This window comes from Agathobaculum sp. TL06 (genome assembly GCF_054658635.1).
On sequence record NZ_BAAGGY010000016.1, the window covers coordinates 1 to 81,440 of the forward strand.

An 81,440-nucleotide genomic window follows, 5' to 3' on the forward strand; every position below is an offset into this window, starting at 1 on the left:
TCAGGAAGATCATTTCGTTCGGGATGAACACATGGTCGAAGATCACCAGCACCTCATGCCCGCCGTAGACCTTGTTGCCCACGTCGATGTCGTTGTACTCCTCGGTCTTGCGCGTGTCGCAGGACTGGCGGCCCAGGATGAGCGTAATGCCCTCCGCATCCGTCGGGCAGGCGAACGAGATCGCATAGTCCTCGTCCCCCTCGCGCATCGAGATCGTCGGCATCACCAGCACATAATGGCTGTTGATATAGCCGGTCTGGTGCGCCTTCGCGCCCGTGACGTAAACGCCGTCCGCGGTGCGCTCCACCACATGCAGGAACAGGTCCGGATCCGCCTGCTTGGAGGGGGACAGGCTGCGGTCGCCCTTGACGTCGGTCATCGCGCCGTCTACCGCCCAGTCGTTCTCCTGCACGTCGGTCCAGAACTTTACGAAGTTATCAAAGTAATGCGTGCCGCACGCCTCGTCGGTTTCATAGGTGGTGGAGTAGACCGCGTTGGACGCGTCCAGACCCACGCAGCGCTGGAAGCAGGCGGCGGTCTTCTGACCCAGCAGACGCTGCATCTTGACCTTCTTAATCAGGTCGTCCGTGGACTGGTGCAGGTGGGTGAAGCGGTTGATCTTCTTGCCCGTGAGGTTGGAGGTCGCGGTCATCAGGTCCTCGTACTGCGGGTCCTCCGCCAGCTCATAGGTCGCCGCGAACGAGTTCAGCGACGGGCGGATGATCGCGTTATCCACCGGATTCTCCACCTTTTCCCCGAAGCTGTACAGGTTCAGATGCAGCTTCCGCAGCGATTCTATGTATTCTTCTTTTGTCATCATAACGGCTTATCCTTTCTTGTTTGATAAATATCGGTACAAAAGGTGTATGGAAGATGTTATGATCCGATCTGGACAAGCACCTTGAATGCATCCTTGTGCGTCTCTGCATAGTCGAACGCGTCCGCGACCGCGTCAAAGGGGAATACCTTGCTGATCAGCAGGTCGAGCGCCTCGTCCAGCATGCCCGAGGAAACCAGATTGACCGCGCAGGAGAAGGCATATTGGCTGTGGATGCGCACCCCCTGTACGCGCAGCTCCTTGGCGAACAGCTTGCCGGTATCCACCGGATAAGGCTCGCGCGTCATGGCGATCTGGACGATGGTGCCGGTATTCTTGGTGTAGTCGACGCAGGTGGTGATAGCGGAGGGGACGCCGGCGGCCTCGAAGCTGACGTCGTAGGGCTTGCCGCCGTTCGCGGCGAGCAGCTTGGCCGCGAAATCGTGGTCGAGCGGGTTGAGGGCGATGCAGCCGAGTTTTTCCGCCAGCACGCGCCGGCTTTCCACGACCTCGGAAACGACCACCCTGCGCGCGCCCGCGGCTTTGGCAACGCAGGCAATGAGCTGGCCGATCGGGCCGCCGCCTATGATGAGCGCGCTTTCCCCAATCTTCAGGCCGCTCATGCGCACGTCATGGACCGCCACCGCGAGCGGCTCGATCAGGGCCGCCCGCCGCAGGTCCACGCTTTTGGGGACGCGGTACATCTTTTTGGTTTTTACGCGCACATATTCGGCAAAGCCGCCGTCCGCATGTACGCCGATGATCTTCAGATGCTCGCAGACGTTGTCCTCGCCCTTGGCGCAGGCGTCGCAGCGCCCGCAGGTCAGCAGCTCCTGCGCGACGACCGTGTCGCCCAGCTCAAAACCCTCGGCGCCCTCCCCTCTGATCTGCACCAACTCTCCGACGAACTCGTGGCCGGGTACCAGCGGGAACACCGCCGTGGGATGGTGGCCGTTAAACACATGGATATCCGTGCCGCAGATACCGATGTACTGCACCCGTATCAGCGCCTCGCCGCTTTCCAGCTCCGGACGGGGGATCTCGGTCAGGTGCATTTTGAGAGGATCTTCAATAACCAACGCTTTCATATAGCAGCCTCCTTACCGTGCTTTTCGGGCGATTGCTTTTTTCGCCGCTTCCACAATATAGGGCGCGGTCAGGCCGAAGCGGTCGGCCAGGTAATCCACCGGCCCAACCTCGCCGAATTCGTCGTGTACGCCGACCATCTCGAGCGGCGCGGGCTGGTTTTGGCACAGGACCTCGCACACCGCGCTGCCCAGACCGTTGATGATATTGTGGTTTTCCGCAGTCACAACCGCGCCGGTCTGCGCGGCCGCCGCGATGACTGCCTGTGCGTCGATCGGCTTCCAGGTGAAGATGTTGAGCACGCAGGCGCTGACGCCCTGCTCCTGCAGCGCGGCCGCCGCCTTGAGCGCTTCCGCGACGCAGAAGCCGGAGGCGATGATTGTGACGTCCGTTCCCTCGCGCAGCGGCACGGCTTTCCCAATATCGAAGGTCGCGCCGTCACGGAAGACACGGACCGTCGTTTTTCGGACGAGGCGCATGTAATGCATGCCGTAGACGCCGGCAATCTGCCGCATCAGATCCCGCAGCATAACGGTGTCCACCGGCTCCAGCACGGTCATGGTCGGAATGCCGCGCATGATGCCCATATCCTCAAACGGCATATGCGTGCCGCCGTTGAGCGCCGCCGTGATGCCGGGGTCCGAGCCGACGATCTTGACATTGAGCTTTGCGTAAGCGCCGGATACAAAGATCTGGTCGCACGCGCGGCGCGTTGCGAATGGCGCGAACGTATGCGCGAAGGGGATTTTGCCGGCCGCGGACAGGCCCGCGGCCACGCCCATCATATTCGCCTCCTGGATGCCGCAGTCCACGGTCTGCTCGGGGAATGCCTTGGCGAAGGGCTTTGTACCCATCGCGCCCATCAGGTCCGCGTCGAGCACCATGATGTCCCGATTCTGCCCGGCCAGCTCCATCAGTGTGTCACAGAAGACCGAACGCATTTCCACGGGGTCGTTGCTGAGCTTTTCTTCTAACTGAAATTGCATAAGTCTATCCTCCTGCGGGCTTAATACGAGTCGATCGCGGACTGCATTTCCGCCAGCGCTTCTTCCAGCTCCTCCGCTGTCAGGCCGCGGCTGTGGCTGCCCACCTGGCCGGCGGACTTGCTCCAGCCGTTGCCCTTGACCGTATGCAGCACGATCATAGAGGGCTTATCCGACTGCGCCCTGGCGTTTTCGATGGCCGCGTCAATCGCCGCAACGTCGTGGCCGTCCGCCTCCTGCGCATACCAGCCGAATTCGCGGAATTTGGCGGCGATATCGCCCAGGGCGCAGACCTCGTCGGTCGTACCGTCGAGCTGCAGCTTGTTGTAATCGACAAAGGCGATCAGGTTGGAGAGCTTGCGCTGGGCAGCGAACAGCGCCATTTCCCAAACCTGCCCTTCGTCGATCTCTCCGTCGCCGAACACGGCGAACACGCGGTTATCCTTGTGGTCGAGCCGCAGCGCGAGCGCAATGCCCGCGGCAGCCGAGGCGCCCTGGCCGAGCGAGCCGCAGGTCATATCGACGCCGGGGGTTTTTGTCCGGTCGACATGGCTGGGCAGGTTGGTGTGCGGGCGGTTGAGCGTTGCCAGCTCGGACACGGGGAAAAAGCCCTTGAGCGCGAGCGTGGCGTACAGCGCCGGACCGGCGTGACCCTTGGACAGCACCAGCCAGTCCCGCCCCTCCCAGCGGGGGTTTTTAGGCTCGTAGCGCATCTGATTGCAGTACAGGACGGAGAGCAGGTCGGTGATGGACAGCGAGCCGCCCAGATGCCCGACGCCCAGGCCGGCGATCATTTTTACGACCTCCATCTGCACCTGCTTGGAAAATACCTTCATTTCCCGAATTTTTTCGGCACTTAACATAATGATCTCCTTCGGTTTTCAGGGATGGTTTTGGTCAATCGTCTAAGAACTTCTTTTCCGGCCCGGGCGGCGAGTAGATCCAGAGCAGCCGTAGCTGCTCCGCGCCGGTGTTGCGGAACTGGTGCGGCTCTCCCTTTTCGATCGCGATCAGGTCGCCCGGCTGCACCTGCACCTCCTGTCCGGCGATCCGGCCCGTGCCGGTCCCCTGGACGACGAAGATCAGCTCCTCGCTGTCCGGATGCGCGTGCTCCTCATGCACCTGCCCCGGGTCGATCAGGGCCATGCCGCAGCCGTAGGCGTCCCGCTTGGCGGGCGAATAGGGCGAGGCGAACAGCTTGATCCGCCGCTCGTTGATGGTGCCGGGGTTGATGACCTTTCCTTTTACGCTGTCAACAGTGAATTTGAGCATAGGCTATCGGCTCCTTTCCGTCCGGTCAAATGCCCAGGTATGCTTTCTTCAGGCTTTCATCCTGCAGCAGCTTTTTGCCCACGTCCTGCATGACGACTGTGCCGTTCTCAATGACATAGCCCCAGTCCGAGATGGACAGTGTCTTGCCGACGTTCTGCTCCACAATCAGGATTGCGGTGCCGCGGTCGCGGATCATCTCGATGGTCTGGAACATTTCGGTCACCAGGATTGGCGCGAGGCCCCAGGAGGGTTCGTCCATAATCAGCAGCTTGGGGTTGCTCATCAGCGCGCGGGCCATGGCGACCATCTGCTGCTCGCCGCCCGAGAGCGTGCCGGTGAGCTGCCGGCGCCGTTCGAGCAGGCGCGGGAAGATCTGGAACATCTCCTCCTTGTTTTCCTTGCGGCGCTTGCGGGACTCCCTGGTGCAGGAGCCGATGTCGAGGTTGTCCTCCACCGTCATGTTGGGGAAGAGCTGGCGGCCCTCCGGCACCAGGCAGACACCCTTTTGCATGATCTTGTCGGGGGAGAGACCGTTCAGCTTTTCGCCGTTGTATTCCACCGTGCCGCTGGTGAGCGGGATCAGGCCGGTGATCGCCTTGATGAGCGTGCTTTTGCCGGCGCCGTTGCCGCCCACGATCGCGACGATCTGATTGTCCGGCACCTCCAGCGAAATGCCGTGGACAATTTCACCGCCGTTGTAGCCGGTGCGTAAATCGCTAATTTTCAGCATTGTCAAAATCCTCCCCCAAATAGGCGCTGATCGCACGCTTGTCGTTGGCGACCTGCTCGGGCGTGCCTTCCACCAGCTTTTCGCCCCGATGCAGGATATAGATCTTGTCGCACAGGGACATGATCGTCTTGATATCGTGCTCGATGATCAGGATGGTAACGCCCGCGTCGCGCACCTTGCGGCAGGTGTCGACCAGCTCGAGCTTTTCCTGCGGGTTGCAGCCGGCCATGACCTCGTCGAGCAGGATAAGCTCCGGATCGACCGCCAGCGCGCGGGCGATCTCCAGCTTTTTCTTGTCCACAGTGGTCGTGTTGTTGGCGATCATATCCAGATCGCAGGTCATGCCGACCAGGCCGGCGACCTCGCGCGCCTTCTGCTCCACCTGTTTGGCGTTGGTGGTATGCAGGAACGCGCCGACCATGATGTTCTGCAGCACGGTCATGTCGCCGAACGGCTTTGTGACCTGGAAGGTGCGCGCAAGCCCCATCCTGGCCATGTCCTCGGTTCTGGCCTCGGTGATATCCTGGTCCTTGAAATAGATCTTGCCGCTGGTCGGGTGGTAGTAGTTGGCGATCATATTGAACAGGGTGGTCTTGCCGGCGCCGTTGGGGCCGATCAGCCCGACGATCGCGTTTTTCTCAATCTCGCCGGAAAAATCGTTTACCGCTGTCAGGCCGCCGAACTGCTTGGTCACATGTTCCATTTTAACGATTACTGACATTTTCTTATCCCTCGCTTCGTACATATTTGCGCGGTGCCTTGCCGGCGGCGGTTATTTGGACGCCGCCTTGGACTGTTTCTTCTTTCCATTCGCGCCGAACAGCTTCTCCTCGATCCACTGCGCCGCCTTTACGATATATTCGCACAAACCGTGAGGCATAAAGTAAACGACCAGCATCATGATAACGCCGTACAGGAACAGGTTCAGGCCGGACATTGTACCCGCGAAAGTGGCGGACAGGTATTCCGACAGGGGGACCAGCACAACCGCGCCGATCACGGGACCCATAACGGTTCCCTGCCCGCCGATCAGGGCGATCAGGGCGATCTGTACCGCCAGGTCGTAGCCGAAAATGCGGTCCGGACCGATGTAGCGGAAGTACTGGGCGTAGAAGGTACCGGCCAGGGAGATCATAAAGCAGCTGATGCCCATGGCGATCAGCTTGTACTTGGTCACGTTGATGCCCAGGCTCCGCGCGGCGTCGTCGTCGCTGCGGATCGCGACCAGATAATATCCGAGCTTGCTTCTGGACATTTTCCAGGTGACAAAAACGCCGATGGCCAGCAGGATAAACGCAACATAGTAGTAGCCCAGCTTGCTGCGGAACTCATACATAACGGCCTGATAGCCCGTCTGGGTCAGCGACCAGCCGGAGCCGCCCTTGAGCGGGATCGGGCCGAGGTTTTCCGTGTTCAGGACAAAGGTGCCGAATATTTCGCAGATCGCGATAGAGGCGAGCGTGAAATACGGACCCTTGAGGCGGAAGGTCGGATAGCTGATGACAACGCCGATCAGCATGGCGACCGCCGCGCCGATCAGCATGCCGATCCAGGGGGAAACGCCCTTGGTTTCCAGGAGGATCGTGGAGATATAGCCGCCGATGCCCATGTAAACCGAATGGCCGAGCGACATCGTGCCGGCGTAGCCGCAGATCAGGTTCCAGGCGACCGCTGCAAATGCATAGAAGCAAACCAGGATCAGGATGCTCTGCATATAGGTGTTTGCCAGCAGCGGCGCGACAAGAAAGCACAGCGCTGCCAGCCAAACGAAAAATTTGCCCTTAAAAATAGAATTTCCTTTATAGCTCATATCTCGCATCCCTCACTTTTTCTTGCCCAGCAAACCGTCCGGCTTGATGACCAGAACGATCAGGAAAAGGATAAACGACAGCATGGACGCCATGGTAGAGGTGATAAACTGCGCGCCGACCTGCTCGATCAGGCCGAATATCAGGCCGCCGATGATCGCGCCGGGGATGCTGCCCAGGCCGCCCAGCACAACGATCATGAACGACTTTGTGCCGAACACATTGCCGACGGAGGGGGAAACCAGGTAAAACGAGGCCATGCAGGCGCCCGCAATGGCAAGCGCCGCGGTACCCAGACCGAACGCGATGCCGTAGGTCGTATGTACATTGACGCCGCACAGCGCCGCCGCGTCACGGTTCTGGGATACCGCGCGGATGCGCTTGCCCAGCTCGGTGCGGTTGATGATGAACCACAGGATGCCCGCGACGACAAAGGCCAGCACGAAAGAGATGATGCGCGAATACTGCGTGACGAATTTTCCGTCGAACAGGCGCGCGTAATTCGAATAAGCCCAGGTGTTGAGCGTTTTATAGCGCGAGGTATAGATCATCAGGTAAAGGTTTGCGATCGCGTAGTCCAGGCCGATCGTAAACAGCATAACGCTGGTCGGTTCGAGCACGCTGGCGCGCTCGCGGATGAGCAGCGGACGGATGACAACCTTCTGCAGCAAAAAACCGATCACAAAGAACAGGGGCGCGATGACGATCATGGCTAAAAACGGATCGACATCATACCGCGTGAACAGCTCGTAATACGCATAGGCCGAGGCCATCAGCATGGCGCCGTGCGCGAAGTTGATGATGCGCACCACGCCGAAGATGACGCTCAGGCCGACCGCGATCAGGCCGTACGCCCCTCCCAGGATCAGCCCGTGCAGAATGGACAAAAACAAATTGTTCATAACCTATTTCCTTTCCTCTGTAATTACCGCCTCGATACAGTTTGCAGAGCGTTGTAAAGGGCGTATGGCTGGAACGGGTATGCCGAAAGGATAACGCCGAAAACGGCGCAGCGGCAGGGCGGGAAGGCTTCCCGCCCCAGGCCGCCGCCGTATTGGCATGGAGCTGTTTCCGTACAGGGAAAGTCAGCGCTCGCTGAACGCGGGGATGGGGAGGACCGCCTTGCCGCCGGAGCTGTGCTCAGCCGGATAAAGGGCGACAGGCTCGCTGTTCTGGTACTGGACGATCGTGCCGCCGGTCGGGCCGCCGCCAAAGGTGTTCTGGCCCTTTTCGTCAAAGACGATGGCGCTGTAGCCGGAGAGCAGCGCGCGCTCCTCGTCGCTGTTCTGGATGTTCAGGTTGGCGATCGCGTCGCGCAGGGTCTCCGCGTCCGTGGTACCCGCGGCTTCGAGCGCATAGTAGGCGACATAGGCCGCAGTCCAGCCCTGGGCGAAGAACGAGCTCATTTCATAGCCGTAGGTGTCCTTGCACTGCTGGGCGACTTCCTTGATCCATTCCTTGTTCTGGACGCCGGACATGTCCCAGTCCTCCTGGACGAACGTGTATTCATAGACCTCGGGGCTGACGGATTCATAGAACGCGGAGTCCTGCCAGCCGCCGCCGACCGACCAGATGCCGTAGGGCAGGTCGACCTGGTTGGCGTACATGGCGTTGGCGAATACGATGCCGTCATCCGTATAGAACGAAACGTTGCACACGTCCGCGCCGGATTCCTTGATCTTGAGCACCTGGGAGGTCATGTCCGCCTGGCCGTTGGTTACAGGCTCGTCAAGCACGCAGGTCCAGCCGCGCTCGTCCGCCGCTTCTTTCCAGATGCGGGCATTGTCGGAGCCCCAGTCCGTGTTTTCATAGATCAGCGCGTAGGTCAGGGTATCCAGGTTCTGCTCCTCGCAGATAGTATCCAGCGCGGTGATCATTTCGAGCACGTCGAACGTCGCGGTGTTGTTGATGCGGAAGACGTAATCATAGCCGCGCTCGGTCACATCGGTGGCGACGCCGCCCTGGGAGATGAACGGGATGGAGTACTTCTGCGCGACCTCGGTCGCGGCGATGCAGCAGGTGCTGTTGTATGCGCCGATAATCAGCGGCACCTCGGAGTCGGTAATCAGGCGTTCGCAGGCAACCGAAGCCTGGTCGGCCGCAGTCTGCGTATCCGCAACGACCAGCTCGATCTGCGCGCCGTCCATCGACTTGATGCCGCCGTTGGCATTGATCTCCTTGATCGCGGCCTCAGCGCCGTCCGCATGCTGCTGGCCGATGGTTGCGGAACCGCCGGTCAGCGGCCACAGGCTGCCGATCTTGACAACGTTGCCGTCCGTGGATGGCGTGTCCTGCGCGTTGGCGTCAGGGGTGTCCGCGCCGTTCCCGCAGCCCACCAGGCTGAGGGCAAAGGTGAGGGACAGGCCCAAACTGATCAGTCGCTTAACTCTTTTCATTTTTCTTCCTCCTTAGTGTGTTGGGATTTTTCTATTTGCAGCAGCTACACAAAACAGCTCACTCTCTCTTCTCACCGCCTCTCTTCCGTAGCCGCCAACAAATATTTCAAACCGATTTTCCGGATGTACCCGTCAAAGGCCTGTTCCCAGTCCTCCAGACGGTATATGTTGCTGATCAGCGGCTTGAGGCTGATCTTTTTCTGCTCCAGCAGCTCGAGCGAGCGGATCCACCATTCGGTCTTTTGGGCATAGGTACCGTGGACGGTCAGCTCCTTGAGCGTAATCAGGTTCATATCCAGCGTGGTGGGCCTGCCGGTCAGGCCGACCTGCACATAGCGGCCGCCCTTGCGCACGGCGCGCAGACCCATCTGGATCGCAGGGCCGGCGCCGGAGCAGTCGAACACGACATCCGGCCCGTAGGGCGGGCAGAGCGCGGCGAGCTGCTCTTCCGCGTCCGGCTGGTCGGAAAAGACCGCGGCGCAGGCGCCAAGCTCTTTGGCCAGCTCCAGCCGTTCGGCGTCCACCTGGGTGCCGGCCATCACGACCCGCGCGCCCGCGCTGATTGCGAGCTGCAGGCACATCAGGCCGATCGCGCCCGGGCCGGTGATCAGCACCTTGTCGCCCGGCCGCAGGCCGCCGAACTCCAGCACGCCCTGCGCGCAGCAGGCGAGCGGCTCGGTCATGGCGGCCTCCTCCATGCTGACGCCCTGCGGGATGCGGTGCAGGTTCTTTGCCGGCACCACCACAAGCTCCGCCATCGCGCCGTTGACCGCGCTGCCGATGGACTGCTTTTCCGGACACAGGTTTTTGTGGCCGGTCTGGCAATAGGGGCAGACGCCGCAGGTATGGTAATAGGTTTCGCTCACGACCCGCTGCCCGATCCAGGCGGGATCGACGCCCGCGCCGACGGATTCCACCACGCCGGACAACTCATGCCCCATCGTTACGGGCGGGTTGGTGGGGTAGCCCCCGTCGCCGCTGAAAATATGGATATCCGTGCCGCAGATGCCGCAGTAGGAGACGCGGATGCGGACCTGGCCGGCCTGGGGGAGCGGCGGCTCGACCTCCATCAGCCGGACCTTTTTCGCCCCGTTTTCGTAATTGACGACTGCTTTCATGGCTCCACTCCTTGCTTTCCGTTCGGGTACAGCAGAATTTTGATGCCCTTGCTGTCCTGCATTTCCTCAAAGCCGCGCTGCCAGTCTTCCAGGTCGTAGCGGCTGGTGATCAGATGGTCGACCTGCACCTTGCCGCTGGCCATCAGCTCGATCGCCATTTCCCAGTTGTGGTACTGGTGGCCGAACGTGCCGACAATTTGTAGCTCCTTTGCGGTCAGCAGGGAGTAATCGATGGTCAGCTCGGGCTTAGTCAGGCCAATCTGGATGAACGTACCGGTCTTTTTGACCGCTTTCATGGCCTGCCGTATCGCAGGCTCCGCGCCGGTGCAGTCCACAGCGACGTCAAAGCCCCTGCCGCCGGTCAGCTCCTGCACCGCTTCGTCGGTCAGTCGGGTCAGTGTCACGTCGATACCGGCGCGTCGGGCGGCATCCAGCCGTTCCTGATCCTGCGGCAGACCGACAAGCACGGTTTTCGCGCCGCACGAGCGGGCGGCCTGCGCCACAAGCTGCCCGATCGCGCCCGGCCCCATGACCAGCACGCGGTCGGCGGCGGTAAGCGCCGTATGGTCGAGCAGGCCGTGCAGCGCAACGGCGAACGGCTCGCACAGGGCGGCCTTGTCAAAGTCCAGGCTGTCCGGTATCTTGTGGACAATGGCCTGCCGCACGGCGATGTATTCCGCCATGGCGCCGTTGACGCCGTAGCCGATGGAAAGCCGCCTGTCGCACATCAGCTCCCGACCGCTGCGGCAATAAGCGCACTTCCCGCAGACCACCTGCGCGGTTTCGCTGACCACGCGGTCGCCCGGCTGCAGGCCGGTGACGTTGCGGCCAAGCTCGACGACCACGCCGGAATACTCGTGTCCCAGGATGACAGGCGGGTTGCTCCAGGTGGTGCCGTGCCATATCTTGATATCCGTGCCGCAGATACCCGCCGCGGCCACGCGGATGAGGACCTCGTCCGGTCCCGGTACGGGGCGCTCGGTTTCGCGCAGCGCGACATGGCCCGCGCCGGACTCCCATTTCATCAATGCTTTCATATTTCTGTTCACCCTTTTGCTGTCCAGCCGTTTTTTGCAGGGATCTTTTATAAAAGATAGAGAAGCAACTCCTGTGCCAACTGTGCCGCCGCCCCGAAAAAATCCCGCTTTTTTTGCAGAAGGCCGGATTGCCGCGCCGCGCAGGAAAACAGGGACGCATCCGGCCCGCAGCCGGCGGGACGGGGTCAAGGAGGTTTGTGCAATATATATAATAAGTTTTGGTATATTCTGTGCGTTTTTATTTTATGTGACAACAAGGTGACACATGTGACAGAAAGGGGGGAGGAAGGAATTGCCGAAAAAGGAATACCATACCGCGCGGGGCGCGGCTTTGCGGCGGTTTTTCAAGAGTGTGTCACATTGTTGTCACATAGGGACACACAGCGCCCCGATCGGCGGGGAACGGCGGGAGGGAAACGACGGCACTTATTTTTTTCGTGCAAAATTCTGGTTTTGGTGTATAATAATGACACACTGAAATGCAATGCTTTGAAAGGAGGAGCCTTGTTGATTGCACAAGCGAAACGCGAGCAGATGGAACGGGCCAGATATCAATTTTTTCACAGCGGGGCGGAAGACTACAGCGTGTTTCCCAAAGTGGTTTATGATTCCTGGAAGCGTTCGCTGGCCTATGGGCTTGATCCGGAGAAGCAATATGTCAAACGGCTCACGCCGGAGGAACTGGAGGCCCGCCGCCGGAAAAACGCGGTGCTGATGGAGGTTGCCACCTCCTTTATGGAGTTTCTGCACACCCTGGTCAAGGGGTCGGGCTTTGTGCTCCTCCTGTCGGACAGCGACGGGTATATCCTGAAGCTGATCGGGGACAAGGACGCGGTGGCCGATATCCAGTCCAAGGAAAACCCGCTGGTGGAGGGGGCGTGTCGGCATGAATCGGTGTTCGGCACGGGCGGAATCGGCACACCGATGGCGATTCGGAAGCCCGTCCAGCTTGCCTCCTACGAGATGTTTTATCCGTCCGAGCATGAGTTCACCGGAATCGGCGCGCCGCTGATCGACGCGGACGGCCGGCTGTGGGGCGCGATCTGCATGTCGGGCGCCTGGAACCAGACGCATCCGCACACACTGGGGCTTGTGGCCGCAGCAAGCTACGCGATCATGCGGCAGTTTTCGCTGCAAAGGCTGTATAACCGCCTTGCCGCGGCGGAAAACCAGCTTCAAACCATCATTTCGACCATCAACCAGGGCGTGTTCCTGCTGGACAGCGGCTATACCATCGTCAAAACAAACGACACCGCGCTGCAGATCCTGGGCTATACCAAGGACGAGCTGCTCCGGCAGTCCATCCTGGAAATCATGCCCTCGTTCGACTTCTTCAAGATGAAGAAAAACGTATATGACCGCGATTTGACGGTGCAGGGCAAATACGGCACAATCCGCGCGTTCGTCACGATACAGATGGTCCAGAACGCCGCCTCAAGCGATGGCTCGGGCCTGTTGATTACCTTCCGGCAGAGTCCGGAGGTGCGCAAATTCGTCACAAAATATATCGGCGCGACCGCCTCGTTCAACTTTGACGACATCATCGGGCAGTCCTCCGCCATCACCACCGCCAAGGCATACGCCCAGATCGCAAGCACCAACTCCGCCAACGTGCTGCTGCTCGGGGAGAGCGGCACAGGAAAGGAGCTGTTCGCGCAGTCGATCCACAACAGCAGCGAATTCGCCTGCGGGCCGTTTGTGGCGGTGAACTGCGGCGCGATACCCAAGAGCCTGGTCGAAAGCGAGCTGTTCGGCTACGAGTCGGGCGCGTTCACCGGCGCGAAGCGCGAGGGCAGCGCCGGCAAATTCGAGCTGGCCAACAACGGCACGATTTTCCTGGACGAGATCGGCGATATGCCTTACGAGGTACAGGTCCACCTGCTGCGCATCCTACAGACGCGCGAGGTGACGCGCGTCGGGGGAAAGAAGCCGATCCCGCTCAATATCCGCATCATTGCGGGTACCAATGTGGACCTGCAGCAGGCGATTGAGGAAAAGACCTTCCGCAGCGACCTGTATTACCGCCTGAACGTCCTTTCTCTCCAGATACCGACGCTGCGCGAGCGGCGGGAGGACATCCCGATACTTACGGATTATTTCATCCGCAAATACCAGCCGGCGGGCAAGGCGCAGATACGCGGCGTTACGGACGAGGTGATGCGGCTTTTTCTGGAATATCCCTGGCCGGGCAATATCCGCGAGCTGGAAAATACGGTCGAGCGCGCCTGCCTGCTGACCACCGACGTGTATATCCGGCCGGAGCATATCACGGCGTCGGTGCTGCGTTACCGCGCGCCGGCCGCGCCCGCAGCGCCCGCGCCGGCGGCAAACGAGCCGGCGCGCGGCACGATCCACGAGGCGGAACGGGAGCTGATCCTCAAACAGCTCAACGAGTCGCGCGGCAACGTCAAAAACGCGGCGGCGCGCCTGGGCATCAGCCGGCGGACGCTGTACCGCAAAATGCAGAAGCTGGGGATCGATTACCAGCACCTGCGCCGGCGGGAATGACAGGGGAAAAGGATGCGGGGAGCCCTCCGCTTGCAGCCGCAAGCGGAGGGCTCCCCGGTTTTTGTATGGATACGCTGGGCCTGCCGACAGGTTGACAATAAGAAAGAGTTAAAAGGAAGAGATATATAGCACAATTGAATCAAGGAGAAAGCAGGCCCAGGGTATCGAAAGAGAAAGAAAAGGAGATTGTCGGGAATGAAAGGGGGTTACAGCCGCGCCTGATAGATCGCGGTGATATCCTCCAGCGTCAGGGGGACATAGTTGTTTTTCAGAAGCCTTTGCTGATTGTCGATGGTGCTTTGGGCAAAGACGGGGACGTCCTCCTGGGTGACGCCGTAATCCGCCATGCGCTTCCGTTCCAGCACCCTGGACAGCAGGCATTCCAGCAGGTCGATGCCGGTGTCGCCCTCAAGCTCCGCGCCGCTGCCGGCCGCGGCAATCGTATTCTGCAGGAAATGGTCCAGCGTGCGGATTTTTCCGTCCGGCTTCTTTTCCTGGTATTTGCGCAGGACGTCGGTAAAGAACTGGTAGTTGCTTTCGCCGTGCGCCACATGGTATTTGCCGCCCAGGGCGTAGCTCATCGCGTGGACCGCGGCGCAGCCGCTGTTGCTGAACGCGATGCCCGCGTAATTGCTGGCACGCAGGTATTCCGCGCTGCTCTGGAAGCGCGCGTGCTGTCCACGCTCGGCGATCTGGCAGTAGCCGCGCAGGATATCCTGCATGGCCTGCAGGGAGTACATCTCGGTATACGGGGTCGCGCTGGGGCTGAGGTAGGACTCGACCGCGTGGATGAGCGCGTCGATCGAGCTGGTGGCAAACACGCTGTACGGCAGGCTCTGCAGGAATTCCGGAATGAGCACGGCGTGGTCGGCGAACATGGCGGGGGAGACAAGCCCCTGCTTGGTACCCAGCCTGGTGCGGTTGAGGATGGAGATATTGGTCACCTCGCTGCCGGTGCCGCAGGTCGTCGGGATGATGATGAGCCGGCGCGCCTTGGTCAGGCCCGCCATATTGTCGTACAGTTCGTCCACCGTTGCGCCGCCACCGAGGACCAGAACCTTGGCGATATCGATGACCGTGCCGCCGCCGATTGCGATTACACGGTCGTAATTGCCCTTGGCGGCCTCGTCCAGAATGGCCTGCGTCATGGTGTCGGTCGGCTCGCCCAGGCCGAATTTCTCCTGATAGATCCGGCCGCACGGAAGCCCCAGCTTCTCGATAAAGGGCTTGTAAATGTACTCGTTGGTCAGGATCAGGTCGGACGCGCACAGCGTAAATTCCTCTGCAAAGTCTTTGAACGTATCAAACTGGTGGATTTCCGGCCCAATGTAAAGCTGTTTCATAGTATCCTTCCTTTCTTTCGCGTCCGGCACTCCAGACGCGGCTGCGTGGTTCAGAAGTCAAAATCTTCGTAAAAGGTATATTGGATGGCGTCCGCGTTCGGCGCATAGAAGCAGACCATGTGCAGCGGGATATCGCCGGTGTTCCATACCATATGCGGCACGCCCTGCGGGAACAGCACCAGGGTGCCGGGCTCCAGTCCCATGACCTCGTCGCCGACCTTGACCTTTCCCGTTCCGGAAAGCACATAAACGGTCTCCTCGCCGTTGTCATGCGCGTGGGCGGGTTTGGCCTTGGCGCCCGGGTCATAGCTGACCGTGCAGATCGAGCTGTAACGCCCGCCGGTCTTTTCCGGCGTATGCAGCCAATACACCTGGCGGCCGTCAAAGACCTTTTTTTCTCCGTCCCGTTCGTGGATGCAAAGATTCATGTAAAACATCTCCCATCTGAAAAATTTATCGTTCCATCCCGCAGGCGAACATATTATACTGATTTGTGCAGCAAAAACGGTGCCATCCCAGTGGGGCGCGGGGGAATTTTCGGGTGTGCGCGGCGTTTTTTCAAGCGGGGCCGGACGGCCCCTCCCGCCGCGCGAACGCGGAGGGGATGCACATTTCCTGCCGGTATTTCGCGACCGTGCGGCGGGAGATATAGATGCCCTGCTCCTCCAGCAGGGCGGAGAGCTTCTGGTCGCTGTATGGGGCGTCGGCCGGTTCGCGCTGGATCAGCCCGCGGATGCGGGCGCGCACCTCCTGTGCGTTCGCGCTGACGCCTTCGGCGGACACCTCCTGAGAAAACAGGCCGCGCAGCGCGAGCGTGCCGTGCGTCGGCGTTTCGATGTATTTCCCTTTCACGGCGCGGGAAACCGTGGACGGGTGGACCTGAAGCTGCGCCGCCATCTGGCTCATGGTCATCGGCGCGAGCGGGCCGCGTCCGTCCAGCCACGGGCGCTGGCGCGCAATGACCGCGCGGACCAGCCGCAGGAGGGTTTCGCGGCGCTGGGCGAGGGCGCTGATAATCAGACGGGCGCGTTCGAGCGACTGCTTCAGGTAGGCGTGCAGCTCGGGGGACTGGGCCTGCTGATAGAGCGCCGCGCAGTAGGGACTGACGCAGTAGGCGTCGGCCGTGCGGTCGTTGAGCAGAATCTCCCAGCCGCCGTCGGTTTTGCGCAGCGTAATGTCCGGCACAAGGTAGGGTGCGTCCCCGCCCACAAGTCCGTTCAGCGGATGAGGGGAAAGCTCCTTCAGGAGGTCGATATAACGGGCGAGCGCTTTGCGGGACAGATGCAGCTCGCCGGCGATTTTGGCGTAATAGCCGGAGGCGATCTCGCTCAGATACCGCAGGATGATGCTGCGCAGCGTGTCGTCAAGCAGACCGCGCGCCTGCGCCTGCCGGAGTAGACAGTGCGCGGCGTCCGCTGCGAAGATGCCGGGCGGATCAAGGCCGCGCAGGACCTCCAGGCAATGCGCCGCGGTGTCGGCGGGCATACCTGTGGACTGGTAGAACTCCGCAAGCGGCGTGCGGAACAGGCCATCGTCGTCTGCCCAGTCCAGCAAAAGCAGAAAATCCCCAGCGTGGGCGCGGAAAGACGGATGCCGCTGCAGTTGGTCGAGGATATGCAGCTTCCACTGCTCCTCGTCGGTGTACAGGCCGCAGGAGGCCTCGTAGGAAAGCGGCTCCGCAGCGGGGGCGGTGCCTGTCCTCCAGCTGCTTTTCCACTCGAGCGCGGGGTTCTCTGTGAATTCCTCCTGCAGGAATTTCTCCAGCTCCTGGACGGTCAGCTCGAGCATTTTCAGCGATTGCAGCTGCTGCTGGGACAGGATCATGTTTTGCGTCTGCTGCTGAACAGGGTGGTTTGCAAAGACGTCCATCTGGTTCTTCCTCTCTGTCTTCGATCTGTGCGTTGAGGGGCTTTGCTTGGCGAGCAGTAAGCGCAACGGCACAAAAAAGTATAAAGCAAAACCCATGCCAACTTCTGGCATGGGTTTTGCTTGGCGAGAGGATGAGGCTGTGGACGCGTCCGGCACGTCAGCGCGCGGCAGGGATGCGCTGCGCCGGCGGGCAGAAAAAAGCCTGCAGCCATATGGCTGCAGGCTTTGAGGACGATGGTGCCGCCAGCCGGAATCGAACCGGCACAGTATCGCTACCGGAGGATTTTAAGTCCTCTGCGTCTACCAGTTCCGCCATGGCGGCATGCATCGTTGTTATTATAGCAGACCGGACGCGGCCTGTCAAACAGGCGGGGCGGCGAAAGTTACGCCTTTTTTTCAAACACACGCTTATCCAGCGCGCCGTCCTGGTGCGCGACGATCGTGGTGCAGACCGCGTCGCCCGTGATGTTGACCGCCGTGCGCGCCATATCCAGGATGCGGTCGATGCCCATAATCAGCCCAATGCCGGCAACCGGCAGGCCGACCGAGTCGAACACCATCGCCAGCGTCACCAAGCCGACAGAGGGGACGCCGGCCGTGCCGATCGAAGCGAGCGTGGCCGTGGCGATGACGGTCAGGTAATCCGCGGGCGTCAGCGCGATGCCGAACGCCTGCGCGACGAATACGACCGCCACACCCTGCATGATGGAGGTGCCGTCCATGTTGATCGTCGCGCCGAGCGGGACCGTGAACGACGAGATGCGCCGCGCCACTCCGACCTTTTCCTCCAGCGTTTCGATGGAGAGCGGGATGGTTGCGTTCGAGGTCGCGGTGGAGAACGCAAAGCCCATGACCGGCGCGAATTTCCGGATGAACCGGAACGGGTTGAGGCCGGTAAACAGCTTGAGCAGGATCTGATACACACCGAGGCACTGCACCAGCAGCGCCAGCAGGACGGCCGCCATATATTTGAACATGGGGACCATCGCGGAAAAGCCCAGTTCGGCGAAAGTTTTTGCGATTAGGCAGAACACGCCCGCCGGCGCGAGCCGCATGATCATCATGGTCATCTCCATCATGATGTCGTTGCCCTGCTGGAAAAAGTTTGTTACCAGCTGCACCTTATCCTGCAGTCTGGCAAGGATGATTCCGATGATCAGCGCAAATACGATGATCTGCAGCATGTTTCCGGCGGCCAGCGCTTCAATCGGGTTTTTGGGGATGATGTCCAGCAGCGTCTCGGCAAAGCCCGCGCTTTCCGTGACCGTGGTATCCACGGCCTGCACCTGGGACATATCCAGCCCCAAGCCGGGATTGAGCAGCGAGGCAACGCCCAGCGAAACCGCGACCGCCAGCATGGTTGTGACCAGGTAAAAGCCGATCGCTTTGACGCCGACCTTGCCAAGCGTCTTGGTGTCGCCGATCGCGGCGGCGCCGCAGATGAGCGAGCAGAACACGAGCGGCACGACCAGCATCTGCATCAGCCGGATGAAGCCCTGGCCGACAACATAAAATATGCCGCCGACTAGGACGTCCTGCACGAAAGCGGACCCGTCCGTAAAGCCGTGCAGCAGCGCGCCGGCCGCCGCGCCGAGCAGCAGAGCGATAAAGATTTTGGTGGTCAGGCTGTTTTTTCTCATTTTTCCGGTTTCGCTCATGCCAGCCCTCCCGCGTTCCGCTCCGACAGATACATGCCAAGCGCCTCCCGCCAGTCCGGCATATGGTAGATGCCGGTAATGCGCATCATCATGTTGTCCAGCAGTGTAAAGCGCGGGCGCAGCGTTTCGTCTGCGGCCGCAGGCTCCACAACGGAATCCGCGAAGCCGCTCAGACGGAGGATCTCGCGCGCGAATTCCGCGCGCGAGCAGGCCCCTTCGCAGGAGGCGTGGTACAGCCCGTATTCACGCGCCCCGACCAGGTATTCGATAAAGCCGGCGAGCGCGTCCGCCGAGGTCGGGGAGGAAATCTCGTCCTCGGGCAGGCGCACGGTTTCCCCGCGTGCCGCCGCCTGCAGCACCTGGTCGACGAAATCGTCCGCCCCGGCGCCGTACAGCCAAGAGGAACGCACAATCACGTGCTTATCCGTCAGCTCGCGCACCAGCTTTTCCCCAGCGTACTTGCTTTTGCCATACATGGTCGCCGGATGCGCGTCGTCGAACTCGCACAGCGCGGATGAGGCTGCGCCGTCGAAAACGTCGTCGGTCGACAGCTGGATCAGCTTGGCGTCGATGCGCCGCGCGGCGACCGCGAGATTGCGCGCGCCGATGGCATTGACCTTATACGCTTCCTCCGGCTGCCGCTCGCAGGCGCGCACGTCGGTCAGGCCGGCGCAGTTGATAATAACGTCGGGATGGTTGAGGTCGGCGAAGTGGCCGACCTGGAAGCTGTCCTCCACCCGAACGTCAAGGTCGCTTGCCAGCAGCCGGAAGCCTGTGTTGCGGTCGAACCGGCGGCACAGAGCGGAACCCAAACGGCCGCCTGCGCCTGCGATCCAGACGCGTGTCGTGATACTCATAAAACACCTCTCGATATAATCTTCGATCGAAACCGCAGTTCCATTCGGGCATGCGCCTGTATATTCAGATTTTGCGCGCATGGAGTATCAGTATACCATAAAAGTGTGCGCTGCGGAAGAAAAATTATCGGATTTCCGTTGGGGCGGCGGTGCGGCGCAGCACCGCCTCGACCGCGGCGCGGTCAGGGAGCCAGCCGCAGAACGCGGCCGCGCTGCCCGCAGCGACCGCGAAGCGCAGCGCCTCGGGTGCGGAAAAGCCATGCAGGCGCGCGTACAGCCAGCCGGCGGCCATGGAGTCGCCGGAGCCGACGGTTTGGACCACCTGGCCGGCGGGGGCGTCCAGATGGAGCGCTGCGCCGGTAGCGGGAACGAGTACGGCTCCGTCCGGCCCGCAGGAAACAAGGATGTCCTTCGCGCCCGCGGCCTGCAGCTCGCGCGCGCAGGCGGCGATGCCAGCAGGGCTGCGCGGCGCGCCGCCGACCAGCGCGTCCAGCTCCTCCAGGTTAGGCTTGATCAGGTCGGGTGCGCATGGCAGGGCGTTTTTGAGCGCGTCGCCCGAGGTGTCGACGAGCGTGTGTACGCCGTTTGCCCGCACGCGGCCGAGCAGGCGGGCGTAAATATCCGCCGGCACGCCGGACGGGACCGAGCCGGACAGGACGAGCCAGTCCCCGCCGCCGAGCGTGTCCAGCGACGCGGCCAGCTTTTCGAGCGCGTCCGCGGGGATGTCAGGCCCTGCGCCGTTAAGCTCGGTCTGCTCGCGCGCGCAAACCTTGACGTTGATGCGCGTCATGCCCTGTCCCAGACGGCAGAAATCGTATTCCACGCCGGTTTCGGCCAGCAGGGAGGCGAACAGCGCGCCCGTGCCGCCCGCGATGAAGCCGAGCGCGCGCGTGGACAGGCCGAGCGCGGCGCAGACAAGCGAAACATTGACGCCTTTTCCGCCGGGGCGCAGGGTTTCCCCGTGCATGCGGCACAGCCTGCCCGGGCGGAGGTGGTCGGTCTGGACAAGATAATCCAGCGAGGGATTGAGCGTAACGGTATAGATCATGGCGGCTGCCTCCTTTTCCTTATTATAATAGTATGATACCGCAGTTCCGCGCAGGAAGCAAAATATTTTCACAAACGGGGTTGACTTTGACGCAGCGTAAACCGCTATACTGAAGGCAGGGAGGTGAAAACGATGGAATACGGAATTCACGCGCTGGCGGGGCTGGCGGGGGTGAGCGCGCGCACCCTGCGGTACTATGACCAGATCGGGCTGCTGCGGCCGAGCGGCACGACCGAAGCCGGCTACCGCCTGTACGGGGAGCGGGAGGTCGACCTGCTACAGCAGATCCTGTTTTATCGGGCGCTGGGCGTGCCGCTGAAAGAGATCGCCCGCATCGTGCAGGCGGACGGTTTCGACCGGCTGCGCGCACTGGAAAGCCATTTGTCGGCCCTGTATGCACGGCAGGCGCAGACCGCCGCCCTGATTGAGACAGTGCAAAAAACCATCCGTTCCCTGAAAGGAGAGACAGAGATGAGCGATACGGAAAAATTTGAGGCGTTCAAGCACAAAATCGTTCGGGAGAACGAGGCGCGGTACGGCGCCGAGGTGCGCGCCAAATACGGAGACGGGCAGGCCGACGCGGCGAACGCCGCGGTGCTGGCCATGACCGAGACGGATTATGAGCGTTTCGAAGCGCTGAAGGACGAGGTACAGCGGGCGCTGGAAGCCGCGGTCCGCGCGGGGGACGATCCCAGGGGGCCGTCCGGCGAGCGCGTTGTCCGGCTGCATAAGACCTGGCTGGGCATGACGTGGAGGGACTATACCGCGCAGGCGCACCGCGCGCTGGCCGCGGGCTACACGGCGGACGAACGGTTCACCGCCTATTACGACCGCAATCTGGCCGGCTGCGCGCAGTTCCTGTGCGACGCGGTACAGCATTGGGCGCGGTGAGGATCAGAAAAGGCGTAGGGCGGCATTGCCGCCCTACGCCTTTTCCTGCAGGTAACGCTTGATCTCCTCCAGAAAGGCCTCGCCGTAGCGCTTGGCCTTGGCCTCACCCACGCCGCGCACGGTGAGCAGCTCAAATTCCGTGATGGGCTGGCGCGCCGCCATGTCGCTCAGCGTGGCGTTGGAGAAAATGACATAGGGCGGCACATGCGCCTTTTGCGCCAGCGCCGCGCGCAGGGCGCGCAGACGGCTGAACAGGTCCTGGTCCACGGCCGCGTCGGACGCCGCGGCGCGGGCTGCGGGCGCCTTTTCGCGCGGCAGACGGAGGACGAAGGTATTCCGCCCGCGCATGAGCGCGTTGCCGGACGGGGTGAGGAACAGCGCGTTGTACCGCGCCGGATCGGCCCGCAGATGCCCGCGCTCGATCAGCGCGTCGGTCAGCTGGCGCACGCGCGCGGCGGTCGCGTCCGCCATGATGCCGTAGGTGGAGAGCGTGTCCAGCCGGAACTGCTCGATCTTTTCGCTTTTGCTGCCGGTCAGTACGGCGGCGACGATCACCCGCCCGAAATGCAGGCCGCGTTCGCTCAGACGGTATACGCAGGACAGGATCTTTTGTGCCTCGACCGTCGCGTCCACCTGCTCGAAGGTGGTGTCGCAGTTGCCGCAGTGTCCGCAGGACAGGGGCGCCTCCTCCCCGAAATACCGCAGGATGGTCCGGCGCAGGCATTCGGTGGTTGTGGCGTAAAAGGTCATCCGGCGCAGCCGCTCCCGATCGCGTTCGAGCAGCTGCCGGCGCACGGCGGGATCGAGCGCGTCGTCCTCGTCCTCGCGGCTGCGCTCGATCAGGAATTCCGCCGTATGCACGTCCTGTCCGCTGTACAGCAGGATGCAGTCGGCCGGCTCCCCGTCGCGTCCGGCGCGGCCCGCCTCCTGATAATAGCTTTCCATGTTTTTCGGCATGTTGTAGTGGATGACAAAGGACACGTTGGATTTGTCGATGCCCATGCCGAACGCATTGGTCGCCACCATGATGGGCCTGCGGTCGTAGAGGAAATCATCCTGGTTCTGCTGCCGCTCCTCCGCGGACAGTCCGGCGTGGTACCGCGTAGCGGGCAGGCGCTTGGACACCAGCATATCGCACACATCCTCCACGGCTTTGCGTGTGGCGCAGTACACGATGCCGCTTTTCCCCGCCCGTTCGGCCAGCAGCCGCAGCAGGGCGTTCGGCTTGGAGGAGGGGCGCTCGACCGAGAAATACAGGTTGGGCCGGTCGAAGCCCGTGGTTTTGATGTAAGGCTCGCGCAGGCCGAGCGCGCGCACGATATCGTCCCGCACCTGGGCGGTTGCCGTTGCGGTGAACGCGGAAACCAGGGGACGCGCGGGCAGGGCGGCGAGGAATTCCTCAATCTTGAGGTAGCTGGGGCGGAAGTCCTGCCCCCACTGGGAGATGCAGTGCGCCTCGTCCACCGTGAGCATGGCGATCGGCGTCCGGCGCGCAAAATCCAGAAAGGCGGGGGCGGTCAGCCGTTCGGGCGCGATATACAGCAGGCGGCACGCGCCGGCCTCGGCGGCATACAGGGCGTCGGCCATTTCCGCGGGCGGCATGGAGGAATTGACGCAGGCCGCGGGTACGCCCGCCTCGGCCAGCGCGCCGACCTGGTCCTTCATCAGGGAGATCAGCGGGGAAACAACCAGCGTCAGGCCGTCCAGCAGCAGGGCGGGTACCTGATAGCAGATCGATTTGCCGGCGCCGGTCGGCATGATGCCCAGCGTGTCGCGGCCGGAAAGGATGGACTGCACCAGCTCGCCCTGCCCGGGCCGGAACGAATCATAGCCGAAATATTGCTTTAAGATGCTTTGTGGGGTCTCCATGCGCGTAAGCTCCTTTGGTGGGATCGCTTCTATCATACCACGCCGGACCGCGGAATGTAAAACAAAGAATCCGCCCGCCCCGCCGGAAAGGCAAAAGCAGGGGGCGCTGAAAATCGGGATTTTCAGCGCCCCCTGCCGTGACAGGCATGTCCGGCCGTGCGCCGGCGATGCCCCGCCCGCCTGGGAGCGGTATGCCCCAGGCGAAAGACTTAGTACTGCTGGTCGTTTTTCTTGTTCTGGGTATTCTGCTGGTTCTTGTTCTGTTCGTTGTTCTGCTGCTGGTTCGAGGTAGACGGGTTCTGGTTGCGGTTCTGCTTGCTCATAACGGAATCACCTCTTTTTTTGGATTTTTCGATGATAGTCTGCACCTGTTGTGCGGAAAATATACGCATGGGTCTTGCGAAAAGCCGCAAAACCTGATAAAATCTATCTGCGCCGCATGGCGTTTTTCAGGTTTGTTTTAATTATTATAATGATAGAAAGAGGGACATCCATCATGTCGGGACATTCCAAGTGGCATAATATTGCCAAGCGCAAGGGCGCGAACGACGCGAAAAAGGCAAAGATATTCACCAAAATCGGCCGTGAGATGGCGATCGCCATCAAAGAGGGCGGCTCGGCGAATCCGGACTTCAACGCCCGCCTGCGCGACTGCATCGCCAAGGCCAAGGCCAACAATATGCCCAACGACAACATCAAGCGCACGCTGGACAAATACTCGGGCGCGAACGGCCAGGTCAACTACGAGGCCAACAACTATGAGGGCTACGGCGTGGGCGGCGTCGCCGTTGTTGTGGAAACGCTGACGGACAACAAAAACCGCACGGTCGCGGATGTGCGCCACCTGTTCGATAAGTATGGCGCGGGCCTGGGCGCCACCAACTGCGTATCCTGGCAGTTCGATAAAAAGGGCGTAATCATCATGGAGCGCGGCGAGCTGGACGAGGATACTGTGATGATGCAGGCGCTCGAGGCGGGCGCGGAGGATTTCCAGGCGGATGAGGAGACCTTTGAGATCTATACCACGCCGGACGATTTCTCCGCCGTGCGCGAGGCGCTCGAAACGCTGGGCTACTCCTTTGTCGAGGCCGAAGTGGAAATGGTGCCGCAGAACTATATCACCCTCGAAAAAGAGGAGGACATGGCCCAGATGCGCAAGCTGCTCGACAACCTGGAGGATAACGACGATGTGCAGGCGGTCTGGCATAACTGGGAGAACGAGGACGACTACGAAGGATAACGCAAGGCGGCTTTCCGCTTTGGAAGGGTATTTGCACCGGCGCAGCCAAGCTGCGCCGGTGCTTTATTGTAAGCGTAAACCTGATCCGCGATGGTTTGAATCGGCCTGTTTTTTTGGCATATTCCCGCCTCCTGACTTGAGTCGGGGAGCCATTCCCTGTATACTTTTATATGATATGGATTTCCTCTGATTTTGCAAGACAGGCCCCGTTGGGGCGCTGTTTGGAAAGGATGGGTTGAGCGCTATGAAAATTCGTGAGGACGCGGCGCGCATTATCGACGCTTCGATCCGCGCCGTGCTGCCGGACGAGGCGGTGGCGCGCGCGCTGAAAGGGTTCACGCCCCCGACCGGCCGACTGGTCCTGATCGCGCTGGGCAAGGCGGCCTGGCAGATGGCGAAGGCCGCCGCCGGCTGTCTGGGCGGCGCGGTGTCGGACGGTATCGTGATCACCAAATACGGCCACGCGGGCGGCGATATCCCGAGCCTGCGCATTCGGGAGGCGGGGCATCCCGTGCCTGACCGGAATTCGTTCGACGCCACCGATGAGGCGATACGGCTGGTGGAGCCGCTGGGGGAAAACGATATGGTCCTGCTGCTCATATCGGGCGGCGGCTCGGCACTGTTTGAAAAGCCGCTCTGCGGGCCGGAGGCGCTCGCGGACCTGACCGGCCAGCTCCTGCGCTGCGGCGCGGATATCGTTGAGATGAACACGCTGCGCAAGCGGGTCAGCGCGGTCAAGGGCGGCCGGTTTGCGCAGCTCTGCGCGCCCGCGCGGGTGTTCGCCATCGTGCTGTCGGACATCGTGGGCGACCCGCTGGATATGATCGCGTCCGGACCGGCCTATCCGGACCGCTCGACCGCGGAGCAGGCGCACGCGGTTGTAGAAAAATACGGGCTGCGGCTCCCGCCGGAGGTACTGCCGCTGCTCGACCGGCCGCTGCCGCGCCGTCTGGATCATGTGGAAACGCGGGTCACCGGCTCGGTGCGCGAGCTGTGCGCGGCGGCGGCAGGCGCGTGCCGTGCGCTGGGCTATGAAACGACCGTGCTGACCGCAAGCCTGTGCTGCGAAGCGCGGGAGGCGGGCAGCTTCCTCGCGTCGGTCGCGCAGTACCATGCGGATACGGCCAAGCCGCTTGCGTTTATCGCGGGCGGTGAGACCGTCGTGCATATCACAGGCACGGGGCTGGGCGGCCGCAATCAGGAGGTCGCGCTTTCCGCGGCGCGCGGGATTGCGGGACTGGCGGGCGCGGCCGTGTTTTCGGTCGGCTCGGACGGGACGGACGGCCCTACCGACGCGGCGGGCGGTCTGGTGGACGGGACGACCTGCGGCCGTCTTGCCGCGCAAGGCATATCCATCGACCGCGTGCTGTCGGATAACGATGCCTACCATGCGCTCGCCCGAGTGGACGGGCTGATTAAGACCGGCCCCACAGGGACCAACGTCAACGACGTATCCGTGCTGCTGCTGCGCCCGCAGGCCTGAGCGCGGCGAAAATGCCTTGCTTATATATAACATGCAGCGGGAAAAAGGTAAAGCGAGCCGCCGGCAGCGAAAAACCGCCGCAGTTTTTTCTTCCGCACGCTTTCCCTTTGTCGGAAAAGCGTGTATAATGAGGGCGCAGACTGCTGACGCCAAAAAGAAAGGAAGAGCTGTTATGGCGGATTTCGTATCCCATCATTTGTTTGGAGAGCAGGCGCTCGCGGTTTTTCCGGCTCCGGTGCAGGCGCTTGCCGAAAGCCGTCCGGCCTGCTTTTACTGGGGCTGCCAGGGGCCGGACCCGCTGTTTTACCGGAAAGTCCTGTTCGGCAGCCCGCTGCACAAGCTGGGCAACCGGATGCATTCCGAGCGGACGGACCGGCTGTTCGCGGCGCTCGCGCACGGTGTACACGACCTGACCGGCGCGGCCCATGAGATTGCCGGCGCGTATTTTTACGGCTTCCTGTGCCACTATGCGCTCGACAGCGAGATACACCCGTATGTATACTGCCGGCAGGAGCAGATCCGTTCCGCGGACGCGCGCCTGTCCGGCTCCGCGGTCCATTGTCAGATCGAAAGCGATATCGATTCCCTGGTATATGAGCGCGCGCGCCGCGCGCCGGTCACAACCTTTTCACCGGCGGCCTCCTACACGCTGGAGGCCGAGGAGAAGGCCGTGCTTGCCGCATTGCTTCACGCGGTGCTGAAAGCGGTATATGGGACGGACGTGCCGCCGTACAGCCTGCGGCGGGCGTTTGACGAGATGCTGGCGTGGGAAACGTTTTTCTATTCGGAGAGCTGCGGCATATACCGCGCCGCACAGCGGCTGGAGCGCCTTGCCGGACGCGGCGCGCTGCTGACCGGCCATATGAAGACCGAGCCGCCCGCATGGGACGCGCTCAATCTGGAGCATGAGCCGTGGGGCAACCTGTGGATGCCGGGGGAGGTGCGCACGGATTCCGTACCCGAGCTGTTCGGCCTGGCGCGCATCCGCGCCGCGTCGCTCGCGGGACAGTATGCCGCCCAGTTTGACGCGGGTTGGCTGCTGCGGTACCATTTCGACGCGCCGTTCGACAACGGCAACCCCAAGCGGCTCGCCGCGCAGACAGAATAGCAGTACGGGGGACGCGCAGACGCGCGTCCCCTTTCCGCTGCGCGCGAAAACGTTAGTCGCGGCTACTTTTTGCGCGTCCGGTTGCATCCCGCAGGCGCCTATGCTAAAATATAAGGAAATTCCGCCAAGGGAGGGGCTGTCAGCCGTGAAGGGCGTTTGGTACTATCTGCTTGCGGTCAGTGCGATCGGCGCGCTGGTCAGCATATATGATAAAATGGCCGCGAGGAACGGATGGGGGCGTGTGCCGGAGCGCACGCTGTTTTTCTGGGCGCTGGTCGGCGGCGGGCCGGGCGTGTATGCGAGCATGCTGCTGATCCGCCACAAAACGCTGCACCGCAGCTTTATGCTGGGCATCCCAGCGATTATGATATTACAATTGGTAATTTGCATGGGTATATATAATATTTTGTATACGAGGGGGATGCTATGACCAGCTTGTTGATCCGCCTGTTTGTGAAGGATGCGGAAAATACGCGGGACGCCCGCGTGCGGGAGCGCTATGGCGTGCTGTCCGGCGCGGTGGGCATCGCGTGCAACCTGTTCCTGTTTGCGCTCAAAATTGCGATCGGCCTGCTCAGCGGCGCGATCTCCATTGCCGCGGATGCGTTCAATAACCTGTCGGACGGTCTTTCCTGCCTGATTTCCATTGTGGGCTTCAAGGTTTCCGGCAAGGAGCCGGACGCAAAGCACCCGTTCGGCTACGGACGCACGGAATATATCGCAGGGCTGATCGTATCGTTTATCATCGTCCTGGTCGGCTTTGAGTTTCTGAAAACCTCGGCCGGCCGTATCCTCCATCCGGAGCCGGTCGAGGCTTCGCCCATCCTGATCGCCATTCTCGCGGTTTCCATGGCAGTCAAGCTGTGGATGGGCGCGTTCAACGTGGGGATCGGCCGCCGGATCGATTCGCCCGTGCTGATGGCCGCGGGGCAGGACAGCCGGAATGATGTCATCACGACCGGCGTGGTCGTGATCGGCATGATCGCGGGCCGCTTCACCACCCTGCCGGTGGACGGCTATGTGGGGGTGCTGGTGGCGCTGTTCATCATCTGGGCGGGCGCCGGCATCGCGCGCGATACGGTCGCGCCGCTGCTCGGCGAGGCCGCGGACCCCGAGGTTGCGAAAAACATCGAGCGCATTGTGATGGATTCGGACTACATCGTGGGCGTACACGACCTGATCGTCCATAATTACGGCGCGGGGCGCTCGCTGGCGTCGCTCCACGCGGAGGTGCCGAGCGATTCCGACTTTGTCGCCGTGCATGAGGTGATCGACGAGGCGGAAAAGCGGGTCTGGCAGCAGACCGGCGTATATGTGGTCATCCACATGGACCCGATCGACGTCAACAACGCGCATGTCGCCGCGCTGCGCGAGCAGGCGGACGCCGTGCTGCGGTCGATCGACGAAAGGCTTTCCATGCACGATTTCCGCGTTGTGGATGGGGAGCGGCAGATCAACCTGATTTTTGACGTGGTCGTCCCGTTCAGCTACGACAACGATGCAAAGCGGGAGCTGATGATGCAGATTCGGGACCAGCTGAAAAAAATCGACTGGCGGTATAATCCGGTGGTCACGTTCGACCATCAGATGTAACGCCCGTGGGAAAAAACGGCCGCCCAGCGGCCGTTTTATTTTGCATGGGCAGGGCATCCATGATACAATATAAAAACGAATAGAGAAAAGGACGGAGGGTTTTTCCATGCTTTTACTGCAAAACGGACGGGTGCTCGACCCCTACACAGGCACGGACGCGCCGCGCGACGTGCTGATCGGGGACGACGGTGTGATCGCGGCGGTGTCCGAGCGGCTCCAGCCGCCGCCGGACTGCGAGTGCTGGGACGCGGCCGGACTGACGGTTTCCCCCGGCTTTGTGGATGGGCATGTGCATTTCCGTGATCCGGGGCAGACGGAAAAGGAGGACGTGCTCACCGGCGCGGCGGCCGCCGCCGCGGGCGGCTACGCGACCGTGATCTGCATGGCGAACACCCTGCCCGCCTGCGATACGCCTGAAACAATTCGGTATGTGACCGAAAAAGCGCGGGGCTGCGCGGTGCAGGTTCTGCAGGCGGGCGCGGTGACAAAGGGCCTGAAAGGGCGGGAGCTGACCGACTTCGAGGCGCTCAAGGCCGCGGGCGCGCCCTGCCTGACCGACGACGGGCTTAACCTGACGGACGCCGGACTGTGTCGGGAGGCGATGGTGCGCGCGGCGGCACAGGATATCCTTTTGTCGTTCCATGAGGAGGAGCCGTCCCTCGTACCCTCGCCCGGCGTGAATTACGGCTCCGAGGCGGCGAAGAAGTTTGGGGTGCCGGGCGCGATGGCCAGTGCGGAAAGCGCGATGATCGCGCGCGATATCGCGCTCGCGCTGGACACGGGCGCGCGGGTCCTGTTCCAGCACGTCAGCGCGGCCCAGTCGGTCGCGCTGATCCGCGCAGGCAAGGCGCTGGGCGCGCGGATCTATGCGGAGGTCACGCCGCACCACCTTTCCCTGACCGAAGCCGATGTTTGCACGCACGGCGCCTATGCGCGGATGAATCCGCCGCTCCGCACGGAGGCCGACCGCGAGGCGCTGATCGGCGCGCTTGCGGACGGTACGATCGACATGGTTGCCACCGACCACGCGCCGCATACGGCGGAGGAAAAGGCGCGCGTATTCGCCAAGGCTCCGTCGGGCATCACGGGGCTGGAAACCGCGTTTTCCGTATGCAATACGTTCCTGGTGCAGACCGGACGCCTGTCGCCCATGCAGCTGGTGGAGCGGATGAGCCGGACGCCCGCGGAGCTGTACGGACTGTCCGGCCGCGCGGTCCGCGCGGGGAACTTCGCCCGCCTGGTGCTGCTGGACTGGAAGCGGGAGACCGTGTACCGGAGCTATCGCTCGAAAGCGGCCAACACGCCGTACACCGGCATGCCGCTGACCGGCGCGCCGCGCGCGATCGTGACCGGCACAAAGGTCACGGCGCGGTGACAAAACGGCTGCGCTGGAAAATCCGGCCGCAGGACGACGACACAAGATAGGAAGCAGCAACATGTCTATTGCAAGAGAAGAATTGCGGATCAACGGCATTCCCGCGCTCGTGCTGGGCGAGCCGTCCGATCAAGTGTATTTATATGTACACGGCCAAAATGGGAATAAGGAGGAGGCGTGCGGCGTTGCCGAAAGCCTGCGGCGATACGGGTATCAAACTTTAAGCCTAGACCTGCCGGGGCATGGGGAACGGGCGGACGAGATGCCTTTCTTTGACCCGTGGCACGTCGCGCCGGAGCTGGCCGCGGTGATGCGGTTTGCTGAGACGCGCTGGAAAGGGGTTTCCCTGTTCGCAAACAGCATCGGGGCGTGGTTTGGCATGCTGGGTCTGCGCGGCAAGCGCCTGGACCGCTGTCTGTTTGTCTCGCCTGTTCTCGATATGAAGCGGCTGCTGCAAAAAATGATGGGCTGGGCGGACGTTTCAGAGGAACGGCTCCGGCGGGAGCGCGTGATCCCGACCGATTTTGGGCAGACCTTGTCGTGGGAATATTGGGAATATGTGGCGTCCCACCCGATCACGGCATGGGAAAACCCCACGGAAATACTATACGGCGGCAGCGACGCCCTGATCGACCGCGATACCGTAGAGCAGTTCGCCCAACGGTTCCGCTGCGGCCTGACGGTGATGGAAAACGGCGAGCATTGGTTCCACACGCGGGAGCAGATGGACTTCCTGCACCGTTGGCTCGAACAAAGCGCCGCGGCTAACGGCGCACAGACCGGTTAGCCCGCCAAACGGCAGGGCCGTACCCGCTTTTTCATTTAATCAAAAATAACAGGCCGAGAAAAAATTGCCAGAGCCGCGCCGGTGGAAAATCCCGCATATTTGCCCGCGTTGCTGTCATACTACCTGTACAACCAGAAATTCGTATGGGAGGGAACGCGTAAATGAAAGCAACCGGCATTGTACGCCGCATCGATGATCTTGGACGCGTCGTTATTCCGAAAGAGATCCGCCGCACCCTGCGCATCAGGGAGGGCGACCCGTTGGAAATCTTCACCGATCGCGACGGCGAGGTCATCTTCAAAAAATATTCCCCCATGGGGGAACTTGGCACGGTCGTCGCCGAACTGGCGGAGGCGCTGGCGCGCACCGCAGGCATGAGCTGCGCGATCTGTGACCGCGACGCGGTCATCGCCGCGGCGGGCGGCGCGAAAAAGGACATCCTGGAAAAGAGCATCTCGCCCGACCTGGAGCTTGTGATGGAGCAGCGCGCCACCTATGAGCGCGGCGTGGGGAAGACGCAGGATATCGCGATCACCGCGAATGACGTGTATAATGTGATCGTCGCCGTGCCGATCATCACGGATGGGGACGTAACGGGCTGCGTTGCCTTTGTCGGCGAGGAGGAGAACGCCTCTGCGGACGAGGTGGCGGTCAAGCTGTGCCAAACGGCGGCCCAGTTCCTGTCCAAGCGTCTCGGGCTGTAAGGGGGGGCGCCGAATGGGCAGAAAGAACGGAGAGGAACGCCGGCCGAAAGCGTTCCCGCAGTATGATGAAGCGGAGCATGTGGATTCCGCGGCGGTCGCGCCGCTCCCGCCATATCCGCAGAGCATGGTGCAGCGGGGCGATCCGGCGGCGACCGAATATACCGAACGGTATTGCAAACCCGGGGAAAAACGGTAATATGGGCGGAAACAGGCTGTTTTTACAGCCTGTTTTTCCTTTTTCTGTTTCCTTTGGAGGAAAAGAATGACGATTTGTTCACAAAGTGGGTATACAAAATGACGGGATAAGCAGGGCCTAAAACAAATTTTTTTGATTTTCGGACAAATTTTTTGCGTTTTAGGCTTGCTTATTGGGGGCCAAAAACAGTATAATCTAATTTGCAAGACTGTGCGTTCAACATGGTCTGCCGATTTCATTAGTAGATGGAACCGAACCCGCGGTTCGGTTCTTCTTGCGCAAAAAACTAGAGAGGTGAAAAACATGGTGTATTCGTTCCGTGGCGGCATTCACCCCGGCACCCACGCAGACCCGGGGTATAAATCCGCGACAAACACCAAGCCGATCGAGAAACTGGCGCTGCCCGACCAGGTCATCCTGCCCGTTTCCATGCACATCGGCGCCCCGGCAAAGCCGATCGTTTCCGTCGGCGATACCGTGGATCTGGGACAGCCCATCGCGGAAGCCGGCGGCTTTGTCAGCGCTCCTGTCCATGCAACCGTGTCCGGTAAGGTAAAGGCGGTCGAACCCCGTCTGCACCAGAACGGCAGCAAGGTCCTGTCCATCGTGATCGAGAACGACGGCGAGGATCGCCCGCATGAGTCCGTGCATCCTTATGATTTCGCGTCCATGTCCAATGAAGAGCGCGTCGAGTGCATCCGTTCGGCCGGCATCGTCGGCCACGGCGGCGCAACGTTCCCGACGCACGTCAAAATCCAGTCCGGTATCGGCAAGTGCGATACGGTCATCATCAACGCGGCCGAGTGCGAGCCGTACATAACTTCGGACCACCGCCTGCTGCTCGAGCGGCCGGAGGAGGTCGTCGGCGGCCTGAAGATGCTGGCCGACATCATGGGGGTTCAGAACGCGATCATCGCGGTCGAGGAAAACAAGACGGACGCGTTCCCGGGCATCGAAAAGCTGATCGCGGACGATCCGCGCCTCAAGCTCTACCCGCTCAAGTGCAAGTACCCGCAGGGCGCGGAAAAGCAGCTGATCAACGCCTGCACGGGCCGCGAGGTGCCGTCCGGCAAGCTGCCGGCCGACGCGGGCTGCGCGGTATTCAACGTCGACACCGCGGGAGCGGTTTACCGCCGCTTTACGACCGGCATGCCGGTCATCCGCCGTATCGTAACGGTTTCCGGCTCTGCGGTCGCTGAGCCGAAGAATCTCGAGGCGCGCATCGGCACACCGATTGAAAAGCTGATCGACGCGTGCGGCGGCTTCAAGGAAGCCCCGAATAAGCTGCTTGCCGGCGGCCCGATGATGGGCGTGGCGCAGTACTCGCTCGAAGTTCCGGTGCTCAAGGGTACCAACGCGTTCCTTGCGTTCGCGGGGGACGAGGATAAGCGCGTTGAGGACCCGCAGTGCATCCGCTGCGGCAAGTGCATCAACGCCTGCCCGATGCACCTGCTGCCGGTTTATATGAACGTATACGGCAAGCAGGAGGATCTGGATAACGCGGTCGAGTGCGGCATGCTGGACTGCATCGAGTGCGGCTCGTGCGCCTATGTGTGTCCGGCCCGCATTCCGCTGGTCGCGCAGTTCCGCTTGACCAAGGGCAAGATCCAGGCCAAGCGCATGGCGGAAAAGGCCAAGGCCGATGCCGAAAAGGCAAAGGCAGAGGCGGAAAAGAAGTAAGGAGGGGAAACGAAAATGTATGATCTGAGTAAAGTCGTCGTCACCTCCTCGCCCCATATCAAGGCAGGGGACGATACCCGCAGCCTGATGCTCGACGTGCTGATCGCGCTGCTGCCCGCGCTTTGCGTGGCGGTTTATACCTTTGGATGGCGCGCGCTCGTCCTGACAGTCATCTCCATGGTTGCCTGTGCAGTATTCGAGACGATCTATAATAAAATTGTCGGCCACCCCAACACGGTCGGCGACCTGTCGTGCTTCGTCACAGGCGTTCTGATCGCGTTCAACGTGCCGGTATCCGCCCCGTGGTGGATGGTCGTGTTCGGCGCGCTGTTCGGCATCATCATCGTCAAGATGCTGTTCGGCGGCATCGGCAAGAACTTCATGAACCCGGCGCTCGGCGCGCGTGCGTTCATGATGGCTTCCTGGGCCGGCCTGATGACCACCTGGACTGCGCCGCACGCGAATCTTCCGCTGATCGGCACGGTCAATCTGACCGATGCGATCTCCACGGCGACCCCGCTGGCCTCGCTCAAGAACGGCGTCCTGCCGGACGCGACGCTGATGGATATGTTCCTCGGCCAGACCGGCGGCGTAATCGGCGAAACCTCCGCGATCGCGCTGATCGCGGGCGGCCTGTACCTGCTGTGGCGCAAGGTCATCACCATCAATATCCCCGCGGCGTACATCCTGACCGTTGCGGTCGTTACGTTCCTGTTCCCGATGGGCGACGTGTCCCGTGTGCAGTGGATGCTGTACCAGGTGCTGTCCGGCGGCCTGATGCTCGGCGCCATCTTCATGGCGACCGACTACGTCACCAGTCCGGTCACGCCGCGCGGTCAGATCATCTTCGGCATCGGCTGCGGCCTGCTGACGGTGTTCATCCGCTATTTCGGCAACCTGCCGGAAGGCGTGTCGTACTCCATCCTGATCATGAACACGCTGGTTTGGGCGATCGACAAGGCCACCCATCCCCGCAAGTTCGGTTATGCGCTGGATAAGAAGAAGGAGGCACAGTAAATTATGGATAGCAGCAAAAAGGGCGGCGGCATTCTGATGCTGGTCGTCGTACTGGGCCTGATCACCTTTGTATGCGCCCTGCTTCTGGGCTTTATCAACGGCGTGACCAAGGATAAGATCGAGCAGAACAGCATCGAAACCCGCAACGCGGCCATGAGCGTCATCATTCCGGACGCGGAGTTCACCGAGGTAAAGGTTTCCGAAGAGTGGACCGCGCCGGCGGATAAGAACCAGCCGGCCATCAGCGGCGTATACGCGGCTGAGGCGGGCGGCGAGACGATCGCCTACTGCGTAGAAGTAAAACCCAAGGGCTTCGGCGGCGAGCTGACGCTGATCGTCGGCGTCAACACGGACGGCACCATCGCGGGCGCGCAGGTAACGGCGCACGGCGAGACCCCGGGCCTGGGCGCCAAGGCGCAGAGCGATAAGAACTGGATCACCCAGTTCGCGGGCCAGCCGGCAGATGGCAGCCTCGCGGTCTCCAAGGACGGCGGCACGATCAACGCCATCACCGGTTCCACCATCACGTCCCGCGCAGTGACCCTCGGCGTCAACACCGCGGCCAACTGCGTTGCGAGCCTGGGTTAAAGGAGGAACAGCCAAATGAAATTTTCTGAACAGCTGAAAGCGGGCGTCATCCTCGACAACCCGATCTTCATGCAGACCATCGGCCTGTGTCCGACGCTGGCAACTTCGACCTCGCTGTCCAACGCCATCGGCATGGGCGTTGCGGCGACCGTCGTTTTGATCGCCTCCAACGTCGTTATTTCCGCGCTGCGCAAGTTTATTCCGGATAAGGTGCGTATCGCGTGCTTCATCACTATTATCGCAACCTTTGTTACCATGATCGATCTGGCGCTGCAGGCGTTTGTGCCGAGCCTCGCGGCTTCGCTGGGCCTGTTCCTGCCGCTGATCGTGGTTAACTGCATCATCCTCGGCCGCGCCGAGGCGTATGCTTCCAAGAACAAGGTCCTCCCCTCCGCGCTGGACGGCGTGTGCATGGGCCTGGGCTTTGCGTTCGCGCTGGTCCTGATGGGCTTCTTCCGCGAGCTGCTGGGCGCGGGTACGGTGCTGGCCGGCCTGTCCGACCTGCTGCCGTTCCTGAGCTTCATTCCGGCGGAAGGCTTCGCCATCCCCGGCCTGAGCGCTAACCCGGCGGTCATGATGATCCTGCCGGCGGGCGGCTTCCTGATGATGGGCTTCATCTTCGCGGTGATCCAGAAGGTCATGGCCGGAAAGGAGGACAAGTAAATGTTCAACTTCCCTGATGCAATGAGCTTGACCGAGGTGCTGTCGCTGGCGGTGGCATCCATCCTGGTCAACAACTACATCCTTGTCCAGTTCCTGGGTTGCTGCTCGTTCTTCGGCGTTTCCAAAAAGACCGATACGGCCATCGGCATGGGCATGGCGGTCGTATTCGTTATGGCGCTGGCGAGCGCGGTTTCCTGGGCGGTATGGTATTTCATCCTCGAGCCGCTGAACCTGGAATACATGCAGACCATCGCGTTCATCCTGGTTATCGCAACACTCGTACAGTTCGTCGAAATGTTCATGAAAAAGGCGATGCCCGCGCTGTATTCCGCGCTCGGCATTTTCCTGCCGCTGATCACCACCAACTGCGCGGTGCTCGGCGCGGCGATCTCCAATATCGACAACGGCTATTCGTTCATCGGCTCCATGGTGTTCGGCGTGGGCGCCGGCCTTGGCTACACGCTGGCGATCGTGCTGTTCGCTTCGATCCGCGAGCGTCTGGACGCAACGGCCCAATGCCCCAAGTGCTTTGAAGGCTTCCCGATCGCGCTGGTTTCCGCCGCGCTGCTCGCTATGTCTTTCATGGGCTTCTCCGGCCTGTCGATCTGGTAAGCAAGGAGGAGGATAAGAAATGGATACCATGAATATTGTTTACGCGGTCGCTGTCCTGTTTATCATGGGCATCGTGTTCGCGATCCTGCTCGGTGTGGCGGCCAAGGTGTTCGCCGTCGAGGTGGATGAGCGCGTACCGCTGGTTCGCGAGTGCCTGCCGGGCGCAAACTGCGGCGGCTGCGGCTACCCGGGCTGTGACGGCCTGGCGGCCGCGATCGTGGAAGGCACCGCGCCGGTCAACGGCTGTCCGGTCGGCGGCGCGGCGGCTGCCGCCAAAATCGCCGAGGTTATGGGCGTAGCGGTTGAAGCGGGCGAGCGCAAGGTGGCGCACGTTTACTGCAACGGCGGCTGCAACGCGGTCGATAAGACCAAGTATGAGGGCCTGCAGGACTGCACCGCGGCGATGCGCGTCGCGGGCGGCCCCAAGGCTTGTGCGTACGGCTGCATGGGCCTCGGCTCGTGCGTCAAGGCGTGCGCGTTCGACGCCATTCATGTGGTGGACGGCGTTGCCAAGGTTGATACCGAAAAGTGCGTGGCCTGCGGCAAGTGCGTCGCGGCCTGCCCGAAGAAGCTGATCGACCTGATTCCGGAATCCAAGAAGGTCCACGTCAACTGCGTGAACAAGGATAAGGGGCCGGAGGTCATGAAGGTCTGCTCCAATGGCTGCATCGGCTGCAAGATGTGTGAAAAGACCTGCAAGTTTGACGCCATCCATGTGATCGACGGCGTTGCCAAGATCGATTACGACAAGTGCAAGAACTGCAAGATGTGCGCCAAGGCCTGCCCGAAGGGCTGCATCGAGCCTGTCCCGACCGAAGAGGAGAAGGCCAAGTTCAAGGAGATGCAGGCCAAGCAGGCTGCCGCTGCCAAGGCGAAGGCCGAGGCTGCAAAGGCCGCTGCCGCTGAAAAGGCGACCGAGGAACCGTAATGGATTATCTGCATCCCAAGCTGGATGACGCTGCTATCGCCCGCATGTCGAGCCTCGCGCTCGCCCATGTGGGCGATGCCGTTTATGAGGTCATGGTGCGCACCTGGCTGGCGTACGGCGGCATGCAGACCGCGCGCAACCTGCATAGCCATACGGTCGCGCTGGTGCGCGCTTCCGCACAGGCGGAGGCGGTGCAGCGTATCCTCCCCCTGCTTGACGGAGAGGAACAGGACGTGTACCGTCACGGCCGCAACGCAAAGCCCAAGAGTGTGCCGCGCTCCTCGTCCGTTGCGGAATATGCGCAGGCGACCGCGCTTGAAGCGCTGTTCGGCTGGCTGTACCTCAAACAGCGGTACGGCCGTATCAACGAGCTGTTCGGCGTGATCGCGGAGGGTTTTCAGTGACAAAGCGCCCCGTACAAAAGTACGGGGCGTTTTCAACGCTTGACAGGCATTTTTTATGCGGCCGCTGTGGCGCAAAAAGATGCATCATATTTTATATGATTTTATAAGATAAAAGCGTATTATATATAATTGGGTGATATGCTGACTTGGAAGAGGTGAGTGAAATGAGGCCGTTAAAGGAACGAGTAACGATCACACTGGACAGCGATATCGTTGCCCGCCTGCGTGAATTGGCTGATGAAGATGCCCGCCCGTTTTCCCAGTACATCAACGTGATCTTACGAAAATATCTGCATGCGTTGGACAAAAAGAAGCCGTCCGGAGAATAAAACAGGCAGGGAGCCGCAGCTCCCTGCCTGTTTTATCGGTGTTATTCGTCCGCCTCGCGTTCACGCTGCTCCTCGCGCTTGAGCCGCTGCTCGTTGGCGTATACGCGGCTTTGCAGGCGGCAAAGCTCCTGCGCGAGCGGATCGGGCAGGTTGACCTGGTCGAGATCGTAGGACGGGGAGGAAACGCGCTGCCCGTCAATCTTGACCACGCGCGCCTTGACGCCCACGACCGTGGAATTGGGCGGCACCTCCTGCAGCACCACCGCGTTGGCGCCGATGCGGCTGTTATCGCCCACGGTGAACGGGCCGAGCACCTTGGCGCCGGTCGCGATCAGCACGTTGTTGCCGATGGTCGGGTGGCGCTTGCCGGTGTCATGGCCGGTGCCGCCGAGCGTGACCCCGTGGTAAATCGTGCAGTCGTCTCCGATCTCGGCGGTTTCGCCAATGACGATGCCCATGCCGTGGTCGATGAACAGGCGGCGGCCGATGGTCGCGCCCGGGTGGATCTCGATGCCGGTCATATGGCGGGCAAACTGGGAAAGCGCCCGCGCAAGGAAAAAGTGCTTGTGCTGATACAGCCAGTGCGCCTGGCGGTGGTAGATCAGCGCGTGGAAGCCCTGGTACAGCAAAAAGACCTCCAGCGTTGTGCGTGCGGCGGGATCGCGGTCGCGGATCGAGCGCGCATCGTCCAGCAGGCCCTGAAAAATCATAAAGCATACATCCTATCGTTTGGGTATGAAATCGCTACAGTATTCATTATAGCGGCATTTGGGCAAAAATTCAAACACTACGTTGAATTCCGCGAAAAAAGTGGTATAATGTAAGAAGATTTTGCTGAATGAGGTACGAAAATTATGAAAATTACTGTCATGGGGCTGGGCTACATCGGCCTGCCGACCGCGATCACGCTGGCCGAGGCAGGGTTTGAGGTCTGCGGCTTTGACGTGAACGAAAAAACGATCGAGACGCTCAAGGGCGGCCATATCCATATTGTGGAGCCGGGCCTGCAGGAAGCGTTCGAGAAGGCGGTCGCCCACGGGCATCTGCATTTCTCCTCCGAGCTGACCCGATCGGATGTGTTCTATATCGCCGTGCCGACCCCGTTCTACCAGGACGAAACCGGCAGCCACAAGGCTGACCTGAAATTCGTGGAGGCCGCGGGCCGTATGGCGGGCAAGGTGATCGAACCGTCCAATCTGGTCATTCTGGAATCCACCGTGCCGCCGCACACAACCGAGATGCTTGCGCGTGTGCTGGGCGAGGAATCCGGCATCGATATGGACCGGCTGCACGTCGCGCACTGTCCGGAGCGCGTCATCCCCGGCAATATGATGTACGAGCTGAAGAACAACGACCGTATCGTCGGCGCGCGCACACCGGAAGCCGCCGAGATGGCGGCGGCCATCTATGAGAAGGTGCTGGAAAAGGGGGTCGTCCACAAGACCGACGACCTGACCGCCGAAATGTGCAAGCTGACCGAAAATACCTTCCGCGATGTCAATATCGCTTATGCCAACGAGCTGTCGGTCATTTGCGACAAAATGGGAATCGATGTGTTTGAGCTGATCAAGCTGGCCAACTGCCATCCGCGCGTCAATATCCTGACGCCGGGCGTGGGCGTGGGCGGCCACTGCATCGCGGTAGACCCGTGGTTCATCTATGAACAGTTTCCGGCCGAGGCCAAGGTTATCCTCGCCGCGCGCGAGCGCAACGAGAACAAGCCGCATTTTGTCGCGGGCAAGGTGGTATCCTCGCTCGCCAAGGTGACGGATACGGTCGGTGTGCTCGGCCTGAGCTATAAGCCGGATGTGGACGACCTGCGCGAGTCCCCCTCGATCGAGCTGTGCCATATTCTGCAGGAAAAGGGAGTGAACGTGATCGCCTGCGAGCCGTTTGCAAAAGACGGCGAGGTGCAGGGCATCCCGAATGTACCCTTTGCGGAGGTTTTGCAGAAAGCGGACTATTTGGTGATTACATTGGGACATACTTTGTTTAAAGATAACAAAAAGTTGATTGCTGAAAAGCCGTATTACGACTGTGTCGGCTTGATGGAATAAACAAACAACGGAAAACGGCACAGCGGAACGCTGTGCCGTTTTTTCATCCCGCGGACGGCCCCGCGCGCGGTTTACAAATTGGAAACAGGGCGTGGGTTCGGCGGGAAATTTCCGTAAGATAGAGTAAAGACAGATAGGGAAAGGGGGCGGCGGTATGGATGACAGGATCATCGAGCTGCTGTCCGCGGGCGACCAGGAGGGCATCGCCCTGCTGCAGAAGCAGTACGGCAATATGGTGCGGTACATCGTGCGCGGCGTCCTGCGGGACGCACAGGATGTGGAGGAATGCGTCAGCGACATTTACCTGCGCGTTTGGGACCGGTTCGGCACGTTCCGGAGCGATCGGGGCAGCCTTGCGGCCTGGGTGACCGCGGTGGCCCGTAACACGGCGGTGGATTGCCTCCGGCGGCGGCGCGCGCCGGAGGAGGCGTTGGAGGAGCGGACGGGCGCGTCCCCCTCGCCGGAGGAGGAAGTGCTGCGTCGGGAACGCGCCGCGCAGCTCCGGCGCGCGGTGGATGCGCTGAGCAACAACGAAAGGCTGCTGTTTTACCGCAAGTATTATTACCTGCAGTCCACCGCGCAAATCGCCGCCGAGCTGGGCTTGACCGAGCGGGCGGTCGAGGGGCGGCTGTACCGCCTGCGCGGCCGGCTGCGCAGGCTGATGGGAGGTGACGCGCTATGACCGGACGGGAACAGGAAGAATTTGACCGTTATCTGGAACAGGAGCTTAGGGAAGCCCTGCCGCGCGAGAGCGCGGTCGGGGAGGTCAATCCCTGGGACACCCCCATCCGCTATATCGTCTGGGGCGTGATCCTTACGCACATTGGACTGGAATTCCTGTACCTGCAATACCTGATGCCCATGATCGGCGTGCTGCTGTCCTACCTGGGCTTCCGGTCGCTGCGGCGGTGCGGCGCGGGGTTCCGTGCGGCCTGGGCGCTGGCCCTTGCGGAGCTGGTCTGGCAGGCGGTATATCTTGGCCTTTTGGTCACGCCGTACCTGCCGGAGGGAGAGTGCGCCGCCGCCCTTGGCCTTGTGCATACGGCGGCGGGGATTGTACAGCTTTGCGCGCTGCGGGCGGGCCTCCGGCGCGTGTACGCGCAGGCGGGCGTCGTACCCGAGGGCGACCCGCTCCGCTCGGCGGTTGTCTGGCAGCTTGTGTGCGTTGCGCTGGCGCTGTCGCCGCTGTCGCACAGCTGGCTGGCGGGGATTCCGATGCTCGTTGCGTTTGTCGTGATTGTCAGAGCCATGTTCCGCATCAGCGACGGGCTGGGCGATGCGGGCTACTGCCTGACCGCTGCGCCGGTGCAGGTGAGCGGCAAGCGGTTCGGCTGGTGCTATGTCGCGCTGTGCGCGGCGCTGGTGGTGGGCGGCAGCCTGTGGGTCAACCATCCCCGGCTGGACGCGCAGCCGCGGCCCGCGACTGAGATGGCGGCGGAGCGGCAGGCGCTGACGGCGCTCGGCATGCCGGAGGACGTGGCGGCCGACCTGTCCGACGAGCATGTGGCCGTGCTGGAGGATGCGCTCTATGTGGAAAGCGTTCAGGAACAGATGCTTTTTGACCCGGGCGAGGGCCGTGTCAGCAACATGCCGGAGAATTATCCGGAGGGCTATTCCGAGAGCGCAGAATGGATGGATGTCAGCGCCGTGTATATCGAGCTGCCGGGCAACCGCATGGCGGTGCTCAACCACTTTGCATGGCAGCGGGGCGCGGCCTGGTGGGGCGATGCGTTGGCGCTGCTGTGGCAGGATGAGCCGGCGGAGCTGGTTGGCGGCGTCCTGCTCTATGAAAAGGGCGGGCAGAGCTATACGGCCGCGATGCCCGACCTAAAAAGCGAAATGGTGACCACGACCGATTGGTTTTTCGGCGTACAGACCGCGCCGCGCATCACCGGCACGGTCAGCTATCCGTTCGGCGCGCAGGCGCAGCGCGGCTATACGCTGTATATCATCGAGCTGGAAGACAGCTGCGTGTTCGGCGGCGCGAACCTGATTTACTGCCACCGCCGGCAGCCGGTCAGCCTTCCGTACCGCGCGCCGGAAGAGTTGACGCAGGGGTGGACAGGAAAAAATCTGCAGAACAGCTATACCAATTACGCGACACGGGAATACCGCGAGCGGGAGAAAAACGACGGCGCTTTGTGACGTTTTTGTGTTTTTCCTTGTATAGAACGGAAAACAGTGCTATAATAACAAAAGTCTGTTTAGTTTTTTGCAATACAAGGAGAGTCGGAATATGAACAAATGGGTACAGCGTATTGCCGCGCTGGTCGTTTTGCTGGCAATCGTACTGGGCATCACCTACTGGCAGGGCTCCAAGGTATCGGTCTCCTATCAGCCGATGGGGGAGGATTCGCCTGTCGTGATGACGGTCAACGGCGATGAGGTCAGGGCGGAGGAATTCGCAACCTACATGATCTATAACATGAAGTACTATGAAAACATGTATTCACAGTACGGCATGATGGGCCTGTGGAGCGACGACAGCTCGGCCGAGATGCTGGGCGTGATGATGCCGGGCTTTGCCAAGGACCAGGCGGTCTACTCGCGCGTGGTGCTGGAGCAGTTTGAAAAGGCCGGTCTGGAGCTGTCCTACAGCAACCAGAAGGAGCTGTCCACCCTGCGCAAGGACACCATCGACCAGGCCGGCGGCTACGACGGCTACCTGCAGAAGATCGCGCAGCTCGGCTTCAACGACCAGACCTATATGAATTTCCTGTATATCACGCAGTGCTACTCCGCGCTCAACGAGTATTATTACGGCTCGGACGGGATCGACAAACCGACGGACGAGGAGCTGATGGAGCACTTCCGCGACAACTACATCTCGGCCAAGCATATCCTGATCCTGACCGTCGATCCCTCGACGGGCGAGACGCTGCGCACGGACGAGGAGGCCAGGGCGCTGGCGCAGTCCATCCTGGACCGCATCAATGCGGGCGAGGACTTTGACGCCCTGATGAACGAATACAGCGAGGACGGCGGCCTGGAAGGCAATCCGGACGGGTATATCTTCACCGAGGGCGAAATGGTCACCCCGTTCTACGAGGGCGCCAAGGCGCTGGCGGAGGGCGAGGTTTCCGACCTTGTTAAGAGCGATTACGGCTATCATATCATCCAGCGCACGGCGCTCGATTATGAAAACCAGTTCATCAATTACCAGGCTGACCTGGCCACGCAGATGGGCCGGACGATGGACGCGCTCCTCAGCCAGTGGATGACCGAAGCAGAGGTCGAAACCACCGACGTGTACGACGAGATCAACTATAAGAACGTATACGATTACGCGCCGGCAGGGGTCGCGGAGATCCTGAACGGCTCGGACTCGGACGACAGCGCAGCTTCGGATGAAGCGGCGGCGGACGACGCGGCTTCCGATGACGCGGCTGCGGAATAAGCGGAAAAATCAAAAAGGACGCTCCGGCGGGAGCGTCCTTTTTTGCTGCGGAAAACGGGCGTCAGGGCTCCGCAAGCAGCCAGGGAAGCGGCGTGCGGCCGAAAAAGCTGTTGTGGAACAGGGCGAGCGCCTCCCAGGTGGCGCGGTCGGTCACGCCGTTCTGCGGCAGCAGGAACACCCCCTGGGCCAGGCGGACGGCGTCCGCTGTCGCGCGGTCGTACTCGCCGGTGAGCGGAACGGGGATCACGGAGGAAAAATGCGGCACCGCCGAGGAAAGCAGGAGCTGCAGCACAAGCACGGACGGGCCTTTATCCCCGATGGTAAGCTGCGCGCCGGAACCGGCGGGGAAGAAAGAAACCGCGGCGGGCAGCGTGTCGCCCAGCAGCAGGAGCAGATAGGCCTGGTAGATCGCAGTCCATGTTTCATAGTCGGCCGTGCCGGTAACAGGCAGGCTGTGGCGGCGCTGGAAATCGCGCACCGCCGCCGCGGTTTCCGGACCGAAGATGCCGTCCGGCGCCAACGGCTGAACGTACTCCTGATCGCGCTGGATGCGGCGCAGAAAGGTCTGCAGGTCAAAAATATGCGCGCGGCGCTGTGCTTCGCTGTACATCAGGCGCTCGCCTCCTCTCCTACCGGATAGCCGGGGTACTGCCCCTCGCTGGTTTGGCTGCCCGCGAGCACATCGCCGGCGAGCTGCGCCATATACTCCCAGGTCAGCGGGCCGATGGCGCCGGTGGCGGGCAGGCCGACCAGCGCCTGCACGACCGAGACCGCGTCGCGCGTCGCGGGGCCGAAAATACCGTCAACGCCGACGGTCGGCACCTCCGGATAGGCGCGCGCGATAATATTAATCACCTGCTGCGCCCGACGCACCTCTTCTCCGCGCATGCCTTCCACCAGGAAGATTTCGGGCAGGCCGGCAAGCTCCTGCAGCCATTCCTGCTCGGGGCGGGCCGCCAGAATGGACTGGTAGGTGGAGAGCAGCTCGTTCCAGGTCGTGCGGTCCACAGCGCCGGTCTCCGGCAGGCCCATCATGCGCTGATAGGCGGTAACGGCCTCGCGCGTCTGGGGGCCGAAGACCCCGTCGAGCTGATTGGGCTGCCAGCGGGGGAGCTGGTCGTAATATTCGCCCACTACAGCCAGAAAATATTGCAGAAGCTGCACACCCGGGCCGGTCGCGCCCTCGCGCAGCTCGGTCGGGAACTGACGCGAGACGTCCTCCAGCCGCAGGCCCTCGCTGTCCAGCTCGCTCAGCCGCTTGACATTGTTATATACGAAGGCGATGCGGTACCAGGTGGACTTGCCGACGATCCCGTCCACCGCGAGGTTGAACTGCCGCTGGAATGCGCGCACGGCGCGCTCGGTGTCCGCGTCAAAAATCCCATCCACGGGATAGATCTTGGGGATGTTGGGATAGTTGGTCGAGATGCGGTTGAGCCGGTTCTGGATGATGCGGACCTCCTCGGACACATCGCCCAGCCGGAACGTGACGCCCGGCCAGGAGCCGCCGAGGTTGGGGGCGATGGGCGCGTTGCGCACAAAGTTGATGTCGTCCCCGTAGAAGGAGCGCACGATTTCCTCCGCGCTCATGCCCTGCTCGGCGAGCGGGACCGTACCCCACTGGCTCAGCCCGCCCGGGCAGGTCGTGGTCGTGCCGTTGCAGTACTGGGCGAACAGCGGCTCGATCGCCTCGCCGCGCGTCAGGTAGTTGTTGAACATATCGTCCACAATGGTGGAGATGTTCTCGAAGATATCGCGCCCGGGGACGAAGGACTGATCGTAGCGCGTGGAATTTGTGATGTCGAAATCATAGCCCTGCGCGCGGTACCATTCGGTAAACACGCGGTTGAGGGCATAGGATATCTGCGCGTAGATGTTGGCGCGGATCGCCTCCTCCGGCCAGGTGGGGTAGATTTCGGACGAGGCCACGTTTTTGATATAGTCGGCAAAGGGGACGGTGATGTTCTGCGCGCTGGCCGAGGGCGCGCCAAGATGCACGGTGATCGTCTCCGGAATGACGACGGGGGATTGTTCGGGCAATTTCGTTCACTCCTCTCCGCCCGTTTCGGAATGGTATAGCACCTGTGGGTCGCCGGTGGCGGTCAGATCGGTCTGGCTGGACGGCTGGTTTTCCTCCAGCGGGGTCAGCGCGACCGGCAGCACGGCTGGAATGCCGGGAAACATGGGGATATGCAGAGCGGTAAGCGGCGTATAGCCCTCCTTGGCAACTTCTACGGTATAGAGGGAAAACGGCGTGCCACTGTCCGGTGTCATGGAGTTGGACAGCGGCGGGGTGGACAGCTCCATGGGCGGCGTCATGCCGTTCTGATCGGTGCGGACGCTGTAAAGCAGCGTCCGTTCACCGGGTTGGTCGGCTGCGGTGGATACAGTCACGGAAGCGCCCGCGAGGGGGAGCGCGCCTAGCGCGGTCGTTACGACAACACGCAGCACGGCCGAGCTGGTAGCGGGATCGGGCATAGATAGCGACCTCCTGTATGATTGGATGGATGTGCCGGTGGTCAGGCCAGACGGACCTTATACTGCTTGAACCACCGGTCGAGCTGCACGATATAGGCGAAGATCTGCGGCGTGCGCATAAGCTGGCCGTACCACGGCTCGGCAAGGCTTTCCGGCCGCTCCATCAGCGCCTCCACCGCGGCGTGATCGAACAGGGCGGAAGCGATGGATTCGCTGTCCGCGAAAATGCGGCGCACATAGTCGGCGCACAGGCGGGTATAGACCGGATGAAAGGTCTTGGGATACGGGCTTTTCTTGCGCCAGACGATCTCCTCCGGCAGCATGGACTCAAAGGCCTTGCGCACAACGCCCTTTTCCCGCCCATCCAGCGCCTTGAACGCCCACGGCATATTATAAGCATATTCCACGATACGGTGGTCGCAGAACGGCACGCGCACCTCCAGGCCGGAATACATGCTCATGCGGTCCTTGCGGTCGCGCAGCGTTGCGGGAGGATACGGGGGACTCTGGAAAAAAAGGTCGAAAAAAAGCTATACAGCCGGACGGAAAAATGGTATGCTTTATAACAAAGATACTTCAGTACGGACAAGGAAGAACGCGACCATGGAACTTTTGAAAGAACGGATCAGAAAAGACGGTGTGATCAAAGAGGGGAATGTGCTCAAGGTGGACAATTTCCTCAACCATCAAATGGATATCGGTCTGTTTAACGAGATCGGCAGGGAGTTCAAGCGCCGGTTCGCGGACGAGCGGATCGATAAGATCCTGACGATCGAGGCCTCCGGCATCGGCATTGCGGCGATCGCGGCGCAGTATTTCGGCGTCCCCGTTGTGTTCGCCAAAAAAGCGCAGTCGATCAACCTGGACGGGACCATGCTGTCCGCGCCGGTCGAATCGTTTACCCACAAGCGCCGGTATGAGGTTATTGTCGCCAGCCGCTTCCTGCGGCCCGGGGAAAACATCCTGATTATCGACGATTTCCTGGCCAACGGCTGCGCGGCCATGGGCCTGTGCCAGATTGTCGAGGCCGCGCACGCGCGCGTGGCCGGCATCGGCATCGTGATCGAAAAGGGCTTCCAGTGCGGCGGGAAGCTGCTGCGGGAAAAGGGGATGCGCGTGGAATCGCTCGCCATCGTGGACGGGATGGATGCGGCAACCCAGACCGTGCAGTTCCGCGACTGAGCGGTGCGCTGCGGGGACCGCATGAAAAAAACCGGCTGGTTTCAGCCGGTTTTTTGCTGCGTTCCGGTAAGGCGCACCGAAATACAGGCGGGATATGGCAAAAAAGGACAACGCAGCCGGATTTTGGGCGGACGGACTTGAACCAAATGTAGAAAATGCGGGATTTAGACAAAAATTTGTCAAACTGAGTGGGACAAAGCGGGGATATTTGTTATAATGAGGGTATCATTTCACAAATTCAAAACAGGGAGGACAATATGGAAAACGAAAAGAAGGAGCAATCCTTTTTCGGGCCGTATAACTTCACGGCCAAAATCCCGCTGGGGCAGGCGATTCCGCTGGGGCTGCAGCATGTGCTGGCGATGTTCGTCGGCAACCTGACCCCCATCCTGATCATCACCAGCGCGTGCGCCGCGATGAGCGACGCGGAGCAGTTCGCGGCGATCCAGGTGTCGCTGCTGCAGAACGCAATGCTGGTGGCGGGCATTGTCACGCTGGTGCAGCTTTTCTCGATCGGGCCGGTGGGCGGCAAGGTGCCGATCATCATGGGTACCAGCTCGGGCTTTATCGGCGTGTTTCAGAGCGTGGCGCAGGTGATGGGCGGCGGCATCCTCGCCTATGGCGCGATGATGGGCGCGTCCATCATCGGCGGATTGTTTGAAGGCGTGCTGGGCTTTTTCCTCAAGCCGCTGCGCCGGTTTTTCCCCGCGGTCGTCACGGGTACGGTCGTGCTGTCCATCGGCCTGTCGCTGATCAGCGTGGGCGTGGCTTCGTTCGGCGGCGGCAGCTCGGCGCAGGACTACGGCTCGGTGGAAAACCTGCTGGTGGCGCTGGCCGTGCTGGTGGTCATCCTGGTGCTCAAGCACTGTTCCAAGGGCATGCTGAGCTATTCCTGCATCCTGATCGGCATTATCGTCGGCTATGTGATCTGCGCGGTGCTGCCGCTGTTCCTGTCCACGACAGGGGTAACGGCCGAGGGCGTGGAGTACACCAAGGCGTGGGTGCTCAACTGGGACAAGGTTGCCCAGGCAAGCTGGTTCGCGGTGCCTGAGATCATGCCGGTGCCGGTCGTATTCGACGTGCGTGCGATCGCGCCGGTGATGATTATGTTCATCGTCACCGCGGTAGAGACCGTGGGCGATATTTCCGGCGTGATGGAGGGCGGCATGGGCCGCGAGGCGACCGATAAGGAGCTTTCCGGCGGCATCGTGTGCGACGGACTCGGCTCCTCGTTCGCGGCGGTGTTCGGCGTGCTGCCGAATACCTCGTTCAGCCAGAACGTGGGCCTGGTTACGATGACCAAGATCGTCAACCGGTTCGCGCTCGCGTGCGGCGCGGTGTTCCTCATCCTGTGCGGCCTGCTGCCCAAGCTGGCGGCGCTGGTGTCGATCATGCCGCAGAGCGTGCTCGGCGGCGCGGCGGTCATGATGTTTTCGTCCATCGTGATGAGCGGCATCCAGCTCATCACCCGCGAGCCGCTGACCGCGCGCAATATGACCATTGTTTCGGTCGCGCTCGGCCTGGGCTACGGCCTGGGCGCGAATGCCGCGGTCCTGGCTGGGCTGCCGCAGGCGGTGCAGCTCATTTTCGGAGGATCGGGCATCGTACCCGCGGCGTTCGTGGCGATTTTGCTGAACGTACTGCTGCCCCAGGAGAAAAAAGAGGAAAACGCATAAGTTTTTTCCCGCAGGCACAGAGGATACCGGCTTCCGGCGCACAGGCGCGCCGGAAGCCGTTTGTGCGTCAGGGAGACGTTGTTATTGACAAAGGATAACGAAAAAGCGCGCGGCAAATTGTTTTTTGCGCGCGCACATGCTATGATAAGCACATCAGACCATACGGAGGGAACAGCTTTGTTGACGATCGGGCAATATGTCAGGCCGGAGAGCCTGGACGAAGCGTACGCGCTTTGTCAGAAAAAAAGCAGCGTAGTGCTGGGCGGTATGCTCTGGCTCAAGATGCAGCACAGGAGTGTTGGGACGGCGATTGACCTGTGCGGGCTTGGGCTGGACCGGATCGAAGAGACGGAAACGGGATACCGCATCGGCGCGATGGTCCCGCTGCGCGCGCTCGAGACGCACGCGGGCCTGGCCACGCTGACGCAGGGCGCGATGGCCGAGGCGCTGCGCCATATCGTGGGTGTGCAGTTCCGCAACTGCGCCACCGTGGGCGGCAGCCTGTGGGGACGGTTCGGTTTTTCGGACGTACTGACGCTGTTTCTCGCGCTGGACGCGGCGGTCACGCTGCATCACGCGGGCGAAATGCCGCTTGCGGACTTCGCCGCGCTGCCGCGCACCACGCGGGATATTTTGACGCACGTCACCCTTCCCAAAGCGCCGCGGCGGACGGTTTATCTGTCCCAGCGCAATATCTCGACCGACTTCCCCGTGCTGGCCGTGGCGCTCAGCGAGCGGGACGGCCGGTATACCTGCGCCGTCGGCGCGCGCCCCATGCCCGCCGTGGCGTTTGTGGACGAGAAGGGCGTGCTTGCGCAGGGTATCACAGAGGACAGCGTGCGCGCGTTTGCGGCCGATATCGCCGCCCGCGCGGTGCTGGGCGGCAACCTGCGCGCGGGAGCGGATTACCGCCGCGCGGTCTGCGAGGTGCTGGTGCGCCGCGCGGCGCTCGCGCTCAGTAAGGAGGGATAAGGTATGGAGATCAAACTGACGCTTAACGGCAGGCCGCTGACCGCGTCCATCGACGCGGACACCCTGCTGCTCGACCTGGTGCGCGACCACGGCTGCTATTCGGTCAAGCGCGGGTGCGAGACCGCCAACTGCGGCCTTTGCACCGTGCTGCTGGACGGCACGCCTGTACTGTCGTGCAGCGTGCTCGCCGCGCGCGCGGCGGGGCGCCATGTGCAGACCCTTGAGGGTCTGCAGGAGGAGGCTGCGGACTTTGTCGGCTTTATCGCCGACCAGGGTGCGGAGCAGTGCGGCTTCTGCAACCCGGGCTTTGTGATGAACACCATCGCGCTGCTGCGCGAGAACCCCGACCCGACCGACGACGAGATCCGCGCCTATCTTGCGGGCAACCTGTGCCGCTGCTCGGGGTATGAGGGACAGCTGCGCGGCATCCGCGCGTATCTGGACAACCGGAAGGAGGCGCGGGCATGAGTGAGAACAGCTTCCGCGTGGTGAATCAGCCCGTGCGCAAAAAGGACGCCATGCAGCTCCTGCTCGGTAAGCCCGCCTATGTGGACGACGTGACCCCGCATGACTGCCTGGTGGTCAAGGTGCTGCGCTCGCCGCATGCCCACGCGCTGATCGAGGAGATCAACACGGACATTGCGCGCAAGGTGCCGGGCATCGCGTGCATTTTCACCTACAAGGACGTGCCGCAAAAACGCTTTACCATGGCGGGGCAGACCTTCCCCGAGCCATCGCCCTACGACCGGCTGATCCTCGACCGGCGCGTGCGCTTCGTGGGCGATGCGGTGGCGGTTGTCGCGGGCGAAACCGAAAAAGCGGTGGATAAGGCGCTGGGGCTTATCAAAGTGAAGTATCAGGTGCTTGAGCCGCTGCTCGACTTCCGCGCGGCCAAGGATAACGCAATTCTTGTGCATCCGGAGGAAAACTGGCGCTCGCTCTGTCCGGTCGGGGCGGACAACCGGCGCAACCTGTGCGCGAGCGACGCCTGCGGCGACGGGGACGTGGACGCGGTGCTGGCCGGCTGCGACGAGGTCGTGGACCGTGTTTACCACACCAAGGCCTGCCAGCAGGCCATGATGGAGACCTTCCGCACCTACACTGAGATCGACCACTACGGCCGCCTGCATATTGTGTCCTCCACGCAGATCGTGTTCCATGTGCGGCGCATCATCGCCAACGCCCTGGACATCCCCAAGAGCAAAATCCACGTCGAGAAGCCGCGCATCGGCGGCGGCTTCGGCGCAAAGCAGACCGTGGTGGCCGAGGTCTATCCCGCGCTTGTCACCTGGAAGACCGGCAGGCCCGCCAAGATGATCTATTCCCGCGAGGAGTGCCAGATTGCCGGATCGCCGCGTCACGAGATGGAAGTGCATGTGCGCGTGGGCGCCAATAAGGACGGCGTGATCCGCGCGATCGACGTGTACACCCTGTCCAACACGGGCGCGTTCGGCGAGCACGGCCCGACCACGGTCGGCCTGTCCGGCCATAAATCCATCCCGCTGTACACAGGCAACCTTGAGGCGTTCCGCTTCGCCTATGACGTGGTGTATACCAACGTGCAGGCCGCGGGCGCGTACCGCGGCTACGGCGCGACGCAGGGCATCTTCGCGGTCGAGAGCGCGGTCAGCGAGCTGGCGGCGCGGCTGGGGATGGATCCGGTCGCCATCCGCGAAAAGAACATGGTGCGCGAGGGACAGGTCATGGCCGCGTACTACAACGAGCCGGCGAACGCCTGCGCGCTCGACCGCTGCATGGCGCGCTGCAAGACGCTGTTCGGCTGGGACGAAAAATACCCCGTGCGCGACATGGGGAACGGTAAGGTGCGCACGGCGGGCGTGGCCATGGCCATGCAGGGCTCGGGCATCTCGGGCGTGGACGTGGGTTCCGCGACCCTCAAGCTGAGCGACGAGGGCTTCTATAACCTGATGATCGGCGCGGCGGACATGGGTACGGGCTGCGACACCATCCTCGCCCAGATGGCGGCCGAGTGCCTGGACTGCTCGGTGGATGATATCGCGGTGTTCGGCGCGGACTCGGACGCGTCGCCCTACGACTCGGGCTCGTATGCGTCCTCGACCACCTACGTCACCGGTAAGGCGGTCGAAAAGGCGTGCAGCCAGCTCAAGGAGAACATCTGCGCGGTCGCGGCGGACCTGCTGGGTTGCGCGGCGGACGAGCTGGAATTCGCGGGCCGCACGGTGCGTAAGCTGGACGGCACGGGCGAGGTTTCGCTGTTCGACATCGCGACCAAGTCCATGTGCGGCAACGGCACGGCGGTCGAGGCCACGGCCTCGCACTCCTCGCCGGTCTCGCCCCCGCCGTTCATGGTGGGCATGGTTGAGATCGAGCTGGACACCGAAACCGGCCAGGTGGACGTTTTAGATTACACCGCGGTCGTGGACTGCGGCACGCCGGTCAACCCCAGCCTCGCGCGGGTGCAGACCGAGGGCGGCATCGTGCAGGGCATCGGCATGGCGCTTTTCGAGGACGTGACCTACGAGCCGACCGGCCGCATCATGGAAAATTCGCTGATGCAGTACAAGCTCCCCACCCGTCTGGACATGGGCAGGCTGCGCGTGGAGTTTGAATCCAGCTACGAGCCGACCGGTCCGTTCGGCGCCAAGTCGATCGGTGAGATCGTCATCAACACGCCCTCGCCCGCAATCGCGCACGCGATCTACAACGCCACCGGCGTGTGGCACCGCGAGCTGCCCATCACGCCGGAAAAGGTGCTGCGGGGCATCCGGCACGGGCAGGCATGACGCATATCCTGTATCTTGCGGGTGGGAGCGGCCGCCGCTTTGGGGAAAACAAGCTGCTGTATCCATTGGACGGCAGGCCGCTCTACCGTCACGGGCTGGACATGCTCGTCTCGCTTGCCAAAACGCGGGATGACTGTACGCTGGCCGTGGTCTCGCGGTACGGCGCGGTGCTGGACGGCGCGCGGGCGCTGGGCGTGCGTGCTGTGTACAGTCCGGACAGTGAAAAGGGCCTGTCCTGCACCATCCGCGCGGGACTGGACGCCCTCGCGCTGCGGGCGGGCGACTTTGTCGCCTTTGTCGTGGCCGATCAGCCGTACCTGACCGCTTCCACCATGGCGCGCCTGCTGGATGCGGCTCGACCGGGCGTACCCTGTGCGCGCGTGTGCTGCGACGGACGGCTGGGCAACCCCGCGCTGTTCGCCGCGGCGCTTGTGTCCGGCCTGTACGCGCTCGCGGGCGACGAGGGCGGCCGCGCGCTGCTCCGGCGGCCGGACTGCGTGCTCGTCCCTGCGGACAGCGCGCGCGAATTGTATGATGTTGACACAAAGAGCCAGCTCCCTTTGCCGGGAAAGCAAACCAGGGCATGAAAGCGCTGCGGAAAAGCGGCCGGCCGCTGCTGCGGGGAATGCCGGACCGAGCCGCCAGAACGGACGGAGGCCTAACGGCCTTCGTCCGTTCTTTTTCACTCAGGCGCCATAGGGCAAGCGGAACACGATCTCGACGGTATCGTCGCCGACAACGACCCGCCGGATGGCCGCCTGCGCAATCTTCTTTTTTTCCGGAATGGTGTAATCCGGCCACTCGGTCAGGATGGCCTGGAAAAACGGCTCCAGATCGTCCGGCGGATGGGTGTAGAGCAGGGCGTCGCGCTGGCGCTTCAGCTCGGACAGGGCGCGGTTGGCCTCGTGAATCTGCGCGGAAACGATATGTATGACGTCGGCCTCGCGAACGTGCGCAAGGTTTCGCGTGAGCTGGCCGATCTCGTCCTCCTGCCGGGCGATGGCGGCCGCAAGCCGGTTGAGGCGGGCGTCGGGACGGCGCTGCGTTTGAGGGGCCACCGCACGGTAGCTGCGCAGGAAATCGAGCAGGCGCGTCTGGACCGCCTCTTCAATCTGCTCCAGCGTCACGACCGTGCCGCGGCCCGGGCAGACCGCGTTCCCGCGCTTATGCCCGCCGCAGTTGATATAGTGGCCGCGCATGCCGGCGGGCTTGTTGACCACGGTGATCGCGTAGCCGCATTTTTTACACTTCATCAGGCCGGACAGCCAGCTGTGCGTTCCCGCGCCGCTGCTGCCCAGCGTCCGGTTGCGGTCGAGCTTGCGCTGCGCTTCCAGCCAGCACGCGGCGTCCACGATCCCCTCGTGCGGCGCGAGGGTGATAAAGCTGCCGGACAGGTCGGACAGGCGGCGGCCGGACGGGTGCGGCGTCTGCGGCGCATAGCAGTAGCAGCCGTGCCGCTGGTCATAGGCGTCAATGGGATCGTTCATTGTGGCGCCCTTGCCCTGCAGGTAGCGGTAAACCGCGGCGTCCGCCCGCACGAAGGCGGGGCTGCGCAGCAGGCGCCCCAGCGGCAGCGTCGACCAGCTCCCGCCGCGCGCGGTGCGGTACCCACCCGCGTTCAGCCAGCGCACCAGCGAGCCCAGCGTTTCCCCATCCTGCAGGTAACGCGCATAGAGCGCGGCCATCAGCGCGGACTGCACGGGATCGGCCACATAGCAGGCGGTCCGTTTGCCGCCTACCGTGGTTTCCCCCTTGCTGAAGCCGAACGGCGGCCGGCCGCCCAGATACATGCCGGCTTTCGCACGGGCAAAATAGTTGTCCGTGACGCGGCGCTGGATGGTTTCGCGTTCGAACTGCGCGAATACCATCATGATCTGCGCCATGACTGTGCCGGAGGGGGAGTCGTCGAGCGTAAGGCCCTCGGCGACCGATTGGAAGTGAACGCCGCGCGCCGACAGCCGGGCGCACAGGCCGGTAAAGTCATGGACCGAACGGCTGATGCGGTCCAGACGGTAGACCAGGATCTTGTCAACCAGGCCGTTTTCCGCGTCGTGAAGCAGCCGCTGGAGCGCGGGCCGGTTGATGGTTTTGCCGGAAAAGCCCTTGTCCGTGTACACCCGGCAGGACTGCAGCTCGCGTGTGGTGAGCGCGCCGCGGCAGAGCTGCGCCTGCTGCTCGACCGATATGCTGTCCGCGCGTTCCACGGACTGTCGGGTATAGATGGCGACCGTACGGCGTTCTCCTTTCTGTGCGTTTTACGAGGCGGGGATGACCGTTATGCCGGTTTTGCCGGAAGCGGGCGCGCGAAGCCCTGCCGGATCCGGCAGAGCTGCGCCTTGAATTCGCCCGGCGTCACCGGCGGGCCGCAGGGCTCGATGCTGACCGTTGTTGTCATGGGGGAGGCCTCCTTTCGCGAAATGGCGGGGAACCACGGGAGAAAGACAGGGACACAGGGCAGGGTGTGCGCGCCCTGCTTTTATCGTATGCCTGAATGGGGGCGGAGAGAACCGGACGCGGCGGTGTTGGCGGCGGCGCCGGAAAAATAGAAAAGCAGCATAAAAGTGCATAAGGCGCAGGGGAAGAAATTTGTTTGTTTCATCCATATTGTCGTATGGTATGATGCAGAAACGACCCGTTTGATAAAAAAATTTAATCCATATCGTAGGATGTAGTATTTTGTGGACTATGCTAATATCGAAATACAAACCACAGGCGATATTTGTTGATTCTATCAAAATGCTGAAAGGATGAATGGGTTATGACACCGAAAAAGATTGCAGTTCTGGGCGGCGGCAACGGCGCGCACACGATGGCGGCAGAGTTTGCGCTGAAAGGGCATACGGTCAATCTGTACGAAATGCCCCAGTTCAAGGGCAACATGAAAAAGGTTTTCGAAACCAAGACCATCCGACTGAAAGGCAATATCAAGGAGCTGCAGGGACCGGTCGAGCTGAACATGGTCACTGACGATATCGCCGAGGCAGTGGAAGGCTGCCGGTATATCTGCCTGGTAGCGCCGGCGTTCACCCACCTGGGCTACGCCAAGCTGCTCAAGGGCCATCTGCATAAGGATCAGATTGTCGTCACCTATCCGGGCGCGTTCTCCGCGCTGGTCATGAAAAACATATTCGGCGACGATCCGGACTGCCCGATCTTCGCGGATGCGAACAACCTGCCGTATGACTCCCGTCTGACCGCCCCGGGCTCGGGTGAGGTCAACGTATTCGGCCGCAACCCGATCAATATTGCGTTCCTGCCCGCGGATAAGGGGCCGGAGCTGATTGACGAGATGCGCGAGGACCTGTTCCCGTTTGAGAAAATCTACCATGACTGCCTGGAGTGCGGCCTTGCGATCGTCAACCCCGATTGGCACGCCGGACCGGTGCTGTTCAACATCTCCCGCATTGAAAGCCCGCAGGTCAATTTCTTCCTGTACGAGCACGGCTGGACGCCCTCCGCGTGCCGCCTGAACATCGCGATGGATAAGGAACGCAAGGCGCTGGGCAACGTGCTGGGCTACAACCTCCGCCCGATGGAGGATTTCGCCGGCCGTCCGGACGACTATGAATGGACCTGGCAGGATCTGTATAAGGAGGGACATGGCTCGATCGGCCTGACGCCGATCTGCGGCCCGAACGACCTCAGCAGCCGCTATCTGACCGAGGATATCCCGTTCGGACTGGTTCCGTGGGCGGCGATCGCCGAGGTGGTGGGCGTTCCGATGCCTCTGACCAACGGCTTCATCGACATCATCAATATCGTACATGAGCGCGACTGGCGCGCCGAAGGCTGCGGCCTGGACGAGCTGGGCATCGAGGGCATGGACAAGGATACCCTGCTCGCCTATGTGCGCACCGGCAAGAAGTAAATAAAAAACATCTGACAGCGAAGAAAGGGGAATCGCCATGAGCAAGATCATTCGAAATTGGGGCTATATGGGTCCCAATACACCCAACAGAAGATACGATACAACGGAAGGTCAGCTGATGAACGGCTTCCCGATCGGTATTCTTCAGTTGTGGGCGCATCTTCCGTTCTTTCCCGGCAACGTATCCAATGCCTATACCTACGACTTTCCGGTAAAATTCATCGAGGTGAAAGGCTCGGGCATCGATAACATCCTGGCGGGCGATATGTCGCTGGTGGATAATATCGTGGCTGCCGCCAAGCAGCTGGAAATGGATGGGTGCCGTGCGATCTGCGCGAACTGCGGCTTCTTCGGCCATTATCAGAAGCTGGTCGCGGACCAGCTGGACGTACCCTGCTACCTGTCCTCCATGGTGCAGGTGCCGTGGGTGCTGGTCGGCCTGAAATCCGATCAGAAGGTCGGCATTATGACTGCAAACAAAAACACGCTGACCAAATCGCTGTTTGAGGCATGCAGCATCAGCGAAGAAATGCAGAAGCGCTGCGTGGTATACGGCGCGCAGGACGAGGAGGAGTTCCCCAATATCCTGACCGGCAAGGGTGGCCTGGATTACGACAAGGTGGGGGATGAGCTTTCCGGCATCGCGCACCGCATGATCGAGGAGAATCCGGATATCGGCGCGATTCTGCTGGAATGCACGGATATGCCGCCTTACGCGCACCGCCTGCAGGCAGAGCTGAACCTGCCGGTATACGATGCGATCACGCTGATCAAATACGTTAAGTCCACGGTAACGCAGACCCCCTATTACGGCTTCCTTTGAAAGCCGGACCGAACGCAGGCATCTGTGCCGCCGCAATGCGCGCGGCACAGATGCTTAGGATTTCACGGGGAGATGGGCATACAGTCCGAAACAAAGAAATTGGAGAGAAAGGGAGCGATCATCAATGAAACATCTGAGAAAGAGAATTATCAGTCTGGTCCTGCTGGGCGCTATGGGCGCATCCACGCTGGCGCTGGGCGGATGCGGCAACTCCGACAACGGCGGCACGACAAACGCGGACGGCGAGCAGACGTATGAGCTGCGTTTGGCCACGCTGTATCCGACAGACCATGAGATGACTATTGCGGTGCAGGCCGCCTGCGACAAAATCGAAGAGGAGACCGGCGGGAACGTCAAGATTCAGATATACCCCTCTGACCAGCTGGGCGATTATACCTCGGTTTACGAGGAGATCATGAAAGGCACCATCGACATGACGGTCAACACGATGATCACAACCTATGATTCCACGCTGGAGATGCTGACCATTCCGTATCTGGCCAGCTCGTATGAGGAAGCGAAAGAAATCTTTGTGGATCCGGATTCGTACTTCTTCCAGACGATTCTGGAGCACCAGAGAAATCTGAACATTGAGACGCTGGGCATTTATATCGCGGGCGCGCAGGGCGTAGGCGCTGCAAAGTCGATCGCAAACGCGATGGATCCGACGGTCAAAAAATCCGAGTTGATCCGCTGCCCCTCGACAGACGGCTATTTGTGGACGGCAGAAGGCATGGGTTATAACACGGTAACCATCAATTACAGCGAGCTGTACTCCTCGCTCCAGACCGGCGTATGCGACGGCTGGGTCGGCGGCGGCGCGTATGTAAATTACCTCAGCTTCCGCGACGTGCTCGATTATTTTTGCGATGCGCGCTATATCTTTGAGCAGATTGTTTGCATCATGAACAAGGAACTGTTTGACGGTATGCCTGCAGAGTATCAGACGATCATCAAGGATACCTTTGCAGAATCGAGCAACGTTTTTGCGGATCAGATGGAAGAGCTGGACGAACAGGCCATGACGGACATGGAAGCCATGGGCATCGAGGTTTATCGTCCGACCGAGCAGGAGTATGAGACGATGCGCGAGTATTTCCGCAGCAATGTATGGCCGAACTATGAAGGCACGCTGGATGCGGAAACGTTCAGCTCCCTGATGGCAAACGGCCTGCGGGAGGCTGCATAGCATATCCGGAAGGAGGAATCGTGCAGTGGCGATCATGGATAAAATCCAAAATAATATCATATTCCGCGCGCTGCTGAAAGTGGAATCTGCCGTAATGATTATCACCAGCATCCTGGCGGCCGGCATCGTGTTTGTCGGCGTGGTAATGCGGTATATCCTGCAGATGAACTTTTTCGGACAGGAAGAGGTCCTGTGCGTTGTGGCGATGTGGCTGTATTGGTTTGGCGGCATCTACGGAAGCTACGAGGGCTCGCATATCAAGGGCGATATGCTGTCGTCGGTGTTCAAGTCGCCGCGCTCCAAGAAGATTGTGGAACTGGTCATCCAGGCGGTCAGCTTTGTGGTGATTTTGGTGTTCTGCATTTGGGGCTTTGAGTATATGGCGTTCAACCTCAGGTTCAATGCTGTGACGACCGGTCTGAAAATCCCCATGTCCCTTTCGCAGATGCCGCTGCTGATCGGCTTTCTGCTGATGGAACTGTACACGGTGTTCAATTTCTTCCGTGTGCTGCTGGATAAGGATTTCGGCAAGGCGAAAGAGCCTGCGGAGGAAGGGGGAAGCGAGTAATGGAATTGGGTGTTGCATTTGCAATCCTGCTGGTCTGTATTGTCGTGGGCGTACCGGTCGTGTATTCGTTCGGTGCGGCGACGATCTGGCTCGTGCTGACGCTCGGCTTTGACGCCTCCTTCGTGTTCACCACAGTTTACAGTAAGATGAACAGCTCGGTGCTGATCGCGATTCCGCTGTTTATCATTCTGGGCGCGATCATGGAAAAGGGCGGCGTCGGCAGCGCGCTGGTCAACTTTGTAGAGGCCTTTACCGGCCGCGTCAAGGGCGCGCTGTGCGCAGTGTCTTCGGTAGCCTGCGCGGTATTCGGCGCGATCTGCGGCAGCGGCGCGGCGACTCTGTCCTGCATCGGCTCGATCATGGCGCCGAAAATGCGCGAGCGCAACTATCCGATGGGCGTTGCGGCGGCCGTCCTGGCCTGCGCCGCGCCGATCGGCATGCTCATCCCGCCAAGCTCGATTCAGATATTGTTTGCCTGGTCGGGCAACCTCTCGGTTTTGACCTGCTTTATCGCAACGGTCATCCCGGGCATTATCCTGACGATACTTATCGGCATCTGCGGCATCGTCATGTGTAAAAAGTATCCGGACGTCAAGGTCACGGAAAAAATGTCGCGGACGGACTGGCTGGCCAATACCCGCCGCTCCACCGTACACGCCATTCCGGCGCTGTTTATGCCGATTATCGTGCTGGGCGGCATCTACGGCGGCTTTATGACCCCGTCCGAGGCGGCCGGCGTGGCGATCGTTTACTCGATCCCCGTCAGCATCCTGATTTACCGCGGGACCAAGATGAGAGAGCTGGGCCGCACCTTCAAGGAATCCGCGGTCACCACCGGCGTTATCATGGTTATGCTGGGTACCATCATGGTCGTCAGCCGTATTCTGGTCATGAACAACGTTCCGTCCATGATTCTGGACGCCCTGCTCACCGTAACCGGCAACAACAAGTATCTGGTTCTGCTGATGATTAACATTTTCATGGTCATCATCGGCATGCTGATGGACGACGTCAGCGGCACCCTGCTGGTGGCGCCGATCCTGCTGCCGATCGGCATGGAGCTTGGCGTGAACCCCTATCAAATGGCGGCTATTCTGGGCGTAAACCTCGGCATGGGCAACGTAACCCCGCCGACCGCGCCGTTCCTCTACCTGGGCGGGCGTATCTGCAAGGTGGACACCAAGAGCATGATGAAGCCGATGTTGACGATCATCGCCTTCTGCTATGTGCCTACGCTGATCCTCACCACCTACATACCGGAGATCTCGCTCTGGCTGCCGCGCCTGATTATGGGTTCGGTTTGACCCGCCGATAGAAAAGGATTCTCTGTTTCTTCGCTGAAAGGGGCCGCGCTGAAGTTTAACAGCGCGGCCCCTTTCCGGCAAAGCGTATCGATATTCTTTCACATGACGATGGAACTGGTGCGGGAGTCGTCCCGATCACACAGCTTGTGCCGGATATCCAGAAGATAGATGGCAAGCACCTTGTCCAGATCGTACATATCCAGTCCGCAGGTTTCGCGGATACGGCGGAAGCGGTAAACCAGGGTGCTTTTGTGGATATGCAGCGCCTGCGCGGTTTGCACAAAGTTAAAGCGCTGCTGGAACCAGTGCTCGATCGTCAACAGGACCTCCTCGCGGTTTTTCGCCTGCATGACCCGCCCGAACATCTGCGCGGAAACCTCGCTGCAGATGCCGTCCGGCAGGCTGGCGGCGATTTTCTCCAGAACCACATCGCCGATATAGAGGCAGGTGCTGTTCCGTATGCCGGCATGGATGTTTTTTAAGGCGAAGCAGGCATTCTCATAGGACTGGCGCAGCGTCTCGACCGAGTGGGAGAAGAAGCCGATGCCGATGCGGAGGCGGATGCCGGCGGTCAGGCACTCGCTGCTCACGCAAAGGCACTTTTGCTGCAGCATTTCCAGGTATTGCTGCGGCTGGATGCTGCGCAGCCCAAAGGCGAACACGACATAGCCGGTATTGTTCTGCGGGCAGACAAAATCCTGCGGGTGATCGAAATGGCGCAGCAGGCATTCCATGATCTGCGTCTGATGTACGCGCGTTTCCGCGGAAGCGTCGTCGTGCCGGCCTTCGATTTCCTCCAGCTTGACGGCGATGCGCGCCGCGTTCAGGTCAATGCCGAATTCGTAAGCGCTTTCGCAGATGGCGGCTTCATCATGCGAGCGGGGATCATATGTAATGATTTCGCGCAGGAGGTTTTTCTTCCGGTAATCGGTGCGGGTCGTGGAGCGCTGGCGCTTCTCAAAATCGAGAAATATCTGTGCAAGCTGCTGGATCAGCAGGGCATATTGCGAAATTTCGTGCGGGGCGCCGGTGATGCCGATCGTGCCGATGACGATGGAATCGATGATGATGGGGATGGTGATGCCGGGCTTGGTGCCGGCGAATTTACGGGCCGCGGCGGCGTCATGGTAGATTTTGCGCGCACTCTGTATGACTTCAAGCGAAGCCTCGTGCAGCGAGTCAACGCGGTCGGGATCGTTGGAGGCGACGACATAGCCGAAGGAGTCGGTAATAAGCACGTCGTGTCCAATGGTCAGGCTTGCCGACTGCGCCAATTTTTCGCATAGCTTTTTGTCCAGTAGATCCGAGTTAGACACAAAAATCTCCCTTTCTTTTTGGATGCGGGCGGTGAGTCGTTTCGCCTTCGCGGTGCGAAAACCACACGACATTTTTAACGTGTTTTTTACATTATAACACGCTCTTCCTGCAATGGTCAAATATACCAAAAAGGAAGAAAATGGGAGATGGAAGCATATTGCAGGAAATGGAAAATTACTCCTTTCGACAGGCGTCCGCAGGCCGGCGAACCGGCAGGAGCGCGCCTGAATTTAGGGGTTCTGTACGTCGGAAAAGGCATTGACAGACGGCCGAAATACTGCTAAACTAACCATAGAGCAATAAGCTGAAATTAACTGCTTTGTTTATTTCAGGCAGAGGGCGCGCCGTCAGTGTCCAATGCAAAAAGCGGTTTTTCAAAAAAGAGCGACGCAGCTCCCGAGAATCCGGCCGACAGGCGGGGTCCTTTGGGGGCTTTTATTTTTAGGAAAGGGGGCGGCGGAGTTGATTGAGCTGGATGAGAAAAAAAGGATTATCCAGGAGTTTGTGCCAGGAAAGCAGGTCACCCTGTGCCATGTGATCGCCAGTCCCGAGGATACGCTCTACGCCAAGCTGGGACTGATCGACGCGCACGGCGCGATCGGCATTATGACCATCACGCCGAGTGAGGCCGCGATGATCGGCGCGGATGTGGCGGCCAAGGCGGCCTCGGTCGAGATCGGCTTTGTGGACCGTTTTAACGGCTCGCTGGTCATCACCGGCGAGGTGGCGGCGGTGGAGGAAGCGCTTGCCGGCGTGATGCAGGTGCTGTGCGACATGATGGGCTTCAGCCCCGCGCCGATGACCAGGACATAGGGGAATCGGCCATGGAAAACAGGGAAAAGAAACGGATCATGCTGGTCGGGCGCTCCACGGCGGGCAAGACAACGCTGTGCCAGCGTATCAGCCGGCGCGATCTGGCGTATCACAAAACGCAGACCGTGCAGGTCATCAACCAGACAATGATCGATACGCCCGGCGAATACCTGGAGCGGCGCAGCTTTCGGGGGGCGCTGATGGTCACCTCGGTGGAAGCGGACTATGTGGTATTTGTGCAGTCCGCCACAGAGGAGGGTACCATGTTCCCGCCCTCCTATAACAGCCAGTTTGCCAAGCCGGTGCTGGGCGTGGTGACAAAAAGCGATATTGCCGCGCCGGAGCAAATAGAGAAGGCGAAAAAATACCTGCATATGGCGGGCGCCAAAACGGTGTTCGTCACCAGCAGCGTCACCGGCGAAGGGGTGGACGCGCTGATGGCCTATCTGGGCTATGAACAGGCGGCGGAGTGATGCCGCCTGAGGGTAAGGAGAATGGATATGAGCCGAATCAGAGTGGTGATTGCGGACGACGAGCCGATCACCCGCATGGATTTGAAGGAACTGCTGTCGGCGCAGGGCTACCAGGTGGTCGGCGAGGCGGCAGACGGTTTCGACGCGATCGAGATGTGCCGGCAGACACAGCCCGACCTTGTGCTGCTGGACGTGAAGATGCCGTTGCTGGACGGCCTTTCGGCCGCGAGGATCATTTACGAAGAGGATATCGCGGAAACGATCATCATGCTCACCGCGTACAGCGAATGGGAATTTGTCAAAACCGCGCGGGATCAGGGCGTGGCAGGATATCTGGTCAAGCCGCTGGGCGAAAGCTCGCTGGTGCCAAGCATAGAGCTGGCCGTGGCGCGCAGCAAGGAGATGCGCCAGCTCAAAAAGGACATCCGGCAGGTTACCGACCGGCTGGAAAGCCGCACCGTGATCGAAAAAGCAAAGGGCCTGTTGATGGCGCAGGAGGGAATGACCGAGCAGAGCGCATATGATTACATACGCAAGCTGAGCCAGAGCAAAAAGCTGTCCATGCGGCGGGTCGCGGAGATCATCCTGATGAGAAGCGGAGGACGCTGAGTATGGTGGATACGATCGAGGCGCTCTGCCGGAAATATACCAGCTTGGCGCCGGCGGATATTGCCGTGATACAGGGAATGAGCACCGTGCTGGGGGCGTTGGCCAGCTGGGAGGAGGCGGACATTTTTGTGGACTGCCCCTGTCGGGACGGCGACGCTATCGTTGTGGCAGAGGCAAAGCCGGACGGTGCGCCGTCCTCCTACCGGAAAAGCGTGGTGGGGCTGCTGGCGCGCAGGGAGAACGAGCCAGCCGTGGCGCGGACGCTCCGCCTGGGCGTGGGAACCAAGCAGATGAAAGCGCTGACCCAGGAAAACCGGCGCACGGTCCAGTCGGTCGAGCCGATCAAAAACAGCGCGGGCAAGGTGATCGGCGCGCTGGTGCGGGAACAGCGGATGGACGAGCGGCGGCAGGCAAGCGGCCGGCTGCATTTTTCCGACCGTGACCCTGCAAAGATCGCCAACGCGCTCGCGCATATGGCGGGAAACGACTGGCTGACCGAGTGTATCGACGAGGCCCTGCTGATCGTCGACCGGACGGGGCGGGTGGCGTTCTGCAACAGCCTGGCGCGCAGCCTTTATCAGACGCTGGGATACCTCGACGACCCCCTGGGGCAGCGGTACGAAAACGTGCGGCTGGCCGAGGTGCGGGAGGAGGACGGGCAGGCTGGTTACGCGGCGGCGGAGGTTACGCTGGGACGCCACAGCCTGCTGGTCAAGCAGATCCAGCTGGCGCGGGAGGATATGGCGTTCGCCGTGATCGTGCAGGATCTGACGTGGAAGCGCGAACAGGAGAAGCAGCTCGTGCTGAAGTCGGCGGTGGTCAAGGAGATGCACCATCGGGTGAAAAACAGCCTGCAGACCGTGGCAAGCCTGCTGCGGCTGCAGATGCGGCGGCTGGATGACGCGGCGCTGCAGGACGTGCTGGCGGAGAGCATGAACCGCATCCTCTCAATCGCCACCACGCATGAGCTGCTCTCGCGGTCCGGCGTGGACGAGGTGATGATCGGGGAGGTCATCCGCAATATCCGGAACAATATCATCCGCGCGTTCAGCTGGCCGGATTTCCATGTGCAGATCCGGCAGGAGGGGGATGACTTTCCGGTCAATTCCGATATCGCCACATCGGCCGCGCTGGTAATCAATGAGCTGCTTCAGAATTCCCTGCAGTATGCCTTTCGGGGGCGGGAGCAGGGCAGCGTCCGGATCGTTGTGACCCGCGGGGAGCTGTATTCCTGCATTGAGGTCATTGACGACGGATGCGGCTATGATACGGCGGCTGTCCGGCCGGACAGCCTGGGCCTTTCCATCGTGCGTACGATGGTGGAGGACCGGCTGCACGGCAGCCTGAAGACCGAAGCGGGCAGCGGCGGTACGCATGTGACGTTTGACTTCAAAAACCAGTATAAAGAATAAGGCTGCGGCATGACGGAATGCCGCGGCGGAGCAAACGGGCGGCGCAGTCCGGATATACAGGCTATCAGTCTGTGTATCCGGACTTTTTTGATGAAAGCATTATGGAAGATCGGAGGCGCGCCATGCACGAGGAGATATGCAGCGTGGGCGTGGATATCGGGACATCCACCACACAACTGATATTCAGCAGATTGACGATCGAGAATCGGGCGAGCAGCTATACCGCGCCGCGCATCCAGATCGTGAAAAAAGAGGTCGTCCACCGCAGCGGGATATACTTTACGCCGCTGCGGTCGGGGACGGAGATCGACGCGGAGGCGGTCAAGCAAATCGTGCGGAAGGAATACGCCGCGGCGGGCATCCGTCCGGCTGATGTCAGGACCGGCGCGGTCATCATCACCGGCGAGACGGCGCGCAAGCAGAACGCGAACGAGGTTCTGGAGGCGCTGGCAAGCCTTGCGGGCGATTTTGTGGTCGCCACGGCCGGACCGGATCTGGAATCCGTGCTGTCCGCGCGGGGAGCGGGCGCCGACCGGCTTTCCGAGGAGGCGCGCACAGCTGTGGCCAATCTGGATGTCGGCGGCGGAACGACCAACATTGCGGTATTCGATAAAGGGAAACTGGCCGGCGTCTGCTGCCTGGATATCGGCGGGCGGCTGATCCGCGTGGAACAAGGCCGGATCGCCTATGTCTACCATAAGATTGAGGCGCTGGCCCGTGCGCACGGCATCGCGTTGCGGGCCGGAGCTGCGGCGGATGTGGAGATGCTGCGGCGGGTATGCGGCCTGATGGCCGACCAGCTCGCGCAGGCGCTGTCCCGCCGGCCGCCGGATGGGCAGCACGCCGGACTGTATACCAACGGCGGGAAGCCGCTGCCCGAAACCGCGCGTGCGCAGGCGGTCACCTACTCGGGCGGCGTGGCAGACTGCATTTATACGCCGCCGGAGGGGGATGTATTCCGGTACGGCGATGTGGGCGTGCTGCTCGGACAGGCGATTCGGGAAAACGCGGCGCTCGGCGGGCTGCGGCTGTTCCGGCCGGCGGAGACCATCCGCGCCACCGTGGTCGGCGCGGGGACGCATACGACCGAGGTCAGCGGCAGCACTATCCATTATGCGCAGGGACGCCTGCCGGTCAAAAATGTACCCGTGCTCCGTGTATCCGAGGAGGACGAGGCCGCGCCGGAAACGCTGCGCGACGCCATCCGGCGTCAAATGCCGATGTACCAGCCGGAGGGACGGATCGAACAGGTCGCGATCGCGTTCAGCGGCAGGCCCTATACCAGCTTCGCCGCCATCCAAAAGCTGGCCGCGGCGGTAACGGACGGGGCGGCGGAGATTATCACGGGCGGGTACCCGCTGATCCTGGTGGTGGAGGCCGATATCGGCAAGGTGCTGGGAAACGCGCTCAACGTGCGGCTGGACTTCCGCAAGGATGTCATCTGCATCGACGGGATACGGACGCAGGACGGCGATTATGTGGATATCGGCGCGCCGGTCGCGGATGGGCATGTGGTGCCTGTCGTGGTCAAGACGCTGATCTTCAATTCATAACAAGCAGGGAGAGGTGAAACGATGTGATCCTGAAAACAAAGCTGTTCGGGCATGTCTACGAATTCAAGAGCATCTGCGAGGTGATGGCCAAGGCCAACGAAGAAAAATCGGGCGACAGGCTGGCCGGCATCGCGGCCGAGACGGCCGAGGAACGGGTGGCGGCCAAGGTGGTCCTGGCAAACCTGACGCTGAACGATCTGCGCAACGCGCCGGCCGTCCCCTATGAGGAGGACGAGGTCACCCGCATTATACAGGACGATGTGAACGAAACGATTTTCCGCGAGTTCCAGAACATGACGGTCGCGGAGTTCCGCGAATGGCTGCTCGACGGCAATACCACAAGCGAAATGATCCGCCGCGCGTCGCGCGGCATCACGTCCGAGATCGTCGCGGGCGTGTGCAAGCTGATGAGCAATCTGGACCTGATCTACGCGGCCAAAAAGATCCAGGTGACCGCGCACTGCAACACCACGATCGGCCTGCCGGGGACGTTTTCCTCCCGCCTGCAGCCCAACCATACGACCGACGACCCCAAAGGCATCCTGGCCTCTGCGATGGAGGGCTTCTCTTACGGCTGCGGCGACGCGGTGCTGGGGCTGAATCCGGTGGACGATTCGGTGGAATCGGTCGCCCGCATCCTCAAGATGTTCGACGAGTTCAAAAATAAATGGGAGATACCGACACAGATCTGTGTGCTGGCGCATGTCACCACCCAGGTCGCCGCTGCGGATAAGCTGGGCGCGCCGCTTGACCTGATGTTCCAGTCGATTGCGGGCAGCCAGAAGGGAAACGAGGCGTTCGGTCTGACCGCGGCGATGCTGGAGGAGGGACGCGCGACCATGCTCAGCCGCGGCACCTGCACCGGCCCCAACGTTATGTATTTCGAAACCGGACAGGGTTCGGAACTATCCTCCGAGGCCCACAACGGCTGGGATCAGGTGACGATGGAGGCGCGCTGCTACGGCTTTGCCAGGCGGTACCAGCCGTTCCTGGTCAACACGGTGGTCGGCTTTATCGGGCCGGAATACCTGTATGACGCCAAGCAGGTCACGCGCGCGGGGCTGGAGGATCACTTCATGGGCAAGCTGACCGGCGTACCCATGGGCTGCGACGCCTGCTACACCAACCATATGAAGACCGACCAGAACGATATCGAGAACCTGGCCGCGCTGCTGGTGGCCGCCGGCTGTACTTACCTGATGTCCATTCCGGAGGGCGACGACTGCATGCTGATGTACCAGTGTACGGGCTATCATGAGATCCCCGCGCTGCGCGAGGTCTTCGGCCTGCGGCCCATTCCGGAATTTGACCGCTGGCTGGAAAAAATGGGCTTTTCGGAGAACGGGAAGCTGACGCCCAGGGCGGGCGACGCCTCGGTCTTTTTGGCGAAGTAGGAGAGGAAGTGAGAGTGTTGGACGAAGCTACATTGACACGCATCATCGAGCAGGTGGTCGCAGAGCTTGCGCAGGACGAACGGCCGCCGGAAAAGCCGGAAGCGCCGGCTCCGGCGCCCGCCGCATGGACAGAGCCGGCGGCTCCCGACATCCGACTGCCGGAGACGGCGGGGGAGGCAGGCTGCCTGCCCGATATCACGGAGATCGACATAAGGGAGCAGTACCTGGTGGAGCGGCCGGAGCATGGCGAGGCGTATGCGGACCTCAAGAGGAACGCGCCCTGCCGTCTCGGCATTGGCAAAGCGGGCGCGCGCTATAAAACGCTGCCGCAGTTGGAATTCCGCGCGGCGCATTCAGCGGCGCAGGACGCGGTGTTCAGCGATGTGGACGAGGCGTTTGTCGCCTCGCAGGGGCTGTTCCTCGTGCAGAGCCAGTGCGACAGCAAGGATACCTATTTGACACGGCCCGACCTGGGGCGCAGGCTCAGCAAGGCGGCGGCGGATACCATCCGCGAGCGGTGCAGGGACCACCCCACGGTTCAGATCTATGTTTCCGACGGGCTTTCCTCCGCGGCGGTGTCGGCCAATATTCCGGATCTGCTGCCCGCGCTGCTGCAGGGCCTGCAGAACTATAAAATAGACGTGGGTACGCCGTTTTTCGTGCGGTACGGCCGCGTCGGCGTGATGGATGAGGTGTCCGAGCTGCTCGGCGCCGAGGTCACCTGCGTGCTGATCGGCGAGCGGCCCGGCCTGATTACCGCGGAATCCATGTCCGCCTATATTGCCTATCGGGCGACGGTGGGCATGCCGGAGGCGCGGCGCACCGTGCTTTCCAATATCCACAGAAGCGGCACCAATCCGGCCGAGGCGGGCGCGCACATTGCCGATATCATCAAGCTGATGCTGGAGAAAAAGGCCAGCGGTACGGATTTGAAGCTGTAACAGGCAGGGAGGAGCTTACCTATGAAAAGAGATCCCATTCAGGCGAGGGTGCTGGCGACAAAGCTGATCCCAAACGTTGCGCCCGACCTTGCCGAACAGTTGTCGCTGCGGCCGGAGGAGCGGTCGCTCGCGCTGATCACGGCGGACAACGACGATGTGACCTACACCGCGCTGGATGAAGCGACCAAAAAAGCGGTCTGCCGCGTGGTATACGCCAAAAGCTGCTATGCGGGCGCGGACCACGCGAGTACGCGCCTGGCAGGCGAGATCATCGGCATTCTGGCCGCGCCCAATCCGGCGGAGGCCAAGGCCGGTCTGGACGCCTGCGTTGATATGATCGAGAACGTATGCCATTTTGTTTCCGCAAACGACGAGGGCGATATCGTCTACTATGCGCATTGTATTTCGCGCACCGGTTCGTATTTGTCCGAGGGCGCGGGCATTACGGAGGGCGAGGCGCTGGCGTACCTGATCGCGCCGCCGCTGGAGGCAGTATATGGCCTGGACGCTGCGCTCAAGGCGGCTGACGTGCGCATGTGCGTGCTGTACGCGCCGCCGAGCGAGACGAACTTCGGCGGCGGCCTGCTGACAGGCAGCCAGGCCGCCTGCAAAGCGGCGTGCGAAGCGTTTGCCGACGCGGTCGAGTTTGTGGCGGAGCATCCCACTGAATGTATTGCGGAGGACAGCCTGTGAGCGGCGCGGCGCGTAACGGAGGTGACGGCCGGTGAGAGCGTTGGGAATGATCGAGACGCGCGGCCTGGTGGCTTCGGTAGAGGCCGCTGACGCAATGGTAAAGGCCGCCGAGGTCACGCTGGCCTGTAAGGAGCATGTCGGCGGCGGTCTGGTGACGGTCATGGTGCGCGGTGAGGTGGCCGCGGTCAAGGCAGCGGTGGATGCGGGCGCGGCGGCGGCCGAACGGGTCGGGGAGCTGGTCGCCGTGCATGTGATCCCGCGGCCGCATGACGAAGTGGAAACGATCCTGTCCCCGCCGCCCGCGGCGCCGGTCCGCGCATCGCCGCGGCGCGCGCAGGAGCAGGCGCCCGCCCCAGCGCGGGTGTGCGAAGGGGCGCCGGACGACGAGACGCTGGCGGGCATGTCGGTCGCCAGCCTGCGCACCGCCGCGCGGGAGCTGGGCCTGACCAGCATGACGCGGCGCGATATCCGGTTCGCCAAAAAGGAGCAGCTGATCGCGGCGATTCGGGCGTTCCGCGATCAGGGCAAATGAAATTCAAGCGGAAGCATCCGCGGATAAAGGAGAGTTGAAGCATGCAGCTATATGACAAGGATTTACTGTCCATGCAGGAGGTCCGTGAGCTGGTCGGCGCGGCCAAAAAAGCCCAGCAGGAGCTGGCCGGCATGACCCAGGAGCAGGTGGACCGCATTGTCCGCGCCATTGCGGACGCAGGCGTGCGCAACGCGCGGCGCCTGGCGGAAATGGCCAATGAGGACACCGGCTTCGGCAAGGTCGAGGACAAGGTCATCAAAAACGTGTTCGGCAGCCGCGGCGTGTATGAATACATCAAGGATATGAAAACCGTGGGCGAGCTTGAACGCGACGAGGTCAATAAAACGCGCACCATCGCCGTGCCGGTGGGCGTGATCGCGGGCCTGATCCCCTCAACCAATCCCACGTCCACCGCGCTGTACAAGTCCGAAATCGCGATTAAGGCGGGCAACGCGATCGTGTTTTCCCCACATCCGACCGCGCTGCGCTGCATCATGGAGACGGTCAAGGTCATCCGCCAGGCGATTTCCGAGGCGGGCGGCAACGAGAACCTGGTCTCCTGTATCACGATTCCCACCATGGAGGCCACCGACAACCTCATGCGCCACCGCGACGTCGCCCTGATCCTGGCGACCGGCGGTTCAGCCATGGTGCGCGCGGCCTATTCCTCCGGCACGCCGGCGATCGGCGTGGGGCCGGGCAACGGTCCGGCCTATCTGGAAAAGACCTGCGACCTGCCGCTCGCGGTCAAGCGCATCCTGGATTCCAAGACCTTTGACTGGGGTACGATCTGCGCCTCCGAGCAGTCCATTATCTGCGACGAGGATATGGCGGCCGCGGTGCAGGCCGAAATGGAAAAGCAGGGCGCCTACTTCCTCGACGACGCGGAGCGCGCCAAGCTCGGCAAATTCATTCTCCGCGCCAACGGCACGATGAATCCGGAGATCGTCGGACGCAGCGTGGAAACCATTGCCAAGCTGGCCGGCCTGGATCGGGTGCCGGCGTCGGCGCGCGTGCTAGTCGCCCGCGAGGACGGCGTGGGCCGCGGCCATCCGTACTCCAATGAAAAGCTGGGGCCGATCCTCGCGTTCTATACCGGAAAGGACTATCGGGACGTGTGTGAAAAGGTTTGCACGATCCTGCGCTACGAGGGCGCGGGCCATACGTTCTCCATGCATACCAAGGACGAGCAGATGGTCGATTATTTTGCAAAGCGCGTGCCGGTTTCCCGCGTGATCGTCAATACCGCGTCCGCGCTGGGCGGTATCGGCGCCTCCACGGCGCTCATGCCCGCGCTGACGCTGGGCTGCGGCGCGGTGGGCGGCTCGGCGACGAGCGAAAACGTCGGCCCCATGCAGCTGCTCAATACCCGCAAGGTGGCCTACGGCCTGCGGGAGCTGGACGATATCCGGCAGGGCGCGCCCGACTGCAGCGACGGCATCTGCCAGAGCACGGGCGGCGGGATCAGCGAGACCGATCTGGAGGCGATCGTCCGCATGGTTGTCAGCCGGATGAAAAAGGCGTAAACAGGTTCATCAACCATTCAAATAAAGCTTAGGAGGAATTGATTATGGCAACGACGACACAGGCACTCGGCATGATCGAAACAAAGGGACTGGTCGCATCCGTGGAAGCGGCCGACGCAATGGTAAAGGCGGCGAACGTAACGCTGATCGGCAAGGTACACGTCGGCGGCGGCCTGGTGACCGTGATGGTGCGCGGGGACGTGGGCGCGGTCAAGGCTGCGACCGACGCGGGCGCGGCGGCGGCCGAGCGCGTGGGCGACCTGATCTCGGTACATGTGATCCCGCGGCCGCACGAAGAGGTGGAGTATATCCTGCCCTCGCTGGATAAGCAGTAAAAAGCGGAAAACGACAGAAAAGGAGTAAGGTAACATGGCAAATATGCAGGCACTCGGCATGATTGAGACAAAGGGACTGGTCGCATCCGTGGAGGCGGCCGACGCAATGGTCAAGGCGGCAAACGTAACGCTGATCGGCAAGGTACACGTCGGCGGCGGCCTGGTGACCGTGATGGTGCGCGGGGACGTGGGCGCGGTCAAGGCCGCGACCGACGCGGGCGCGGCGGCAGCGGAGCGCGTGGGCGATCTGATTTCGGTACATGTGATCCCGCGGCCGCATGAGGAAGTGGAGTACATCCTGCCGACCCTGGACAAATAAGGCGCGGCGGTACGGCGGAAGCCCATCCGACTTGAGGAGGTGAAGCGTTTGAAATATATCACGGAGACAGCGCTGCGGCATGAGCTGCACGCGATCGAGCCGGAAAGCTATGTGGTACCCAGGGGGCAGAAGCTGACGCCGGCGGCGCGCGAGTATCTTCAGACGCGCAAAATCAAGATTGTGCCGGAGGAGCGGCAGGGGAAAGCCAACCCCTGCGCGGCCGGGGCGGTAAACGCGCCGGCCGCGCCCGCAGCTGTGCCGGCGGCAGCGGCGAAGTTCGTTGACTATGAAACCGGCGCGTTTTACGCGGAAAAGCCCGAGCATATGACGCACCTGTCGGGCAACCTGCTGGTGCAGAAAAGCCATCCGCGCATCCTGTTTCGGGGCAGGCTGGACGCGCTGCAGGCGTCTGTCGTGCTGGCGCAGACCGAGATTAGCGGACGCGGGGGCAGCGAAAAACTGCTGGAGGACCTGAACGACCTGCTGCACGCGCTGCGCGAGGTGATGCGCTGCGACGTGCTCGATGAGCCGTTCACCCTGGAAACGCTGATCGGGCTGACGCACGCCGGCCTGCGGGAGCAGTCGCACGACCCGCAGCGCTTTTTCGGCGTTAAGGCGATGACGCTGCCCGACTATACCATGGGGCGCGATTTCGCCCTGCTCAACAGCCTGCGCGCCGCGGTGCGGGAAACCGAGGTCGCGGCGGCGCTGGCGTTTCGCGAGGGCGCGAAATGCACCAGGGAGGATCTGATCGAAGAACTCAACCGTATGTCCAGCGCGCTGCACATTATGATGTGCCGCTATCTGGCCGGACAATATGGGGCATAGCGGAAAACGGAAGGAGCGCTGGAACAAATGATGGATATGGAGCGCGTTAACGACTATATGGCCCGCGTGAGCGCGTCGGAGCATACCACCTTTCCGCCGGCTGACGGAGAACTGAAGGTGGGGCTGGACCTGGGTACGGCCTATATCGTGCTGGTCGTGCTGGACGGGGCGGATAACCCTGTGGCGTGCGAAAAGCAGGCGGCCTCGGTGCTGCGGGATGGCGTGGTGGTCGATTACCTCGGCGCGCTGCAGATCGTGCGCGAGCTAAAGCGCAGGCTGGAGCAGCGGCTCGGCAGGGAGCTGGAGCGATGCGCCATCGCTATGCCGGCGGGTACGGAGTCGAGCGCGCGGACACATCAGTATGTGGCCGAGGGCGCGGGGTTTGAAGTGACCGCCGTGCTGGATGAGCCGACCGCCGCGAACGCGGTCTACCAGATCGACAACGGCGTGGTGGTGGATATCGGCGGCGGCACGACCGGCCTGGCCGTCCTGCGGGAGGGAAAGGTGGTCCGCATCGAGGACGAGCCGACCGGCGGCACACATCTGACCCTAGTGCTGGCGGGCAACTATCACATCCCCTTCGCGGAGGCCGAGTCCATCAAGCAGGACTACGCGCGCCATAAGGAGATCTTTCCCGTGGTCAGACCCGTTGTGGAAAAAATGGCGGCGATCGTAAAACGCTATGTCGATAAAACCGAAACGGAAACACTCTACCTGTGCGGCGGCACCTGCTGCCTGACCGGAATCGAAGAGGTCTTTGCGCGGGAAACGGGCATCCGGACGGTAAAGCCCGCCGACCCGTTCCTGGTGACGCCCGCAGGGATTGCCATGAACTGTAAGTGATAAGCGGAAAGGAGGGGAACCATGGAGCGAATAGAGCTGGTCGAGGAAATCGTGCGGCGGGTCACGGCAAGACTGCATGAACTGGAGGGAGCGGAGCAGGCAGCCTCGTCCGAGGGCAAGCCGGGCCTGCTGATCCTGACACAGGCGCACGGCACGGCCTGTCACAGCGTGCTGGAGAGCGAGGCGGTCCGCCGGAAATGGCGGGTGAACTGCGCCCTGCAGCGCGAGTATAACGTGGAGCTGGCGGATTACGACGCGGTGCTGCTCGGCGACCTGAGCTGCGGCGCGCTGGACCGGATCGCCTCCGGCGCGGGAGACTGCGCCTTTACCCGTTTGGCGGTACAGGCCATCCTCGCGGGGAAAAAGGTCTATATCCTCGCGGAGGGGGTGGAGCTGTACCGGTATCGGGAGTCGGCGCCGGCGGTGTACTATAAGATGCTGCAGCAAAAGCTGGACTTTTTGCAGGCAAGCGGCGCGGTCCTCTGCACACAGACCGATGTGGAACAGCTGCTGACCGAAAAGCAGCCCGCGCCGAAACTGCAGGCGCCGCCTGCGGAGGCGCCCAGCGCAAAGGAAAAGACGCTTGCCAAGCGGGTGCTGACCGAGCGCGATCTGATCGACGCGGAAAAGCAGGGCGTCGCCTGCATCCGCGTGGGCGCGGGCTGCATCATCACGGCGCTGGCCAAAGACCTGGCGGCGGGCAGAGGCATCACGATTATCAAGGGGCAGGACTGAAACCCGCGGCGCGGACTGAGCCGCCGGCGCGCCAACGTATGCCCGACAGGAGAGGAACCATATGAAAATTGCCAAAGTGATCGGGAATATCTGGGCCACCCGCAAGGAGGAACGGCTGGCGGGCTATAAGTTGCTGATCGTGCAGCCGGTCAACATCCTGGACGGCTCGCCGGACCGCGCGCCCATCGTGGCCGCCGATATGATCGGCGCGGGCATGGGGGAGACGGTCATCATTGTCGGCGGAAGCTCGGCGCGCAGCGCGGCGGGCGATATGTCGGTGCCGGTGGACGCGACCGTGGTCGGCATTGTGGACGATCAGGAGTTCGACCCCGGTATTCTGGAGGAAAAGGAAGCGGTGAAACCATGAATCTGACCGAAACCATCAAGGCGGCCGGCATCGTCGGCGCGGGCGGCGCCGGCTTCCCGACGCATGTCAAGCTGGACGCCAGGGCGGAGTGCCTGATCGTCAACGCGGCCGAGTGCGAGCCGCTGATCGAGACGGATAAATACCTTTGCCGCACCTGCGCGCCGCAGATCATCCAGGCGGTGCTGGCGGTCAAAGAGCATTTGGGCGCAGGCCGTGCGGTCATCGCCCTGAAAGGCAAATACGAGCAGGAGATCGGCGCGCTGTCCGAGGCGATCCGCACGGCGGCCGCGCCGGTCGAGATCTTCCGGATGGGTACGTTCTATCCGGCGGGCGACGAACAGACCATGGTGCAGCAGGTGACCGGACGCTCGGTACCCGAGCGCGGCCTACCGCTTGATGTCGGCTGCGTGGTGGACAACGTCGGCACCATGCTCAATATTTACGACGCGCTACAGGGGCGGCCGGTGGTGGATAAATACCTGTCGGTCGTGGGCGAGGTGAAGGAACCGGTCATGCTGCATGTCCCGATCGGGACGCCGGTCATCGACTGCGTGCGCGCGGCCGAGCCGCAGCTCGCGGACTATGCACTGATCCTCGGCGGGCCGATGATGGGCCGGCAGCTGACCGGCGCGGACGAAATACGCGGCGCGGTCGTAACCAAGACCACGGGCAACATCCTTGTGCTGCCGCGTGACCACTATCTGTTCCGGCGGGCCGCGACGCCGCTGGAAACAATCCGTCACCAGGCGCGCAGCGCCTGTATCCAGTGCCGGATGTGTACCGACCTGTGTCCGCGCTACCTGATCGGCCACGCCATCCGGCCGCACCTGATTATGCGCAACCTGTGGCGCGAGCAGGAGGTAACGGACGACACGGCATACGGCCGTATTTTCGGCGAGGCAGCCAACTGCTGCGACTGCGGCGTATGCGAAATGTTCGCCTGCCCGATGCAGCTTTCGCCGCGCAAGGTCAACCAATACGTCAAGGGTCGGCTGCGGGAAAAGGGAATCCAGGTGCCGCGGGGCAGCGCGCCGCAGGCGCGGGCCGAGGTCGATCAGCGCCATACGCCGACCGACCGCCTGGTCAGCCGGCTGGGGCTGTCGGCGTATTACGGCCTGCACGCGCACGACTGCCGGACGCTTACGCCGGACGAGGTGTTCCTGCCGTTCTCCCAGCATATCGGCAAGCCGGCGCAGCCGGTCAAGCAGGCCGGCGACACGGTCGAGCGGGGCGAGGTGCTGGCGCAGGCGGCGGAGGGCCTGTCCGCGCAGATCCACGCCAGCATTTCGGGCGTGGTGACGGAAATTACAGAAAAAGGCGCCCGCATCCGCGGACGGAAGGAGTGAGCACTATGGGAATTTCCAGCAGGATGGCCATCGGCATGGTGGAACTGAACAGCATTGCGCGGGGCATCGAAACCTGTGACTATATGGTAAAGGCGGCGACCGTGGAGCTGCTCCGCTCCTCCACGGTGTGTCCGGGCAAATACCTGATCCTGATCGCGGGCGAAACGGGGGACGTGAAAGCCTCCATGGCGGAGGGGATCAAGCGGGGCGGCGAGTGCGTGGTGGACACGCTGACCATCCCCAACATCCACGCAGACGTGATTCAGGCCATCAGCATGACCACGCAGATCGAGAAGCCGGGCGCGGTCGGCGTTTTGGAGTATTATTCGGTAGCGTCCGCCATCATTGGCGCGGATATCGCGGCCAAGGCGGCGGATGTGCAGCTGATCGAGGTGCGCATCGGCTATGCGATCGGCGGCAAGGGCTATGTGACGCTGACCGGCGATGTCGGCGCAGTGCGCGCCGCGGTGGCCGCCGCCAAAGAGCAGGCCGAGCTGCTGGTCGGCACAAGCATTATCCCGCGCCCATCGCCCAAGGTGTTTGAGGCCCTGATGTGACCGGGCAGCGGAAAGGGGAGAATGACGATGAAAGTAAACGAGGAACTGATCCGCAGCCTTGTGGAAAAGGTGCTGGCCGAGACCGGCCGGCAGAAGCCGGAGGAGAGCAAAAGCGGCGGGTGCGGCTTTGAGAAAACGGTAGATCCCAGCGGCGTGCTCAGCGTACGCGTGCCGACCGTGCGCCTTGAGCCGTTTGAAGGGCGCGACGACGTGCGCCTGAAAGACGTGGCGACGCTCGAGGAGGCGCCGCGCATCGGCTGCGGCATCATGGAGCTGCGCGACGGCGCGGATTTTGAATGGACGCTCACTTACGACGAATGGGACGTTGTGCTGGAGGGGCGGCTGGAGATCCGCATAGACGGCCGCACCGTGGGCGGCGACGCAGGGGATGTGCTGTATATCCCGCGCGGCAGCCATATCCACTTTACAACGCCGCAGTATGCGAAATTTGCCTATACGGTATTTCCGGCGGACTGGTGAGACAGGGGCGCTGTTATGTTTACTAAGCTGATCGAAAAACTGAAAAAGAATTATACCACGCTGGTGTTCACCGAGGGGGCGGACCCGCGTATCCTGGAGGCCGCCTCCCGCCTCAAGCGGGAGGGCATCCTGCAGCCCTTGCTGATCGGGGATGTGCAGGAGGTGCGGCAGGCCGCGCAGGCAGGCGGCTTCGACATCGCGGATATCCGCATCGTCGATCCGCTGCACTACCGCCGTATGGACGAGCTGGTGGATAAAATGATGGAACTGCGGAAGGGCAAGCTGTCGCCTGAGGAATGCCGCGGGCTGCTGCAAAAGGGAAACTATTTCGGCACTATGCTGGTAAAGCTCGGCGTGGCGGACTGCCTGCTCGGTGGCGCGACCTATTCCACCGCGGATACGGTGCGTCCGGCGCTGCAGCTGATCCGGACCAAGCCGGGACACCGGATCGTCGGTTCGTGCTTTATCCTGACCCGCGGGAGCGGAAGCAGCGCGGAGCTGCTGGCGATGGGGGACTGTGCGATCAATATCAAGCCGGATGAGGACGAGCTGGCCGAGATCGCGGTTGAAACCGCCGAATGCGCGAAGCTGTTCGGCATTGACCCGCAGGTGGCGTTCCTGTCCTATTCGACCAAGGGGTCGGGAAAGGGCGAGGATGTGGACAAGATGCGCCGCGCGGCCCAGGCGGCGAAGCAGGCGCGTCCCGACCTGATGATCGAGGGAGAACTGCAGTTTGATGCGGCGGTATCGCCCGAGGTCGCGCAGACCAAGTGCAAGGGCCTGCCGGTGGCGGGACATGCCAACACCTTTATCTTTCCGGATATCAACGCCGGCAATATCGGCTACAAGATCGCGCAGCGCCTGGGCGGCTTTGAGGCCTATGGGCCGATCCTGCTGGGCTTGAACGCGCCGATCAACGACCTGTCCCGCGGCTGCAACGCGGAGGAGGTCTATTATATGGCGATCATCACGGCGGGGCTGCGGTGAAGCCTTGACGGGAATGTAAAAAAGAGGGGCGTCTGCCCCTCTTTTTCTTTTCCTGCGGCTGCAACGCGGATACCGCCGGTCGTATCCTCCCGCAACGCTGCCTTCCAGCAGGGTCGCCATAAACCAGTCCAGATTGAGGACGAACATTTCGCGCATGCGCGCGTCCTTTTTGCTGTCCGAGGGCAGCTTTTCCGCGCGGCGGCAGGTGGAAAGATAGTGCTCGCGGACGAACGCCGCCCCGTCCCGCACCACGTCCGGCGCGAGCAGGCCGAGCCGCAGCCCGACCGATCGGGACCATGGGAACGTGTCCTCGAACAGGATCTCCTCGCGGTGGTACCAGGGATAGCCGCCGAACAGCTCGTCGGCGCACTCTCCGGAAAGGCACACGGTCGTGCCGCCTTTTTTCACTTCCGCACAGAACAGCAGCAGCGAGGAATCCACGTCCGCCATGCCGGGCAGATCGCGGGCGTCGGTCGCGGGCAGAAGCGCGGCGCACAGCGCCTCCGGTTCAATGACAACGTTATGGTGCGCGGTATGCAGCGCATCCGCCATCATTTTGATATACGCGTTGTCGCTGTTTGGCTGGAAGCTGCTTTTTGTAAAATACTTGTCGTTGTCGCGGTAATCGACCGACCAGGTGTGCAGGGTTTCGCCGCGCGCGGCGTAGTCCCTGGCGGCCAGCATGGACAGGATGGAGGAGTCCAGCCCGCCGGACAGGAAGCAGGCCAGCGGCACGTCGGACACGAGCTGGCGCTGCGCCGCGTCGCAGATCAGTTCCCGTGTGCGTTCGATCGTGGCCTCCAGATCGTCCGGATGCTCGTGCGCCTCCAGCTTCCAGTATGCGGCGTCCGTATAATGCTCGGGAGTAAGGATGGCATAGTGGCCGGGCAGCAGGGAGTCGATCTGCCGGAACACGCCGGAAGCGGGCGGCCGCGCCGGACCGAGCAGCAGCAGGGAGCGCAGGCCGTCCTCGTCGATCACAGGTTCGACCTCCGGATGGCACAGCACCGTGCCGATGGTCGAGCCGAACACCAGCCCGCCGCCCGTATGCGCGAGGAACAGGGGCTTGACGCCCAGCCGGTCGCGGCACAGGGTCAGGCGGCGTTCGGCTTTCTGCCAGATGGCGAAAGCAAAAATTCCGTTGAGCCGCGGGAACGCATCCGTACCCCATTCCAGAAAGGCGTGCAGCACAACCTCGGTATCCGAATGGCCGGCAAAGCGATGGCCGCGCAGGATAAGCTCGTGCCGGATCTCCTCGGTATTATATAACTCTCCGTTATAAATCAGGATGGTATTCCTGTCCGGCGATGTCATGGGCTGCCGTCCCCCGTCCGGATCGATCACGATCAGGCGGCGGTGGACGAGCATCGCGTCCAGATCGCAGAACTGCCCCTCCGCGTCCGGCCCGCGCGGCGTGAGCGTGCGTTTCATGCGCTCCGCGACCGGCCCATAGCCGCGCGCATCGTGTTCGTAATCGATAAAGCCGCCGATTCCACACATAGGCTTTTCCTCCTTAAAACTTTGGTCTTCCATCCTTTTTATGCCGGTATGCGTCCGGATATGCGCCCGAACGCGCGGATGGATGATTACAAAACGGAGACTGAAACGGCAAATTAACGAGGGGTAAAAAAATCCAATCTGCACAAAAATGCGGGGCGAAATTCTCAGGCAAAAGTCTGTTAAATCCTTGACATATTGCGGCCAAACAGTATAATAGAAGTAGACATGCTCCAAAGTTGGGTGTCGGTGGATGCGGCGCTTGATGCCTATGGTGTCCGGCGCTGTGTTTTTCTGTTCACCTGCGAATTTTTTTTGGGAGGTATATGGCATGGATTTTAGGCTTACAAAAGAAGAAGCACTGTTCCAGAAGATGTGCCGTGAGTTCGCGCTCAACGAAGTTGAGCCGATCGCCGCGGAGATCGACGAGCAGGAGCGCTATCCGGAAGAGACTGTCCAGAAGCTGATGAAGTACGGCCTGATGGGCATTCAGTTCCCCAAGGAAGTCGGCGGTTCCGGCGGCAACTACGTTTGCTATTCGATCGCGATCGAAGAGATCAGCCGCGTCTGCGGTACGACCGGCGCGATCATTTCCGCGCACGGCACGCTGGGCGCCTGGCCGATTTACGCGTTCGGCACGCCGGAACAGAAGGAGAAATGGCTCCGCCCGCTGATCGAGCCCAAGGAAGGCGCGAAGGTTGGCGCGTTCGGTTTGACCGAGCCTAATGCCGGTACCGATTCCGCGGCCCAGCAGACCATCGCTGAGAAGCAGGAAGACGGTTCCTACATCCTCAACGGCACCAAGGTGTTCATCACCGGCGGCGGTCGCGCGGATACTTATGTCGTTTTCGCCATGACCGACAAAGCAAAGGGCAACAAGGGCATTTCCGCCTTTATCGTAGATAAGGATGACCCGGGCTTCTCGATCGGCAAGATCGAGCACAAGATGGGCATCCGCGGCTCGCAGACCGCAGAGCTGATCTTTGAAGACGTACACCTGCCGGCGGACCGTCTGCTGGGCAAGGAGAACGGCGGCTTCAAGATCGCGATGATGACGCTGGACGGCGGCCGTATCGGTATCGCATCCCAGGCGCTCGGCATCGCGCAGGGCGCGCTGGACAAGGCGATCCAGTACATGAAAGAGCGCGTCCAGTTCGGCAAGACGCTGGACAAGTTCCAGGGCCTGCAGTGGATGGTAGCCGATATGTACACCCAGATCGACGCTGCCCGCCTGCTCGTCCGCCGCGCGGCGTTCAACCACGACGTTGGCCTGCCGTTCACCAAGGAAGCCGCTATGGCCAAGCTGTACGCTTCTGAGGTCGCTATGGACGTTACCACCAAGTGCGTACAGATCTACGGCGGCTACGGCTACATCCGTGAGTACCCGATGGAGCGCATGATGCGCGACGCCAAGATCACCGAGATCTACGAGGGTACTTCTCAGGTTCAGAGAATGGTCATCGCTGGTCAGGTACTGCGCTAAGAAAAGGAGGAGAACAGGACTATGAAAGCAATCGTATGTGTAAAGCAGGTTCCGGATACCTCCGGCAAGGTAGCGGTGAATCCGGACGGGACGCTGAACCGAGCGTCGATGGAAACGATCACGA

80 protein-coding genes, 1 tRNA gene and 3 pseudogenes are annotated in these 81,440 nt (G+C 61.7%); 56 read left to right on the forward strand and 28 right to left on the reverse strand.

Annotated features, from left to right (window positions below):
* From ACYQ3S_RS10580 to ACYQ3S_RS10635, 12 genes are all read right to left on the reverse strand, one after another.
* A partial coding sequence (locus tag ACYQ3S_RS10580; RefSeq protein WP_459689010.1) for a 4-hydroxyphenylacetate 3-hydroxylase N-terminal domain-containing protein occupies positions 1 to 820 on the reverse strand: 820 nt, incomplete at its 3' end.
* Positions 821 to 876: 56 nt separating this feature from the next.
* Complete coding sequence (locus tag ACYQ3S_RS10585; RefSeq protein ID WP_459689012.1) at positions 877 to 1,905, reverse strand: zinc-dependent alcohol dehydrogenase; 1,029 nt, start codon at positions 1,903 to 1,905, stop codon at positions 877 to 879.
* A 12-nt stretch (positions 1,906 to 1,917) separates the two neighbouring features.
* Complete coding sequence (locus ACYQ3S_RS10590) at positions 1,918 to 2,889, reverse strand: transketolase family protein (protein WP_459689014.1); 972 nt, start codon at positions 2,887 to 2,889, stop codon at positions 1,918 to 1,920.
* A 20-nt stretch (positions 2,890 to 2,909) separates the two neighbouring features.
* Positions 2,910 to 3,749, reverse strand: a complete 840-nt coding sequence (locus tag ACYQ3S_RS10595) for a transketolase (protein ID WP_459689016.1) — start codon at positions 3,747 to 3,749, stop codon at positions 2,910 to 2,912.
* A gap of 34 nt (positions 3,750 to 3,783) precedes the next feature.
* Complete coding sequence (locus tag ACYQ3S_RS10600) at positions 3,784 to 4,158, reverse strand: cupin domain-containing protein (protein ID WP_459689017.1); 375 nt, start codon at positions 4,156 to 4,158, stop codon at positions 3,784 to 3,786.
* Between the two features lie 25 nt (positions 4,159 to 4,183).
* Positions 4,184 to 4,888 (reverse strand): ABC transporter ATP-binding protein, encoded by a 705-nt coding sequence (locus ACYQ3S_RS10605; protein ID WP_459689019.1) that lies wholly within the window; start codon positions 4,886 to 4,888, stop codon positions 4,184 to 4,186.
* The gene (locus tag ACYQ3S_RS10610) at positions 4,875 to 5,609 is read right to left on the reverse strand and encodes an ABC transporter ATP-binding protein (RefSeq protein WP_459689020.1); all 735 of its coding nucleotides are present in this window, start codon (positions 5,607 to 5,609) and stop codon (positions 4,875 to 4,877) included. The genes ACYQ3S_RS10605 and ACYQ3S_RS10610 overlap by 14 nt, the downstream gene beginning before the upstream one ends.
* A gap of 51 nt (positions 5,610 to 5,660) precedes the next feature.
* Positions 5,661 to 6,698, reverse strand: a complete 1,038-nt coding sequence (locus ACYQ3S_RS10615) for a branched-chain amino acid ABC transporter permease (protein ID WP_459689022.1) — start codon at positions 6,696 to 6,698, stop codon at positions 5,661 to 5,663.
* Positions 6,699 to 6,710: 12 nt separating this feature from the next.
* Positions 6,711 to 7,598 (reverse strand): branched-chain amino acid ABC transporter permease, encoded by an 888-nt coding sequence (locus tag ACYQ3S_RS10620; RefSeq protein ID WP_054328353.1) that lies wholly within the window; start codon positions 7,596 to 7,598, stop codon positions 6,711 to 6,713.
* A gap of 183 nt (positions 7,599 to 7,781) precedes the next feature.
* On the reverse strand, positions 7,782 to 9,092 hold the full coding sequence (locus ACYQ3S_RS10625; protein WP_459689023.1) for an ABC transporter substrate-binding protein: 1,311 nt from the start codon (positions 9,090 to 9,092) through the stop codon (positions 7,782 to 7,784).
* A gap of 71 nt (positions 9,093 to 9,163) precedes the next feature.
* Positions 9,164 to 10,210, reverse strand: a complete 1,047-nt coding sequence (locus ACYQ3S_RS10630; protein ID WP_459689024.1) for a zinc-dependent alcohol dehydrogenase — start codon at positions 10,208 to 10,210, stop codon at positions 9,164 to 9,166.
* On the reverse strand, positions 10,207 to 11,247 hold the full coding sequence (locus ACYQ3S_RS10635; protein ID WP_459689026.1) for a zinc-dependent alcohol dehydrogenase: 1,041 nt from the start codon (positions 11,245 to 11,247) through the stop codon (positions 10,207 to 10,209). The genes ACYQ3S_RS10630 and ACYQ3S_RS10635 overlap by 4 nt, the downstream gene beginning before the upstream one ends.
* A gap of 507 nt (positions 11,248 to 11,754) precedes the next feature.
* Between ACYQ3S_RS10635 and ACYQ3S_RS10640 the strand changes: the two genes are divergently transcribed.
* Positions 11,755 to 13,755, forward strand: coding sequence for a sigma-54-dependent Fis family transcriptional regulator (locus tag ACYQ3S_RS10640; RefSeq protein WP_459689028.1), 2,001 nt, complete (start codon positions 11,755 to 11,757; stop codon positions 13,753 to 13,755).
* Between the two features lie 206 nt (positions 13,756 to 13,961).
* Here the strand turns inward: ACYQ3S_RS10640 and ACYQ3S_RS10645 are convergent, their stop codons facing one another.
* The 7 genes from ACYQ3S_RS10645 to pfkB all read right to left on the reverse strand — a co-directional run bounded on the left by ACYQ3S_RS10645 (position 13,962) and on the right by pfkB (position 20,530).
* Positions 13,962 to 15,098: a 4-hydroxybutyrate dehydrogenase gene (locus ACYQ3S_RS10645; protein WP_459689030.1), complete on the reverse strand. Its 1,137-nt coding sequence runs from the start codon at positions 15,096 to 15,098 to the stop codon at positions 13,962 to 13,964.
* 50 nt (positions 15,099 to 15,148) lie between these two features.
* On the reverse strand, positions 15,149 to 15,526 hold the full coding sequence (locus tag ACYQ3S_RS10650; protein WP_459689032.1) for a cupin domain-containing protein: 378 nt from the start codon (positions 15,524 to 15,526) through the stop codon (positions 15,149 to 15,151).
* A 130-nt stretch (positions 15,527 to 15,656) separates the two neighbouring features.
* Complete coding sequence (gene rpoN, locus ACYQ3S_RS10655; RefSeq protein ID WP_459689034.1) at positions 15,657 to 16,967, reverse strand: RNA polymerase factor sigma-54; 1,311 nt, start codon at positions 16,965 to 16,967, stop codon at positions 15,657 to 15,659.
* A gap of 235 nt (positions 16,968 to 17,202) precedes the next feature.
* Positions 17,203 to 17,289 (reverse strand) — tRNA-Leu (locus ACYQ3S_RS10660).
* 61 nt (positions 17,290 to 17,350) lie between these two features.
* On the reverse strand, positions 17,351 to 18,625 hold the full coding sequence (locus ACYQ3S_RS10665; RefSeq protein WP_054328377.1) for a dicarboxylate/amino acid:cation symporter: 1,275 nt from the start codon (positions 18,623 to 18,625) through the stop codon (positions 17,351 to 17,353).
* On the reverse strand, positions 18,622 to 19,482 hold the full coding sequence (gene rfbD / locus ACYQ3S_RS10670) for a dTDP-4-dehydrorhamnose reductase (protein WP_054328378.1): 861 nt from the start codon (positions 19,480 to 19,482) through the stop codon (positions 18,622 to 18,624). The genes ACYQ3S_RS10665 and rfbD overlap by 4 nt, the downstream gene beginning before the upstream one ends.
* A gap of 124 nt (positions 19,483 to 19,606) precedes the next feature.
* Positions 19,607 to 20,530, reverse strand: coding sequence for a 1-phosphofructokinase (pfkB, locus tag ACYQ3S_RS10675; protein ID WP_459689036.1), 924 nt, complete (start codon positions 20,528 to 20,530; stop codon positions 19,607 to 19,609).
* A gap of 132 nt (positions 20,531 to 20,662) precedes the next feature.
* Between pfkB and ACYQ3S_RS10680 the strand changes: the two genes are divergently transcribed.
* Positions 20,663 to 21,421 carry a MerR family transcriptional regulator gene (locus ACYQ3S_RS10680; protein ID WP_459689038.1) on the forward strand — a complete coding sequence of 253 codons (759 nt, stop codon included), beginning with the start codon at positions 20,663 to 20,665 and terminating at the stop codon, positions 21,419 to 21,421.
* Positions 21,422 to 21,454: 33 nt separating this feature from the next.
* On the opposite strand, the gene recQ is transcribed toward ACYQ3S_RS10680, so the two are convergent.
* Positions 21,455 to 23,290, reverse strand: a complete 1,836-nt coding sequence (gene recQ, locus ACYQ3S_RS10685; RefSeq protein ID WP_459689039.1) for a DNA helicase RecQ — start codon at positions 23,288 to 23,290, stop codon at positions 21,455 to 21,457.
* 496 nt (positions 23,291 to 23,786) lie between these two features.
* On the opposite strand from recQ, the gene ACYQ3S_RS10690 reads away from it, so the two are divergent.
* The 17 genes from ACYQ3S_RS10690 to ACYQ3S_RS10770 all read left to right on the forward strand — a co-directional run bounded on the left by ACYQ3S_RS10690 (position 23,787) and on the right by ACYQ3S_RS10770 (position 37,997).
* Positions 23,787 to 24,530, forward strand: coding sequence for a YebC/PmpR family DNA-binding transcriptional regulator (locus ACYQ3S_RS10690; RefSeq protein ID WP_054327983.1), 744 nt, complete (start codon positions 23,787 to 23,789; stop codon positions 24,528 to 24,530).
* A 244-nt stretch (positions 24,531 to 24,774) separates the two neighbouring features.
* Complete coding sequence (locus ACYQ3S_RS10695) at positions 24,775 to 26,013, forward strand: glycerate kinase type-2 family protein (protein ID WP_459689040.1); 1,239 nt, start codon at positions 24,775 to 24,777, stop codon at positions 26,011 to 26,013.
* Positions 26,014 to 26,185: 172 nt separating this feature from the next.
* Positions 26,186 to 27,121: a zinc dependent phospholipase C family protein gene (locus ACYQ3S_RS10700; RefSeq protein WP_459689042.1), complete on the forward strand. Its 936-nt coding sequence runs from the start codon at positions 26,186 to 26,188 to the stop codon at positions 27,119 to 27,121.
* Between the two features lie 145 nt (positions 27,122 to 27,266).
* A complete protein-coding gene (locus ACYQ3S_RS10705) occupies positions 27,267 to 27,551 on the forward strand; it encodes a DUF1294 domain-containing protein (RefSeq protein WP_459689043.1) in 285 nt (94 codons plus the stop codon).
* Entirely contained in the window at positions 27,548 to 28,714 is a 1,167-nt protein-coding gene (locus tag ACYQ3S_RS10710; RefSeq protein WP_459689044.1) for a cation diffusion facilitator family transporter, read from the forward strand. Before ACYQ3S_RS10705 ends, ACYQ3S_RS10710 begins: the two co-directional genes overlap by 4 nt.
* Before the next feature lie 106 nt (positions 28,715 to 28,820).
* Complete coding sequence (locus ACYQ3S_RS10715; protein WP_459689046.1) at positions 28,821 to 30,089, forward strand: dihydroorotase; 1,269 nt, start codon at positions 28,821 to 28,823, stop codon at positions 30,087 to 30,089.
* A 61-nt stretch (positions 30,090 to 30,150) separates the two neighbouring features.
* The gene (locus ACYQ3S_RS10720; protein WP_459689048.1) at positions 30,151 to 30,876 is read left to right on the forward strand and encodes an alpha/beta hydrolase; all 726 of its coding nucleotides are present in this window, start codon (positions 30,151 to 30,153) and stop codon (positions 30,874 to 30,876) included.
* A 161-nt stretch (positions 30,877 to 31,037) separates the two neighbouring features.
* On the forward strand, positions 31,038 to 31,580 hold the full coding sequence (locus tag ACYQ3S_RS10725) for a stage V sporulation T C-terminal domain-containing protein (RefSeq protein ID WP_459689050.1): 543 nt from the start codon (positions 31,038 to 31,040) through the stop codon (positions 31,578 to 31,580).
* A gap of 13 nt (positions 31,581 to 31,593) precedes the next feature.
* Complete coding sequence (locus tag ACYQ3S_RS10730) at positions 31,594 to 31,776, forward strand: hypothetical protein (RefSeq protein ID WP_459689052.1); 183 nt, start codon at positions 31,594 to 31,596, stop codon at positions 31,774 to 31,776.
* Between the two features lie 303 nt (positions 31,777 to 32,079).
* A complete protein-coding gene (rsxC, locus tag ACYQ3S_RS10735; RefSeq protein WP_459689054.1) occupies positions 32,080 to 33,456 on the forward strand; it encodes an electron transport complex subunit RsxC in 1,377 nt (458 codons plus the stop codon).
* A gap of 15 nt (positions 33,457 to 33,471) precedes the next feature.
* Entirely contained in the window at positions 33,472 to 34,473 is a 1,002-nt protein-coding gene (locus tag ACYQ3S_RS10740) for an RnfABCDGE type electron transport complex subunit D (protein WP_459689056.1), read from the forward strand.
* A gap of 3 nt (positions 34,474 to 34,476) precedes the next feature.
* A complete protein-coding gene (locus tag ACYQ3S_RS10745; RefSeq protein ID WP_459689057.1) occupies positions 34,477 to 35,061 on the forward strand; it encodes an RnfABCDGE type electron transport complex subunit G in 585 nt (194 codons plus the stop codon).
* 15 nt (positions 35,062 to 35,076) lie between these two features.
* Positions 35,077 to 35,724, forward strand: a complete 648-nt coding sequence (gene rsxE, locus ACYQ3S_RS10750) for an electron transport complex subunit RsxE (protein WP_459689059.1) — start codon at positions 35,077 to 35,079, stop codon at positions 35,722 to 35,724.
* Complete coding sequence (rsxA, locus tag ACYQ3S_RS10755) at positions 35,725 to 36,336, forward strand: electron transport complex subunit RsxA (protein ID WP_459689061.1); 612 nt, start codon at positions 35,725 to 35,727, stop codon at positions 36,334 to 36,336.
* 19 nt (positions 36,337 to 36,355) lie between these two features.
* Positions 36,356 to 37,264 (forward strand): RnfABCDGE type electron transport complex subunit B, encoded by a 909-nt coding sequence (locus ACYQ3S_RS10760; RefSeq protein ID WP_459689063.1) that lies wholly within the window; start codon positions 36,356 to 36,358, stop codon positions 37,262 to 37,264.
* The gene (locus ACYQ3S_RS10765; protein WP_459689065.1) at positions 37,264 to 37,668 is read left to right on the forward strand and encodes a Mini-ribonuclease 3; all 405 of its coding nucleotides are present in this window, start codon (positions 37,264 to 37,266) and stop codon (positions 37,666 to 37,668) included. Before ACYQ3S_RS10760 ends, ACYQ3S_RS10765 begins: the two co-directional genes overlap by 1 nt.
* Positions 37,669 to 37,832: 164 nt before the next feature.
* The gene (locus tag ACYQ3S_RS10770; protein ID WP_054327966.1) at positions 37,833 to 37,997 is read left to right on the forward strand and encodes a ribbon-helix-helix domain-containing protein; all 165 of its coding nucleotides are present in this window, start codon (positions 37,833 to 37,835) and stop codon (positions 37,995 to 37,997) included.
* Between the two features lie 41 nt (positions 37,998 to 38,038).
* On the opposite strand, the gene epsC is transcribed toward ACYQ3S_RS10770, so the two are convergent.
* Positions 38,039 to 38,707, reverse strand: coding sequence for a serine O-acetyltransferase EpsC (gene epsC, locus ACYQ3S_RS10775; RefSeq protein ID WP_459689067.1), 669 nt, complete (start codon positions 38,705 to 38,707; stop codon positions 38,039 to 38,041).
* A gap of 144 nt (positions 38,708 to 38,851) precedes the next feature.
* On the opposite strand from epsC, the gene ACYQ3S_RS10780 reads away from it, so the two are divergent.
* The 4 genes from ACYQ3S_RS10780 (at position 38,852) to ACYQ3S_RS10795 (ending at position 43,451) form a co-directional block, all read left to right on the forward strand.
* Positions 38,852 to 40,054 carry a nucleotide sugar dehydrogenase gene (locus ACYQ3S_RS10780; RefSeq protein WP_459689068.1) on the forward strand — a complete coding sequence of 401 codons (1,203 nt, stop codon included), beginning with the start codon at positions 38,852 to 38,854 and terminating at the stop codon, positions 40,052 to 40,054.
* Positions 40,055 to 40,208: 154 nt separating this feature from the next.
* Complete coding sequence (locus ACYQ3S_RS10785) at positions 40,209 to 40,736, forward strand: RNA polymerase sigma factor (RefSeq protein WP_459689069.1); 528 nt, start codon at positions 40,209 to 40,211, stop codon at positions 40,734 to 40,736.
* Positions 40,733 to 42,199, forward strand: coding sequence for a hypothetical protein (locus ACYQ3S_RS10790; protein WP_459689070.1), 1,467 nt, complete (start codon positions 40,733 to 40,735; stop codon positions 42,197 to 42,199). Before ACYQ3S_RS10785 ends, ACYQ3S_RS10790 begins: the two co-directional genes overlap by 4 nt.
* Positions 42,200 to 42,290: 91 nt before the next feature.
* Positions 42,291 to 43,451, forward strand: a complete 1,161-nt coding sequence (locus ACYQ3S_RS10795; protein ID WP_459689072.1) for a peptidylprolyl isomerase — start codon at positions 42,291 to 42,293, stop codon at positions 43,449 to 43,451.
* Between the two features lie 61 nt (positions 43,452 to 43,512).
* Here ACYQ3S_RS10795 and ACYQ3S_RS10800 read toward each other — a convergent pair whose 3' ends face one another.
* From ACYQ3S_RS10800 to ACYQ3S_RS10815, 4 genes are read right to left on the reverse strand one after another with little or no spacing between them, the layout of a single operon-like run.
* Positions 43,513 to 44,061 carry a peptidoglycan-binding domain-containing protein gene (locus tag ACYQ3S_RS10800; RefSeq protein WP_459689074.1) on the reverse strand — a complete coding sequence of 183 codons (549 nt, stop codon included), beginning with the start codon at positions 44,059 to 44,061 and terminating at the stop codon, positions 43,513 to 43,515.
* Positions 44,061 to 45,491: a peptidoglycan-binding domain-containing protein gene (locus ACYQ3S_RS10805; protein ID WP_459689076.1), complete on the reverse strand. Its 1,431-nt coding sequence runs from the start codon at positions 45,489 to 45,491 to the stop codon at positions 44,061 to 44,063. The genes ACYQ3S_RS10800 and ACYQ3S_RS10805 overlap by 1 nt, the downstream gene beginning before the upstream one ends.
* 6 nt (positions 45,492 to 45,497) lie before the next feature.
* Complete coding sequence (locus ACYQ3S_RS10810; RefSeq protein ID WP_459689077.1) at positions 45,498 to 45,929, reverse strand: hypothetical protein; 432 nt, start codon at positions 45,927 to 45,929, stop codon at positions 45,498 to 45,500.
* Positions 45,930 to 45,970: 41 nt separating this feature from the next.
* Positions 45,971 to 46,384: an asparagine synthase-related protein gene (locus ACYQ3S_RS10815; protein ID WP_459689079.1), complete on the reverse strand. Its 414-nt coding sequence runs from the start codon at positions 46,382 to 46,384 to the stop codon at positions 45,971 to 45,973.
* A gap of 148 nt (positions 46,385 to 46,532) precedes the next feature.
* Here ACYQ3S_RS10815 and ACYQ3S_RS10820 point away from each other — a divergent pair, with 148 nt between their 5' ends.
* From ACYQ3S_RS10820 to ACYQ3S_RS10845, 6 genes are all read left to right on the forward strand, one after another.
* Complete coding sequence (locus ACYQ3S_RS10820) at positions 46,533 to 47,111, forward strand: xanthine phosphoribosyltransferase (protein ID WP_459689080.1); 579 nt, start codon at positions 46,533 to 46,535, stop codon at positions 47,109 to 47,111.
* A 257-nt stretch (positions 47,112 to 47,368) separates the two neighbouring features.
* Positions 47,369 to 48,787, forward strand: a complete 1,419-nt coding sequence (locus ACYQ3S_RS10825; RefSeq protein ID WP_459689081.1) for a uracil-xanthine permease family protein — start codon at positions 47,369 to 47,371, stop codon at positions 48,785 to 48,787.
* Between the two features lie 177 nt (positions 48,788 to 48,964).
* Positions 48,965 to 49,759: an FAD binding domain-containing protein gene (locus ACYQ3S_RS10830; RefSeq protein WP_459689083.1), complete on the forward strand. Its 795-nt coding sequence runs from the start codon at positions 48,965 to 48,967 to the stop codon at positions 49,757 to 49,759.
* A gap of 3 nt (positions 49,760 to 49,762) precedes the next feature.
* Complete coding sequence (locus ACYQ3S_RS10835; protein ID WP_459689084.1) at positions 49,763 to 50,227, forward strand: (2Fe-2S)-binding protein; 465 nt, start codon at positions 49,763 to 49,765, stop codon at positions 50,225 to 50,227.
* Positions 50,224 to 52,524, forward strand: coding sequence for a xanthine dehydrogenase family protein molybdopterin-binding subunit (locus ACYQ3S_RS10840; protein WP_459689085.1), 2,301 nt, complete (start codon positions 50,224 to 50,226; stop codon positions 52,522 to 52,524). Before ACYQ3S_RS10835 ends, ACYQ3S_RS10840 begins: the two co-directional genes overlap by 4 nt.
* Complete coding sequence (locus ACYQ3S_RS10845; protein WP_459689086.1) at positions 52,521 to 53,111, forward strand: nucleotidyltransferase family protein; 591 nt, start codon at positions 52,521 to 52,523, stop codon at positions 53,109 to 53,111. The genes ACYQ3S_RS10840 and ACYQ3S_RS10845 overlap by 4 nt, the downstream gene beginning before the upstream one ends.
* Before the next feature lie 99 nt (positions 53,112 to 53,210).
* On the opposite strand, the gene ACYQ3S_RS10850 is transcribed toward ACYQ3S_RS10845, so the two are convergent.
* The gene (locus ACYQ3S_RS10850) at positions 53,211 to 54,746 is read right to left on the reverse strand and encodes a recombinase family protein (RefSeq protein WP_459689119.1); all 1,536 of its coding nucleotides are present in this window, start codon (positions 54,744 to 54,746) and stop codon (positions 53,211 to 53,213) included.
* 536 nt (positions 54,747 to 55,282) lie between these two features.
* On the opposite strand from ACYQ3S_RS10850, the gene ACYQ3S_RS10855 reads away from it, so the two are divergent.
* The 5 genes from ACYQ3S_RS10855 (at position 55,283) to ACYQ3S_RS10875 (ending at position 60,276) form a co-directional block, all read left to right on the forward strand.
* Entirely contained in the window at positions 55,283 to 56,392 is a 1,110-nt protein-coding gene (locus ACYQ3S_RS10855) for an NAD/NADP-dependent octopine/nopaline dehydrogenase family protein (RefSeq protein ID WP_054327949.1), read from the forward strand.
* A 37-nt stretch (positions 56,393 to 56,429) separates the two neighbouring features.
* Complete coding sequence (locus ACYQ3S_RS10860; RefSeq protein WP_459689088.1) at positions 56,430 to 57,215, forward strand: aspartate/glutamate racemase family protein; 786 nt, start codon at positions 56,430 to 56,432, stop codon at positions 57,213 to 57,215.
* A gap of 124 nt (positions 57,216 to 57,339) precedes the next feature.
* Positions 57,340 to 58,404: a TRAP transporter substrate-binding protein DctP gene (gene dctP, locus ACYQ3S_RS10865; protein ID WP_459689090.1), complete on the forward strand. Its 1,065-nt coding sequence runs from the start codon at positions 57,340 to 57,342 to the stop codon at positions 58,402 to 58,404.
* A gap of 34 nt (positions 58,405 to 58,438) precedes the next feature.
* Positions 58,439 to 58,972 (forward strand): TRAP transporter small permease, encoded by a 534-nt coding sequence (locus tag ACYQ3S_RS10870; RefSeq protein WP_459689121.1) that lies wholly within the window; start codon positions 58,439 to 58,441, stop codon positions 58,970 to 58,972.
* Positions 58,972 to 60,276: a TRAP transporter large permease gene (locus ACYQ3S_RS10875; RefSeq protein WP_459689091.1), complete on the forward strand. Its 1,305-nt coding sequence runs from the start codon at positions 58,972 to 58,974 to the stop codon at positions 60,274 to 60,276. Before ACYQ3S_RS10870 ends, ACYQ3S_RS10875 begins: the two co-directional genes overlap by 1 nt.
* Before the next feature lie 98 nt (positions 60,277 to 60,374).
* On the opposite strand, the gene ACYQ3S_RS10880 is transcribed toward ACYQ3S_RS10875, so the two are convergent.
* Positions 60,375 to 61,592 carry a sugar diacid recognition domain-containing protein gene (locus ACYQ3S_RS10880; protein ID WP_459689092.1) on the reverse strand — a complete coding sequence of 406 codons (1,218 nt, stop codon included), beginning with the start codon at positions 61,590 to 61,592 and terminating at the stop codon, positions 60,375 to 60,377.
* A gap of 463 nt (positions 61,593 to 62,055) precedes the next feature.
* On the opposite strand from ACYQ3S_RS10880, the gene eutS reads away from it, so the two are divergent.
* The 20 genes and pseudogenes from eutS (at position 62,056) to pta (ending at position 78,336) form a co-directional block, all read left to right on the forward strand.
* Complete coding sequence (eutS, locus tag ACYQ3S_RS10885; RefSeq protein WP_147574460.1) at positions 62,056 to 62,406, forward strand: ethanolamine utilization microcompartment protein EutS; 351 nt, start codon at positions 62,056 to 62,058, stop codon at positions 62,404 to 62,406.
* Between the two features lie 11 nt (positions 62,407 to 62,417).
* The gene (locus tag ACYQ3S_RS10890; protein ID WP_459689094.1) at positions 62,418 to 62,879 is read left to right on the forward strand and encodes a EutP/PduV family microcompartment system protein; all 462 of its coding nucleotides are present in this window, start codon (positions 62,418 to 62,420) and stop codon (positions 62,877 to 62,879) included.
* 27 nt (positions 62,880 to 62,906) lie between these two features.
* A complete protein-coding gene (locus ACYQ3S_RS10895; protein WP_459689095.1) occupies positions 62,907 to 63,488 on the forward strand; it encodes an ANTAR domain-containing response regulator in 582 nt (193 codons plus the stop codon).
* A gap of 2 nt (positions 63,489 to 63,490) precedes the next feature.
* The gene (locus tag ACYQ3S_RS10900; RefSeq protein ID WP_459689097.1) at positions 63,491 to 64,900 is read left to right on the forward strand and encodes a sensor histidine kinase; all 1,410 of its coding nucleotides are present in this window, start codon (positions 63,491 to 63,493) and stop codon (positions 64,898 to 64,900) included.
* A 122-nt stretch (positions 64,901 to 65,022) separates the two neighbouring features.
* Positions 65,023 to 66,453, forward strand: coding sequence for an ethanolamine ammonia-lyase reactivating factor EutA (gene eutA, locus ACYQ3S_RS10905; protein WP_459689098.1), 1,431 nt, complete (start codon positions 65,023 to 65,025; stop codon positions 66,451 to 66,453).
* Between the two features lie 23 nt (positions 66,454 to 66,476).
* A complete protein-coding gene (locus tag ACYQ3S_RS10910) occupies positions 66,477 to 67,847 on the forward strand; it encodes an ethanolamine ammonia-lyase subunit EutB (RefSeq protein ID WP_459689100.1) in 1,371 nt (456 codons plus the stop codon).
* A gap of 17 nt (positions 67,848 to 67,864) precedes the next feature.
* Positions 67,865 to 68,788, forward strand: a complete 924-nt coding sequence (gene eutC, locus ACYQ3S_RS10915) for an ethanolamine ammonia-lyase subunit EutC (protein ID WP_459689102.1) — start codon at positions 67,865 to 67,867, stop codon at positions 68,786 to 68,788.
* Positions 68,789 to 68,809: 21 nt separating this feature from the next.
* Positions 68,810 to 69,481 carry an ethanolamine utilization microcompartment protein EutL gene (gene eutL / locus ACYQ3S_RS10920; protein WP_459689104.1) on the forward strand — a complete coding sequence of 224 codons (672 nt, stop codon included), beginning with the start codon at positions 68,810 to 68,812 and terminating at the stop codon, positions 69,479 to 69,481.
* Positions 69,482 to 69,527: 46 nt separating this feature from the next.
* Positions 69,528 to 69,770: pseudogene (locus ACYQ3S_RS10925) on the forward strand (BMC domain-containing protein); the annotation flags it as partial.
* Between the two features lie 284 nt (positions 69,771 to 70,054).
* Positions 70,055 to 71,539, forward strand: a complete 1,485-nt coding sequence (locus ACYQ3S_RS10930) for an acetaldehyde dehydrogenase (acetylating) (protein ID WP_459689106.1) — start codon at positions 70,055 to 70,057, stop codon at positions 71,537 to 71,539.
* Between the two features lie 44 nt (positions 71,540 to 71,583).
* Complete coding sequence (locus ACYQ3S_RS10935; RefSeq protein WP_054327935.1) at positions 71,584 to 71,874, forward strand: BMC domain-containing protein; 291 nt, start codon at positions 71,584 to 71,586, stop codon at positions 71,872 to 71,874.
* Between the two features lie 34 nt (positions 71,875 to 71,908).
* Positions 71,909 to 72,193 (forward strand): BMC domain-containing protein, encoded by a 285-nt coding sequence (locus ACYQ3S_RS10940; RefSeq protein WP_054327934.1) that lies wholly within the window; start codon positions 71,909 to 71,911, stop codon positions 72,191 to 72,193.
* Between the two features lie 39 nt (positions 72,194 to 72,232).
* Positions 72,233 to 73,021 (forward strand): ATP-binding protein, encoded by a 789-nt coding sequence (locus ACYQ3S_RS10945; RefSeq protein ID WP_459689108.1) that lies wholly within the window; start codon positions 72,233 to 72,235, stop codon positions 73,019 to 73,021.
* Positions 73,022 to 73,048: 27 nt separating this feature from the next.
* On the forward strand, positions 73,049 to 73,864 hold the full coding sequence (gene eutJ, locus ACYQ3S_RS10950; RefSeq protein WP_459689110.1) for an ethanolamine utilization protein EutJ: 816 nt from the start codon (positions 73,049 to 73,051) through the stop codon (positions 73,862 to 73,864).
* A 21-nt stretch (positions 73,865 to 73,885) separates the two neighbouring features.
* Complete coding sequence (locus ACYQ3S_RS10955) at positions 73,886 to 74,599, forward strand: hypothetical protein (protein ID WP_459689111.1); 714 nt, start codon at positions 73,886 to 73,888, stop codon at positions 74,597 to 74,599.
* Between the two features lie 61 nt (positions 74,600 to 74,660).
* A complete protein-coding gene (locus ACYQ3S_RS10960) occupies positions 74,661 to 74,966 on the forward strand; it encodes a EutN/CcmL family microcompartment protein (RefSeq protein ID WP_054327931.1) in 306 nt (101 codons plus the stop codon).
* Complete coding sequence (locus ACYQ3S_RS10965) at positions 74,963 to 76,312, forward strand: 4Fe-4S dicluster domain-containing protein (RefSeq protein ID WP_459689112.1); 1,350 nt, start codon at positions 74,963 to 74,965, stop codon at positions 76,310 to 76,312. Before ACYQ3S_RS10960 ends, ACYQ3S_RS10965 begins: the two co-directional genes overlap by 4 nt.
* Positions 76,313 to 76,317: 5 nt before the next feature.
* Entirely contained in the window at positions 76,318 to 76,869 is a 552-nt protein-coding gene (locus ACYQ3S_RS10970) for a BMC domain-containing protein (protein WP_459689113.1), read from the forward strand.
* Positions 76,870 to 76,896: 27 nt separating this feature from the next.
* Positions 76,897 to 77,349, forward strand: coding sequence for a cupin domain-containing protein (locus tag ACYQ3S_RS10975; RefSeq protein ID WP_459689115.1), 453 nt, complete (start codon positions 76,897 to 76,899; stop codon positions 77,347 to 77,349).
* 15 nt (positions 77,350 to 77,364) lie between these two features.
* Positions 77,365 to 78,336 carry a phosphate acetyltransferase gene (gene pta, locus ACYQ3S_RS10980; protein ID WP_459689117.1) on the forward strand — a complete coding sequence of 324 codons (972 nt, stop codon included), beginning with the start codon at positions 77,365 to 77,367 and terminating at the stop codon, positions 78,334 to 78,336.
* A gap of 162 nt (positions 78,337 to 78,498) precedes the next feature.
* Here the strand turns inward: pta and asnB are convergent.
* Positions 78,499 to 80,166: pseudogene (gene asnB / locus ACYQ3S_RS10985) on the reverse strand (asparagine synthase (glutamine-hydrolyzing)); the annotation flags it as partial.
* Here asnB and ACYQ3S_RS10990 point away from each other — a divergent pair.
* Together ACYQ3S_RS10990 and ACYQ3S_RS10995 are read left to right on the forward strand one after the other, a co-directional pair.
* Positions 80,165 to 81,316, forward strand: coding sequence for an acyl-CoA dehydrogenase (locus ACYQ3S_RS10990; RefSeq protein WP_054327986.1), 1,152 nt, complete (start codon positions 80,165 to 80,167; stop codon positions 81,314 to 81,316). The pseudogene asnB and the gene ACYQ3S_RS10990 overlap by 2 nt on opposite strands.
* Positions 81,317 to 81,337: 21 nt before the next feature.
* Positions 81,338 to 81,440: pseudogene (locus ACYQ3S_RS10995) on the forward strand (electron transfer flavoprotein subunit beta); the annotation flags it as partial.

Excerpts from the sequence above, each read along its gene's own strand:
- ACYQ3S_RS10585 (WP_459689012.1), bottom strand. The coding sequence starts at position 1,905 with ATGAAAGCGTTGGTTATTGAAGATCCTCTCAAAATGCACCTGACCGAG.
- ACYQ3S_RS10590 (WP_459689014.1), bottom strand. The coding sequence starts at position 2,889 with ATGCAATTTCAGTTAGAAGAAAAGCTCAGCAACGACCCCGTGGAAATG.
- ACYQ3S_RS10595 (WP_459689016.1), bottom strand. The coding sequence starts at position 3,749 with ATGTTAAGTGCCGAAAAAATTCGGGAAATGAAGGTATTTTCCAAGCAG.
- ACYQ3S_RS10600 (WP_459689017.1), bottom strand. The coding sequence starts at position 4,158 with ATGCTCAAATTCACTGTTGACAGCGTAAAAGGAAAGGTCATCAACCCC.
- ACYQ3S_RS10605 (WP_459689019.1), bottom strand. The coding sequence starts at position 4,888 with ATGCTGAAAATTAGCGATTTACGCACCGGCTACAACGGCGGTGAAATT.
- ACYQ3S_RS10610 (WP_459689020.1), bottom strand. The coding sequence starts at position 5,609 with ATGTCAGTAATCGTTAAAATGGAACATGTGACCAAGCAGTTCGGCGGC.
- ACYQ3S_RS10615 (WP_459689022.1), bottom strand. The coding sequence starts at position 6,698 with ATGAGCTATAAAGGAAATTCTATTTTTAAGGGCAAATTTTTCGTTTGG.
- ACYQ3S_RS10620 (WP_054328353.1), bottom strand. The coding sequence starts at position 7,598 with ATGAACAATTTGTTTTTGTCCATTCTGCACGGGCTGATCCTGGGAGGG.
- ACYQ3S_RS10625 (WP_459689023.1), bottom strand. The coding sequence starts at position 9,092 with ATGAAAAGAGTTAAGCGACTGATCAGTTTGGGCCTGTCCCTCACCTTT.
- ACYQ3S_RS10630 (WP_459689024.1), bottom strand. The coding sequence starts at position 10,210 with ATGAAAGCAGTCGTCAATTACGAAAACGGGGCGAAAAAGGTCCGGCTG.
- ACYQ3S_RS10635 (WP_459689026.1), bottom strand. The coding sequence starts at position 11,247 with ATGAAAGCATTGATGAAATGGGAGTCCGGCGCGGGCCATGTCGCGCTG.
- ACYQ3S_RS10645 (WP_459689030.1), bottom strand. The coding sequence starts at position 15,098 with ATGAAACAGCTTTACATTGGGCCGGAAATCCACCAGTTTGATACGTTC.
- ACYQ3S_RS10650 (WP_459689032.1), bottom strand. The coding sequence starts at position 15,526 with ATGAATCTTTGCATCCACGAACGGGACGGAGAAAAAAAGGTCTTTGAC.
- rpoN (WP_459689034.1), bottom strand. The coding sequence starts at position 16,967 with ATGGACGTCTTTGCAAACCACCCTGTTCAGCAGCAGACGCAAAACATG.
- ACYQ3S_RS10665 (WP_054328377.1), bottom strand. The coding sequence starts at position 18,625 with ATGAGCGAAACCGGAAAAATGAGAAAAAACAGCCTGACCACCAAAATC.
- rfbD (WP_054328378.1), bottom strand. The coding sequence starts at position 19,482 with ATGAGTATCACGACACGCGTCTGGATCGCAGGCGCAGGCGGCCGTTTG.
- pfkB (WP_459689036.1), bottom strand. The coding sequence starts at position 20,530 with ATGATCTATACCGTTACGCTCAATCCCTCGCTGGATTATCTTGTCCAG.
- ACYQ3S_RS10680 (WP_459689038.1), top strand. The coding sequence starts at position 20,663 with ATGGAATACGGAATTCACGCGCTGGCGGGGCTGGCGGGGGTGAGCGCG.
- recQ (WP_459689039.1), bottom strand. The coding sequence starts at position 23,290 with ATGGAGACCCCACAAAGCATCTTAAAGCAATATTTCGGCTATGATTCG.
- ACYQ3S_RS10690 (WP_054327983.1), top strand. The coding sequence starts at position 23,787 with ATGTCGGGACATTCCAAGTGGCATAATATTGCCAAGCGCAAGGGCGCG.
- ACYQ3S_RS10695 (WP_459689040.1), top strand. The coding sequence starts at position 24,775 with ATGAAAATTCGTGAGGACGCGGCGCGCATTATCGACGCTTCGATCCGC.
- ACYQ3S_RS10700 (WP_459689042.1), top strand. The coding sequence starts at position 26,186 with ATGGCGGATTTCGTATCCCATCATTTGTTTGGAGAGCAGGCGCTCGCG.
- ACYQ3S_RS10710 (WP_459689044.1), top strand. The coding sequence starts at position 27,548 with ATGACCAGCTTGTTGATCCGCCTGTTTGTGAAGGATGCGGAAAATACG.
- ACYQ3S_RS10715 (WP_459689046.1), top strand. The coding sequence starts at position 28,821 with ATGCTTTTACTGCAAAACGGACGGGTGCTCGACCCCTACACAGGCACG.
- ACYQ3S_RS10720 (WP_459689048.1), top strand. The coding sequence starts at position 30,151 with ATGTCTATTGCAAGAGAAGAATTGCGGATCAACGGCATTCCCGCGCTC.
- ACYQ3S_RS10725 (WP_459689050.1), top strand. The coding sequence starts at position 31,038 with ATGAAAGCAACCGGCATTGTACGCCGCATCGATGATCTTGGACGCGTC.
- ACYQ3S_RS10730 (WP_459689052.1), top strand. The coding sequence starts at position 31,594 with ATGGGCAGAAAGAACGGAGAGGAACGCCGGCCGAAAGCGTTCCCGCAG.
- rsxC (WP_459689054.1), top strand. The coding sequence starts at position 32,080 with ATGGTGTATTCGTTCCGTGGCGGCATTCACCCCGGCACCCACGCAGAC.
- ACYQ3S_RS10740 (WP_459689056.1), top strand. The coding sequence starts at position 33,472 with ATGTATGATCTGAGTAAAGTCGTCGTCACCTCCTCGCCCCATATCAAG.
- ACYQ3S_RS10745 (WP_459689057.1), top strand. The coding sequence starts at position 34,477 with ATGGATAGCAGCAAAAAGGGCGGCGGCATTCTGATGCTGGTCGTCGTA.
- rsxE (WP_459689059.1), top strand. The coding sequence starts at position 35,077 with ATGAAATTTTCTGAACAGCTGAAAGCGGGCGTCATCCTCGACAACCCG.
- rsxA (WP_459689061.1), top strand. The coding sequence starts at position 35,725 with ATGTTCAACTTCCCTGATGCAATGAGCTTGACCGAGGTGCTGTCGCTG.
- ACYQ3S_RS10760 (WP_459689063.1), top strand. The coding sequence starts at position 36,356 with ATGGATACCATGAATATTGTTTACGCGGTCGCTGTCCTGTTTATCATG.
- ACYQ3S_RS10765 (WP_459689065.1), top strand. The coding sequence starts at position 37,264 with ATGGATTATCTGCATCCCAAGCTGGATGACGCTGCTATCGCCCGCATG.
- ACYQ3S_RS10770 (WP_054327966.1), top strand. The coding sequence starts at position 37,833 with ATGAGGCCGTTAAAGGAACGAGTAACGATCACACTGGACAGCGATATC.
- epsC (WP_459689067.1), bottom strand. The coding sequence starts at position 38,707 with ATGATTTTTCAGGGCCTGCTGGACGATGCGCGCTCGATCCGCGACCGC.
- ACYQ3S_RS10780 (WP_459689068.1), top strand. The coding sequence starts at position 38,852 with ATGAAAATTACTGTCATGGGGCTGGGCTACATCGGCCTGCCGACCGCG.
- ACYQ3S_RS10785 (WP_459689069.1), top strand. The coding sequence starts at position 40,209 with ATGGATGACAGGATCATCGAGCTGCTGTCCGCGGGCGACCAGGAGGGC.
- ACYQ3S_RS10790 (WP_459689070.1), top strand. The coding sequence starts at position 40,733 with ATGACCGGACGGGAACAGGAAGAATTTGACCGTTATCTGGAACAGGAG.
- ACYQ3S_RS10795 (WP_459689072.1), top strand. The coding sequence starts at position 42,291 with ATGAACAAATGGGTACAGCGTATTGCCGCGCTGGTCGTTTTGCTGGCA.
- ACYQ3S_RS10800 (WP_459689074.1), bottom strand. The coding sequence starts at position 44,061 with ATGTACAGCGAAGCACAGCGCCGCGCGCATATTTTTGACCTGCAGACC.
- ACYQ3S_RS10810 (WP_459689077.1), bottom strand. The coding sequence starts at position 45,929 with ATGCCCGATCCCGCTACCAGCTCGGCCGTGCTGCGTGTTGTCGTAACG.
- ACYQ3S_RS10815 (WP_459689079.1), bottom strand. The coding sequence starts at position 46,384 with ATGTATTCCGGCCTGGAGGTGCGCGTGCCGTTCTGCGACCACCGTATC.
- ACYQ3S_RS10820 (WP_459689080.1), top strand. The coding sequence starts at position 46,533 with ATGGAACTTTTGAAAGAACGGATCAGAAAAGACGGTGTGATCAAAGAG.
- ACYQ3S_RS10825 (WP_459689081.1), top strand. The coding sequence starts at position 47,369 with ATGGAAAACGAAAAGAAGGAGCAATCCTTTTTCGGGCCGTATAACTTC.
- ACYQ3S_RS10835 (WP_459689084.1), top strand. The coding sequence starts at position 49,763 with ATGGAGATCAAACTGACGCTTAACGGCAGGCCGCTGACCGCGTCCATC.
- ACYQ3S_RS10840 (WP_459689085.1), top strand. The coding sequence starts at position 50,224 with ATGAGTGAGAACAGCTTCCGCGTGGTGAATCAGCCCGTGCGCAAAAAG.
- ACYQ3S_RS10845 (WP_459689086.1), top strand. The coding sequence starts at position 52,521 with ATGACGCATATCCTGTATCTTGCGGGTGGGAGCGGCCGCCGCTTTGGG.
- ACYQ3S_RS10855 (WP_054327949.1), top strand. The coding sequence starts at position 55,283 with ATGACACCGAAAAAGATTGCAGTTCTGGGCGGCGGCAACGGCGCGCAC.
- ACYQ3S_RS10860 (WP_459689088.1), top strand. The coding sequence starts at position 56,430 with ATGAGCAAGATCATTCGAAATTGGGGCTATATGGGTCCCAATACACCC.
- dctP (WP_459689090.1), top strand. The coding sequence starts at position 57,340 with ATGAAACATCTGAGAAAGAGAATTATCAGTCTGGTCCTGCTGGGCGCT.
- ACYQ3S_RS10870 (WP_459689121.1), top strand. The coding sequence starts at position 58,439 with ATGGATAAAATCCAAAATAATATCATATTCCGCGCGCTGCTGAAAGTG.
- ACYQ3S_RS10875 (WP_459689091.1), top strand. The coding sequence starts at position 58,972 with ATGGAATTGGGTGTTGCATTTGCAATCCTGCTGGTCTGTATTGTCGTG.
- ACYQ3S_RS10890 (WP_459689094.1), top strand. The coding sequence starts at position 62,418 with ATGGAAAACAGGGAAAAGAAACGGATCATGCTGGTCGGGCGCTCCACG.
- ACYQ3S_RS10895 (WP_459689095.1), top strand. The coding sequence starts at position 62,907 with ATGAGCCGAATCAGAGTGGTGATTGCGGACGACGAGCCGATCACCCGC.
- ACYQ3S_RS10900 (WP_459689097.1), top strand. The coding sequence starts at position 63,491 with ATGGTGGATACGATCGAGGCGCTCTGCCGGAAATATACCAGCTTGGCG.
- eutA (WP_459689098.1), top strand. The coding sequence starts at position 65,023 with ATGCACGAGGAGATATGCAGCGTGGGCGTGGATATCGGGACATCCACC.
- eutL (WP_459689104.1), top strand. The coding sequence starts at position 68,810 with ATGAAAAGAGATCCCATTCAGGCGAGGGTGCTGGCGACAAAGCTGATC.
- ACYQ3S_RS10930 (WP_459689106.1), top strand. The coding sequence starts at position 70,055 with ATGCAGCTATATGACAAGGATTTACTGTCCATGCAGGAGGTCCGTGAG.
- ACYQ3S_RS10935 (WP_054327935.1), top strand. The coding sequence starts at position 71,584 with ATGGCAACGACGACACAGGCACTCGGCATGATCGAAACAAAGGGACTG.
- ACYQ3S_RS10940 (WP_054327934.1), top strand. The coding sequence starts at position 71,909 with ATGGCAAATATGCAGGCACTCGGCATGATTGAGACAAAGGGACTGGTC.
- eutJ (WP_459689110.1), top strand. The coding sequence starts at position 73,049 with ATGATGGATATGGAGCGCGTTAACGACTATATGGCCCGCGTGAGCGCG.
- ACYQ3S_RS10955 (WP_459689111.1), top strand. The coding sequence starts at position 73,886 with ATGGAGCGAATAGAGCTGGTCGAGGAAATCGTGCGGCGGGTCACGGCA.
- ACYQ3S_RS10960 (WP_054327931.1), top strand. The coding sequence starts at position 74,661 with ATGAAAATTGCCAAAGTGATCGGGAATATCTGGGCCACCCGCAAGGAG.
- ACYQ3S_RS10965 (WP_459689112.1), top strand. The coding sequence starts at position 74,963 with ATGAATCTGACCGAAACCATCAAGGCGGCCGGCATCGTCGGCGCGGGC.
- ACYQ3S_RS10970 (WP_459689113.1), top strand. The coding sequence starts at position 76,318 with ATGGGAATTTCCAGCAGGATGGCCATCGGCATGGTGGAACTGAACAGC.
- ACYQ3S_RS10975 (WP_459689115.1), top strand. The coding sequence starts at position 76,897 with ATGAAAGTAAACGAGGAACTGATCCGCAGCCTTGTGGAAAAGGTGCTG.
- pta (WP_459689117.1), top strand. The coding sequence starts at position 77,365 with ATGTTTACTAAGCTGATCGAAAAACTGAAAAAGAATTATACCACGCTG.
- ACYQ3S_RS10990 (WP_054327986.1), top strand. The coding sequence starts at position 80,165 with ATGGATTTTAGGCTTACAAAAGAAGAAGCACTGTTCCAGAAGATGTGC.